The organism is Streptomyces yaizuensis, from assembly GCF_034961445.1.
GTDB lineage: Bacteria > Actinomycetota > Actinomycetes > Streptomycetales > Streptomycetaceae > Streptomyces > Streptomyces yaizuensis.
In genome coordinates, this window is the sequence record NZ_BSBI01000002.1 from 1 (window position 1) to 115343 (window position 115343).

General features: G+C 72.3%; 85 protein-coding genes, 1 tRNA gene, 1 rRNA gene, 1 other RNA gene and 1 riboswitch (1 of these 89 running past the window's edge). Of the genes, 66 read left to right on the top strand and 22 right to left on the bottom strand.

All coding sequences use genetic code 11. From position 1 onward, the window contains the following. Positions 1 to 104: ribosomal RNA gene (gene rrf / locus SYYSPA8_RS03960) — 5S ribosomal RNA — on the top strand; the annotation flags it as partial. 351 nt (positions 105 to 455) lie between these two features. On the opposite strand, the gene SYYSPA8_RS03965 is transcribed toward rrf, so the two are convergent. Continuing rightward, positions 456 to 1622 carry a hypothetical protein gene (locus SYYSPA8_RS03965; RefSeq protein ID WP_323445531.1) on the bottom strand — a complete coding sequence of 389 codons (1167 nt, stop codon included), beginning with the start codon at positions 1620 to 1622 and terminating at the stop codon, positions 456 to 458. Positions 1623 to 1819: 197 nt separating this feature from the next. On the opposite strand from SYYSPA8_RS03965, the gene mtnA reads away from it, so the two are divergent. The 7 genes from mtnA (at position 1820) to SYYSPA8_RS04000 (ending at position 10776) form a co-directional block, all read left to right on the top strand. After that, on the top strand, positions 1820 to 2980 hold the full coding sequence (gene mtnA / locus SYYSPA8_RS03970; RefSeq protein ID WP_323445532.1) for an S-methyl-5-thioribose-1-phosphate isomerase: 1161 nt from the start codon (positions 1820 to 1822) through the stop codon (positions 2978 to 2980). A 130-nt stretch (positions 2981 to 3110) separates the two neighbouring features. Beyond that, the gene (gene mtrA, locus SYYSPA8_RS03975; protein ID WP_007448372.1) at positions 3111 to 3800 is read left to right on the top strand and encodes a two-component system response regulator MtrA; all 690 of its coding nucleotides are present in this window, start codon (positions 3111 to 3113) and stop codon (positions 3798 to 3800) included. A 1-nt stretch (position 3801) separates the two neighbouring features. Continuing rightward, on the top strand, positions 3802 to 5802 hold the full coding sequence (gene mtrB, locus SYYSPA8_RS03980) for an MtrAB system histidine kinase MtrB (protein WP_323445533.1): 2001 nt from the start codon (positions 3802 to 3804) through the stop codon (positions 5800 to 5802). After that, positions 5792 to 7657, top strand: a complete 1866-nt coding sequence (locus SYYSPA8_RS03985) for an LpqB family beta-propeller domain-containing protein (protein WP_323445534.1) — start codon at positions 5792 to 5794, stop codon at positions 7655 to 7657. Before mtrB ends, SYYSPA8_RS03985 begins: the two co-directional genes overlap by 11 nt. Before the next feature lie 246 nt (positions 7658 to 7903). After that, a complete protein-coding gene (locus tag SYYSPA8_RS03990) occupies positions 7904 to 8773 on the top strand; it encodes a ComF family protein (protein ID WP_323445535.1) in 870 nt (289 codons plus the stop codon). Between the two features lie 350 nt (positions 8774 to 9123). Next, a complete protein-coding gene (hpf, locus tag SYYSPA8_RS03995) occupies positions 9124 to 9813 on the top strand; it encodes a ribosome hibernation-promoting factor, HPF/YfiA family (protein ID WP_323445536.1) in 690 nt (229 codons plus the stop codon). Between the two features lie 210 nt (positions 9814 to 10023). Then, positions 10024 to 10776 (top strand): response regulator, encoded by a 753-nt coding sequence (locus SYYSPA8_RS04000; protein WP_009996343.1) that lies wholly within the window; start codon positions 10024 to 10026, stop codon positions 10774 to 10776. Positions 10777 to 10843: 67 nt separating this feature from the next. On the opposite strand, the gene SYYSPA8_RS04005 is transcribed toward SYYSPA8_RS04000, so the two are convergent. Continuing rightward, positions 10844 to 12007 (bottom strand): winged helix-turn-helix domain-containing protein, encoded by a 1164-nt coding sequence (locus SYYSPA8_RS04005; protein WP_323445537.1) that lies wholly within the window; start codon positions 12005 to 12007, stop codon positions 10844 to 10846. Positions 12008 to 12141: 134 nt separating this feature from the next. Next, positions 12142 to 12750, bottom strand: a complete 609-nt coding sequence (locus SYYSPA8_RS04010; protein ID WP_323445538.1) for a GNAT family N-acetyltransferase — start codon at positions 12748 to 12750, stop codon at positions 12142 to 12144. Positions 12751 to 12988: 238 nt separating this feature from the next. Here SYYSPA8_RS04010 and secA point away from each other — a divergent pair, with 238 nt between their 5' ends. Next, entirely contained in the window at positions 12989 to 15805 is a 2817-nt protein-coding gene (gene secA / locus SYYSPA8_RS04015) for a preprotein translocase subunit SecA (protein ID WP_323445539.1), read from the top strand. 404 nt (positions 15806 to 16209) lie between these two features. On the opposite strand, the gene SYYSPA8_RS04020 is transcribed toward secA, so the two are convergent. Beyond that, positions 16210 to 16680 carry an Rv3235 family protein gene (locus SYYSPA8_RS04020; RefSeq protein ID WP_323445540.1) on the bottom strand — a complete coding sequence of 157 codons (471 nt, stop codon included), beginning with the start codon at positions 16678 to 16680 and terminating at the stop codon, positions 16210 to 16212. 279 nt (positions 16681 to 16959) lie between these two features. Here SYYSPA8_RS04020 and SYYSPA8_RS04025 point away from each other — a divergent pair, with 279 nt between their 5' ends. After that, positions 16960 to 17475, top strand: a complete 516-nt coding sequence (locus SYYSPA8_RS04025) for a DUF6912 family protein (protein ID WP_323445541.1) — start codon at positions 16960 to 16962, stop codon at positions 17473 to 17475. Between the two features lie 82 nt (positions 17476 to 17557). Further along, positions 17558 to 18253: an HAD family hydrolase gene (locus tag SYYSPA8_RS04030; RefSeq protein ID WP_323445542.1), complete on the top strand. Its 696-nt coding sequence runs from the start codon at positions 17558 to 17560 to the stop codon at positions 18251 to 18253. Positions 18254 to 18441: 188 nt separating this feature from the next. On the opposite strand, the gene SYYSPA8_RS04035 is transcribed toward SYYSPA8_RS04030, so the two are convergent. Next, positions 18442 to 18999 (bottom strand): DJ-1/PfpI family protein, encoded by a 558-nt coding sequence (locus SYYSPA8_RS04035; RefSeq protein ID WP_323445543.1) that lies wholly within the window; start codon positions 18997 to 18999, stop codon positions 18442 to 18444. Between the two features lie 463 nt (positions 19000 to 19462). Between SYYSPA8_RS04035 and SYYSPA8_RS04040 the strand changes: the two genes are divergently transcribed. Further along, complete coding sequence (locus SYYSPA8_RS04040) at positions 19463 to 24445, top strand: NAD-glutamate dehydrogenase (protein WP_323445544.1); 4983 nt, start codon at positions 19463 to 19465, stop codon at positions 24443 to 24445. 75 nt (positions 24446 to 24520) lie between these two features. Here the strand turns inward: SYYSPA8_RS04040 and SYYSPA8_RS04045 are convergent, their stop codons facing one another. From SYYSPA8_RS04045 to SYYSPA8_RS04065, 5 genes are all read right to left on the bottom strand, one after another. Next, positions 24521 to 25738, bottom strand: a complete 1218-nt coding sequence (locus SYYSPA8_RS04045) for a glycosyltransferase family 87 protein (RefSeq protein WP_323445545.1) — start codon at positions 25736 to 25738, stop codon at positions 24521 to 24523. Between the two features lie 238 nt (positions 25739 to 25976). Continuing rightward, positions 25977 to 26858, bottom strand: coding sequence for a carbohydrate ABC transporter permease (locus tag SYYSPA8_RS04050; protein ID WP_323445546.1), 882 nt, complete (start codon positions 26856 to 26858; stop codon positions 25977 to 25979). Then, complete coding sequence (locus SYYSPA8_RS04055) at positions 26855 to 28201, bottom strand: carbohydrate ABC transporter permease (RefSeq protein ID WP_323445547.1); 1347 nt, start codon at positions 28199 to 28201, stop codon at positions 26855 to 26857. The genes SYYSPA8_RS04050 and SYYSPA8_RS04055 overlap by 4 nt, the downstream gene beginning before the upstream one ends. Before the next feature lie 3 nt (positions 28202 to 28204). Next, the gene (locus SYYSPA8_RS04060; RefSeq protein ID WP_323445548.1) at positions 28205 to 29566 is read right to left on the bottom strand and encodes an ABC transporter substrate-binding protein; all 1362 of its coding nucleotides are present in this window, start codon (positions 29564 to 29566) and stop codon (positions 28205 to 28207) included. A gap of 506 nt (positions 29567 to 30072) precedes the next feature. After that, positions 30073 to 33324, bottom strand: coding sequence for an FHA domain-containing protein (locus SYYSPA8_RS04065; RefSeq protein WP_323445549.1), 3252 nt, complete (start codon positions 33322 to 33324; stop codon positions 30073 to 30075). Between the two features lie 627 nt (positions 33325 to 33951). Between SYYSPA8_RS04065 and SYYSPA8_RS04070 the strand changes: the two genes are divergently transcribed. From SYYSPA8_RS04070 to prfB, 3 genes are all read left to right on the top strand, one after another. Next, complete coding sequence (locus tag SYYSPA8_RS04070) at positions 33952 to 35823, top strand: serine/threonine-protein kinase (protein ID WP_323445550.1); 1872 nt, start codon at positions 33952 to 33954, stop codon at positions 35821 to 35823. Positions 35824 to 36167: 344 nt separating this feature from the next. Further along, positions 36168 to 37427, top strand: coding sequence for a serine/threonine-protein kinase (locus SYYSPA8_RS04075; RefSeq protein WP_323445551.1), 1260 nt, complete (start codon positions 36168 to 36170; stop codon positions 37425 to 37427). Positions 37428 to 37678: 251 nt separating this feature from the next. After that, positions 37679 to 38785 carry a peptide chain release factor 2 gene (gene prfB / locus SYYSPA8_RS04080; protein WP_323445552.1) on the top strand — a complete coding sequence of 369 codons (1107 nt, stop codon included), beginning with the start codon at positions 37679 to 37681 and terminating at the stop codon, positions 38783 to 38785. 111 nt (positions 38786 to 38896) lie between these two features. On the opposite strand, the gene SYYSPA8_RS04085 is transcribed toward prfB, so the two are convergent. After that, positions 38897 to 39088 (bottom strand): hypothetical protein, encoded by a 192-nt coding sequence (locus SYYSPA8_RS04085; RefSeq protein WP_323445553.1) that lies wholly within the window; start codon positions 39086 to 39088, stop codon positions 38897 to 38899. A 312-nt stretch (positions 39089 to 39400) separates the two neighbouring features. Here SYYSPA8_RS04085 and ftsE point away from each other — a divergent pair, with 312 nt between their 5' ends. The 5 genes from ftsE to ssrA all read left to right on the top strand — a co-directional run bounded on the left by ftsE (position 39401) and on the right by ssrA (position 43393). Then, positions 39401 to 40090: a cell division ATP-binding protein FtsE gene (gene ftsE, locus SYYSPA8_RS04090; protein ID WP_323445554.1), complete on the top strand. Its 690-nt coding sequence runs from the start codon at positions 39401 to 39403 to the stop codon at positions 40088 to 40090. A gap of 64 nt (positions 40091 to 40154) precedes the next feature. Continuing rightward, positions 40155 to 41072 carry a permease-like cell division protein FtsX gene (gene ftsX / locus SYYSPA8_RS04095; protein WP_323445555.1) on the top strand — a complete coding sequence of 306 codons (918 nt, stop codon included), beginning with the start codon at positions 40155 to 40157 and terminating at the stop codon, positions 41070 to 41072. 101 nt (positions 41073 to 41173) lie between these two features. Beyond that, the gene (locus SYYSPA8_RS04100) at positions 41174 to 42331 is read left to right on the top strand and encodes a S41 family peptidase (RefSeq protein WP_323445556.1); all 1158 of its coding nucleotides are present in this window, start codon (positions 41174 to 41176) and stop codon (positions 42329 to 42331) included. Positions 42332 to 42365: 34 nt separating this feature from the next. Further along, entirely contained in the window at positions 42366 to 42881 is a 516-nt protein-coding gene (gene smpB / locus SYYSPA8_RS04105) for an SsrA-binding protein SmpB (protein WP_323445557.1), read from the top strand. A 116-nt stretch (positions 42882 to 42997) separates the two neighbouring features. After that, positions 42998 to 43393, top strand: a transfer-messenger RNA (tmRNA) gene (gene ssrA, locus SYYSPA8_RS04110). A 46-nt stretch (positions 43394 to 43439) separates the two neighbouring features. On the opposite strand, the gene SYYSPA8_RS04115 is transcribed toward ssrA, so the two are convergent. After that, positions 43440 to 44738, bottom strand: a complete 1299-nt coding sequence (locus tag SYYSPA8_RS04115) for an MFS transporter (protein ID WP_323445558.1) — start codon at positions 44736 to 44738, stop codon at positions 43440 to 43442. Between the two features lie 83 nt (positions 44739 to 44821). Here SYYSPA8_RS04115 and SYYSPA8_RS04120 point away from each other — a divergent pair, with 83 nt between their 5' ends. After that, entirely contained in the window at positions 44822 to 45760 is a 939-nt protein-coding gene (locus SYYSPA8_RS04120; protein WP_323445559.1) for a LysR family transcriptional regulator, read from the top strand. 74 nt (positions 45761 to 45834) lie between these two features. Here SYYSPA8_RS04120 and SYYSPA8_RS04125 read toward each other — a convergent pair whose 3' ends face one another. Continuing rightward, on the bottom strand, positions 45835 to 49320 hold the full coding sequence (locus SYYSPA8_RS04125) for a DNRLRE domain-containing protein (RefSeq protein WP_323445560.1): 3486 nt from the start codon (positions 49318 to 49320) through the stop codon (positions 45835 to 45837). A gap of 538 nt (positions 49321 to 49858) precedes the next feature. On the opposite strand from SYYSPA8_RS04125, the gene SYYSPA8_RS04130 reads away from it, so the two are divergent. The 9 genes from SYYSPA8_RS04130 (at position 49859) to SYYSPA8_RS04170 (ending at position 66452) form a co-directional block, all read left to right on the top strand. Continuing rightward, complete coding sequence (locus SYYSPA8_RS04130) at positions 49859 to 56701, top strand: RHS repeat domain-containing protein (RefSeq protein ID WP_323445561.1); 6843 nt, start codon at positions 49859 to 49861, stop codon at positions 56699 to 56701. Between the two features lie 120 nt (positions 56702 to 56821). Next, positions 56822 to 57331: a hypothetical protein gene (locus SYYSPA8_RS04135; protein WP_323445562.1), complete on the top strand. Its 510-nt coding sequence runs from the start codon at positions 56822 to 56824 to the stop codon at positions 57329 to 57331. Positions 57332 to 57499: 168 nt separating this feature from the next. Beyond that, positions 57500 to 58729: a serine hydrolase domain-containing protein gene (locus SYYSPA8_RS04140; protein ID WP_323445563.1), complete on the top strand. Its 1230-nt coding sequence runs from the start codon at positions 57500 to 57502 to the stop codon at positions 58727 to 58729. Positions 58730 to 58846: 117 nt separating this feature from the next. Next, the gene (locus SYYSPA8_RS04145) at positions 58847 to 59464 is read left to right on the top strand and encodes a CGNR zinc finger domain-containing protein (RefSeq protein WP_323445564.1); all 618 of its coding nucleotides are present in this window, start codon (positions 58847 to 58849) and stop codon (positions 59462 to 59464) included. Positions 59465 to 59692: 228 nt separating this feature from the next. Then, the gene (locus SYYSPA8_RS04150) at positions 59693 to 60280 is read left to right on the top strand and encodes a sigma-70 family RNA polymerase sigma factor (protein ID WP_323445565.1); all 588 of its coding nucleotides are present in this window, start codon (positions 59693 to 59695) and stop codon (positions 60278 to 60280) included. Continuing rightward, the gene (locus SYYSPA8_RS04155; protein WP_323445566.1) at positions 60277 to 61110 is read left to right on the top strand and encodes a zf-HC2 domain-containing protein; all 834 of its coding nucleotides are present in this window, start codon (positions 60277 to 60279) and stop codon (positions 61108 to 61110) included. The genes SYYSPA8_RS04150 and SYYSPA8_RS04155 overlap by 4 nt, the downstream gene beginning before the upstream one ends. A 187-nt stretch (positions 61111 to 61297) precedes the next feature. Then, the gene (locus tag SYYSPA8_RS04160) at positions 61298 to 63619 is read left to right on the top strand and encodes a HelD family protein (RefSeq protein ID WP_323446296.1); all 2322 of its coding nucleotides are present in this window, start codon (positions 61298 to 61300) and stop codon (positions 63617 to 63619) included. Between the two features lie 631 nt (positions 63620 to 64250). Beyond that, positions 64251 to 65681 carry an NAD-dependent malic enzyme gene (locus tag SYYSPA8_RS04165; protein ID WP_323445567.1) on the top strand — a complete coding sequence of 477 codons (1431 nt, stop codon included), beginning with the start codon at positions 64251 to 64253 and terminating at the stop codon, positions 65679 to 65681. Between the two features lie 489 nt (positions 65682 to 66170). Continuing rightward, positions 66171 to 66452 (top strand): HU family DNA-binding protein, encoded by a 282-nt coding sequence (locus SYYSPA8_RS04170; RefSeq protein ID WP_004571953.1) that lies wholly within the window; start codon positions 66171 to 66173, stop codon positions 66450 to 66452. 298 nt (positions 66453 to 66750) lie between these two features. Here the strand turns inward: SYYSPA8_RS04170 and murA are convergent, their stop codons facing one another. Further along, entirely contained in the window at positions 66751 to 68091 is a 1341-nt protein-coding gene (gene murA, locus SYYSPA8_RS04175; RefSeq protein WP_323445568.1) for a UDP-N-acetylglucosamine 1-carboxyvinyltransferase, read from the bottom strand. A gap of 278 nt (positions 68092 to 68369) precedes the next feature. On the opposite strand from murA, the gene SYYSPA8_RS04180 reads away from it, so the two are divergent. The 10 genes from SYYSPA8_RS04180 (at position 68370) to SYYSPA8_RS04225 (ending at position 80743) form a co-directional block, all read left to right on the top strand. Further along, positions 68370 to 68930, top strand: a complete 561-nt coding sequence (locus tag SYYSPA8_RS04180; RefSeq protein WP_323445569.1) for a YqgE/AlgH family protein — start codon at positions 68370 to 68372, stop codon at positions 68928 to 68930. Positions 68931 to 68992: 62 nt separating this feature from the next. Continuing rightward, positions 68993 to 69277, top strand: coding sequence for a DUF3039 domain-containing protein (locus SYYSPA8_RS04185; RefSeq protein ID WP_323445570.1), 285 nt, complete (start codon positions 68993 to 68995; stop codon positions 69275 to 69277). Positions 69278 to 69531: 254 nt separating this feature from the next. After that, positions 69532 to 70836, top strand: coding sequence for an extracellular solute-binding protein (locus tag SYYSPA8_RS04190; RefSeq protein WP_323445571.1), 1305 nt, complete (start codon positions 69532 to 69534; stop codon positions 70834 to 70836). Positions 70837 to 70841: 5 nt separating this feature from the next. After that, complete coding sequence (locus SYYSPA8_RS04195; protein ID WP_323445572.1) at positions 70842 to 71825, top strand: carbohydrate ABC transporter permease; 984 nt, start codon at positions 70842 to 70844, stop codon at positions 71823 to 71825. Then, positions 71822 to 72670: a carbohydrate ABC transporter permease gene (locus SYYSPA8_RS04200; RefSeq protein ID WP_323445573.1), complete on the top strand. Its 849-nt coding sequence runs from the start codon at positions 71822 to 71824 to the stop codon at positions 72668 to 72670. The genes SYYSPA8_RS04195 and SYYSPA8_RS04200 overlap by 4 nt, the downstream gene beginning before the upstream one ends. A gap of 110 nt (positions 72671 to 72780) precedes the next feature. Then, positions 72781 to 74430 carry a beta-N-acetylhexosaminidase gene (locus SYYSPA8_RS04205; RefSeq protein ID WP_323445574.1) on the top strand — a complete coding sequence of 550 codons (1650 nt, stop codon included), beginning with the start codon at positions 72781 to 72783 and terminating at the stop codon, positions 74428 to 74430. A gap of 386 nt (positions 74431 to 74816) precedes the next feature. Beyond that, positions 74817 to 75713 (top strand): FAD binding domain-containing protein, encoded by an 897-nt coding sequence (locus tag SYYSPA8_RS04210; protein WP_323445575.1) that lies wholly within the window; start codon positions 74817 to 74819, stop codon positions 75711 to 75713. Further along, complete coding sequence (locus SYYSPA8_RS04215; RefSeq protein WP_323445576.1) at positions 75710 to 77797, top strand: (2Fe-2S)-binding protein; 2088 nt, start codon at positions 75710 to 75712, stop codon at positions 77795 to 77797. Before SYYSPA8_RS04210 ends, SYYSPA8_RS04215 begins: the two co-directional genes overlap by 4 nt. Then, complete coding sequence (locus tag SYYSPA8_RS04220; RefSeq protein WP_323445577.1) at positions 77794 to 80112, top strand: xanthine dehydrogenase family protein molybdopterin-binding subunit; 2319 nt, start codon at positions 77794 to 77796, stop codon at positions 80110 to 80112. Before SYYSPA8_RS04215 ends, SYYSPA8_RS04220 begins: the two co-directional genes overlap by 4 nt. A gap of 73 nt (positions 80113 to 80185) precedes the next feature. Further along, complete coding sequence (locus tag SYYSPA8_RS04225) at positions 80186 to 80743, top strand: AAA family ATPase (protein ID WP_323445578.1); 558 nt, start codon at positions 80186 to 80188, stop codon at positions 80741 to 80743. A gap of 145 nt (positions 80744 to 80888) precedes the next feature. Here the strand turns inward: SYYSPA8_RS04225 and SYYSPA8_RS04230 are convergent. Beyond that, positions 80889 to 80963: transfer RNA gene (locus SYYSPA8_RS04230), tRNA-Cys, on the bottom strand. Between the two features lie 183 nt (positions 80964 to 81146). Here SYYSPA8_RS04230 and SYYSPA8_RS04235 point away from each other — a divergent pair. From SYYSPA8_RS04235 to SYYSPA8_RS04255, 5 genes are all read left to right on the top strand, one after another. Next, positions 81147 to 82649 (top strand): MFS transporter, encoded by a 1503-nt coding sequence (locus tag SYYSPA8_RS04235; RefSeq protein WP_323445579.1) that lies wholly within the window; start codon positions 81147 to 81149, stop codon positions 82647 to 82649. A 33-nt stretch (positions 82650 to 82682) separates the two neighbouring features. Further along, the gene (locus SYYSPA8_RS04240) at positions 82683 to 82862 is read left to right on the top strand and encodes a hypothetical protein (RefSeq protein ID WP_323445580.1); all 180 of its coding nucleotides are present in this window, start codon (positions 82683 to 82685) and stop codon (positions 82860 to 82862) included. A gap of 181 nt (positions 82863 to 83043) precedes the next feature. Further along, positions 83044 to 84834, top strand: a complete 1791-nt coding sequence (locus SYYSPA8_RS04245; protein WP_323445581.1) for a DEAD/DEAH box helicase — start codon at positions 83044 to 83046, stop codon at positions 84832 to 84834. A 296-nt stretch (positions 84835 to 85130) separates the two neighbouring features. Beyond that, entirely contained in the window at positions 85131 to 85772 is a 642-nt protein-coding gene (locus SYYSPA8_RS04250) for an IclR family transcriptional regulator (protein WP_323445582.1), read from the top strand. A 116-nt stretch (positions 85773 to 85888) separates the two neighbouring features. Continuing rightward, positions 85889 to 86677: a S16 family serine protease gene (locus tag SYYSPA8_RS04255; protein WP_323445583.1), complete on the top strand. Its 789-nt coding sequence runs from the start codon at positions 85889 to 85891 to the stop codon at positions 86675 to 86677. A gap of 23 nt (positions 86678 to 86700) precedes the next feature. On the opposite strand, the gene SYYSPA8_RS04260 is transcribed toward SYYSPA8_RS04255, so the two are convergent. After that, entirely contained in the window at positions 86701 to 87171 is a 471-nt protein-coding gene (locus tag SYYSPA8_RS04260; RefSeq protein ID WP_323445584.1) for an Lrp/AsnC family transcriptional regulator, read from the bottom strand. A gap of 121 nt (positions 87172 to 87292) precedes the next feature. Between SYYSPA8_RS04260 and hppD the strand changes: the two genes are divergently transcribed. The 5 genes from hppD (at position 87293) to SYYSPA8_RS04285 (ending at position 94031) form a co-directional block, all read left to right on the top strand. Then, positions 87293 to 88438 carry a 4-hydroxyphenylpyruvate dioxygenase gene (hppD, locus tag SYYSPA8_RS04265; RefSeq protein ID WP_323445585.1) on the top strand — a complete coding sequence of 382 codons (1146 nt, stop codon included), beginning with the start codon at positions 87293 to 87295 and terminating at the stop codon, positions 88436 to 88438. Positions 88439 to 88549: 111 nt separating this feature from the next. Continuing rightward, positions 88550 to 89359 carry a response regulator transcription factor gene (locus tag SYYSPA8_RS04270; RefSeq protein ID WP_323446297.1) on the top strand — a complete coding sequence of 270 codons (810 nt, stop codon included), beginning with the start codon at positions 88550 to 88552 and terminating at the stop codon, positions 89357 to 89359. Continuing rightward, positions 89346 to 91442, top strand: a complete 2097-nt coding sequence (locus SYYSPA8_RS04275) for a sensor histidine kinase (protein WP_323445586.1) — start codon at positions 89346 to 89348, stop codon at positions 91440 to 91442. Before SYYSPA8_RS04270 ends, SYYSPA8_RS04275 begins: the two co-directional genes overlap by 14 nt. 81 nt (positions 91443 to 91523) lie before the next feature. Next, positions 91524 to 92123: a hypothetical protein gene (locus SYYSPA8_RS04280; RefSeq protein ID WP_323445587.1), complete on the top strand. Its 600-nt coding sequence runs from the start codon at positions 91524 to 91526 to the stop codon at positions 92121 to 92123. A gap of 1248 nt (positions 92124 to 93371) precedes the next feature. Next, complete coding sequence (locus SYYSPA8_RS04285; protein ID WP_323445588.1) at positions 93372 to 94031, top strand: class F sortase; 660 nt, start codon at positions 93372 to 93374, stop codon at positions 94029 to 94031. Between the two features lie 4 nt (positions 94032 to 94035). Here the strand turns inward: SYYSPA8_RS04285 and SYYSPA8_RS04290 are convergent, their stop codons facing one another. Beyond that, positions 94036 to 95469: a tetratricopeptide repeat protein gene (locus tag SYYSPA8_RS04290; protein WP_323445589.1), complete on the bottom strand. Its 1434-nt coding sequence runs from the start codon at positions 95467 to 95469 to the stop codon at positions 94036 to 94038. 107 nt (positions 95470 to 95576) lie between these two features. Between SYYSPA8_RS04290 and SYYSPA8_RS04295 the strand changes: the two genes are divergently transcribed. Together SYYSPA8_RS04295 and SYYSPA8_RS04300 are read left to right on the top strand one after the other, a co-directional pair. Continuing rightward, on the top strand, positions 95577 to 96950 hold the full coding sequence (locus SYYSPA8_RS04295) for an FAD-binding oxidoreductase (protein ID WP_323445590.1): 1374 nt from the start codon (positions 95577 to 95579) through the stop codon (positions 96948 to 96950). A gap of 161 nt (positions 96951 to 97111) precedes the next feature. Next, on the top strand, positions 97112 to 97492 hold the full coding sequence (locus SYYSPA8_RS04300; protein ID WP_323445591.1) for a VOC family protein: 381 nt from the start codon (positions 97112 to 97114) through the stop codon (positions 97490 to 97492). Between the two features lie 12 nt (positions 97493 to 97504). Here the strand turns inward: SYYSPA8_RS04300 and SYYSPA8_RS04305 are convergent, their stop codons facing one another. Both SYYSPA8_RS04305 and SYYSPA8_RS04310 read right to left on the bottom strand, forming a co-directional pair. Further along, the gene (locus tag SYYSPA8_RS04305) at positions 97505 to 98011 is read right to left on the bottom strand and encodes an SsgA family sporulation/cell division regulator (RefSeq protein ID WP_323445592.1); all 507 of its coding nucleotides are present in this window, start codon (positions 98009 to 98011) and stop codon (positions 97505 to 97507) included. Positions 98012 to 98171: 160 nt separating this feature from the next. After that, on the bottom strand, positions 98172 to 98729 hold the full coding sequence (locus SYYSPA8_RS04310; RefSeq protein WP_323445593.1) for a methyltransferase family protein: 558 nt from the start codon (positions 98727 to 98729) through the stop codon (positions 98172 to 98174). Positions 98730 to 99013: 284 nt separating this feature from the next. Between SYYSPA8_RS04310 and SYYSPA8_RS04315 the strand changes: the two genes are divergently transcribed. Both SYYSPA8_RS04315 and SYYSPA8_RS04320 read left to right on the top strand, forming a co-directional pair. Then, positions 99014 to 100705 (top strand): RDD family protein, encoded by a 1692-nt coding sequence (locus tag SYYSPA8_RS04315; RefSeq protein ID WP_323445594.1) that lies wholly within the window; start codon positions 99014 to 99016, stop codon positions 100703 to 100705. 76 nt (positions 100706 to 100781) lie between these two features. Next, entirely contained in the window at positions 100782 to 101576 is a 795-nt protein-coding gene (locus SYYSPA8_RS04320) for an RDD family protein (RefSeq protein ID WP_323445595.1), read from the top strand. Here the strand turns inward: SYYSPA8_RS04320 and SYYSPA8_RS04325 are convergent. After that, a complete protein-coding gene (locus SYYSPA8_RS04325) occupies positions 101539 to 101853 on the bottom strand; it encodes a hypothetical protein (protein WP_323445596.1) in 315 nt (104 codons plus the stop codon). The two genes, SYYSPA8_RS04320 and SYYSPA8_RS04325, sit on opposite strands and share 38 nt — an antisense overlap. A gap of 486 nt (positions 101854 to 102339) precedes the next feature. Between SYYSPA8_RS04325 and SYYSPA8_RS04330 the strand changes: the two genes are divergently transcribed. Both SYYSPA8_RS04330 and SYYSPA8_RS04335 read left to right on the top strand, forming a co-directional pair. Further along, entirely contained in the window at positions 102340 to 104763 is a 2424-nt protein-coding gene (locus SYYSPA8_RS04330; protein ID WP_323445597.1) for an immune inhibitor A domain-containing protein, read from the top strand. 150 nt (positions 104764 to 104913) lie between these two features. Continuing rightward, entirely contained in the window at positions 104914 to 105279 is a 366-nt protein-coding gene (locus tag SYYSPA8_RS04335; RefSeq protein ID WP_323445598.1) for a hypothetical protein, read from the top strand. Between the two features lie 91 nt (positions 105280 to 105370). On the opposite strand, the gene SYYSPA8_RS04340 is transcribed toward SYYSPA8_RS04335, so the two are convergent. After that, positions 105371 to 105958 (bottom strand): isochorismatase family protein, encoded by a 588-nt coding sequence (locus SYYSPA8_RS04340; RefSeq protein ID WP_323445599.1) that lies wholly within the window; start codon positions 105956 to 105958, stop codon positions 105371 to 105373. 204 nt (positions 105959 to 106162) lie between these two features. Next, positions 106163 to 107485, bottom strand: coding sequence for a nicotinate phosphoribosyltransferase (locus SYYSPA8_RS04345; RefSeq protein ID WP_323445600.1), 1323 nt, complete (start codon positions 107483 to 107485; stop codon positions 106163 to 106165). Between the two features lie 138 nt (positions 107486 to 107623). Here SYYSPA8_RS04345 and clpS point away from each other — a divergent pair, with 138 nt between their 5' ends. The 10 genes from clpS to SYYSPA8_RS04395 form a co-directional block, all read left to right on the top strand. After that, positions 107624 to 107938 carry an ATP-dependent Clp protease adapter ClpS gene (clpS, locus tag SYYSPA8_RS04350; protein ID WP_323445601.1) on the top strand — a complete coding sequence of 105 codons (315 nt, stop codon included), beginning with the start codon at positions 107624 to 107626 and terminating at the stop codon, positions 107936 to 107938. After that, positions 107938 to 108531, top strand: coding sequence for a DUF2017 domain-containing protein (locus SYYSPA8_RS04355; RefSeq protein WP_323445602.1), 594 nt, complete (start codon positions 107938 to 107940; stop codon positions 108529 to 108531). Before clpS ends, SYYSPA8_RS04355 begins: the two co-directional genes overlap by 1 nt. Positions 108532 to 108965: 434 nt before the next feature. Then, positions 108966 to 110435: an amino acid permease gene (locus tag SYYSPA8_RS04360; protein ID WP_323445603.1), complete on the top strand. Its 1470-nt coding sequence runs from the start codon at positions 108966 to 108968 to the stop codon at positions 110433 to 110435. A 172-nt stretch (positions 110436 to 110607) separates the two neighbouring features. Then, positions 110608 to 111030 (top strand): M67 family metallopeptidase, encoded by a 423-nt coding sequence (locus SYYSPA8_RS04365; RefSeq protein WP_323445604.1) that lies wholly within the window; start codon positions 110608 to 110610, stop codon positions 111028 to 111030. Positions 111031 to 111109: 79 nt separating this feature from the next. Next, a riboswitch (cobalamin riboswitch) is annotated at positions 111110 to 111181 on the top strand. A gap of 62 nt (positions 111182 to 111243) precedes the next feature. Further along, positions 111244 to 112263, top strand: coding sequence for an ABC transporter substrate-binding protein (locus SYYSPA8_RS04370; RefSeq protein ID WP_323445605.1), 1020 nt, complete (start codon positions 111244 to 111246; stop codon positions 112261 to 112263). Beyond that, on the top strand, positions 112260 to 113339 hold the full coding sequence (locus SYYSPA8_RS04375) for a FecCD family ABC transporter permease (protein WP_407705896.1): 1080 nt from the start codon (positions 112260 to 112262) through the stop codon (positions 113337 to 113339). Before SYYSPA8_RS04370 ends, SYYSPA8_RS04375 begins: the two co-directional genes overlap by 4 nt. A gap of 59 nt (positions 113340 to 113398) precedes the next feature. Continuing rightward, positions 113399 to 114217, top strand: coding sequence for an ABC transporter ATP-binding protein (locus tag SYYSPA8_RS04380; protein WP_407705931.1), 819 nt, complete (start codon positions 113399 to 113401; stop codon positions 114215 to 114217). 125 nt (positions 114218 to 114342) lie between these two features. Beyond that, complete coding sequence (locus SYYSPA8_RS04385; RefSeq protein ID WP_323445606.1) at positions 114343 to 114447, top strand: putative leader peptide; 105 nt, start codon at positions 114343 to 114345, stop codon at positions 114445 to 114447. Positions 114448 to 114576: 129 nt separating this feature from the next. Then, on the top strand, positions 114577 to 114858 hold the full coding sequence (locus SYYSPA8_RS04390; RefSeq protein ID WP_323445607.1) for a MoaD/ThiS family protein: 282 nt from the start codon (positions 114577 to 114579) through the stop codon (positions 114856 to 114858). Between the two features lie 5 nt (positions 114859 to 114863). Beyond that, positions 114864 to 115343, top strand: the 5' portion of a protein-coding gene (locus SYYSPA8_RS04395) for a PLP-dependent cysteine synthase family protein (protein ID WP_323445608.1). Its footprint extends 471 nt past the window's final position; 480 of the gene's 951 nt are visible here — the first part of the coding sequence; its start codon is at positions 114864 to 114866; its stop codon lies off the right edge, out of view.

Here is a 115343-nt window from a genome sequence, read left to right on the forward strand (position 1 = left end):
GCGTTAGGGAAACGCCCGGTTACATTCCGAACCCGGAAGCTAAGCCTTTCAGCGCCGATGGTACTGCAGGGGGGACCCTGTGGGAGAGTAGGACGCCGCCGAACAAATTTTGAGAGAGGCCCCGCACCGTTTGGTGCGGGGCCTCTCTGTTTTGTATTTATGGGCCCCGGTTTCCCGGGACTGCCTTCCTTGCATGGGGGGTGGTGTCGGGGAGCCGGGGCCTTTTTCATGCCCACCCACAGGCCCACCAGGGCTCCCGGAGCCGCTGAGAGCGGGCCCAGGGGCCCGTACACCGACGCCTGGATCCCTTGTACGTACGGCATGCGCCAGGCTCTCCTGCGGCCGTAGAAGCGCAATGAGCGGCAGAAGCAGAAGCAGGGGATGGAAAGCAGAAAGCGGATGGGCCCCACCTTTCGGTGGGGGCCATCCGCTTTTCGTCGTTCTGAGGTCAGAGGTCAGAGGTCAGAGGCGCGGGCCAGTTCGATGTCGAGCGACTCACGGCGGATGCGCTGGTCGATGTAGAGGAGCGCGGTCACGCCGGCGGAGAGCGGATAGGTGAGAGCGGAGCCGATGACGGCACCGATTCCCGTCGCGAGCAGGAACGGCCAGCTGTCGGGCACCCGGCCCGCCATCAGGTCGGAGACACCGCCCTCGGTCACGAGGTAGCCGATCACGCCGAAGGGGAGGCTGACGACCATCTGCACCAGGAGAACGATCACCATGGTGAGCAGGATGATGCCGAACGTCCGCCACCAGGCGCCCTGTACCAGCTTGGCCGAGCGGCGCAGCGCCGGTACCACGCCCTGCCGCTCCAGCATCAGAACGGTCGGCGCGAGGGCGAACCGGACCAGCAGCCAGATGATCACCGGGGTCGAGCCGAGGATTCCGAGGGAGAGCAGCAGTGCTCCGCCCGCGCCGTCGAGGAGCAGGCCGGGGGCCATCGCCACACCGGCCACGGCGGCGGCGCCGAGCGGCAGCAGGAAGGTCAGAGCGAGCAGCTGGGCCAGGCGGGGGCGGGCCTCGCGCCAGGCCTCGGCGAGTGTGATCCGCCGGCCGAGGACGGCGCGGCTCACGACCATGGTGAGGAGCGCTGTGGTGAGGAAGGTGACGATCAGGCCGATGACGGAGGCGGGGACCAGGGTGATGAGGCTGTCCCGGGCGGCCCGGACGGACTGGCGCAGGGCCTCCTCCGTACCGGGGTCGGCGTCGATCTTCACCGGCTCGGGGCGGACGAGGCGTTCGGCCGCGATGACGCAGAGCTGGGCGATGACGGAGACGGTGAGGGTGATGCCGAGGACCGGGCGCCAGTGGGTGCGCAGTGTCGAGATCGAGCCGTCGAGGATTTCGCCGACGCCGAGCGGGCGCAGCGGTATCACTCCCGGCTTGGCCGCGAGGGGCGGTGCCCAGCGCTGCTGGTGGTGGCCGCCCCAGCCGGGGCCGGGTGGTGTTGGCGGAGTGCCCTGGCCGCTGCCGTGCGGTGGGGACCACTGGGCGGCCGGCGGCTGGCTGTCGGCCCATTTGGAGGTGGGGCCCGTGCCTTCGGCGGCCTGGCCCTGGCGGGGAGGGTCGGCGTTCGGGTCGTCGGCCGATCCGGGCGATGCCCAGCCCGGAGTGTCGTTCACGGTCGTCCACCTCGTAGCTCGTCTGGGGGTCGGCTCTGGTCGAACCGGCTGAATCGGTTGAACCGGCGGTTCGCATACCTGTCCGGGTGTCAGTTCGGCAGGGTTGTCTGCCATCGTCCCACGGGGTCGCGGACGGATGGGGGTTCGTATCTCCTTTGTGCCTTCAATGACGGTGGGTCACCGGGCAGACTGGGCGGATGGCTGATCAGTACGCACATGAGGCGTCCGGTGAGGGCTCGCGGCCCATGCTTCCCGTTCTGCGTTGGGAGGAGCCGCCGGAGGGGGCCGTGGTGGTGCTTCTGGACCAGACCCGACTGCCCGCCGAGGAGGTCGAGCTGGTCTGTACGGATGTGCCGGCGCTGGTGGCGGCGATCCAGTCGCTGGCCGTGCGCGGGGCGCCGCTGCTGGGGATCGCGGGCGCGTACGGGGTGGCGCTCGCCGCGGCCCGGGGGTACGACGTGGAGGAGGCGGCCGGTCTGCTGGAGCGGGCCCGGCCCACGGCGGTGAATCTCGGGTACGGGGTGCGGCGGGCGATGGCCGCGTACCGGGCCGCCGGGCCAGCGGAGCGGGGGAGCGCGGCCCTGATGGCGGCGAAGGAGCTGCACCGGCAGGACGCGGAGGCCAGTGCGCGGATGGCGGGGCACGGGCTGGCGCTGCTGGACGAGTTGATGCCGGGCGGCGGTCACCGGATCCTCACGCACTGCAATACGGGTGCGCTGGTGTCGGGGGGTGAGGGGACGGCGTTCGCGGTGGCACTGGGGGCCCATCGCGTGGGGCGGCTGCGGCGGCTGTGGGTGGACGAGACCCGGCCGCTGTTCCAGGGGGCCCGGCTGACGGCGTACGAGGCGGCGCGGCACGGGCTCCCGTACACCCTGCTCACGGACAATGCGGCGGGGTCGCTGTTCGCGGCGGGGGAGGTGGACGCGGTGCTGATCGGGGCGGACCGGATCGCGGCGGACGGGTCCGTGGCGAACAAGGTGGGCAGTTATCCGCTCGCGGTGCTGGCGAAGTACCACGGGGTGCCGTTCGTGGTGGTCGCGCCGACGACGACGATCGATCCGGGGACCCCGGACGGGGCGTCGATCGTGGTGGAGCAGCGGTCGGCGGACGAGGTGACGGATCCGGCCGGTGCGGTGGGCGGGGGCCGGCGGACGGCGCCGCCGGGTGCGCGGGCGTACAACCCGGCGTTCGATGTGACGCCGCCGGCGCTGGTGACGGCGATCGTGACGGAGGAGGGGGTGCTGTCGCCGGTCACCCGGGAGGGGGTCGACGGGCTGCTGGCCCGGGGGCGGCGTACCGCAGGTGGCCGGGGAGCGGGGACGTCTGGTTCTGGGGGGTCCGTAACCGGTAGCGTCTGACATCCGTCCTGGACACCGACGGCCGCGGGCAGGGGGCACGGGTGGACGGCAGTGGTCGCCGGTGGTCGTCCGGCGCGCGTATGTGAGTGACCTATCTCACCTGTACCTCAGTCGCCGATGCGGAAATGGGATGATGTCGATTATGAAGGGACGAGTCCTTGTCGTCGACGACGACACCGCATTGGCCGAGATGCTCGGAATTGTGCTGCGTGGTGAGGGTTTCGAGCCGTCGTTCGTGGCCGATGGCGACAAGGCGCTCGCTGCTTTTCGCGAGGCCAAGCCGGATCTGGTGCTGCTGGATCTGATGCTGCCCGGACGGGACGGCATCGAGGTGTGCCGTCTGATCCGGGCCGAGTCGGGTGTGCCGATCGTGATGCTCACCGCCAAGAGCGACACGGTCGACGTTGTCGTCGGCCTGGAGTCCGGGGCGGACGACTACATCGTGAAGCCGTTCAAACCGAAGGAGCTGGTGGCCCGGATCCGGGCCCGGCTGCGGCGGTCCGAGGAGCCTGCGCCGGAGCAGCTGACCATCGGTGACCTGGTCATCGATGTGGCCGGGCATTCGGTGAAGCGGGAGGGTCAGTCCATCGCGCTGACGCCGCTGGAGTTCGACCTGCTGGTCGCGCTGGCCCGTAAGCCGTGGCAGGTGTTCACCCGAGAGGTGCTGTTGGAGCAGGTCTGGGGCTATCGGCACGCCGCGGACACCCGGCTGGTGAACGTGCATGTGCAGCGGTTGCGCTCCAAGGTCGAGAAGGACCCCGAGCGACCCGAGATCGTCGTGACCGTCCGTGGCGTCGGTTACAAGGCCGGGCCGAGCTGACATGCCCCGCGGCAATGCTGCTCCGGGGCCCGGGGGGATGGGGGGCCGTGCGGGGCGGGTTGCCGGGCCGGGACGTGGGCCCGCGTGGCCCGGTCGGCTGCTGAGGGCCGGTCGGCCGGATCGGGAGGGCGAGCCCGGCCGTCTGCTGCTTCGGCTGGTGCGGCGCTGGATACGGCGTCCGCTGCTGCCCGCTGTGCGGCTGTGGCGACGGAACATCCAGCTCCGGATCGTGGTCAGTACGCTGCTGATGTCACTCGCGGTGGTCGTGCTGCTCGGTTTTGTGGTCATCGGGCAGGTGCGCAACGGTCTGCTCGACGCCAAGGGGCAGGCGGCGCGGAGCCAGGCCGTCGGCGGGTTCGCCGTGGCACGGCAGATGGCGAGCGAGCCGGTGGAGCCCCGGGCCCGTGAGGGTGTGGACGACTCGGGTGCCGCGACTGGTTCCTGGCGTACGGATCTGCTGGAGCAGCTGGCCGGCGGCGGTCAGGGCTCGTTCAACGTTGTGGCGCTGAGCGCCGACTCCGAGATGGCCGGTTCCAGCCGGGGTCCGCGGACCTCGGGCAGTGTGGACATCGCGTCCATTCCGGAGGATCTGCGGGCCGTCGTGGCGCAGAACGCGGTCCCCCAGGAGACGTACACCGAGATCAAGTACCGCAACGGCGAGCACGAGCCGGAGCCGGGGCTGGTCGTCGGGACGCGGCTCAACGACATCGACGGCAACCCCTACGAGCTGTACTACCTGTTCCCGCTGGCGCAGGAGGAGCAGTCGCTCGGGCTGGTCCGGGGCACGCTCGCCACGGCGGGTCTGTTCCTGGTGGTGCTGCTGGGGGCCATCGCGTGGCTGGTGGTGCGGCAGGTCGTCACGCCGGTGCGGATGGCTGCCGGGATCGCGGAGCGGCTGTCCGCCGGGCGGCTCCAGGAGCGGATGAAGGTCACCGGCGAGGACGACATCGCCCGGCTCGGCGAGGCGTTCAACAAGATGGCGCAGAACCTCCAGCTGAAGATCCAGCAGCTGGAGGAGTTGTCGCGGATGCAGCGGCGGTTCGTCTCGGACGTCTCCCACGAGCTGCGGACCCCGCTGACGACGGTACGGATGGCGGCGGACGTCATCCATGAGGCGCGGGCCGACTTCGATCCGGTGACCGCGCGTTCGGCGGAGCTGCTCGGCGACCAGCTGGACCGCTTCGAGTCGCTGCTCGCGGACCTGCTGGAGATCAGCCGGTTCGACGCGGGCGCGGCGGCGCTGGAGGCCGAGGCCATAGACCTGCGCGAGGTGGTGCGCAGGGTGATCGGCGGCGCGGAGCCGCTGGCGGAGCGGAAGGGCACCCGGATACGGGTGCTCGGCGACGAGCAGCCCGTGGTCGCGGAGGCGGATGCCCGCCGGGTCGAGCGGGTGCTGCGGAATCTCGTGGTCAACGCGGTGGAGCACGGCGAGGGCCGTGATGTGGTGGTGCGGATGGCGTCCGCCGGGGGTGCGGTCGCGGTCGCGGTCCGTGACTACGGCGTCGGGCTGAAGCCCGGCGAGGCGACCCGGGTCTTCAACCGTTTCTGGCGGGCCGATCCGGCGCGGGCCCGGACCACGGGCGGTACGGGGCTGGGTCTGTCCATCGCGGTCGAGGACGCGCGGCTGCACGGCGGCTGGCTCCAGGCGTGGGGTGAGCCGGGTGGCGGTTCGCAGTTCCGGCTGACGCTGCCGAGGACGGCCGATGAGCCGCTGCGGGGCTCCCCGATACCGCTGGAGCCGGAGGATTCCCGGCAGAACCGCGAGCGCGTCCTCGACGGCGCCGCCGGGGCGAAGTCCGCGCATGTCCGGGCCCCGGTGCCCGCCCAGGCGGCGCCGTCGCGTTCGCCGCTGCCGGTGCCGCCGTCCACGGCACCGCCGGGAGTGGATCCGGCGGCCCTTCCGGGCAGCGGTGCCCGGGTGGTCGCGCGCCCGGTGGAACGGGGGGACGGCTCCGCCGTCCGGGTGTCACCGGAGCGGGAGGGACAGCACGATGGGAACTGAACTCCGAGGCGGGGGCCCGGGAGCCCGGGGGAGCGCGCTGCGGATCGCCGGGGTGTCGGCCGGCTGCGGTGTGCTGCTGTTGGCCGGTTGCGCGGGAATGCCCACCAGTGGCGAGATCCGTTCGGTCAAGGCGTCGCCGCGGGCGGACTCCCAGGTCCGGGTCGAGGCCGTGCCTCCGCGCAAGGGGGCGACGCCGCACCAGGTGGTCGAGGGCTTTCTGGAGGCCATGACCAGCGACGACGCCAATTTCGCGACCGCGCGTGAGTATCTGACCGAGGGGATGGCGAAGACCTGGCGGCCGGAGGCGGGGACGGCGGTCCTGGCGGAGGCTCCCGTACCGGGACAGGCGCGGGAGGGCGGCCCGACCGCCCAGGAGATCGACTATCCGCTGCACGGCAGGCAGATCGCGCGCGTCGACGAGCAGCTCGCGTACGAGGCGACCACCCCGACCGAGTACCAGCGGACGATCCATCTGACCCGGCAGAAGGGGGCGGACGGGCAGGAGTGGCGCATCGACCGCCTGCCGCCCGGCCTGGTGCTGGGCGCATCCGACTTCCAGCGCAACTACCGCCCGGTCAACAAGTACTACTTCGCCGCCGGCCGGAACACGGTGGTGGCCGATCCGGTCTTCATCCGGCAGCGCATGGATCCGGTCACCCAGACCGATCCGCTGACCCAGTCGGTGAAGGCGTTGCTCGACGGGCCGTCGGCCTGGCTGGATCCGGTGGTCGAGTCGGCCTTCCCGAAGGGGACCCGGCTGAAGAAGGACGCCCCGCTCACCTTCGACGACCGCAACACCCTGGAAGTGCCGTTCAACGAGAAGGCGAACGGGGTCAGCCGGGCGCAGTGCGACAGGATGGCCGCGCAGATCCTCTTGACGCTCAAGGACCTGTCGTCCAGCCGGGTCGACCAGGTCGAGCTCCAGCGGGCCAACGGCGCGATGCTGTGCGTGCTGAGCAGCGGTACGGAGGAGGCGTACCGGCCGGGACCCTCCCGGCCGGTGCCGGGGCACCAGTACGTCGTCGACGGCAGGAACCGGCTGGCGGTGCTGCCGAAGGACGGCCAGGGCACACCGGAGCCGGTGCGCGGTCCCCTGGGGGAGGAGCGGGTTCCGCTGGGTCGGATCGCGGTGGCGCGGGACGAGGACACGGCGGCGGCGGTCTCCAAGGACGGGCGGGAGCTGCTGGTCGCTCCGATCGGCGCGGAGACCGCAGAGGAGCCCGGGCACGCTCCGGTGCTGGTCCGGAGCCGGGGGGCCGCTCCGGCGAACCGGCTCTCGGCGCCCAGCTGGGACGGTCTGGGGGACCTGTGGGTCGCCGACCGGGACCCCGTGCACGGCGGGCTGCTGCGGTTCGCGGGCGGCGAGGGCAAGCCGCAGCCGGTGCGGATCGTGCCGGATCCGGGCGAGGCCCGGATCGAGTCGGTGCGGCTGTCCGCCGACGGCACCCGGATCGCGCTGCTGCTGACGCGCGACGGGCGGACCACGCTCCAGATCGGGCGGGTCGAACGGCTGGGGTCCGCCGACGACCCGGTGGTGCGGATCACGGCCCTGCGGCCGGCGGCTCCGCAGATGGAGACCGTGACGGCCGTGTCCTGGGCGGGGCCGAGCCGGCTGGTGGTGGTCGGCGAGGAGGCCGGCGAGGTGCAGCAGGTGCGGTACATCCAGACCGACGGCTCCAGCTCCGCCGACTCGGTGCTGCCGGGGCTCAACAGCGTCCTCGCGGTCGCCGCGTCCGACGACGAACGGATGCCGCTGGTGGCGCACTCCGAAGGCGAGGGCATTGTCCGGCTGCCGTCCGGCGCCAACTGGCAGAAGGTCGTCACCGAGGGCTCGTCCCCGGTCTACCCGGGCTGATCCCGGGCCTCCCGCTGATCCCGGCCTCCCGCTGATCCCGGCCTCCCGCTGTTTCGGGGCCTCCTGCTGTCTTCAGGGTCTCCTGCCGTCGGTCTCCTCCGGGGGTCCCGCGCGCCGTCGGCGGTCGTGGCGCCCCCGCAGCCCCGGGCTGACCACGGCCAATACCGCAAACGTTTGACGAAGTTGCAGGTCAGGAGGTTATCCACAGGGGTGGCGGGGGGCTGGCTCCGGGGGGAGAGTGGAGTCATGCGGGGTTGGTGGTGGCGGGAGATGTCCGGTCTGGTGCTCCCGGTGGCCTGCGGTGGCTGCCGGGCTCCCCGGACCGCGTTGTGCGCGCGCTGTACGCGGGAGCTGTCCGGTCGGGCCGCGCGCCGGGTCGGGCCGGATCCGGCGCCGGCGGGCCTGCCGGCGGTGTGGGCGTGCGCCGAGTACGCCGACGCGGTACGGGCCGTGCTCATCGCGCACAAGGAGCGGGGCGCGCTGGGCCTGGCCCGGCCGCTCGGGGTCGCACTCGCGGCGGCGGTGCGGGCCGCGCTCGCCCAGGGCGGGCGGGGCAGCGGTCCGGTCCTGCTGGTGCCGGTGCCGTCGTCCCGGCGGGCGGTGCGGGCACGGGGACACGACGCGGGGCGCAGACTCGCCCTGGCCGCGGCGGCCGAGCTGCGGCGCGGCGGGGAGCGGGCGCGGGTGCTGCCGGTGCTGCGGCAGTGCCGGGAGGTGGCCGACCAGGCGGCGCTCACGGCCCCGGAGCGGGTGGTGAATCTGAGCGGCGCGCTGGTGGCCCGGCGCGGCACCGCCGGGCTCATGGCGGGCGCACGGACGGTCGTGGTGGACGATCTGATGACGACGGGGGCCTCGCTGGCCGAGGCGGCGCGCGCCCTGCGCGCGGCCCTGGGGCCCGGATCCCGGGGTGCGTGGGGCGTCGGGGCGCGCGGGCCCGGAGACGGGGCGAGCGGCGGCGGTGGCGCGGGGTGGGGCGGAGCGGCCCCGGGCGGTGCGCACGGAGTGCGCTGCGGCGGCCGGGAAGGAGCGCCGAGGGGCGGACCGGAAGCCCGTATTTCCCCGCCCGGGGCGGTTCTTGCGGCGGTGGTCGCGGTTCCGCCCATGTCCTACAGATAAACCGGAACTGCGTGGGCAGGAGGAACGTTGCAGTCAGTAAGAGACCGAATAGCTCTGAACGGAGGTACGCGCTGGTAGCGGGTGCCGAGACCCGCCGGACCGAGCTATGTTCGGTGGTGAGGCTCCGCGAATGCACTGCCGTACCTCACCGAATGCGCGGCGGTGTTTCCGGCCAAGGCAATCGGGGCAACGGAAAACCTCGAAAGATTGGTGGGGTGGGGATCTTGTCGACGGGGGAGGAGGACGTGAAAGTCGCCTAGTCCGAGGCTCCGGTGCACACCGGGGTCTGGTGCAAGAGGGAGACGCTCCGCGCGGTGAGCGGGCGGAGCGATCCGGGAACGGAGTTCTGCGTGGACATCGTCGTCAAGGGCCGCAAGACCGAGGTGCCCGAGCGGTTCCGCAAGCACGTGGCCGAGAAGCTGAAGCTGGACAAGATCCAGAAGCTCGACGCCAAGGTGATCAGCCTGGACGTTGAAGTGTCCAAGGAACACAACCCGCGGCAGGCAGACCGTTCCGACCGAGTGGAGATCACCCTTCACTCCAGGGGCCCGGTGATCCGCGCGGAGGCCGCGGCCGGCGACCCGTACGCGGCGCTCGACCTCGCCACGGGCAAGCTGGAGGCACGGCTGCGCAAGCAGCACGACAAGCGCAGCACCCGCCGGGGCAATGGGCGGCTGCCGGCGGCCGAGGTGGCCGATGTGGTCCCCGGCGTCGCCGAGCTGAACGCGAATGGCCAGCCGGTGAGCGAAGAGGCGCCCCCGGCCATTCCCACCACGAGGATCGGGCCGCTCGAAGTGCAGGGCGAGGGTCCTCTGATCGTCCGCGAAAAGATTCACACCGCGGCACCGATGACACTCGACCAGGCGCTCTATGAAATGGAGCTGGTCGGACATGACTTCTATCTCTTCGTCGACTCCGAGACGAAGCAGCCCAGTGTCGTCTACCGGCGGCACGCCTATGACTACGGCGTCATCCACCTGGAGACCGACCCGCTGGCCGGGTCCGAGGGAGCGGGCGCCGGAGGTGCGCTCGGCGGCTGACCGGGCCGTCGCACACACCGGATGAACAGAGGCGGTGGTGCCCCCAAAGCGCCCTGTGCGCCCTCGGGGGCACCCCCGTGCGACCCGCTGGATCACCTGTGTGTCGGCCGGGCATGAAAGCATGGCCTCCTCAGGCCAACCGGTGCAGGTTGCACGGGTGTTGGCGAACCTGACATGCCCTTCAGGCCCATGCCTTCAGGGGGAGGAACGATGGCGGACAGCTTCGGGCCGGTGCACGACGACACGGCCGACGCCCGCGACCCGGCCGCCGAGGCCGGTACGGCCCTGGGCGGCTCCCGTGCCGAGCCCATCAGAGTGCTGGTGGTGGACGACCACGCGCTCTTCCGGAGAGGTCTGGAGATCGTTCTCGCCCAGGAGGAGGACATCCAGGTCGTCGGAGAGGCCGGGGACGGCGCGGAGGCCGTCGACAAGGCGGCCGATCTGCTGCCGGACATCGTGCTGATGGATGTGCGCATGCCCCGCCGGGGCGGCATCGAGGCGTGCACCTCCATCAAGGAGGTGGCCCCCAGCGCGAAGATCATCATGCTGACGATCAGCGACGAGGAGGCCGACCTCTACGACGCGATCAAGGCGGGGGCGACCGGGTATCTCCTCAAGGAGATCTCCACCGACGAGGTCGCCACGGCGATCAGGGCGGTGGCCGACGGGCAGTCGCAGATCAGCCCTTCCATGGCGTCCAAGCTGCTGACCGAGTTCAAGTCGATGATCCAGCGCACCGACGAGCGGCGGCTCGTGCCCGCGCCCCGGCTCACCGACCGGGAGCTGGAGGTCCTCAAGCTGGTCGCCACCGGGATGAACAACCGCGACATCGCCAAGGAGCTGTTCATCTCGGAGAACACCGTGAAGAACCACGTCCGCAACATCCTGGAGAAGCTCCAGCTGCACTCCCGGATGGAAGCGGTGGTCTACGCGATGCGCGAGAAGATCCTGGAGATCCGCTAGCCGCTGCCGGGCCCCGGACCCCGTGCCCCCGGTCGCGGGCCGGGGCGGCGGCGCGGGCGGGGTCGGGTCAGGAGACGGCCGCGGCGAGGGGGCCCGCCAGGGCCGGCGGGTCGACGCGCTCGATCCGTACCGTGTCGCAGCCCACCCACTCGGCGGCCTCCCCCAGCGCCCGCGCCATGGGCTCCACGGCCTTCGCCGACTCCAGCGACGTCTGCCGGGCGACCAGGGTCGTCCCCTCCCGGGCCGGGTCCACCCGGCCCAGGAGCCGGCCGCCCGAGAGCAGCGGCATCGCGAAGTAGCCGTGTATCCGCTTGGGCTTGGGGACGTACGCCTCCAGCCGGTGGGTGAAGCCGAAGATCCGCTCGGTCCGGGCCCGCTCCCAGATCAGCGAGTCGAAGGGGGAGAGCAGCGTGGTGCGGTGCCGGCCGCGCGGCGTCGACGCCAGCGCCTCGGGGTCCGCCCAGGCCGGCTTGGCCCAGCCCTCGACCGCCACCGGGACCAGCCCGGAGTCGGCGACGACCGCGTCGAAGTGGTCGCCCTTGAGCCGGTGGTAGTCGGCGATGTCCGCGCGCGTGCCGACGCCCAGGGCCTGCCCGGCCAGCCGTACCAGCCGGCGCAGGCACTCCCGGTCGTCCAGCTCGTCGTGGAACAGCCGGTCCGGGATGGCCCGCTCGGCCAGGTCGTACACCCGCTTCCAGCCGCGCCGCTCGACGCAGACCACCTCGCCGTGCATCAGGGCCCGCTCCACGGCGATCTTGGACGCGGACCAGTCCCACCACTCGCCGCCGTTCTTGGCGCCGCCCAGCTCGGTCGCGGTGAGCGGACCCTCGGCGCGCAGCTGGTCGATCACCTTGCCGTAGGCGCCGTCCGGCAGGTCGTGGTGCCAGTGCGGGTGGGCGCGGTAGGCGCGGCGCCGGAAGGCGAAGTGCGGCCACTCCTCGACGGGCAGCACGCAGGCCGCGTGCGACCAGTACTCGAAGGCGTGGCCGCCGCTCCAGTACGCGTCCTCGACGGTGGCACGGCCCACGGCACCCAGCCGCGCGTACGGGATCAGCTCGTGCGAGCGGGCCAGTACCGAGATCGTGTCCAGCTGTACGGCGCCCAGGCGGCGCAGGACGCCGCGCACCCCTGCCCGGCGGTCCGGTGCGCCCAGGAAGCCCTGGGCGCGCAGCACGATCCGGCGGGCCTCGTCGGCGGAGAGTTCGGCGGCGGGGGGCGGCAGCGTCGTCATGATCCGCACCCTAGACGGCGGCACTGACACTCCCGGTCCGGGTCCGGTCCGGGCCGGTGCGCCCCGGCTCACGGCCGGTGCCGCGGAAGGCTGCTTTTTACTTCCGCCGTCGTGGCTCCCGTCCGCGGCCGGGCTCAGCGGCCGGCCGCGGGGGCGGCGGCGGAGGCGGGGACGGGGGCCGGAAGGTAGGCGTGGGTGCTGGACAGGCCCAGGTCACAGGGGAGCAGCGAGCCCACCCAGGCGTCCCGCAGGGTGTCCTTGTTCAGGAGCGCCGCCCGCAGCGAGCCCTCCACGGTGAAGCCGGCGCGCTCCGCGACCGTGCGCGAGGCGGTGTTCCCGATCTCGGCACGCCACTCCAGCCGGGTGGCGCCGAGGCGGGTGAAGGTCCAGTGGGCGAGCGCGCGGACGGCCTCGGTCATGACCCCGCGCCCGCGGTGCTCCGGAGCCGTCCAGAAACCGATCTCCCAGGTGCCCGAGTAGGTGCGGAGCGTGACGGAGACCGACGCGAGCAGCGGTCCGCCCGAGCGGGGGAGGACGGCGAAGGTGCACATCGTGCCGGTGTGCCAGCCCTCGGGGACCAGGTGCGTGGTGAATTCGACGGCGTCCTCGCGCCGGTAGGGAGCGGGCACCGTCGTCCAGCGCTGGATGTCAGGGTCCTGACAGATTTCGAGGACGGCGTCGGCGTCCTCGGGGGTGAAGGTCCGCAGCAGCAGATGGTCCGTGGTCAGGGTGATGGGTTCCATGCAGGGATTCTGCGGGCGCGCGCGGGAGGCGGCGAACACTTTTCGGGGCGCGGCGGCACCTTCGGCCCGCTTGGGACGTTCTCCCGTACAGGGCAGCGGTGAGCCCGGCGGGCAGCGCACCTCCCGGCCCGGCGGGGTCCTCGCTTACGATGGCCGTTGCGGTGGGGCCCGCCTGCCGTGCCCGCGCCAGTGTCCACCACGACCCAGCCAGGCCCGATCGGCAAGGAGACCAGCCTCAGTGTCCGTCTTCAACAAGCTCATGCGTGCAGGCGAAGGCAAGATCCTGCGCAAACTGCACCGCATCGCGGACCAGGTCAACTCCATCGAAGAGGACTTCGTCGGCCTCTCCGACGCCGAGTTGCGGGCCCTCACGGAGGAGTACAAGGAGCGTTACGCCGAGGGCGCGACCCTCGACGACCTCCTGCCCGAGGCCTTCGCGACCGTCCGCGAGGCCGCCAAGCGCGTCCTCGGCCAGCGTCCGTACGACGTCCAGATCATGGGCGGCGCCGCGCTGCACCTCGGCTATGTCGCCGAGATGAAGACCGGTGAGGGCAAGACCCTCGCCGGCGCCCTCCCCGCGTACCTCAACGCGATCTCCGGCAAGGGCGTCCACCTGATCACGGTGAACGACTACCTGGCCGAGCGCGACTCGGAGGTCATGGGCCGGATCCACAAGTTCCTGGGTCTGACCGTCGGCTGCATCCTGGCGAACATGACGCCGGCGCAGCGCCGCGAGCAGTACGCCAGCGACATCACCTACGGCACGAACAACGAGTTCGGCTTCGACTACCTCCGCGACAACATGGCGTGGTCGCAGGACGAGCTGGTCCAGCGCGGCCACAACTTCGCCGTGGTCGACGAGGTCGACTCGATCCTCGTCGACGAGGCCCGTACGCCGCTGATCATCTCCGGCCCCGCCGACCAGGCCACCAAGTGGTACGGCGACTTCGCCAAGCTGGTGAAGCGGCTGACCCGGGGCGAGCCGGGCAACCACCTCAAGGGCATCGAGGAGACCGGCGACTACGAGGTCGACGAGAAGAAGCGGACCGTCGCCATCCATGAGGCCGGTGTCGCCAAGGTCGAGGACTGGCTCGGCATCGACAACCTCTACGAGTCGGTGAACACCCCGCTCGTCGGCTACCTCAACAACGCCATCAAGGCGAAGGAACTCTTCAAGAAGGACAAGGACTACGTCGTCATCGACGGCGAAGTCATGATCGTCGACGAGCACACCGGCCGTATCCTGGCCGGCCGCCGCTACAACGAGGGCATGCACCAGGCGATCGAGGCGAAGGAAGGGGTGGACATCAAGGACGAGAACCAGACCCTCGCCACGATCACCCTGCAGAACTTCTTCCTCCTCTACAGCAAGCTGTCCGGTATGACCGGTACGGCCATGACCGAGGCCGCCGAGTTCCACCAGATCTACAAGCTGGGCGTCGTGCCGATCCCGACGAACCGGCCGATGGTCCGCAAGGACCAGTCCGACCTGATCTACCGCACCGAGGTCGCCAAGTTCGCGGCCGTGGTGGACGACATCGTCGAGAAGCACGAGAAGGGCCAGCCGATCCTGGTCGGCACCACCTCGGTCGAGAAGTCCGAGTACCTCTCGCAGCAGCTCAACAAGCGCGGCGTCCAGCACGAGGTGCTCAACGCCAAGCAGCACGACCGGGAAGCCACCATCGTCGCCCAGGCGGGCCGCAAGGGCGCCGTGACGGTCGCGACGAACATGGCCGGCCGTGGCACCGACATCAAGCTCGGCGGCAACCCGGACGACCTCGCCGAGGCCGAGCTGCGCCAGCAGGGCCTGGACCCGGTGGATCACGTGGAGGAGTGGGCCGCGGCCCTGCCCACCGCGCTGGAGAAGGCCGAGCAGGCCGTGAAGGCCGAGTTCGAAGAGGTCAAGGACCTCGGCGGGCTCTATGTCCTCGGCACCGAGCGGCACGAGTCCCGCCGCATCGACAACCAGCTGCGCGGCCGCTCCGGCCGTCAGGGCGACCCGGGCGAGTCCCGGTTCTACCTCTCCCTCGGCGACGATCTGATGCGCCTGTTCAAGGCCCAGATGGTCGAGCGCGTGATGGCCATGGCGAATGTGCCGGACGACGTCCCCATCGAGAACAAGATGGTGACGCGGGCGATCGCCTCCGCCCAGTCCCAGGTCGAGCAGCAGAACTTCGAGACCCGTAAGAACGTCCTGAAGTACGACGACGTCCTCAACCGCCAGCGCAAGGTGATCTACGCCGAGCGCCGCCGGGTGCTGGAGGGCGAGGACCTGCACGAGCAGATCCGCCACTTCATGGACGACACGATCGACGCCTACATCCAGGCCGAGACCGTCGAGGGCTTCGCCGAGGAGTGGGACCTGGACCGGCTGTGGGGCGCGTTCAAGCAGCTCTACCCGGTGAAGACCTCCGTCGAGGACCTGGAGGAGGCGGCGGGCGACCGCGCGGGCATCACCGCGGAGTTCATCGCCGAGTCCATCAAGGAGGACATCCACACGCAGTACGACGAGCGCGAGAAGCAGCTCGGCTCGGACATCATGCGTGAGCTGGAGCGGCGTGTGGTCCTCTCGGTGCTGGACCGCAAGTGGCGCGAGCACCTCTACGAGATGGACTACCTCCAGGAGGGCATCGGTCTGCGCGCCATGGCGCAGAAGGACCCGCTCGTGGAGTACCAGCGCGAGGGCTTCGACATGTTCATCGCCATGATGGACGGCATCAAGGAGGAGTCCGTCGGCTATCTGTTCAACCTGGAGGTCCAGGTCGAGCAGCAGGTCGAGGAGGTCCCGGTGGACGAGTCGGCCGGCCGTACCTCGCTGGAGAAGAAGGACACCGTTCCGGCGGCGCGCCCGGAGATCCGGGCCAAGGGCCTGGAGGCCCCGCAGCGTCCGGACCGGCTGCACTTCTCCGCGCCCACGGTGGACGGCGAGGGCGGGGTCGTCGAGGGCGACTTCCAGACCGACGGGGAGCCGGCGCGTTCCTCCTCGGACGGGATGACCCGGGCCGAGCGGCGCAAGGCGCAGAAGGGCGGCGGCGGCCGCCGCCGCAAGAAGTAGCCGCCGCGAGAGTCGCGAGAAGTCGCGAGAGCGAGGGAAGGACCGGGGCCCAGGGGCCCCGGTCCGACCGACGGCCGGGGCCGGACACCTGCGGGGGTCCGGCCCCGGCCGCGTCCATGACCTCGCCGGGCCCCGGCCGCCCCGCCGGGACCGCCCATCCCGGTGTGATGGGAGCGCCGCCGCTGTCGTGCCGGCGGCGTGCCCGGGTCGGGTCGGGTCCGGTCGTGCCGCGGGCCGGGAGGGCCGCCGGCGGGGCGCTGGGCGCCGTTCCCGTGCTCCGGGAGCTTCCCGGAGGCGGTGGGCGTACGGGGCGCTGTGGGGCCGCTCCGGGCGTCCCGGTGCCTTCCGTCCCCTGTGGTGCCCCTGTGGTGCTTCTCGGGGCGGGCCGCAGCGGGCTGTGCGGGCTATAACCGTGGGGCCGCAGCGGCGTGCTCACCGCCCAGTTCCACCGCCGAGCAGCGCCAGCGCTGATCCGCGCCCCGCTCCAGCCGGAACGCCATCGCGCTGACCCGCTCGCCGGAGCCGATGCGGGCGAACGCCTCGATCACCCCGGGGCCCGGGTGGTACTCGCCGCAGTCGCGGACGACCGGGGTCACCCGCTCCGCCGGCCGCAGCGGTGCCCCCGGCGCCAGCCGGATCAGCTGCTCGTAGCCCTCGCCGATGGTGTGACCGAGCATCCAGTGCACCGGCCGCTGCCCGCTGAGCACCGCGAGCAGCCGGTCGGCGAACCAGTAGTGCGGCCGCTGCCGCCGGGCGCGTGCCACGGCCGCCGCGGCCACCGCCCCGGGCCTGCGCTGGTCGCGCCTGCCCGCCGGTCGGCTCCGGCCCGGTCGCGTCCGGCCCTGCCCGGTCCGGTCCTGCCGTGTTCCCTCCATGTGATCCCCCGATCAGCCGGGCCCGATACGGTGATACCGGGCGGTAACTTTCGTTGGGGGTTCTTCTACGGGGCCGGGGCGGCCCCCGCAACAGCCCGGCGACGGCGGGGATGCTGATCGGAAAATTCACTCTTTGGAGTGCAGTGCGCAGCCCAGAGGGGGTGCGGCGGGCGTCGTAGCGGTGTGTGACGAAGATCCCCGGGGCCCGGACGAGCAGCCCGAAAGAGGGAACCTCGGACGTATCCTAAGGACGTTTTCCGACTACGAAAGCGGCCAGCCATGCGCGTCTATGTCCCCCTGACCCTCTCCGGTCTCGCGGAGGCGCACACCAGGGGCGAGCTGGGGCCCGGCCCGGTGACCGCCTACGCCGTGACCCCGGGGCTGCGCGAGTGGTACGTCTCCGACGACCTGGAGGAGCTGGAGTACGCGGCGCTCAGCCGGGCCGCCGCCGCCTCGCTGCGGATGATCGCCGGCGCCCCGGGCGAGACCAGGCGACGTGTGGTCGTCGCGGTCGACGTCCGGGACCAGGACGCGACGGCCGACCCCGACCGGGCACTCGACGCCACCTCGCTCGGCGAGGTGCGGATCGCCTCCGCCGTGGCGCTGGCCAGGGCGGCCGCGGTGCATGTGGACGCCGACGACGCCCTGGACGATGTGACCGCCGCGGCCGACGCGCTGGGGGCGGCGGACCAGGGCGACGACGACGCCCGGTTCACGGTGGACGGCGCCGAGGACCACGAGCTGCTCTGGTTCGGTGTCCAGGAAATCCCGAACCTTCTCGGCCGACCGGCCTGACCTGCGCGAACGCCTTTCTGGTGGGGCGGTGGGCCCGGAACCGGCCCGGCCCGCTGTCAGACCCGGCGAGTACGGTTCTGACATGGGGAATCATCTGGGGACCACGGAGGGTCCCGTCACGCACGGTGTCCATCTGGTCTGGGACTGGAACGGGACGCTGCTCAACGATGTGACGGCCGTCATCGCCGCGACCAACGCCGCCTTCGCCGAGATAGGCCTCGCACCGATCACGCTGGAGCGGTACCGCGAGCTGTACTGCGTCCCCGTCCCCAAGTTCTACGAGCGGCTGCTCGGCAGGCTCCCCACGGACGAGGAGTGGGAGGTCATGGACGTGATCTTCCACCGCCACTACAGCGAGCAGCGGCTCGGCTGCGGGCTCACCGACGGGGCCGAGGAACTGCTGGGGGAGTGGCTGAGAGCCGGCCGCAGCCAGTCCCTGCTGAGCATGTACGGCCATGACGAGCTGGTCCCGGTGGTCCGGGGCTACGGCATAGAGAGCCACTTCCTGCGGGTCGAGGGGCGGACGGGCCCCTCCGGCGGCTCCAAGGCGCTCCACATGGAGCGGCATCTGACGGCGCTCGGCGCGACGGTCTCACCCGAGCGCACGGTGGTGATAGGGGACGCGGTGGACGACGCGGTGGCGGCGGCCCATGTGGGCGCGCGGGCGGTGCTGTACACGGGCGGTTCGCACAGCCGGGCGAGCCTGGGACGGGCGGGGGTGCCCGTGGTGGACACCCTGCGGGAAGCGGTCGACGAGGCGATACGCCTGGTCGCGTGAGGCGTGAGGCGTGAGGCGTGAGGCGTGAGGCGTGAGGCGTGAGGCGTGAGGCGTGAGGCGTGCTCCGGACGGGATCCGCGAGCCTGACCGGAGGGCGCGCCGCCGGCCCGGCCCGTCGGCTTGCCCCGGGCGCCCGCACGGGGTCCGGGGAGCCCCGGGCAGCGGCTCGCGGCCCGGGGCGGCCGGGGTCAGCCCTGGGCGCGCAGCACCTTCAGGAACTCCCGCATCCAGGCCGGATGGTCCGGCCAGGCGCGGGAGGAGACCAGGGTGCCGTCCACCACGGCCTCCGCGTCCTGGAAGCCCGCTCCCGCCGCCTGCATGTCCGGCTCCAGGGCCGGATAGGCGGTGACCCGGCGGCCCTCCAGGCCGCCGATCGCCGCCGTCAGCAGCGGGCCGTGGCAGATCTGCGCCACCGGCTTGTCCGCGTCGAAGAACGCCTTCACGATCTTGCGCAGCTCGGGGTCGTTGCGCAGGTACTCCGGGGCCCTCCCGCCCGGGACGACCAGCGCCGCGTACTGCCCGGGGTCGACCTCCGAGAAGGCCAGGTCGGCGTCCCAGGTGTAGCCGGGCTTCTCGGTGTACGTGTCGAAACCGGGCTCGAAGTCGTGCACCACGAAGCGCAGCTTCTTGCGGGCGGGGGCCGCGATGTGGACCTCGTACCCCTCTTCGAGGAGCCGCTGGTAGGGGTAGAGGACTTCCAGCGACTCGGCTGCGTCGCCGGTGACGATCAGGACCTTGGCTGCCATGGCTGCTCCCGGACTGAGAAAGGTCTGCCTGAGGAAGGTCTGCGGGCGGTCGAAGAGGCCGGACGGGGCCGGACGGGGACCGCCGCCGCCCCGCCAACCTGCCCCCTGGGGAACGGTTTGCCAAGAGGGCCTGTGTCGCTGTGCAGACTGTCAAACTTCCCACCCCGGTTTTGTACACATAAGGCTCATGACGGTTCCCCGGGGCGGGGCGATAGCCTTGGAGCCGTGATCAGCGCGATACGCCGTGGGGGCAGCGAAGCCCCCGGCCTGCGCCCGGAGCGCCACAGCGGCCGGGCGATCGCTGCTCCCCATGTGCCGGCCCCGCCATCGGATCCGTCCGAATACGGCCCGGACAACTCTCATCGCGGCATAGCGTCGACCTCGACCGGACACCCCGCGCCGTGGCGCCGTGTCGCATCTTCCCCCTACGTCACGCAACGGCGCGCGACAGGAGCCAGAGGACATGCAGACCAAGCTGGACGAAGCCAAGGCCGAGCTGCTCGCACGGGCGGCCCGGGTAGCTGAGAACAGTCCCGGCGGTGGGCGGCTGCCCACCGGGGCCGGGCAGGGGCGGCGTCCGGACCAGGACACCCTGCTCGGCTACCTCCAGCGGTACTACCTGCACACCGCGCCCGAGGACCTCACCGACCGCGACCCGGTCGACGTCTACGGAGCCGCGTACTCGCACTACCGGCTGGCGGAGAACCGGCCGCAGGGCACGGCCAATGTGCGGGTCCACACCCCGACGGTCGAGGAGAACGGCTGGACGTGCAGCCACTCCGTGGTCGAGGTCGTCACCGACGACATGCCCTTCCTCGTCGACTCCGTCACCAACGAGCTGTCCCGCCAGGGCCGCGGCATCCATGTCGTGATCCACCCGCAGGTCACCGTCCGCCGCGATGTGACCGGCAAGCTGATCGAGGTGCTCCACACCGACCAGCGCACCGCGCCGAAGAGCTCGGCCCTCCCGCACGACGCGCTCGTCGAGTCCTGGATCCATGTCGAGATCGACCGCGAGACCGACCGCGCCGACCTCAAGCAGATCACCGCCGACCTGCTGCGCGTCCTGTCCGACGTCCGCGAGGCCGTCGAGGACTGGGAGAAGATGCGCGAGGCCGCGCTGCGCATCGCCGACGAGCTGCCGAAGGAGCCCCTCGCGACCGACCTGGCCGACCAGGAGGTCGACGAGGCCCGTGAGCTGCTGCGCTGGCTCGCCGCCGACCACTTCACCTTCCTCGGCTACCGCGAGTACGAGCTGACCGGCACCGACGCGCTGGCCGCCGTCCCCGGCACCGGCCTCGGCATCCTCCGTTCCGACCCGCCGCACAGCGAGGCCGAGGACCACCCGGTCAGCCCCTCCTTCAGCCGGCTGCCCGCCGACGCCCGCGCCAAGGCCCGCGAGCACAAGCTCCTCGTCCTTACCAAGGCCAACAGCCGCGCCACCGTCCACCGGCCCAGCTATCTGGACTACGTCGGGGTCAAGAAGTTCGACGCCGACGGCAATGTCGTCGGCGAGCGCCGCTTCCTCGGCCTCTTCTCCTCCGCCGCGTACACCGAGTCGGTCCGCCGGGTCCCCGTGATCCGCCGCAAGGTCGCCGAGGTGCTGGAGGGCGCCGGCTTCTCGCCCAACAGCCACGACGGCCGCGACCTGCTCCAGATCCTGGAGACCTACCCGCGCGACGAGCTGTTCCAGACCCCGGTCGACCAGCTCCGTTCCATCGTCACCAGCGTGCTCTACCTCCAGGAGCGCCGCCGGCTGCGGCTCTACCTGCGCCAGGACGAGTACGGCCGCTACTACTCCGCCCTCGTCTATCTGCCGCGCGACCGCTACACCACCGGGGTCCGGCTGCGGCTGATCGACATCCTCAAGGAGGAGCTGGGCGGCACCAGCGTCGACTTCACCGCGTGGAACACGGAATCGATCCTCTCCCGGATCCACTTCGTCGTGCGGGTGCCCTCCGGCACCGAGCTGCCGCACCTCACCGACGCCGACACCGAGCGGATCGAGGCCCGGCTCGTCGACGCCGCCCGCTCCTGGGCCGACGGCTTCTCCGACGCCCTCAACGCCGAGCTGGGCGAGGAGCGCGCCGCCGAGCTGCTGCGCAGTTACGGCAATGCCTTCCCCGAGGGCTACAAGGCCGACCACACCCCGCGCGCCGCTGTCGCCGACCTGATCCATCTCGAAGCGCTCAACCACTCCGGCCGCAACTTCGCGCTCTCCCTCTACGAGCCCGTCGGCGCGGGCCCCGGCGAGCGCCGCTTCAAGATCTACCGCACCGGTGAGCAGGTCTCCCTCTCCGCCGTGCTGCCGGTGCTCCAGCGGCTGGGCTGCGAGGTCGTGGACGAGCGCCCGTACGAGCTGCGCTGCGCGGACCGCTCCCTGGCCTGGATCTACGACTTCGGGCTGCGGATGCCCGTCGGCACCGGCAACGGCGATTACCTGGGCGACGACGCCCGGGAGCGGTTCCAGGACGCCTTCGCCGCCGTCTGGACCGGCCAGGCCGAGAACGACGGCTTCAACTCCCTGGTGCTGGGCGCCGGGCTGAACTGGCGGCAGGCGATGGTGCTGCGCGCGTACGCCAAGTACCTGCGCCAGGCCGGCTCCACCTTCAGCCAGGAGTACATGGAGGAGACCCTCCGGACGAATGTCCACACCACCCGGCTGCTGGTCTCCCTCTTCGAGGCCCGGATGGCCCCCGAGCGCCAGCGCGCGGGCACCGAGCTGACCGACGGCCTGCTGGAGGAGCTGGACGGCGCGCTCGACCAGGTCGCCAGTCTGGACGAGGACCGCATCCTGCGCTCCTTCCTCACCGTCATCAAGGCCACCCTGCGGACCAACTTCTTCCAGGGCACCACCGGCGGCCAGGTCGGCAGCGGCCAGGGCACCGGTGACGCCGACGGCCGGCACGGCTATGTGTCGATGAAGTTCGACCCGCAGGCCATCCCCGATCTGCCCGCGCCCCGCCCGGCGTACGAGATCTGGGTCTACTCCCCGCGCGTCGAGGGCGTGCACCTGCGCTTCGGCAAGGTCGCCCGCGGCGGTCTGCGCTGGTCCGACCGGCGCGAGGACTTCCGTACGGAGATCCTCGGCCTGGTCAAGGCGCAGATGGTGAAGAACACCGTGATCGTGCCGGTCGGCGCCAAGGGCGGCTTCGTCGCCAAGCAGCTCCCGGACCCGTCCGTGGACCGGGACGCCTGGCTCGCCGAGGGCATCGCCTGCTACCGCACCTTCATCTCCGCCCTCCTCGACATCACCGACAACATGGTCGGCGGCGAGGTGGTGCCCCCGTCCGGCGTCGTCCGCCACGACGGCGACGACACCTATCTCGTCGTCGCCGCCGACAAGGGCACCGCGTCCTTCTCCGACATCGCCAACGACGTGGCCCTCGCCTACGGCTTCTGGCTCGGTGACGCCTTCGCCTCCGGCGGCTCCGCCGGCTACGACCACAAGGGCATGGGCATCACCGCCCGGGGCGCCTGGGAGTCGGTCAAGCGGCACTTCAGGGAGCTGGGCCACGACACCCAGACCCAGGACTTCACCGTCGTCGGTGTCGGCGACATGTCCGGTGACGTCTTCGGCAACGGCATGCTGCTGAGCGAGCACATCCGGCTGGTGGCCGCCTTCGACCACCGCCACATCTTCATCGACCCGAACCCGGACGCGGCCACCTCGTACGCCGAACGGCGCCGCCTCTTCGAGCTGCCGCGCTCCAGCTGGGCCGACTACGACAAGGAACTGCTGTCCGCGGGCGGCGGCATCCACCCCCGTACCGCGAAGTCGATCCCCGTCAACGCGCAGATCAGGGCCGCGCTCGGGATCGAGTCCAAGGTCACCAAGATGACGCCGGCCGAGCTGATGCGGGCGATCCTCCAGGCCCCCGTCGACCTGCTGTGGAACGGCGGCATCGGGACGTACGTCAAGGCGTCGGCCGAGTCCAACGCGGACGTCGGCGACAAGGCCAACGACCCCATCCGGGTCAACGGCGACGAGCTGCGGGTCAAGGTCGTCGGCGAGGGCGGCAACCTGGGCCTGACCCAGCTCGGCCGGATCGAGTTCGACCGCAACGGCGGCAGGGTCAACACCGACGCCATCGACAACAGCGCCGGCGTGGACACCTCCGACCACGAGGTGAACATCAAGATCCTGCTGAACGCCCTGGTCACCGACGGCGACATGACCCTCAAGCAGCGCAACGCCCTGCTGGCGAAGATGACCGACGAGGTCGGCGCGCTGGTGCTGCGCAACAACTACGCGCAGAACGTCGCCCTCACCAACGCCGTCGCCCAGTCCTCCTCCCTCCTCCACGCCCACCAGCGCTACATGCGCCGCCTGGGCCGGGACGGGGCGCTGGACCGGTCGCTGGAGTTCCTGCCCACCGACCGGCAGATCCGGGAGCTGCTCGGCGGCGGCAAGGGGCTGAGCCAGCCCGAGCTGGCCGTACTGCTCGCGTACACCAAGATCACGGTGGCGGACGAGCTGATCGGGACCAGCCTGCCGGACGACCCGTATCTGCTGCGGCTGCTCCACGCGTACTTCCCCAGGCCGCTGCTCGACCAGTACCGCGAGGCCGTCGACAACCACGCCCTGCGGCGCGAGATCATCACGACCGTCCTGGTCAACGACACGGTCAACACCGGTGGCTCGACCTTCCTGCACCGGCTGCGCGAGGAGACCGGGGCCTCCATCGAGGAGGTCGTGCGGGCGCAGACGGCCGCCCGGGAGATCTTCGGTCTGAGCGAGGTGTGGGACGCGGTCGAGGCGCTGGACAACCAGGTCCCCTCCGAGGTCCAGACCCGGATGCGGCTGCACTCCCGCCGGCTCGTCGAGCGCGGTACGCGCTGGCTGCTCGGCAACCGTCCGCAGCCGCTGGAGCTGGCCGAGACCATCGACTTCTTCGGCGCCCGGGTGGCGGAGGTCTGCGGCCGGCTGCCGAAGCTGCTGCGCGGCGCCGACCTGGAGTGGTACGAGTCGATCCACAGCGGGCTGACCGAGGCGGGCGTGCCGGAGGAGCTGGCGGTCCGGGTGGCCGGCTTCTCCTCCGCGTTCCCGACGCTCGATGTCGTCGCGATCGCCGACCGGACGAAGAAGGAGCCCATGGCGGTCGCCGAGGTGTACTACGACATCGGCGACCGGCTGGGGATCACCCAGCTGATGGACCGGATCATCGAGCTGCCGCGGGCGGACCGCTGGCAGTCGATGGCCCGTGCCTCGATCCGGGAGGACCTGTACGCGGCGCACGCGATGCTGACCGCCGATGTGCTCTCGGTGGGCAACGGCTCGTCGTCGCCCGAGGAGCGGTTCGCCGCCTGGGAGGACAAGAACGCGTCGATCCTGGGGCGGGCCCGGGCCACGCTGGAGGAGATCCGCAGCTCGGACGCCTTCGACCTGGCGAATCTGTCGGTCGCGATGCGGACGATGCGCCAGCTGCTGCGGACGCACAGCTGAGGCACGGCCGGCTGCTTTGGGCGCCCGTCACCCTCGTGAGGGTGGCGGGCGCCCGCCGTTTTCCCTCCCGGACGGTCAGGCGGTGGCCGTCCACAGCCGTCGGCAGGCGAGCAGGGCGGCCCCGAGGAGCAGCCCGTTCCGCAGCACCATCAGCAGACAGCCGAGGGTGGTCCCGGCCACGACCTCGTCGTACATCAGCGGGAAGACCAGCGCGCTGAGGGCCGCCGCCGGCAGCATCAGCGCGGCCACCGGCCGCAACACTGTGTACCGGGAGGTCAGACAGACCGCCGCGAGCCCCAGCAGCCAGATCAGGTACTGGGGGCTGATCACCCGGCTGGTGACGGTGAAGAGGAGGACGGCGGTGAAGGCGGCGTCGTAGGGGACGGCCGGGTTCCAGCGGCGGGCGCCGAGCCGCCACAGCACCAGCCAGCACAGGGCGCCGAGGCTCAGCGCGAGCGAGAGCCGGGCGACCCCGGCGACGTAGGGTCCGGTCAGTTCGAAGGCGCCGTACTGGAAGACGGTCTCGCCCGGCCAGCCCCACTTGCGGGCGAGCAGCAGGGCCGTCCCGCCCAGCGACTCGATCTGCACCCCGCGCGCGCTCTGCTGGCGGAGGAAGTCCAGGGGGTGGCTGAAGCCGGTGAGCAGCATGCCGAGCAGGACGCCGGCGGAGGCGGCGGCGGAGCCCCAGACGATGAGCGTGCTGCGGCCCCGGCGGGTGCCCACCAGGGTCAGCAGCGGCCACACCTTGATCATGGCGCCGATGCCGGCGAGCGCCCCGGCCAGGTGCGGGCGGTGGCGCAGGGCCAGCAGGGCGACGACGGCGACGGCGGTGACGGGGACGTCGTAGCGGGCGAGCGGCAGATTGAGGAGCAGCGGCAGGCCGCAGACCCAGAGCCAGGCGCCGTGTCTCCCGGCCCGGGCCAGGACGAAGGTGACGAGCGCGTCGGCGAGCAGGACCAGGGCGACGAACGCCTGGAAGTAGCTGAGCCAGGGCAGCGCGGCGGGGGAGAGGAAGACGACCGCCGCGCCCGGCGGGTACTGCCAGGTGGCGTCGCCGAGGGGGAAGGAGCCCTGGGCGAGCTGGCCGTACCAGCCCCGGTAGAGCCCGTGGACCTCCCCGGCGACTCCCGTGTCGCCGATCCGGTCGATGAGCAGCAGGGCGAGCATGCCCAGCCGGGTCACGGTCCAGACGGCGGCGATGGGCAGGCCCTGGCGCAGGGCGGCGGCGCCGGGGGAGAGCGGGGGCGGGAGATGGGGGGCGGGGGGCTGGGAGGCGGTCCGAGGGGTCGTCATCGGCGGGTACTTTAACCCTAGATGTGCGACTTGGTGGTGATTGGGGGTGGTGGGGTGGTCGGCGTCATCCGGGGCCGGGGCGGGAGCCGGAGCGGGAGTCGGGGCGGGAGCTGGGGTCGGGGTCGGGGCGGGGCTCGGAGTGGAAGCCGGGGTCGGGGCCTGAGGGCCCCGGCCCCGGAATGCATCCGTCCGACGCGTGGAGGTGTTTCCCGTATGAGACAGATGCCCACCCGTCCCGCTACTTCACCGCCCCCGCCATCACCCCCGACACGAACTGCTTCTGGAAGGCGAAGAACACCGCGAGCGGGATCACCATGGAGAGGAATGCCCCCGGTGCCAGCACATCGATGTTGTTCCCGAACTGCCTCACCTGCCGCTGGAGCGCCACCGTGATCGGCGCGCTCTCCGAGTCCGCGAAGATCAGGGCGACCAGCATGTCGTTCCAGACCCAGAGGAACTGGAAGATCCCGAGCGAGGCGATGGCCGGGGCGCCCAGCGGCATCACCACCCGGGCGAAGAGCCGCAGCTCGCCCGCGCCGTCCAGCCGGGCCGCCTCCAGCAGCTCCCGGGGGATCTCCGCGAAGAAGTTCCGCAGCAGGAAGATCGCGAACGGCAGCCCGAAGGCCACATGGAAGAGGATCACCCCGAGGGTGGTCTCGAAGAGCCCGATCTCGCCGAAGAGCCGCGAGACCGGCACCAGCGCCACCTGCACCGGCACCACCAGCAGACCGACGACCAGCATGAACCACCAGTCACGGCCGGGGAAGTCCAGCCAGGCGAAGGCGTACCCGGCCAGCGCCCCGATCACCACCACCAGCACCGTCGCCGGCACGGTGATCGCCACGCTCGCCCACAGCGAGCTGGTGACCGCCTCGTTCTCCAGCAGCCGCGAGTAGTTCTCGCCGGTCAGCTCGGCCGGCGCGGTGAACACCCGCCACCAGCCGCTCGCCGCGATGTCCGAGGAGTCCCGCAGTGAGGAGATCAGCAGACCGAAGGTCGGCATCAGCCAGAAGAGTCCCACCAGCACCAGGAAAACCCGGAGCGCGCCGCCGCCCGCGCCCGCCGCGATCCGCGCCGGAAGGGACCGCTTCGCTTTCACCGCACTCCCCGACGTGGTCATCGGCGGTTCTCCCTTCGCATGCGCCGGATGTTGAAGAACATCACCGGCAGCACCAGCAACAGCAGCAGCACCGCGATCGCGGACCCCACGCCCACATGCGCGTCGGTGCCGAACGACGAGCGGTAGAGCTGGAGCGCCAGCACATTGGCGTCGTCCTGCGCGGAGCCGGGCGCGATGATGTAGACGAGGTCGAAGATCTTCAACACGTTGATCATCAGGGTGACCAGGACCACCGCGAGGACCGGCGCCAGCAGCGGCACCGTCACCCGGCGGAAGACCTGCCACTCGTTCGCCCCGTCGATCCGGGCCGCCTCCAGCAGTTCCCTCGGCACCCCGGCGAGCCCCGCCGCGATCAGCACCATCGCGAAGCCCGCCCACATCCAGACATAGCTGCCGATGATCGCCGGGGTCACCAGCGCCGGGCCGAGCCAGTCGACACCGTTGTACTGCTCGCGGAAGTTCTCGGCGGGCAGCCGCAACTGGGCGCCGTCCGCCGACGCGGGCAGCGAGAAGGTGCCGTCCGCGCCCGCGCGGGCCGTGGCCACCACCTCGCCGTCCTTGACGGCCTCCACCTTCAGGCCCTTCAGCCCCTGCTCGGAGCCGTCGACGGCATTGACGGTGCCGCCCCCGCCCCGGGTGAAGTCCAGCCAGGCCGTGCCGGTGACCCGCCCCTCCTCGGGGGTGGCGGGGGCGGCCGGGCGCGCGTCCGAGGGCATCTTCCCCGGCGCCACCCCCACCAGCGGCAGCAGCGCCGGGCTCCCCACACGGACCGGATCCCGGGTGACGAAGGAGCCGCCCTCGCCCTCCTTCAGCGGATGCGCGGGCAGCGGATGCGCCCGGGGGAAGACGGACGACTCCGCGAAGGTGTCGTGGACGCCGACCCAGAGGGCGTTGGCGACCCCGCGCTCCGGGTCCTGCTCGTACACCAGCCGGAAGATGATCCCGGCGGCGAGCATCGAGATCGCCATCGGCATGAAGACGACCAGCTTGAACGCGGTGCCCCAGCGGACCCGTTCGGTCAGTACGGCGAAGATCAGACCGAGCGCGGTCGCGACGGCCGGGGCGACCAGCACCCACACCGCGTTGTTCCGGACCGCCGTGAGGATGCTGTCGTCGGTGAAGATCTCGACATAGTTGTCGAAGCCGGCGAAGCCGTCGCCCGAGCGGTCGAAGAACGAGCGCTGGACCGAGTACCCGATCGGGTAGACCACGAGCGCGCCCAGCAGCACCAGTGCGGGCAGCAGGAAGGCCGCCGCGACGAGTACGCGGGTGCCGGTCACGCTCTTGCGTTCAGGGGCGGGACCCGGGCGGGCCGGGCCCCCCGTCTGTGTCGCGGTCCCCACCGGTCAGCCCTGGTACGCCTTGGCGGCGTCCCGCTCCAGCTCGCGCTGGGCCCCGGCCACGTCCTTCGGATTCTTGAGGAAGTCCTGGAGCGTGTTCCAGAAGCCCTTCCCCGGGGTTCCGCCGAACGACTGCGGCATCTGGTCCGACATGTCGAAGCGGAAGTCGTCGCCCGCGTCGATCAGCGACTTGGCGATGGAACGCAGCACGTCATTGGGGTACGCGGAGAGATCCAGCGACTTGTTCGGGGAGAGGAAGCCGCCCGCTGCTGCCTGGATCGCGGCGGCGTCCGGGGAGGCGAGGAAGGTCAGCAGCGCCTGCGCGCCCTCGCTGTCCTTGAACGCCACCGCCGCGTCGCCCCCGGTGACCACCGGGGGTTCGGCGCCGACCGGGGGGAACGGGAAGACCCTGGCGTCCTCGCCGATCTTCGCGTCGGTCTGGGCGATGTTCACCGAGACGAAGTCGCCCTCGAACACCATGGCGCCCTTGGGCTGGTCACCACCGGTGAAGGTCTGGGTGACGGAGGCCGGGAACTCGGTCTGGAGGGCTCCGCTCGCGCCGCCCGCGATCAGCTCCGGCTTGCCGAACAGCTCGCCGAGCGTGGTGAGCGCGTCCCGCACGGACGGGTCGGTCCACTTGATCTCGTGCCGGGCGAGCCGGTCGTACTTCTCCGGTCCGGCCTGGGAGAGATAGACGTTCTCGAACCAGTCGGTGAGCGTCCAGCCGTCCGCGCCCGCGACCGAGACGGGCGGGACCCCCGAGGCCGAGATGGTCTCGGCGGTGGCCAGGAACTCCTGCCAGGTCTTCGGCTCCTTCGCGCCCGCGTTCTCGAAAACGGTGTTGTTGTACCAGATGAGCGATTTATTGGCGGCCTTGTAGTACACGCCGTACTGCTCGCCGTCGACCTGGCCGGTCCGCTGCCATCCCGGGGAGTAGTTCTTGGCCAACTGGGCCTTGGTCGCGGCGCCGACCGGTTTGGCCCACTTGCGTTCCACGGCCTGCCGGATGGCCCCCGGCTGCGGCAGCAGCGCCACATCCGGCGGGCTGCCGCCCGCGATCTTCGTACCGATGAAGTTGACGATCGGGTCCTGGGCGGGCACGAAGGTGACCTCCGCCCCGGTCCGCTTCTCGAACTCCGTGAGCACCTTGTCGAAGTTCTCCTGCTCGGGGCCGCTCCAGACCGCCGAGACCTGGATCTTCTCCCCGTCGAGCCGGGGCAGTTCCACCCCGGACGCCGTCGGGGCCCCCCTCTTCGTCTCCTCGGGATCCTTGCTGTCGCCGTCGCCGTCGCCGCACCCCGTGAGGGCGAGGGCGGTGATGGCGGCGAACGCCACCGCGGCCTTGCCTGTGCGAAGAGTTGTGCGCATCTGTGCCCCGTCTCTTTTGCGCTGTCTCCTGCGTTCCGACAGGTTGACGCCCGGTCGGCGCGGGCCGCAATACCACCCGCCGGTCCGGGGACCCTTCGTGATGGCTCTGTGAGGTGATCTTCCGGCCAGAAGTCGACGCACCGTCAAAAGCCTTCCGTATATGGCTGGTTCACGATGACGGAAGGTGTGCCGGGAGGGCTCTGGGGCGGGTGGGGCGGTGCCGGGGGGCCGGCCGCCGGCGGCCCGGCGGGCACATGCGTACGGTCCGTCCCCGGGAAGGGTGAGGCCCGGTGGGAACGGATCGCGGGGTCAGCGAGCGAGAGGGCCGGGGCCGTCACAGACGCATACGGCCATGTGCAGAGGGACGGGTAGGGGTACGGCGGGTACGGGGGCGCATGGCCGTGTCGACGGGGCACGGCCGGCGGGCGCGGTCACGGGCGCGACGGGGATGCGCGGTGCGGGTGTGCGGGGCCACGGCGGGGGGACGCCGTGGCCGCCCGCTCCCCTCAGGGGTGCGCGGGAGCCAGCGGCGGCACCGGCGCGGCGTCCACCAGATGCGCGGCCCGCTCCAGCGCACTCGCCAACAGCGCCAGATCCGTCGGCCCGTTCCCCAGCTCCCGCAGCGGACGGCGGGTCGGCGGATCGCCCATGCGCTCCCACTCCAGCGGGACCACGGTCGGCCGCAGCGTCGCCGTCCGCGGGATCCGGCCCGTCACCCGACCGCCCTGGAACGCGGTCACCCGGCCGTCCGGGTGCCCCAGCCGCCCCCGGCCCGGAACCGGGCCGTCCGGACCGGCCGCGGCGGGCGGCGCGTCCAGCACCACCCGCAGCCGCGCCCCGCGCGCCAGCTCCGTGTCGGCCGTGTGCTCCGGCCGCGCCGAGGTCGCCACCAGGTGCACCCCCAGCCGCGCGCCGTCCCGCGCCACCGCCTCCAGCGCCCGGACCACCGAACCCGCGCCCGGTCTGCCCGTACTCCCCAGCGCGGGCGAGACCAGCGCGTCCAGATCGTCCACCAGGACCACCAGCCGGGGCAGCGGCCGGTCCGACGGCGCCGCGCCGGTGCGGGGCCGCGCCCCCGGACGCAGCCGCAGGGTCCCGCTCGGCGGGGACTCTATGTCGCCCCGGGACGCCCCCGCCCCGCCGCCCTGCTCGACGGCGGACGGCGGGCGCTGCGCCACCACCCGGTCGCCAGCCCGGCGGCGCCCCGGCCCGTCGGTGAACCGGGCGCCGCCCAGCAGCTCCGCCCGCCGCTTCAGCTCCGCGCCCAGCGCCTGCGCGAACGCCCGCATCCGCACCGGGTCGTTCGCCACCAGATGCCCGGTGGCGTGCGGCAGCTCGGTGCAGACACCGAGGCCTTCGCCGCGCTCCCCGCCCGCGCCGTCGACCAGCAGCAGCCCCAGCCGGTCCGGGCGGGCCGCCGCCGCCAGCGAGGCGGCCGCCGCCCGCAGCAGCTCGGTGCGGCCTGCTCCGGGCGGCCCCTCGATCAGCAGATGCGCGCTCTCCTCCGTCAGCTCGACGGCGAGCGGCCCGTCCGGGCCCGCGCCCAGGACCAGCGTCCCCGAGGCGTCGTCCGCCTGCGCCCAGCGGGCCATCAGCGAGGCCGGCGTCGCCCGCGCGAGCCCCAGCTCGTCCAGCAGCCGTGCGGACCGGGGCAGCGCAGTCGCCCGGCCCGGGGCGGCACCCTCCGCGCGCAGCGGGGCGAGCGCCCGGCCGAACCGCTCCGCCCACGCCGCCGACACCGCGTCCACGGTCGCGGCCGCGCCCGCCCCCGCGGGCAGCCCGCCGGTCGTCCGCAGCACCCGCAGCGAGGTCGCGACATCGCCGCTGAGGAGGGCGGCGGCCCCGCACTCGCGGAAGGCGATCGAGGCCGCGCACGCGCTCTCGTAGACCGCGGCCACCGGCGAGAGCGGGGACGCGGTGGGCGCGTCCGCGAGGACGAGCAGATGGATTCCGGCCGCGCGTCCGGAAGCGGCCAGCCGGGCGGCCGTCTCCCGCAGCTCCGCGGTGCCCGGGTCGCCGTCGACCACGACGACCGTACGGGGGCCGGTGTGCCGCGCCGCCGCCTCGTCGACGGCGGCCCGGCCCGCGCTCGGCCAGCCGGGGCCCAGGGGGCCGTCGTCCAGCCGCCGGGTCAGCTCGGCCAGCCGGGCGGCCGCCTGGTCCCGGTCGTAGGCGAGGAGCAGCCGGCACCCCTGCCCGTGCGCCGGGCGCAGATGCGGCAGCCAGCCGAGCCAGGACCACTCGGCGCGCCGCTCCGCCGCCGCGCGCGCCCGGTCCGCGCTGATCAGCACCAGCTCCAGATCGGCGGGGGAGTGCAGGGCGGCGAGCTGAGCCAGGGCGGAACGAGTCAGTCCGGCCAGCCGTGCCCGGGGCCCGGCGAGCCCCAGCGAGCCGGCTTCCCGCAGGGCGACGGTCACCGGCACGGCGGCCAGCCCGTCCCGGTCGCCGGTGCCCAGCCGCAGCACCAGCTCCTCGGGGTGCCCCGGGCCGCGCTCCCACAGCCGGGGGCCGGGGCCGAGCGCGGTGAGCAGCACGGCGGCGGGGTCGGGCCAGGACTCGGCGACCGGCGCCGCTTCGGGGGCGGGCGGGCTCTCGGGCTCCTCCGGGTCGGCGCCGCCGTCCCGGGCGCCGGTGAGCCGCCGCGCCCACGCCCCTATCCCGAGCCGGCGGCCGTCCCGGGCACCGCGCGGCCGGTGACCGCCGGGGCCGCTGCCGGGGTCGGCCCGGCCCTCCTCCCCGGCGTCGCCCGCACCGGCCGCCGTCTGCCGGGTGACCGGGGCGTCCGGGGCGTCCGGGCCCCGGTCCTGTCCGTACTGCTGCCCGTACCGCTGTCCGTACGTGCTCGTTCGGCCGTCCGGGTCGTACGACGCGGACGCCTCCCGTGTCCCCTGCTGCTCCTGCTGCCCGGCGGGAGCCTGCCCGCGCGGGGTGTCCGGCCCGGTGGCGGTCCGTGCGGCCGGGACGGACGGACCGCCACCGGCGTCCTGCCCCGGGGGCGCGCCGATCCCGCTTCCTGCGCCGCTTCCCGTGCCGCTTCCGGTGCCGGTGACGGTCAGGGCGCGCGCCGGGATCCGCAGATGGCCCTCGCCGTCCGGGACCGTCACCAGCGGCGGCGGTGTCCGGTCCCCGGGGACGAGCCTGAGCGCCGACTCGCCCAGCCGCAGCAGCGCCCCCGTGGGCAGCCGCACCGGGCGCTCCCCCACCGGCCGGCCGTCCAGCGCGGTGCCGTTCGTCGAGCCGAGGTCCGCGACCGTGGCGCCGCCGTCCTCGCGGACGGTGATCTCGCAGTGCACCCGGGAGACGTCGGGGTCGTCCAGCGGCACATCGGCCTCGGCGGACCGCCCCACGCTGATCGCCCCGCCGTGCAGCAGATGGACCCCGCCCGCGTCCGGCCCGCCGACGACGTGGAGCCGGACCGGGGCGACCGTGTCGCCGGGCCCGGCCGGGCCGGGGACCTGGACCGAGAGGACCGCCCCGTCGACCAGCGGCGGCTCGCCCAGCGTGCTGCGCGCGGCGTCGAGCCGCTCGTCGCCCGCGTACAGCACCGGGGTCCCGGAGGTGTCCGCGCCCGCGACGGCGCTCACCAGGCCGGAGGCCACGGCGGCGAGGGCGGTGCCGGCGGGCGCCGTGATCAGCACGTCGCACGCGCGCGGACCGGAGCCCGCGCGGCCCCCCGGCGCCGCGGCGCCGGACCCGGGCGCGGGCCCGCTCGCCAACTGGCCACCGCGCGGCGCGAGAACGGTCAGCCGGATCTGCATCGCCGTCAGCAATTCCCTTCTGCGCGGGGGTGCCCGGCAGGGAGCCGCATCGGATCGCCCCCACCCGACAGGTCGGCACGGCCCACCGGGTCCCGTCCCCGTGCTCCGCGCTGAGGGCATCCTCGCACCTGCCGCCGACAACGCGCCCGCCCACCGGCAACAAGTGATCTTGATTGGCCCGGTCCGGACCGAAAAGTGCCTGGTTGGCGTGGAAGCGGAGGCGGTGTGCCCCGCGTCGCACCCCCGGATCGGCAACCTCCGCCCCGTTTTCTGCGTCTCTTCACCGAAGCGACTGTCGATGGCGACGGTCGAAGGTGACCACCGAGGTGACCACCGAAACGACCGGCGGAACGCGGCAACCCCAACAATCACCGTCGTAGCGGTCGCACCAGTAACACCAGCAACAAAAGACACAGGGACCCGGCGGGTACGGGGCGCTGTACCCGGGACCGGCGGGCCACCCGGACGGGGCCGCCGCCCGGTGGCTCCGCGTCGCGGCCCGGCAGGCGGCCCCGCCTGTGGACAACCGGCCCGCTCCGCCCCGACGGCACTACAGTGGGTCGGACACCTGGGCGGAGCCGCGCGGCCCGCACCCGCAAGGACCACGATCAGCAGGGAGCGCATGACGTGCGGCCTGTAGGCAGCAAGTACCTCCTGGAGCAGCCGCTCGGACGCGGCGCCACCGGCACCGTCTGGCGTGCCCGGCAGCGCGAGACGGCCGGCGCCGAGGCAGCCGTGCCCGGCCAGCCCGGCGAGACCGTCGCGATCAAGGTCCTCCGGGAGGAGCTGGCCAACGACGCGGACGTCGTGATGCGCTTCCTCCGGGAGCGCTCCGTCCTGCTCCGCCTCACCCACCCCAATATCGTCCGCACCCGCGACCTGGTCGTCGAGGGCGATCTGCTCGCCCTCGTCATGGATCTGGTCGACGGCCCGGACCTGCACCGCTATCTCCGTGAGAACGGCCCGTTCACCCCCGTCGCCGCCGCGCTGCTCACCGCCCAGGTCGCGGACGCGCTCGCCGCCAGCCATGCCGACGGGGTGGTCCACCGCGACCTCAAGCCGGCCAATGTGCTGCTGAAGACCGACGCCGACGGCCAGATGCACCCGATGCTCACCGACTTCGGCATCGCCCGTCTCGCGGACTCCCCGGGCCTCACCCGGGCCCACGAGTTCGTCGGCACCCCCGCCTATATCGCCCCCGAGTCCGCCGAGGGCCGTCCGCAGACCTCCGCCGTGGATGTCTACGGCGCCGGCATCCTGCTGTACGAGCTGGTCACCGGCCGTCCGCCGTTCGCCGGCGGCACCGCCCTCGAAGTGCTCCAGCGCCATCTGATGGAGGAGCCCCACCGCCCCTCCACGGTGCCCGAGCCGCTGTGGACGGTCATAGAGCGCTGTCTGCGCAAGGAGCCGGGGGACCGCCCCAGCGCGGAGAACCTGGCGCGCGGGCTGCGCGCGGTCGCCGCCGGTATCGGCATCCACTCCACGCCCGCCCAGATCGACGCCGCCCTCGGGGTGGGCGCGCTGCTCGCGCCCGACCCGTCCCCGGCGCCGGTGCCTCCCCAGACCCCGGGCGCGGGCGGAGCGTTCGACCCCGCCGCCGCGACGAGCGTGCTCCCGCAGACGGGCCCGGCGGGCGCGGCCGACCCCACCAGCGTGCTGCCCCGTACGGGTGGTCCGGCCGGGGCGTCCGACCCGACGAGCGTGCTTCCGCAGACGGGCCCGGCGGGCGCCGCCGACCCGACCAGCGTGCTGCCCAGGACCGGGGCGCCGGACCCGACGGCCGTGCTGCCCCCGGTGCCGCCGCGTCCCGACGGAGCGCCGCAGCCGCAGCAGGACGGGCCGCACCCCTGGCAGTCGCAGCTCCAGGCCGCGCGTGACCGCAATGAACAGACGCAGGTCCAGTACCTGGACCCGGGCCAGGACCCGCTGCGGCGGCGCCCCCAGCGCCAGCCCCAGCAGCCGCCCCACCAGCAGCACCAGCAGCATCAGCAGGCCCCGCACCAGCCGCCGCACCAGCAGTACCCGCCGCAGCAGGGGTACGGGCAGCAGCAGCCGTACGGCCAGCAGTACGCGCCCCAGCAGGCCCCGCAGCCCCAGCAGCCGCCGCAGCGCCCGCAGCCGAGGCGGCAGGCCCCCAGGGCGCCCCAGCACCAGCCGCAACAGCAGCAGTACGCGCCGCAGCCCTACGCACCCCCGCAGCCACAGCCGCCGGCCCCCCGGCCCCAGCGTCCCGAGCAGCCCGCCCCGCGCGAGCCGAGGGAGCCCCGGGAGCGCCGCCGCAGCGCCAACCCGATGCGCATCCCGGGCCTCGGCTGCCTCAAGGGCTGCCTGGTCTCCGTGCTGATGCTCGTCGGCGCGGGCTGGCTGGTCTGGGAGCTGACCCCGCTCCAGGACTGGGTCGCCCAGGGCCAGGGGTACTGGGACGCCATCGGCGACGGCATCACCAAGGTGACCGACTGGATCTCCGAGATCGGCGGCGCGACCGGCGGCGGCCAGTAGCCGCCACGGTCCGTCGCAGCCGGCCGAGGGGCCGCCCCGGACACCCCGGGCCGGCCCCAGGGCACCCGCGTCCGCCCGGGACCGGCCTCCCCCCGGGGCCCGTCCCTGGGCCACCGGCGGGAATCCCGGCACGCGAATCCTGGACCGGCCATCCCGACACCGGAATCCCGACACTGGAATCCCGGTCCCGGCCATCCCGGCACGGGAATCCTGACGACTGAATTGATTTATCGACTTCTGCGGTTGATTTCGCCCGGAGAAGTGAAGGTTGGTGCCATCCGGCGCACACGCGCACCGGAACCCCGCGTACGTTAAGGGCAACGCCAGCCGCTGAGGGAGCAGTCTTGGCACGGAATATCGGCAGCCGGTACACAGCCCACCAGATCCTCGGAAGGGGCAGCGCGGGCACCGTCTGGGCCGGTGAGGGCCCCGAGGGACCTGTCGCCATCAAACTCTTGCGCGAGGACCTCGCCTCCGACCAGGAGCTGGTCGGACGCTTCGTCCAGGAACGCACCGCCCTGCTCGGACTCGACCACCCCCGGATCGTCACCGTCCGTGACCTCGTGGTCGACGGGAACGATCTCGCCCTGGTCATGGACCTCGTCCGGGGCACCGATCTGCGCACCCGCCTCGACCGCGAGCGCCGGCTCGCCCCCGAGGCCGCGGTCGCGATCATCGCCGACGTGGCCGACGGACTCGCCGCCGCCCACGCCGCGGGCGTCGTCCACCGCGATGTGAAGCCGGAGAACATCCTCCTCGACATGGCGGGCCCGCTCGGCCCGGGCGGCGCCCACCCCGCGCTGCTCACCGACTTCGGCGTGGCCAAGCTGATCGACACGCCCGGCCGCACCCGGTCCAGCCGGATCATCGGCACCCCGGACTATCTCGCGCCCGAGATCGTCGAAGGGCTGCCGCCGCGCGCGGCCGTCGACATCTACGCCCTCGCCACCGTGCTCTACGAACTCCTCGCCGGGTTCACCCCCTTCGGCGGCGGCCACCCCGGCGCGGTGCTGCGCCGCCATGTCACCGAGACCGTGGTCCCGCTCCCCGGGATCCCCGACGAGCTGTGGCAGCTGATCGTCCAGTGCCTGGCCAAGGGCCCGGCCTCCCGGCTGCGCGCCTCCGAGCTGGGCACCCGGCTGCGGGAGCTGCTGCCGATGCTGACCGGCATCCCCCCGCTGGAGGTGGACGAGCCCGACGGGGAGCCGGCCGCCGACGCGTACGAGGAGGCCCCGACGCTGCCCGGCGCCGAGGTCCGCCGCCGGGGCGCGGTCCCCCTCGTGCCCGGCTCCGCGCCCGCCGACTCCCACCGGGACACCCACACCTCGATGCGGGTCCCCGCCCCGGACGAGCTGGCGGGCGGCGCCCACGGGACCGCCCGCGCCCCCCGCGCCCCCGGCCAGCGCCGTCCCGGCTCCGCCCGGAACAGGGCCGGGGCCCGGTCCGGCGCCATCTCGCCCATGATCCGCAGACGGCGGGTGACCCTCGCCGTGGCGGGGATCGCCCTCGCCGCAGCGGTGGGCCTCGGCGGCTGGCTGGCCACCGCCGACGGCGACGCGAAGCCCCCGCAGCGCGACTCCCGCTCGACCTCGACCGGCCCCTGACCCATCCCGGGACCACCCCGGCCGAACGGCTGTGACCTGCGTAAACGACCGTATGTCGGGATTCCGGGACCCGCGGCAGGGGCGGGGCCGGGGCCCGCCGGCGCGGCCCCACCGCACGATCCGGACCGCCGCTCGCACCGCCGCCGCACCGCCCCCGCCCCGGCCTCGCCCGGGCCCCGTCCCGGCCTCGCGCGGGGCCCGTATGACAGGGACCAGCCAGGAACCTTCCCGGGAGCCGTTACGCTGGACCCGTGGCAGTCGTCGATGTATCCGAAGAGCTGAAGTCCCTCTCCTCGACCATGGGGTCGATCGAGTCCGTCCTGGACCTCGACAGGATGAGGGCCGACATCGCCGTGCTCGAAGAGCAGGCCGCTGCCCCGTCCCTGTGGGACGACCCCGAGGCGGCGCAGAAGATCACCAGCAAGCTCTCCCACCTCCAGGCGGAGCTGCGCAAGACCCAGGCGCTGCGGTCGCGCATCGACGATGTCGCCGTGCTCTTCGAGCTGGCCGAGGCCGAGGACGACGCGGACACCCGCGCCGAGGCCGAGACCGAGCTGGTCTCCGTGCGCAAGGCGCTGGACGAGATGGAGGTCCGCACCCTCCTCTCCGGCGAGTACGACGAGCGCGAGGCGCTGGTCAACATCCGCGCGGAGGCCGGCGGCGTGGACGCGTCCGACTTCGCCGAGCGGCTCCAGCGGATGTACATGCGCTGGGCCGAGCGCCACGGCTACACCACGGAGATCTACGAGACCTCGTACGCGGAGGAGGCCGGCATCAAGTCGACCACCTTCGTGGTGAAGGCGCCGTACGCCTACGGCACCCTCTCCGTCGAGCAGGGCACCCACCGCCTCGTGCGCATCTCGCCGTTCGACAACCAGGGCCGCCGCCAGACCTCGTTCGCGGGTGTCGAGGTGCTCCCGGTCGTCGAGCAGAGCGACCATGTCGAGATCGACGAGACCGAGCTGCGCGTGGACGTCTACCGCGCCTCCGGCCCCGGCGGCCAGGGCGTCAACACCACCGACTCCGCCGTCCGGATCACCCACATCCCCACCGGCATCGTGGTCTCCTGCCAGAACGAGCGCTCCCAGATCCAGAACAAGGCGAGCGCCATGAACGTCCTCCAGGCGAAGCTGCTCGAACGCCGCCGCCAGGAGGAGCAGGCCCGGATGGACGCGCTCAAGGGCGACGGCGGCAACTCCTGGGGCAACCAGATGCGTTCGTACGTCCTGCACCCGTACCAGATGGTCAAGGACCTGCGGACGGAGTTCGAGGTCGGCAACCCGCAGGCGGTGCTCGACGGGGAGATCGACGGCTTCCTGGAGGCCGCGATCCGCTGGCGCAAGCGCCAGAGCAAGTAGCCCCCTGCCGCCGGGCGCGGTGGCGGAAGAACGACGAACGATGAACAACGAGAAAGGTGCCGGGTCCTCGCGGACCCGGCACCTTTCTGGTTCAGAGCATCGGTGGCGCCGTCACGCCGTGCGCGCCGCCAGTACGGTCAGTGCACCCAGCAGTACGATCAGCAACGTCAACAGCATTGCCGGATTCAGCCCCCCGAACGGGCCCTCCTGCTGCATCCGCTCGCGGTTGGCCCGGCAGACCGGGCAGCGGCCCTCGGTGACCGGGGCCGCGCAGTTGGCGCACACCAATCGGTCGTAGGTCATGCGCTCTCCTCCTCCCGCGCGCCGGAGCCGCGGCAGCGGACCGTCAGCACAGTTCTCTCCTGACAACGCTCAGGGAAACGCGACTGTTCCCCTACCACTGTGCCAGCTCCCGCGCTTTTCGGCGCGTCCCCTCCGGCGGGACCACTCCCGGTGGTGATCCGCATCCGGTTCCGGATCCCGTTCCGGATTCCGTTCCCGCGGTCCGCTGGACCAGTGGTGGACAAAGCGCGCAAGCCAGACCGTTGACTGCGGTCGGGACTCTGCTTCGCGTAGTGTCACGCACACCTACTCCCGGCCGACCGTGGTGCACCCGTGATCCGATTCGACAACGTCTCCAAGAGCTACCCGAAGCAGAACCGCCCCGCCCTGCGCGATGTCTCGCTAGAGATCGAAAAGGGAGAGTTCGTCTTCCTCGTGGGGTCGTCCGGTTCCGGAAAGTCGACCTTTCTGCGGCTGATCCTGCGCGAGGAGCGTGCCAGCACCGGTCTGGTGCACGTCCTCGGCAAGGACCTGGCCCGGCTGTCGAACTGGAAGGTGCCGCACATGCGCCGCCAGCTCGGCACCGTCTTCCAGGACTTCCGGCTGCTGCCGAACAAGACCGTCGCCGAGAACGTCGCCTTCGCCCAGGAGGTCATCGGCAAACCCCGGGGCGAGATCCGCAAGGCGGTGCCCCAGGTGCTCGACCTGGTCGGCCTCGGCGGCAAGGAGGACCGGATGCCGGGCGAGCTGTCCGGTGGTGAGCAGCAGCGGGTGGCCATCGCCCGCGCCTTCGTCAACCGGCCGATGCTGCTGATCGCCGACGAGCCCACCGGCAACCTCGACCCGCAGACCTCCGTCGGCATCATGAAGCTGCTGGACCGGATCAACCGGACCGGTACCACCGTGGTGATGGCGACCCACGACCAGAACATCGTCGACCAGATGCGCAAGCGCGTCATCGAGCTGGAGCAGGGCCGTCTCGTACGTGACCAGGCCCGCGGTGTCTACGGCTACCAGCACTGAGCCTCTGCCTCTGGTGGCTCCGTCGGCACAAGCAGCAAGCGCAAGGAAAGGCTGAACGCACGCGATGCGCGCCCAGTTCGTACTGTCGGAGATCGGCGTCGGTCTCCGCCGCAACCTCACCATGACCTTCGCGGTCATCGTCTCGGTGGCCCTGTCGCTCGCGCTCTTCGGCGGGGCCCTGCTGATGAGCCAGCAGGTCAACACGATGAAGGACTTCTGGTACGACAAGGTCAACGTCTCGATCTTCCTCTGCAACAAGAACGACGCGACGACCTCCCGCTCCTGCGCCAAGGGGGCCGTCACCGATCAGCAGAAGCACCAGATCAAGGCCGATCTGGAGAAGATGGACGTGGTGGAGACCGTCCACCACGAGACCTCCGAGCAGGCGTACAAGCTCTACAAGAAGCAGTACGGCGACACCGGCATCGCCGCCACCATCACCCCGGACCAGATGCAGGAGTCGTTCCGGGTCAAGCTCAAGGACCCGGAGAAGTACCAGGTCGTCGCCTCCGCCTTCGCGCAGCGGGACGGCGTGCACCAGGTCCGCGACCAGCGGGACATCCTGGAGAACCTGTTCGAGCTGATGAACGGGATGCGGATCGCCGCGCTCTGCGTCATGGGGCTGATGCTGGTGATCGCGATGATGCTGATCGTCAACACGGTGCGGGTCTCGGCGTTCAGCCGCAGGCGTGAGACCGGGATCATGCGTCTGGTCGGCGCGTCCAGCTTCTACATCCAGATGCCGTTCATCATGGAAGCCGCCTTCGCGGGGCTGCTCGGCGGCGCGGTCGCCTGCGGCTTCCTGCTGCTGGGCCGGTACTTCCTGATCGACAACGGCATCGCCCTCGCGGAGAAGATGCAGCTGGTCAACTTCATCGGCTGGGACGCCGTCCTCACCAAGCTGCCGCTGGTGCTGGCGATCGGTCTGCTGATGCCCGCGCTCGCCGCCTCGATCGCGCTGCGCAAGTATCTGAAGGTCTGAGGAACGGGCCCCGCGCAAGGGTCCGACCATGTGACAAGCGCCCCGGGCGCCGTACGGGCAACCACCGTACGGCGCCTTTCGCTTGGCCTAGACTCGCAGCCATGCCGGGCCCGGAACCCTCTCGCCACCGGCCCTGCCGCATCCGCCGCGGGGCCGCTCTGACGTTGGTCTTCGCCACCGCCCTGGCCGCCGGCGCCGCGACCGACGCGCTGCCCCGCGACGGCGAGGCGGAGAGGCCCTCCGCCGTCCGCCCGGCCGGTGCCACGGTCGACGGGAAGCTCGTCGCCCGCGCCGCCGCCGAGGCCGTCGCCGACGGCAAGTCCGGTACGGAGGCGGCCCAGGAGGTCGTCAGCCGCAGCGGCGACCGGTGGGGCGCGGTCTACGACGAGGACGAGTACGAGTCGTTCCGCCAGGACCTGGACGGCCGGTACACGGGGGTCGGGCTCTCACCCCGCCGCAGTGGGGACGGGCGGGTCGAGGTGGCCCGGGTCCAGTCCGGGGGCCCCGCCGACCGGGCGGGCATCCGGGCCGGCGACCGGCTGCGGGCGATCGACGGCACGGCGGTGGACCGGCGCCCGGTCACCGAGGTCGTCGCGCTGCTGCGGGGCGCGGAGCGCACCCGGGTCGACCTCGGTCTGGAGCGGGCGGGCCGCGGCTGGACCCGTTCGCTGACGCGGACCACGCTCTCCACGGAGTCCGTCACCGTCCGCCGGCTCGACCGGGACGCGGTGCTGATCCGGGTGGCCGCCTTCACCACCGGCTCGGGGGAGCGGGTACGGGAGGCGGTGCGGCGGGCCCCGGCGGGTGCCGGGGTCGTGCTGGACCTGCGGGGCAACAGCGGCGGCCTGGTCCACGAGGCGGTCGCGGCGGCCTCCGCCTTCCTCGACGGCGGCCTGGTGGCGACCTACGACGTCCACGGCGAGGAGCGCTCCTTGTACGCGGAGCCCGGCGGCGACACCCGGCGGCCCGTGGTCGCCCTCGTCGACGGCGGCACGATGAGCGCGGCCGAGCTGGTCACCGGGGCGCTCCAGGACCGTGGCCGGGCGGTCACGGTCGGTACGCGCACCTTCGGCAAGGGCTCGGTGCAGATGCCCAGCAGGCTGCCCGACGGCTCGGTGGCCGAGCTGACCGTGGGGCACTACCGGACCCCGGCCGGGCACAGCGTCGACGGCACCGGCATCACCCCCGACCTCCCGGCCCGCGCGGCGGCCGAGGACCGGGCCCGCGCCGTCCTGGACGGCCTCGGGACGACCTCGTAAACCTCTTGCGGCGGGGTGCGAAAATGAACGCACTATGGCTAAGGACAACGCGAAGGCCAAGAGCAAGGCCAAGGGGCAGGAACGCAAGCTGATCGCGCAGAACAAGAAGGCGCGGCACGACTACCACATCATCGACACCTACGAATGCGGCCTGGTGCTGACCGGCACCGAGGTGAAGTCGCTGCGGCAGGGGCGGGCGTCGCTGGTGGACGGCTTCGTCCAGATCGACGGCCACGAGGCGTGGCTGCACCATGTGCACATCCCGGAGTACGCCCAGGGCACGTGGACCAATCACGCCGCGCGGCGCAAGCGGAAGCTGCTGCTGCACCGGGCGGAGATCGACAAGCTGGAGGCGAAGCTCCAGGACGTGGGGCACACGATCGTGCCCCTGGTGCTGTACTTCACGGGCGGCCGGGCCAAGGTCGAGATCGCGCTCGCGAAGGGCAAGAAGGAGTACGACAAGCGGCAGACGCTGCGTGAGCGCCAGGACCGGCGCGAGTCGGACCGGGCGATGTCGGCGGCCCGCCGACGGCAGCGGGAGGCTTCCTGACCGGTCTTCCCCGCGCGCCCTGGCGTGCCGGTGGGAAATGGCTGGCACGGGGCCGCTCCGGTCACGTACGATGGCTACGTCCCGCACCGCCGGGGCACGGTTTGAAAAATCAACATGGGGATGATCGGTTTCGACAGCGGATGTCGAGGCAGGGGAAGCGAGCCGAGGAAGCGGCAATGATCTCGTAAACCATATGTCGCAAACAATAATCGCCAATTCCAAGCGCGATAACTCCGAAGCCTTCGCCCTCGCTGCCTAATAGGCAGTAGAGCGAACCTTCATTCATGGAGCGTCAGCCCGGGGATCGATCCCGACCCGGCCCCTGGCGTCAGCTAGGGATCTTTACCTCTAGTCCCGGTCACGGGGGCTGGTAGGGAAAACAAACAGTGACTGAGCCCGTCGGAGACTTGTTCGCGTGATCTCCGGGGCTGAGAAAATCGCAGCGGACTGCGCTCGGAGAAGTCCTGGTTCCGCACCGTTGGACGCGGGTTCGATTCCCGCCATCTCCACTCATCCCATGTGGGCAAGGGCCCGGCTGTCGAGACAGCCGGGCCTTTGTCATGCCCGCCGCGCATTTCGTCCATGCGGACGGGCGGCGGTACGGGCCAGGACGCAGCCCAGCGCGGCGGCGGCGACCGGGAGGGCGTAGCCGTAGGCGGGGCCCAGGTGCTCCGCCGCGTACCCGCCCGCCGCCGACCCCGCCGCGATCCCGCCGAGGATCGCGGTGACCGCCAGCGTCATGCCCTCGTTCAGGCTCCCCGCCGGGGTCAGCCGCTGCACCAGCGTCATCCCGGTGATCATCGTCGGCGCGGTGGCCGCGCCCGCCGCGAGCAGGGCCGCCGCGAGGAGTGGGACCGGGGCGCCGGAGCCCGCCGCCAGCAGCGGCCCCACCAGCAGGGCGCTCATCGCCGCGAGGCAGCCGGCCAGCCGCCGGTGCGGGTCGCGGGCGGCGCGGAGCGTCCCGTACAGCAGTCCGGCGGCGGCGGACCCGGCGGCCGTCAGACCGAGGAGCACCCCCGCCCCGGGCCCCTCCACGAGGGCGAGGGTGGAGACCTCCAGCGACCCGAAGACCACCCCGGTGGCGAGGAACACCGCGAGCAGCGGCGGCATGCCCCGGATCCGCAGCGGGGAGCGCGCGCCCGCCCGCCGGGGGGAGAGCGGCGGCTCGGTGGCGCGCCGGGTCGCGAGCACCAGGACGCCGGTGAGCAGCAGGGCGGCCGCGACCAGGGTGCCCGCCTCCGGGAAGAGCGCCGACGAGAGCAGCGCGGCCAGCGCCGGGCCGAGCATGAAGCACAGCTCGTCGGCGGCCTGTTCGAAGGAGTTGGCCGTGTGCCGGGCGGCCGGGTCGTCGCGGTGGACATGGGCCCAGCGGGCGCGGGCCATCCCACCGGTGTTGGGGGTGGTGGCGGTCGCGGCGTACGCGGCGAAGAGCGTCCAGTCGGGCGCGTCCCGGCGTACGCAGAGCACCAGCGCGAGTGAACCCAGTACGGCGAGGGCGGTGGCCGGGACGGCGACCCTGGCCTGTCCGTACCGGTCGACGAGCCGTGCCGTCCAGGGTGCGACCAGCGCGGTCGCGGCCAGTCCGGTGGCGACGACCGCGCCGGCGAGGGCGTAGGAGCCGCGCGTGCCGGCGATCATGACGACCGCGCTGACGCTGAACATGCCCATGGGCAGCCGGGCGAGCAGCGCGCCGGCGGTGAAGGCGCGGACCCCGGGCGGGGCGAAGAGCCGCGCGTACGGGCCCGGCGGCCGGGCCGTCCCTGTCCGCCTCCGCCGTCCGGCGGGGGCGGGGAAGCGGGGGGCCGGGACGGGGGTCTCGGCGGTCAGCCCCAGCAGCGGGGCGGTGGTGTGCGGCATGCCACCACCCTCACCGCCGTTCCGGTACGGGGTCCAACACCTGCTCCGGCCCGATTGACGCACCCCTGTTGTAAGTTCGGCGGATGCCCGCCGATGTCGATCCCCGGCTGCTGCGCGTCTTCCTCGCCGTCGCCGACGAACTCCACTTCACCCGCGCCGCCGCCCGGCTCCACATCGCCCAGCAGGCCCTGAGCCGCGATGTCCGCCGGCTGGAGCGGGAGCTGGGCGCCGTGCTCTTCCAGCGCACCACCCGTCAGGTCGCCCTGACCGCCGACGGGGAGCGGCTGCGCCCGTACGCCCGCCGGGTGCTCGCCGCCCACGAGGAGCTGGCCGCCGCCTTCGCCGACGTGGACCGGCCGCTGCTGGTGGATCTCAACACCGAGGGCATGGTCTCCGGCCGGATCCTGGACCTGGCCCGCGAACTCGCCCCCGACCGGGAGCTGATGGCCCGCTACGAGTCCGGTCTCACCGGCGCCGCCGCCGGGATCGCCGCCGGGCGGCTGGATGTCTCCTTCGGGCTCTTCGACGGCCTCGCCCCCGCGCTGCGGGCGCCGCTGTCGCGCCGGATCGTCCGCTGGGAGCCGCTGGCGGTGATCCTTCCGTGCGATCATCCGCTCGCCGCCCGGGAGGGGGTGCCGCTGGCGGCGCTCGCGGGGGAGACGGTCTACGCGGGCGCGGGCAACCCCGGTACCGCCGAGTGGACGGGCCGTGCCGGTGCCCTCTTCGGCCGGCACGGCATCCTGCTCGCCCCGCCCGCCCCGATGGCCGTCGGCGCGGAGGAGTTCCGCCGGATCATGGCGAGAACCCGCCGTCCGGTCCTCGCGGTCGTCGACTTCCCGCCGGTCCCGGGCACGGTCGTGCGCCCGCTCACCGACCCGGTGCCCCTGGCCCCCCTCTCCCTGGTCTGGCGCACGGGCCTGCGCCATCCGGCCCTGGATGCCCTCCACGCGGCGGCGACCCGGCTGGCGGAACGGGAGGGCTGGGCGGTACGGGTGGGCGCGGGGGAGGAGCGGATGGCGTGAGCGGGCACAACGGCCGGACACAGGGGTGTGCCCCCCGGAAGGACTCCGGGGGGCACACAGGGTGGTGACGGGGGTCAGCCGATGGTGAGCTTGTGCTTCCAGCCCCCGCTGCTGTTGCCGACGACCTCCGTGCCGGTGCCGGTGAGCACGTCCCGCGCGCCCATGTAGACCCGGACGGCGCCGTCGGTCCGCAGCGTCCAGATGTCGGGGATGTCGTCCCCGTTCAGGTCCGGGGCCCCGTACACGATGCGGATGCTGTCCGTGCCCCAGCCGAGGCCGCTGTAGTACGTGTCCTCGCCCTTGGCCGAGTAGATGGCGGCGGACAGCGACTTCAGCTCCACTCCGCTGCCGGCGGGGTCCTTCTTGCCGGTGCGCAGCAGCAGCCGGCCGGAGTCACCGGAGCGGTAGACCAGGTCGGCCACCTTGTCGCCGGTGATGTCCTGGACGGAGACGATGTCCCGGTTGGCCCAGGGGCTGGAGGAGAGGCGGACGGCCTCCTCGACGGTGGCGCCGTTGTAGCCGATCAGGGCCCAGATGGCGTCGCCGACGGTGAGGAAGAAGTCGGTCTTTCCGTCGCCCGTGGCGTCCCCGGCGGCCACCAGCTGGGTGATGGTGTCCGGGTCGGGGGCGTTGGCCGGCAGGATGATCTCCTGGCGCTTGTCGGTGTTGACGCCGCCGTAGCCGTCGCCGGGGTAGACCCACAGCTTGCCGTCGCGCCGCGCCACCAGGTCCTGGAGGCCGTCGCCGCCGTAGACATCACCCAGATGGGTGATCAGGGTGCCCTTCCAGTAGCCGGAGGGCGGTGCCGCGTGCTCCGGTTCCCCGTCGCCGCCGTGCGGATCCCGCTCCGGGTTGGCCCGGTAGGCGCCCGCCATGGAGTAGTCCAGGTCGCCGGTGCCCTTGGTGAGGTCCGGGGTGTGCTCGGAGGGGTAGAGGCGCAGATTGCCGTTGCCGTCGACCACCATCAGGTCGGGAAGCTCGTCGCCGGTGAAGTCTCCCGGTGCGTCGGCCTTGTGCCGGGGCGCGGTGTAGAAGAAGTACTTCCGGGGTTCGGAGATATGGCCGGCGTCGTCGACGGCCCGGACGTAGAGCACGTTCGGCCCGGCCAGCGGGGGCTTGAGGCTGACATCGCGCTCGGTGGTCACCGGGGTGCCGGTCGTGCGCGTCACCGAGCCGGTGTACGACGCCTGGTTGAAGCCGTACTCGTACTTGACGACGTCGGTCTGGTTGGCCCGGAAGGTGAAGACGCCGCTCGTGCCGAAGGCGCGCTCACTCCAGCGGCCGTCCTCGGAGTCGGTCCCGAAGCCGTTGTCCCTGGTGTCCGCGTCGGGGAAGTCGACGGAGCTGACCCGGGGCGGGGTCGGCCGGGACTTGTCGAAGACGAACCGGCAGGGGGTCTTCGAGTGGGAGTACGCGGAGGAGGCGCCGAACTTGTCGACCGCCTTGGCCCGCCACGAGTAGGTGACGCCGTCCCTGAGGCCGGCCGTGGAGAAGGGGTCGGTGTGCACCCGGGCCGTCGTCTTCTGCGAGCCGACGGAGACCTTCCCCTTGGCGCCCAGCAGATTGGCCGTGCTCCCCTTGGTCGGCCACAGCTCGAAGTTGACCGTGGAGAGGTTGCCGTCCTTGTCGGCGGCGCTGCCCCAGAAGGTCAGCGACGAGGCCCCGACGTTGACGTACGGCGCCGTGGTGTCGCAGCTCAGGTCCGGGTCGAGGTCCAGGCTGGTGGGCGCGGACGGCGGCCGGTTGTAGTGCAGGTCGACATGGGGACCGTTGCCCCCGTTGGCCTGGAACTTCTTCCACGAGTACTGGGACTTCTCGTCCGCTGCCCTGAAGCCCAGGGTCAGGGTGGACCAGCCGCTCCTGAGCGCCTTCGTCGCGGTCGGCTTCACGTCGAACTTCACATACTTGCGCGGGCAGGACGTGGACTTCCAGCCGTGCGCGAAGCTGTCCCCGGCGATCTTGTTGCTGTTGTTCATCGCCGGCGCGTTCTTCCAGTTGGTCTTGGAGTTGACCTCGCCGGTGAGATGGACGGACATGCTGCGCTTGCTGCACGACCAGGAGTAGTTCGACAGGGCCCGGAGCTGCGCCGACACGACCGTGGCGGTCTTCAGGTCGGATTCCCAGTCGATGGTGAAGTACGAGCGGGAGGTGCCCCAGGTGTCGGACTCGAAGCCGACCCGGGCCTCGTGGGTGCCGCCCTTGTTGAAGTTCTTGCCGTTGTAGAACGTCGCCCTCGGGTGACGGCTGTACGCGGTGGTCCAGTCGTTGGTGTGCTTGGTGACCGAGGGGTCGATGAAGACGGGGTAGACCGTCTCGGGGTCGTTCAGGAACTCCTGGTCGGGCGTCATCACCCAGGTGGAGCCGGAGAGATCGGTGCCGACGAGGGCGCCGCGGGTGTCCGGCTGCGGCCCGTTGAGGTTGGGCAGCGAGAGGGTGGCGGCGGGGCCCGTCTGCGAGGGTTCGGGGCTCGGCACCGGCGGCACCGGCGGGTCCGAGCCCGCTATGTCGTCGATGGCCGAGGGGTCGGGCGCCTCGTCGGTGGCCTGGGGCAGCGCCTCTTCGAGGACGTCCTCCTGGTCGCCGTCGTTGAGGGTGTCCGTCGGCGTGGGCGAGGGCACCTCCTCCGGCGCGTCCGGCGGCCCGGGGTCGTCGGTGGGCAGCACCTCGGGCTCCGTCGGCGGCACATCGGTACCGGCCTGGCCGTCGGTGAGCGCCGGGGTGCCGGAGTTGTCCCACATCAGCGGGGTCGGCGAGTGGGCGATGTCCGTTCCGCCCTCGTCGACGGCCGTGAGCATCCCCGTGGCGGGGTCCAGGGCGAAGTCGAGCGCGGGCGAGGAGATCCCGTAGCTGAGCTGGGCGACCCTCGGATCGGCCGCCGCCTGCCGGTTCTTGACCACCAGCAGCTGGGCGAAGCCGCCGTCGTCGGCGGTCAGCACCAGGTCGGCGCCCGGCAGGATCTCCGGGTAGAGCGCCCGCGAGCCGTCGATGATCGGCGCGGGCACGGTGCCGGGCCAGGTCAGCACGATCTCGTGGGTGCCCACCTTCAGGGTGGCGAGCGGGTTGCCCCCGGGGACGTTCGCCGTGGTGGCGCCCGGGAGCAGGGAGACGCGGCGGGCCGTGGCCCGGGAGGCCCGGTCGTCCCCGGCGGCGGAGCCGGCCGAGAAGACCATGCCGGTGTTGGTCGCCCGGGGGGACCAGCCGCCCTTGACGCGGGTGAGGCCGGTGTCGATGGCCTTCCACTCGCCGCCCGCCTTGGCGCGGATCGGGGTGGCGTGGACGCGCCGGTGCATCAGCCCGTCCGGGCGGGCCCAGGTCGTGGAGTACGCCGTCCGCTTCGCGGTGGCCTCGACCGGCTTGCCGGTCCTGGCGGCCCGTGCGGCGGCCTGCCCCTCGGAGAGCGGCCGCGGGGGCCGCTCCGTCTTCGGGGTGGCGGAATCCTTGCGTTCCGGCTGCTCCTCTGGGCCGTCGAGGCCCAGATAGGTCAGCCCGGTGGCCAGCACGGCGGCTGTTGCCGCCGCCGCGATCGTTCGGCGCCCGGGCGTGCGCCATCTGCCCGTCATCAGCGAGTTCCCTTCCCCCCTCGGAACCGGCGTTGTGGCGACCGTCGCCGCGGTTCCCTCATGGCTGGTCACGCGGCTCGACAGTCGGCACGGGCGTGACGGATGCGGAGCTGATCATGGCTCACGGCGGTGCGGCCGTCACGTGTTCACGGGGGAACCGCACGGGCGGCGAACGCGTCTCCGGAGCGCGGCCGTTGCCGGCCCGGCCGCTGCTTCGGCGCTGCCCGCCGCCGCAGTAATTCGCGCATACCGGGATGCGTGCGGACAACGCGGCACAGGTTATGCCCGGCCATATGACTACTTCACGCCATGCAGCCGTTACATCGGCATGTCGATAAATAGTTCCCGCGTGGGCGACTGCATGCATTTGCCATCCATCTGATGCGGAGTCAACCGATTACGGACTGTGATGATCATCACTTGATCACATGCCATCTGGCCTTTCTTCGCGCGGCCGCCACAGAATCTCCCCGTCTGACAACACATCACCTGCGGTCTGCCCCAGGCGCCGCTACTCGACGTCCGGGGGGACCCCGTCGTGCCATCCATCCATCCACCGCGCCGCAGGAGACTGCGCGTACTCACGGGCTCCGTCCTGAGTACCGCGCTCTTCGTCTCCCTGCTGCCGTCCGCCGCGCAGGCCCTGCCACCCGACCCGGCGCGGGACGAGACGCCGCGACAGAACCAGCTCGATCTCGAAAAGCTCCAGCAGGAGAAGCCGGTCGAGGGGGAGACGCGCAACGCGCGGCTGCTCCAGATCCAGGCACCCGAGCCGGAGGTCCACACCACGCCGCCGGACGGCACCGCGACCGCCCCCGCCGGGGGCACCGGCTCGGTCTTCTTCGAGAGCCTGGACTGGCCGACGGGGGCGTTCACCGATCAGCCCGCGACGACGCCGCCCGCCGCCCCGCCGCCCCCGCCCAAGCCGGTCGGCACGCTCCCCGTGAAGCTGGGCAAGGCGCGCAGCAGCCTCCTGCCGCCCAGCGGCACCTGGAACGTGGCCCTCGCGCCCCGTACCGCACCGGAGTCCGACGGCGTCGACGGCGCGCTGGTCACCGTGACCGGGCCCCCCACCGGGGCCGTGCCGGTCTCCGTCGAGCTGGACTACCGGAAGTTCGAGAACCTCAACGGGGCCGACTGGGCCTCCCGGCTGACCTTCGTCCAGTTCCCCGAGTGCTATCTCGACACCCCCGACGTGGAGGAGTGCCGGGAGTACGAGGAGCTGGAGACCGAGCACGACCCGATCGCCAAGACGATCACCGCGGACGTCGACCCGGAAGCCGACACCGTGACCGTCCCCGGGGCCCCCGCGGCCGCCCGGGCCGCCGCCGCGGGCGGCAGCCGTGCCGTCGTCGGCGCCGTCGACTCCGGCTCCGGTGAGGGCGGTTCCTTCAAGGCGACCCCGCTGGCCTCCAACGGCACCTGGTCCGCGGGCTCCTCCGCCGGCGCCTTCGCCTGGAGCTACCCGCTCCAGGTGCCGCCCGCCCCGGCCGGACCCGCGCCCAACCTCACCCTCGCCTACAACTCGCAGGCCGTGGACGGCAAGACGGCGACCTCCTCGCCGCAGTCCTCGTGGCTCGGCGAGGGCTGGGAGTACGACCCCGGCCACATCGAGCGCCGCTACCGCACCTGCAAGGACGACCGCAAGAAGACCGCAGCGGGCGAGGCGAACAACACCGCCAAGAAGCAGCGGACGTCCGACCTGTGCTGGGTCTCGCACAACGCCGTCATGTCCCTCAACGGCAAGACGGTCGAGCTGGTGCGCGAGGGAGCCACCAACATCTACCGTCCGCAGACGGACGACGGCACCCGCGTCGAACTGCTCACCGGCGGCGACAACGGCGACAACAACGGCGAGTACTGGCTCGTCACCACGCCGGACGGGGTCAAGTACTACTACGGCCTCAACAAGATCGGCGGCGGGCACGCGGACACCGATTCGGTGATGACCGTCCCCGTCTTCGGCAACCACCCCGGTGAGCCCTGCCACGCGAGCACCTTCGCCGCCTCCCGCTGCAACGACGACGTCAACAAGCAGCAGGCGTGGAAGTGGGGCCTGGACAAGGTCGTCGACGCGCACGACAACGTGATGATCGTCAACTGGCACCGCTCCGCCAACTACTACGCGGTCAACAAGAAGACCAAGAAGCCCGAGAAGTACTACCGCGGCGGCCTGCCCGACTCCATCGAGTACGGGCTGCGCGAGGGCCACCTCGGCGCCGTGCCCACCGCGAAGATCGACTTCCTGCTCCAGCAGCGCTGTGTGCAGTCCACCACCGCCTGCGAGTCCGCGAAGTTCGACAACACCAAGGACCCGGCCTCCTACCGTTACTGGTGGGACAGCCCCGGCAACCTCAACTGCAAGGCGGACTCCAAGCTCTGCCCGCCCTTCCCCTCCTTCTGGAACCGGCTGCGGCTGGGCGGGGTCACCACGTACGCCCACCGCCCCGGCACCACCGGGCTGCAGAAGGTGGACACCTTCACCTTCCACCACACCTTCCCGCGCGACTGGTACCAGACCGCTCCGGGCATGTGGCTGAACAAGATCACGCGAGTGGGCTACCTCCCCGGCGCCACCACCGGTGACGCCATGGGCAGCGTGGGCACCAGCTTTGAGCCGTACGTGGTCGGGGCCGACTCCGCCCACCCGCTCTCCCCGTACCTCAAGGACAAGCAGCTCCCCAACCTCGTCCTCAAGGGGAAGAAGGACGCCCGTCCGCCCTTCACCCGTCCCCGGATCGGCGCCGTCACCACCGAGCACGGCGGCGAGATCGAGGTGACCTACAAGGGCGGCTGCCGCACCGAGCCCACGATCGACCAGGCCAAGAACACCGGCACCTGCTTCCCGGTCCGCTGGTCCCCCGGCGGCGACGAGGACAAGCCCAAGATCGCCTGGTTCAACAAGTACGTCGTCCACACCGTCACCGAGACCGACCGGATCACCGGCGTCTCCGACCGGATCACCACCCGGTACGACTACAAGAACGCGGCCTGGGCCAAGAACGACGACGAGTTCACCCAGCCGGGCCTGCGCACCTACAGCCTGTGGCAGGGCTACGGCGAGGTCACCACGGTCAAGGGCAAGAAGATCACGTCCAAGCCGGGGACGCCCCAGACCCAGTCGAAGTCCACCGTCCGCTACTTCCAGGGCACGGGCGGCCCGGTCAAGGACTCCACCGGCACGATCGAGCTGGTGGCGGACGACGCACGCCAGTACACCGGCATGCCGGCCGAGACCCTCAGCTACAAGAGCAGCGAGGGCGGGCTCGTCAGCCGCAGCCTCACCTTCCCCCGGTCGCAGCAGACGGCCGCGCAGAAGCGCGAGGGAGCGGGTGATCTCCTCGCGCACCGGACCAACACCGAGCGCACCGAGGAGCGGAACACCGTCGGCAACGGCTGGCGCGGCACGCGCAGCGACGCCAAGTTCGACGCCGACACGGGGCTGCCGACCGAGGAGGAGAACTCGGTCATCGAGTCGTCGAGCGGCGGCACGATCAAGAGCAGCGACTTCTCGTGCAGCCGGACCGAGTACGTCCACAACACGGACAAGAACGTCCACCTCATCGGCCTGCCGAAGTCGATCCGGAAGACGGCGACGTCCTGCGCCGACTTCGCCACCGCGAACCCGAAGACCGAGCTGCTGGAGTCCAAGCGGCTCTCCTACGACGGCCGGGCGTACGGAGAGGTCCCGCTGAAGGGCCTCGTCACGAACGCGGCCGAGATCAACGGTGACGGCAGCGCCCACGACGCCACCACCGTGACCACGTACGACCCGCTGGGCCGGCCCCGGACGGTGACCGAGCCGCTGAAGGGCACCACCGAGACGGTCTACACCCCCGGCGACACCGGCGGTCCGCTCACCGGCGTCAAGAAGATCAACGCCAAGTTGCACTCGGCCACCAGCACCCTCGACCCCGGTCGCGGGCTCGAAATCGCGGCCACCGACACCAACGGCCGTGCCATCCGCAAGGAGTACGACGCCCTCGGCCGCCTGGTCCAGGGCTGGACCCCCGCCCGGTCGACGGGCGGCAAGAGCGCCGACGTCAAGATCAGTTACCAGAGCGCCCAGATCAAGGAGAAGTCCACCCTCCCGGCCGCGGTCACCGTCCAGAAGATCGACGACACCGGCGGCTACGACAAGCACATCACCGTCTACGACGGTCTGATGCGGGCCGTCCAGACCCAGGCCGAAGCCCACGGCCCCGGCCGGATCGTCACGGACACCACCTACGACGACACCGGCGCGGTCAAGGAGCAGACCAGCCCCTACCTCGCCAAGGGCGACCCGGCCCCCACGCAGTTCAAGCGGCGGTCCGACACCCTCGTACCGAGCATCACCCGGACCCGCTACGACGGGCTCGGGCGCGGGGTCCGCTCCCTCACCTACCACGGGCTGGCCCACGTCGCCACGGCGACCACGGAATACGGCGAGACCTCCACGCTGGTGCGCCCGGCGGGCGGCGCCGCTCCGGTGACGCAGAGCTGGACGGACGCGCGCGGCCGGGTCACCAAGGTCCAGCACGCCACCGACGCCGCCGGCACCCAGTGGCGCGACACCACCTACGCCTTCGACGCCCGAGGCAACCGGATCAAGGCGACGGACCCGGTGGGCAACAACTGGACCTGGGAGTACGACACCAGGGGCCGTCTCGTCGGGGCCACCGACCCGGACACCGGCGCCATTACTCACGGCTACGACGCGGCCGACCGGCAGATTCTCACCACCGACGCGAAGGGCGCGACCCACACCGAGTACGACGTCCTGGGCCGGGTCCTGGCCGTCCGCGAGGGCACCAAGCTGTCGAAGTCGTACGCCTACGACACCCTGCCCGGTGCGGTCGGCATGCAGGTCTCCTCGACCCGCCACGACACGACCGGCGACTACATCAGCCGGGTCACCGGCTTCGATGTCAGCTACCTGCCTACCGGCAGTGAGACAGTCATCCCCGCCCATGAGGCGACCAAGGGGGTCGCGGGCACCTACGCGTACGCGTTCAGCTACACGCCCACCGGAAAGCCGCACTCGGTCACCCTTCCCGCCACGGGCGGCCTCGCCCAGGAGAAGGTGATCACCCGGTACAACGAGGACGGGCTCGCCGAGACCACCTCCGGGATCGACTGGTACACCAGCGGTGTCAGCTACTCGCCCTTCGGCGAGGTGCTGCGCGCCACCACCGGCCCCCAGCCCTACCGGGTGTGGACGACCAACTTCTTCGACGAGCACACCGGCCGTCTCCAGCGCACCGTCACCGACCGGGAGACCCACTTCCCCCGGATCACTGACAGTTACTACGCGTACGACGCCGCCGGCAACATCACGGCCAACGCCCGGAAGATGCCGGAGGGCAACGGCACCACCTCCGTGTGGGACAACCAGTGCTTCACCTATGACGTGCTGGGTCAGCTCAACCACGCCTGGACGAGCAACATCCAGCCCGGCCTCGCCGCCACCGGCTGCAAGGCCGACAACGGCGCCACCTGGGGCCCCCGGACCGACGGCAAGAACTCCAGCGGTCCCGTCGCCCGCGCCGCCGACTCCGCCGCCGACACCCTCACCCCCGACACGGAGCTGAGGAACTCCCTGGCCGCAGCGGCTCCCGCGGCCGGCACCGTCTCCAACGGCGCCACCGCCTACCGGCAGTCGTACGAGTTCGACGTCATCGGCAACCGCTCCCGCATGGTGGAGCACAACACCGCCGACGCGACCAAGAACGTCACGCTGACCTACGGCCACGGCGTCACCGTCCCCGGCAACGGCACGACCCCGTCGAGGCTGGACCAGCCGCACACGCTGACCTCCGTCACCTCCTCGCAGACGGGTGGGAACAGTACCTTCCGGTACGACGCGCAGGGCAACACCACCGCGCGCGAGATCCCGGGCCGCAAGCAGGACCTGACCTGGACGGAGGAGAACAGGCTCGACACGATCACCGAGAGTGGCAAGAAGACCACGTACGTCTACGACGCCGGCGGCAACCGGATCCTGGAGCACTCGCCCACCGGTGCCAAGCTGTACCTCGGCGGGACGGAGCTGACCACCGCGGCGGGCAAGATCACCCGGGCGGAGCGCAGCTACAGCCAGGCCGGCGCACCCACGGTCGTCCGCACCACGGTCAACGGCGCCACCACGGGCCACAAGCTGGCCGTGCTGCTCACCGACCACCTCGGTACGGCGACGACCGCCGTCGAGCAGTCCCCGGGCCAGCCGATCACCCGCCGGGCCTTCAAGCCCTATGGCGAGCTGCGCGGCCCCAAGCCCGTCCAGTGGCCCAACAACCGCACCTACCTCGGCGTCGGCATCGACGACCCGAGCGGGCTGACCCACATCGGCGCCCGTGAGTACGACCAGACGACCGGCCGGTTCATCTCGGCCGACCCCGTGGTCGACCTCAGTGATCCGCTCCAGATGAACGGGTACACCTACTCCAACGGCAGCCCGATCACCAGGAGCGACCCCACCGGTCTGTGGTCTACGCCCGGCTGGATGAAGACCGGCGCGCGCTGGGTCGCCGACGGGGGCAAGGCCACCTGGCACGCCACCGTCGACTTCTCCAACAAGACGGCCGAGAGCTGGCACCGGTTCACCGGCGACCACGCGATGGCCAACCGGTACAAGGCCGAGCGCGAGGGCACGGCCAACGGCCCCTTCAACGCCACCAACTTCCTCAAGGGCGTCGCGGGCAAGCCCTCCTCGTCGCAGGTGTACAAGGCGGTCTACGCCCTCGTCGACTTCCTGATGCCGATCCTGCCCGGTGCGGGCATGGCGCTTTCGGCCATGGCCAAGGGCGCCGCCAAGGCGCCGGCGGCCACCACGAAGGCGGCGAAGGTCACGACCTCGCTGGCGTCCGAGGGAGTGGAGAAGGCGGCCAAACCGGCGGCGAAGCCCTCGGTGAAACAGAGCCGCGCGGGAATGGCCCCCGTCAAGCCCAGTGATCGTGGAGTGGGAGCGACGAAGAGGCAGCCGAAGGTCGAGATCAACCAGCCTGCCGCAGGCTGGAGCGTCGAGAGCCGTGTCGCGGAAATGGACGGCCTGGTGCAGGATTTCGCGCTCAGGACGAGCAACAGCTCAAAGCCGAACCGGACCTACGTCGGAGCATTGAACATCGACACGGGCCAGATCGCCCTGGCCGGATCGGGCTCGCCGGCGGGCGCCAAAATGAGCTGGTGTGCCGAAGGGAACGCGTGCAACGCGGTGGGCGGGGACGCGTCCCGGCTCATCTTCTCCCACGCGTACCAGGTCGCGACCAAGGCGAACCCCCCGCACACCACGCCGAGGGCGGTGTGCGAAAAGTGCCAGGCGGATTACCTGATCGAGTTCTTCGTCGACGGCATCGACTGGGATGAGGGTCCCTGGGACGCGATCACCGGGCGGCGCCGGTGATCCGCTGACCCCGTGCTGCCGCCCGCTCTCCGGAACCGACCGGGGGCGGGCGGTAGCCTTTTCCGGCCGAATGATCAAGTAATGGGTCCACCACAGAGAAAGCCCGGGTAAGAGTCAGCGATGGAATACCAGGAACGTCTGCTGCACGATGTGATCGAGGAGAGCGGCATCCGGGACATGCCCTGCCACTGCGGGCGCACCTGTGCCCATCTCGTCGAAGACATCCTTCACGGGCTTCAGCGGGATCCGTTCAGTCTGGACAGCCGCGTCGAACTGGACGGGCATGTCTTCAACGGACCCTTCATGGGGCCGATGGGGCCTGCCCTCATCAAGGTGCTGTTGGCCGCGCTGCCGTGGCAACAGGGCATCGAACCGCGCCGGACCGTGCTGAACGCCCTTTGGCTGTTGAGCGATTGGGAGAACGAGGAGCTCGGTGCCCAGTGCGCCGAGGTGCTGTCCGCCGGGGTCTGGACCTTCGTGGACGAGGTGGCCTCCGGCCGGGACCTCGACTCGGCCATCTCCTCCTTCGTGATCCTGCGAACTCTGGAGGAGGACATCTGGGTGTCCCTTCTGCGCGAGCGGTACGCTCACCATCTGCCCGCCCGGGTGCTGGAGGAGGAGGACGACTGAGCCGGGACCCTCCCGCCCGGCCCCGCTCTTCCGTTCGCTCCGTCAGCGCCGCGCACCCCGAATTCACCCTCCCGGGTACACCGCCCGAACCCCTTCCGCGCGTATAGGTGATGCCTGTGCCCCGCGCCGCACGGCACGGGCATCACCTCGGGAACGGGAGGACGGCGGATGGTCTCCACCATGCTGGTCAGGGGTACGGCACTCGGCGCGGTGCTGGTGTCGCTGGTCGCGGGGCCGGTGCAGGCAGGGCAGGCGGCGGAAGGGTCTTCGCAACCCCCGGAGCGCACCGCCGCCGCGCTCGCCGCGCCCGACCGGGCCGCGCTGCGGGAGGCCCTGCGGGCCACCCTGCGGAACGGGGCGCCCGGCGCCATCGCCCGGGTGCAGGACGGCAACACCGTCCACACCGTCGCCGAAGGGGTCGCCGACCGCTCCACCGGCCGGGCCATCACCGCCGCCGACCGCTTCCGGATCGGCAGCGTCACCAAGACGTTCTCGGCCGCCGTGCTGCTCCAGCTCGTGGACGAGGGCAGGCTGCGGCTGGACGCCCCGGTCGACGAGTACCTGCCCGGGGCCGTGGACCGGCGGATCACCGTCCGGCATGTGCTCAGCCACCGCAGCGGCCTGTACGACTACACCAACCAGTTGTTCGCCCGTACCGTCTCCGGCTTCGAGGCCGTACGGAACAAGATCTTCAGCTATCGGCAGCTGCTGGACCTCTCGCTGGCCGAGCCGCTCACCGGCCGGCCCGGCGGCCCGTACGCGTACTCCAACGCCAACTTCGTCGTCGCGGGCATGCTCATCGAGAAGCTCACCGGGAACTCCGTCGCCGACGAGTACCGCAGCCGGATCATCACCCCGCTGAAGCTCACCGACACCTTCTACGTCCACCCCGCGACCACCCTCCCCGGCCGGCACACCCGGGGTTACCTCCGCAACGACACGGGCAGCAGCCCCTATGTGGACTCCACCCGGCAGACCGCCTCCTGGGCACAGAGCGCGGGCGCGATCATCTCCAGCGCCCGCGACCTCAACACCTTCCTCTCCGCGCTGCTGCGGGGGAAGCTCACCTCGGCCGCCGCGCTGACCGAGATGCGCCGCTGGACACCCGTGAACAGCACCCAGAAGTACGGACTGGGGCTGCGCCGCCGCGATCTGTCCTGCGGGGTCTCCGTGTACGGGCACACCGGCGCCGTCCAGGGGTACTACACCTACGCGTACACCTCCGGCGACGGGAAGCGCTCGGTCACCGCCGTCACCAACACCTCCAACAACACCACCGTGCTCAACACCCTCCCGCGCACCCTGGAGGCCGCCTTCTGCGGCGCCGCGGCCGCACGGTCGGCCCAGTGGAGCGCGGCCCCCGCCGAACGGGAGGACATCGCGCCGGACCGGCCCTGAGGACCACGGCCGGTGGGGTGAGGGGTTCCGGCCGTCCGCCGCTGCGGGCACTCTGGGGGTGGGCCCGCGGCACCCGGCACGACCCCCGGCGGCGACCTTGGAGGCGGTGACAGGCGCATGACGACGGATGCGACCGGTACGGCGGTCCCCGAATGGCGGTTCGACGCGGGCCGGACCTGTCTGGATCTGATGGCGACGGCCGGCCCACCGGGACCACCGGGAGACATGGGGCCTGAACCACTGGCCGGGGCCGGGCGGCTCGGCGAATGGCTGCTCGGTGCCGGTCTGCTGCCGGACGGCACCCCGGTGGGCTGCGTCGACGGATGCTGGGTGGACCGGTTCACGGCCCTGCGCGGCTGGATCGACCAGGTGGTCCGCGCCCAGCTGGCCGGACGGGGCGCCGAAGCCGCGCTGGAACGGGTCAACGCGCTGGCGTCGGCCCCGCCACCGGTCGTCCGTGCCGTACGGGACGGGAACGGCGCGCTGGTACGGGCCCTGGCCGCCGCTCCCGAGTGCGGCGCGCTGCTCGCGGCGGTCGCCCGGGACACCGTGGAGCTGCTGACCGATCCGGCCGCGCGCGGGCGGCTGCGGCAGTGCCAGGGGGTGAGCTGCTCCCGGGTCTATCTCGACACCTCCCGGGGGCGCAGGCGGCGCTGGTGCTCCAGCGAGGTCTGCGGGAACCGGGAACGGGTCGCACGGCACCGCCGGCGGACCGCCGCCCTCTCCCGCGCCTGAGCCCCGTGCCTGAGCCCCGTGCCTGAGCCCCCGTCCCCGTCCCCGTCCCCGTCCCCCGCCCTCCCGTACCCCGGTCTTCTACTGAACCCCAGGTCAGCGCGGCCCGCCGGAGAACGCCGAAGGAATTCTCCCTCCGCGTTGAGTCGGAACCCCCCTCTCCCCCGTAGTGATGGGGGACAGGGCGGCGGCACAGAACGCCGACATCAGGGTCTCGACCGGGAGGTTCAGGTGCGCAAGGATGCCGCCGTGGCCGATGACCGTCCGCAGAGGGCCAGGCATCGCAGCGAGAAGCCACGCAGTCAATCCTCCGTACCCGACGAGGAGTTGATGCGGGCGCTGTATCGCGAACATGCGGGCCCCCTGCTCGCCTACGTGCTGCGCCTCGTCGCCGGCGACCGCCAGCGGGCCGAGGACGTGGTGCAGGAGACGCTCATCCGGGCCTGGAAGAACGCCGGTCGGCTCAACCGGGCCACCGGCTCTGTCCGACCCTGGCTGGCGACGGTGGCACGCCGCATCGTCATCGACGCTCACCGCAGCCGGCAGGCCCGGCCGCAGGAGGTCGACCCGTCGCCGCTGGAGGTCATTCCCGCGGAGGATGAGATCGACAAGGCGTTGTGGCTGATGACGCTCTCGGACGCGCTCGACGATTTGACCCCCGCCCATCGGGAAGTACTTGTCGAGACGTATTTCAAGGGACGTACGGTCAGCGAAGCGGCCGAGACACTCGGCATACCCAGTGGGACGGTGCGCTCCCGGGTGTTCTACGCGCTCCGTTCCATGAAACTCGCTCTGGAGGAGAGGGGGGTCACCGCATGACCATGCCCGAGCAGGAGTCCGTGCACGATGCCGTGGGCGCGTATGCGCTCGGGGTCCTCGACGACGCGGACGCCTCCGCCTTCGAGGAGCATCTCGCGGGGTGCGACATCTGCGCGGCCCACCTCGACGAGTTCGCCGGGATGGAACCGATGCTGGCGATGCTGGCCGAGGTCCCGCCCCCGGCGGCCACCCCCGGACTCCCCTCGAACGCGGCCGGCCTGCCCGGCGCCCGCTTCGGCGACCGGGCGGCCGGGCCCCCGGAGCCCCGGCCGGTCCCGGTGGTGCCCCGGCCGCCGCGCCCGGCGGTGCTGGACGGGCTGCTGGACGAGGTCGCCCTCAAGCGCGCCGCCCGGCGGCGGCGGGGCATGCTCCTGGTCGCCGCGGCCGCCGCGCTGATCATCGGCGGGCCGCTGACCGTCCTCGCGACCACGGACGGTGACCCGGCCCACAAGCACACCGGGTCACCCGCCCGGGACTCCTTCTTCCACGACATGGACGAGAAGATCACCGCCACGGACGCCACGACCCGCGTCAAGGCCACCGTCGGCACCGAGAAGAAGGGCTGGGGCACCCACGCCGTACTCCAGCTGGAGAATGTGAAGGGCCCGCTGAAGTGCAGGCTCGTCGCCGTCTCCAAGACCGGCGAGGAAGAGGTCGTCACCTCCTGGTCCGTCCCCCGGTGGGGGTACGGCATCGAGGACAGCGGGCACCGGCCCGCCCGGGACCCGCTCTACGTCCACGGCGGCGCGGCCATGCAGCGCGCCGACATCGACCGGTTCGAGGTCCGTACCTTCGACGGACGCACCCTCGTGGAGGTCGACGCCGCCTGACAGATTCGCCCCCTTCGCGTACGGTTGGCGGCTGCCCAGTGCACGTCAGAAGGGGGCCTCGGTGGCCGCGCAGGAAGCCGCTGTCGACGCTGTCGACTCCGTCGGTCCGATCCGGGAGGAGCGCCCGCGCCCGGGTGCCGGGGGCGGCGCCCCCGCCCCCGAGCCCGCCCCGGACCCGGGTGACACGATCCGCGATCAGGAGATCGCCGTCGAGCAGACCCATCTCGACCGGGTCTATCACCGGCTGGAAGAGAAAATCGGCGACGCGGAGTTCCTGATGCGGGACGCCGCCCGGCTCAGCCAGGTCGGCACCCCCGGCGCGCTCGCCGAGCGCGACGCCCAGGTCTTCCGCGCCGGAGCCCACCTGAGCAGGCTGAACAACGAATTCGAGGACTTCCTCTTCGGCCGGATCGACCTGCTCCTCGGCAAGGACGGCAAGAAGGGCCCCGACGGCGCCTACACCTCCGTGGAACCCGCCGAGGACGCCGTACGCGCCGACGGCGGCGCCGACATCGCCGAAACCCTCCACATCGGCCGGATCGGGGTCCTCGACGCCGACTACACGCCCCTGGTCATCGACTGGCGGGCGCCCGCCGCCGCGCCCTTCTACCGCTCGACGCCGGTGGAGCCCGGCCGGGTGGTGCGCCGCCGGGTGATCCGCTCCAAGGGCCGCCGGGTCCTCGGCGTCGAGGACGACCTCATGCGCCCCGAGCTGACCGCCCGCCTCGACGGCCGCGAGCTGCCGGTGATCGGCGACGGCGCCCTGATGGCCGCCCTCGGCCGGGCCCGCAGCCACACCATGCGCGACATCGTCGCCTCCATCCAGGCCGAACAGGACATGGTCATCCGCGCCCCCGCCGCCTCGGTGACCTACGTCGAGGGCGGCCCCGGCACCGGCAAGACCGCCGTCGCCCTGCACCGCGCCGCCTACCTCCTCTACCAGGACCGGCGGCGGTACGCGGGCGGCATCCTGATCGTCTCGCCGACCCCGCTGCTCGTCGCCTACACCGAGGGCGTGCTGCCCTCCCTGGGCGAGGAGGGCCAGGTCGCGATCCGGGCCGTGGGCCATCTGGTCGACGGCGCCGAGGCCACCGTCTACGACGAGCAGGCCGTCGCCCGCGTCAAGGGCTCGGCCCGGATGCTCAAGGTGCTGCGCAAGGCCGCCCGGGGCGCGCTGGAACGGCCCCGGCCCACGGTGACCGTCCAGGACGGGCAGCTCGCCCTCGGCGACGACACCCCCGGCACGCCCGAGCGGCTGCGCGTGGTCGCCTTCGGCCGGCGGCTGGAGCTGGAGGCCGACGAGCTGCGGCGGATCCGCGACATCGCCCTCGGCGGCACCGCCCCCGTCAACCTGCTCCGCCCGCGCGCCCGCCGGCTGCTGCTGGACGCCCTGTGGGCGCGCTCCGGCGGGGCCGGCCGGCACACCGACCCCGAACTCGCCGCCGAGCTGCGCTCCTCCTTCGACGAGGACGTGACCGGCGAGGACAGCTTCCGGATCTTCCTGGACGAGTGGTGGCCCGAGCTGACCCCGCGCACGGTGCTCGCGGCCATGGCCGACGAGCGGCGGCTCGGCCGGTGGGCCCGCCGGGTGCTCAACCCGGGCGAGGTGCGGCGGGTCGCCCGCTCGCTGAAGCGGGTCGGCGCGGACGGCCGCGGTCCGCTCTCCGTCCACGATGTGGCCCTGCTGGACGAGCTGCACGCGCTCATCGGCGCGCCCGCCCGGCCCCGGCGGAAGCGGGAACTGGATCCGCTGGACCAGCTCACCGGCCTGGAGGAGCTGATGCCCCGGCGCGAGGAGTCCCAGCGGGAGCGCGCGGAGCGGCTGGCGGCGGAGCGGACCGAGTACGCCCACGTCATCGTGGACGAGGCGCAGGACCTGACCCCGATGCAGTGGCGCATGGTGGGCCGCAGGGGCCGGCACGCCACCTGGACGGTCGTCGGCGATCCGGCGCAGTCGTCGTGGCCGGAGCCCGAGGAGGCCGCCGAGCTGCGCGACGAGGCCCTGGGCAGCCGTCCCCGGCGCCGTTTCCGGCTCACCGTGAACTACCGCAACCCCGCCGAGATCGCCGAGCTGGCGGCCCGGGTGCTGGCGCGGGCGATGCCGGGGATGGAGTCCCCGACGGCGGTCCGCTCCACGGGCGTGGTGCCGCGTTTCACCGCCGTCGGCGACCGGGACCGGTGGACGGTGGTACGGGACGAGGCGGCGCGGCTGCTGGAGCGGGTGGACGGCACGGTGGGCGTGGTGGTCGCCATGAGCCGCCGGGCCGAGGCCGCGCGCCGGCTGGAGGGTCTGGGCGACCGTGTGGTCGTCCTCGGCTCGCTGGAGGCGAAGGGCCTGGAGTACGACGCGACCGTGGTGGTGTCCCCGGCGGAGATCGCCGACGGGACGGCGGTCGGGCTGCGGGTGCTGTACGTCGCCCTGACCCGGGCCACGCAGGAGCTGACGGTGGTCTCGGACCGGCGGGACGAGGCGGACGGGGACGGGGTGCCGGAGCTGCTGCGGGGCTGACCCCCGTCGCGCCGTCGTCCCGTCGGGTCGGCACCGGTACCGGCAGCCGCGTCCTCGCACCGGAAGCCGCACCGGCCGTGCTGCGCGTGCCGTGCTGCCCGTGTGCGGGACCCGGACGGCCCCGTGCCCCGGCACCGGGGCCGTCCGGGTCAACACAGGGCTGACGCGGAGTCAACCCGGCGTGGGGGAATCACTTGCCGGAGTGGTTTGTTAGCCTGAGGGTGGCACCGGCCCGATCCAAGCCCCCGGGCCCAACCTTCGTCGCTTCGAGCGACCATCCGCCGCGAGGCGAGCATGGCGGGTCGGTGTCACTACAAGGCCGCTACCAGGCCCCTGCGGGCGTTCCGCCGCGAGCGTCACCGCAAGCGCTTCTTGAGGTCCATGCCACAGCCTTTGTGGCATGGACCTGTTCTGGTTCCGGGCCGCTCCCGGCCCCTCCGTCGCCCCGGGGTCGCCACGCCCTTCCCAACCCGTCCCACTGTCTCGTATTGTGGAAAAGCTATTCCGAAAACAATACGACCACTATTACCTGCTACCGGCAGGTAGGTGCGACCATCGGGAGAGCGTCCGCCCGGGGTGCCCCCGCGCGGGCGCGTAGCAATGAAGCTAGGGAAAGCAGAGGAACCCGGTCATGGCAACGGCGCCCAGCGTCTCGTACTCGATGACGGTCCGGCTGGAGGTGCCCGCGAGCGGAACCGCGGTCTCCCAGCTGACCACGGCCGTGGAGTCCTCCGGCGGCTCGGTGACCGGTCTGGACGTCACCGCGTCCGGCCACGAGAAGCTGCGGATCGATGTGACGATCGCAGCGACCTCGACCGCGCACGCCGAGGAGATCGTCGAGGGGCTGCGCTCCATCGAGGGCGTCGTCCTGGGGAAGGTCTCCGACCGCACCTTCCTGATGCACCTCGGCGGCAAGATCGAGATGGCGTCCAAGCACCCCATCCGCAACCGTGACGACCTCTCGATGATCTACACCCCGGGTGTGGCGCGGGTCTGCATGGCCATCGCCGAGAACCCCGAGGACGCCCGCCGCCTCACCATCAAGCGCAACTCCGTCGCGGTGGTCACCGACGGCTCCGCCGTGCTCGGCCTCGGCAACATCGGGCCGATGGCGTCGCTGCCGGTCATGGAGGGCAAGGCGGCCCTCTTCAAGCGCTTCGCGGGCATCGACGCCTGGCCGATCTGCCTGGACACCCAGGACACCGACGAGATCGTCGCCATCGTCAAGGCCATCGCGCCGGGCTTCGCCGGGATCAACCTGGAGGACATCTCCGCGCCCCGCTGCTTCGAGATCGAGGCGCGGCTGCGGGAGGCCCTGGACATCCCCGTCTTCCACGACGACCAGCACGGCACCGCCATCGTGGTGCTCGCCGCGCTGACCAACGCGCTGCGGGTGGTCGGCAAGGCCATCGGCGACGTCCGCGTGGTGATGTCCGGAGCCGGCGCCGCCGGTACGGCCATCCTGAAGCTGCTGCTGGCGGCCGGGGTCAAGCACGCCGTCGTCGCCGACATCCACGGTGTGGTCCACGCCGGCCGCGCCGACCTGGTCGACGCCGACGCCGAGTCCCCGCTGCGCTGGATCGCGGACAACACCAACCCGGAGGGCGTCACCGGCACCCTCAAGGAGGCCGTCGCCGGCGCCGACGTCTTCATCGGCGTCTCCGCGCCGAACCTGCTGGGCGCCGAGGACGTCGCCGCGATGGCCGAGGACTCCATCGTCTTCGCGCTCGCGAACCCCGACCCCGAGGTGGACCCGGCCATCGCCCGGCGGACCGCCGCCGTGGTCGCCACCGGCCGCTCCGACTTCCCCAACCAGATCAACAACGTCCTGGTCTTCCCGGGTGTCTTCCGGGGCCTGCTGGACGCCCAGTCCCGCACGGTCAACACCGAGATGATGCTCGCCGCCGCGACCGCGCTGGCCGGCGTCGTCACCGAGGACGAGCTGAACCCGAACTACATCATCCCGTCCGTCTTCAACGACAAGGTCGCCGGAGCGGTCGCCGGAGCCGTGCGCACCGCCGCGAAGGCGCTCACGGCGGGCCCCGGGGACACCGAGGTCTGAGGGCCCCTCCGGGCCCGCCCGGACCGGTCCCCGGGGCCCGTCCGACGGGCCCCTCGGGTCGCAGCCGCCCCGGCCGTCACGTACCGTAGCCCTTGGCCCCGGGATGATCACGGGGGCGCGGAGCCCGTCCCCGCGAGGGGCAGGGGCGTCGTGCCCTGCTCCGGGCTCCGGCGCGTCGCGGGTCGCCGGGCCGCCGCCGCCGATCTAGGGTGGCGGACCATGGCCCTGCGGTGCCAAGAGGCCCGCCCGGTGAACGGAGCGTCACCACGATGTGGTAGTGGCGCTTTTCGTGTGACCCAGGAGGGTGCCGGATTGGCTTTCCCGCCGTTGGTGGGGGCAGGATGCTCACCCGAGGACCTGTCCTGGGGGAGTTCCCACCGGGCCAGGAGGATCTGATGCAGACCCTGGTCCGGGGACTGTCAGAGGGCCCTGGCAGCATCGGCTTCGATCTCACGCCTCACAGGCAAGTAGAAATACGGGAGTAAGAACATGAACCGCAGTGAGCTGGTGGCCGCGCTGGCCGACCGCGCCGAGGTGACCCGCAAGGACGCCGACGCCGTGCTGGCAGCCCTCGCCGAGACCGTCGGAGAGGTCGTCGCCAAGGGCGACGAGAAGGTCACCATCCCCGGCTTCCTGACCTTCGAGCGCACCCACCGTGCCGCTCGCACCGCGCGCAACCCGCAGACCGGCGACCCGATCCAGATCCCGGCCGGCTACAGCGTGAAGGTCTCCGCCGGTTCGAAGCTGAAGGAAGCGGCGAAGGGCAAGTAAGCCCCGCCGGGCCCGTCGGGTACACCCCGCGGGCCCAACCGCTCCGTACCCGGGCCGGCGTGTATCCGCGGCACCGTGCACGGAAGCACATGAGCAGATGAGCACACGAAAAGGGCGGCTGCCTCGGTGACGAGGCGGCCGCCCTTTCCGTGCGTGCCGTGCGTGCGGTGGTGCTGTGCGCGCCGTGGTGCTGTTGTGCCGCTGTGCCTCCGTACGAGCCGTACGCGCCGTGCGCGCGCCGTACGGGCCCGGCGCCCTCCCTCGCCCGTGCGGGCGGCGGAGAGCGCCGGGAGGGGGATCAGGCCAGGCCGCGGGCCGGCAGCTCGACCTTCGCGCCCAGCTCGACCAGCTTCTGCATGAAGTTCTCGTAGCCGCGGTTGATCAGGTCGATGCCGTGCACCCGCGAGGTGCCCTGCGCCGCCAGCGCCGCGATCAGATACGAGAAGCCGCCGCGCAGGTCCGGGATGACCAGATCCGCGCCCTGGAGCTTCGTGGGGCCGGAGACGACCGCCGAGTGCAGGAAGTTGCGCTGGCCGAAGCGGCAGTCCGAGCCGCCCAGGCACTCGCGGTAGAGCTGGATGTGCGCGCCCATCTGGTTGAGCGCCGAGGTGAAGCCCAGCCGGGACTCGTAGACCGTCTCGTGGACGATGGAGAGCCCCGACGCCTGCGTCAGCGCCACCACCAGGGGCTGCTGCCAGTCGGTCTGGAAACCGGGGTGGACGTCCGTCTCCAGGGCTATCGCGTTCAGCGAGCCGCCCGGGTGCCAGAAGCGGATGCCCTCGTCGTCGATCTCGAAGGCGCCGCCGACCTTGCGGTAGGTGTTGAGGAAGGTCATCATCGAGCGCTGCTGGGCGCCCCGGACGTAGATGTTGCCCTCGGTCGCCAGCGCGGCGGACGCCCAGGAGGCGGCCTCCAGCCGGTCCGGGAGCGCCCGGTGGGTGTAGCCGCCGAGCCGGTCGACACCGGTGATCCGGATCGTCCGGTCGGTGTTGATGGAGATGATCGCGCCCATCTTCTGGAGTACGCAGATCAGGTCCTCGATCTCCGGCTCCACGGCGGCGTTGGACAGCTCCGTGACGCCCTCGGCGAGCACCGCCGTCAGCAGCACCTGCTCGGTCGAGCCGACCGACGGGTACGGCAGCCGGATCTTGCAGCCGCGCAGCCGCTCCGGGGCCTCCAGGTACTGGCCGTCGTCCCGCTTCTCGATCCGGGCGCCGAACTGCCGCAGCACGTCGAAGTGGAAGTCGATCGGCCGGCCGCCGATGTCGCAGCCGCCGAGGCCCGGGATGAAGGCGTGGCCGAGCCGGTGCAGCAGCGGGCCGCAGAGCAGGATCGGGATGCGCGAGGAGCCCGCGTGGGCGTCGATGTCGGCGACGTTGGCGCTCTCCACATGCGTCGGGTCGAGGACCAGCTCGCCGGGTTCCTCGCCCGGGCGGACGGTCACACCGTGCAGCTGGAGCAGGCCGCGGACCACCCGCACATCGCGGATGTCGGGCACGTTGCGCAGTCTGCTGGGCTCGCTGCCGAGCAGGGCGGCGACCATGGCCTTCGGCACCAGGTTCTTGGCGCCTCGGACGCGGATCTCGCCTTCCAGCGGGGTGCCGCCGTGGACAAGCAGTACATCGTCTGTGCCGGTCATGAATCTCGCGTTCCGGAGGGTGTCCCCCTCAGTGGAGCGAGGGGGAGTCGGGCAGGGGATCAGTGAAAAGGGTAAGGGGCGCATGGCCCTGTCCTCACAGGGCGAGGAGCCTGTGTGACGTCATGAATCCGCTACAGCACGCTCGGTCCGCGCCAGTTTGCGGAGTGTTACCTTCCGGATGTCTTCGGGGCGGCTCCCGCCCCCGTGCTGAGCTGCGCGGCCACCGGCTGCCCCGACTCGGGCCCCGCGGCGGGCAAAGATGCGGGATCATGTCTCGCATGACCGAGGTGTCCTCGCTCACAGGGCGGCTGCTCGTCGCCACACCCGCCCTCGCGGACCCGAATTTCGACCGCGCGGTCGTCCTGCTGCTCGACCACGACGCCGAGGGCTCCCTCGGCGTGGTGCTCAACAGACCCACCCCGGTGGGGGTCGCCGACATCCTGGAGTCCTGGGCGGCCCTCGCCGGGGAGCCCGGGGTGGTCTTCCAGGGCGGCCCGGTCTCCCTCGACTCCGCCCTCGGCGTCGCCGTCATCCCCGGCGACGAGGGGCCGATCGGCTGGCGCCGGGTGTACGGGGCGATCGGCCTGGTCGATCTGGAGACCCCGCCCGAGCTGCTGGGCGCGGCCCTGGGGTCCCTGCGCATCTTCGCCGGGTACGCGGGCTGGGGCCCCGGGCAGCTGGAGGCCGAACTGGACGACGGCGCCTGGTACGTCGTCGAGTCCGAGCCCGGTGATGTCTCCTCGCCCAGACCGGAGCACCTGTGGCGGGCCGTGCTCCGGCGGCAGCGCAGTGAGCTGGCCATGTTCGCCACCTACCCCGACGACCCCTCCCTCAACTGAGCCCGGTGAAACCGGCGGCCGGTGCGGTGCGGCCGGTCGGCGCCCGGGTACCCTTGGAGTTCATGAGCACTCTTGAGCCCGAGCGCGGGACAGGGACGGGAACCCTCGTAGAACCGACACCCCAGGTGTCGAACGGCGACGGCGACCACGAGCGCTTCGCCCACTATGTCCAGAAGGACAAGATCATGGCGAGTGCCCTCGACGGCACTCCCGTGGTGGCCTTGTGCGGAAAGGTCTGGGTGCCGGGGCGCGATCCCAAGAAGTATCCGGTCTGCCCCCTCTGCAAGGAGATCTACGACTCCATGGGTCCGGGCGGCGGCGGCAAGGACAAGGGCAAGGACAAGTAGCCGGCAGCCGGTACCGGCTCAAGGCAAAGGCCCCGGGGGCGCGCGGAACAGCGCGCCCCCGGGGCCTTTGCGTGCCCGCGCGCTCACATGGGGTTCCCGTTCGTCCACAGGCGTTGCACAGGATGCGTCGGCCGGTCACAGAGTGGTTGAGATCCCTTGTGGCGGCCCTGCCACGGCCCTAGCCTCCTGCGTGTTGTGCAGTGCGAAACGTTCGTTGCAGATGCTGCAACGGCTACGCGTAGGGGACCCTTCCTATGAAGCTCAGCTCCCGTATGGCCGTACCCCTCACGGCACTCGCGCTGGCGGGCCTCACCGCCACCGCGTGCGCCCCTCAGACCTCGGACAACAGCGCGGGCAAGGACGAGAAGTCCGGCACCCTGCGGGTCTGGCTGTTCCAGGAGGTCAACAACGACCCCAAGAAAAAGGTCGTGGACGCCGCCGTCGCGGACTTCACGGCGCAGCACAAGGACGCGAAGGTCGAGGTCGAGTACATCCCGGTCGACACCCGCGCCCAGCGGATCAAGGCCGCGTTCAACGACCCCAAGAGCGCCCCCGACCTCATCGAGTACGGCAACACCGACACCGCGGGCTATGTGAAGGACGGCGGCCTCGCCGACATCAGCTCCGACTTCAAGGCCTGGGACGAGGCGAAGGACAGCGACCCCACCGCCACCCAGGCCGTCACGGTGGACGGCAAGATCTACGGAGCCCCCCTCTTCGTCGGCGTCCGCGCGCTCTACTACCGCACCGACGTCTTCAAGGAGCTGGGCCTCAAGCCGCCCGCCACCCAGGCCGAGCTGATCTCCACCGCGAAGAAGATCCGCAAGGAGAAGCCGGACCTCTACGGGATGGCCGTCGGCGGCGCGAACACCTACGGCGCGATGCCCTTCATCTGGGCCAACGGCGGCGAGATGGCCGAGGTCTCCGGCGGCTCGTACCGGGCGGCGATCGACAGCCCGGCCGCGCAGAAGGGCATCGGGGCGTTCACGTCCCTCTTCGGCGACGACAACTGCCCGGCCGCCAAGTGCGCCGCCATGACCGGCAACGCCGTCGTCACCGCCTTCGCCTCCGGCAAGGCCGCCATGTTCGTCGGCGGCGACTTCAGCCGCCAGGCCGTCGAGGCCGGCGTGGCCAAGGGCAAGTACGCGGTCGTCCCGCTGCCCGGCGTCAAGGCGGGCGAGATCGCCCCGGCCTTCGCGGGCGGGAACAACCTGGGCGTGCTGAAGAGCAGCTCCCACCGCACCCTCGCGGTCGACCTGGTGAAGCGGCTCGCGGGCAAGGAGTCCCAGCGCGCGTTCTTCGACGCCATGGGCTTCCTGCCCACGTACACCGATGTACGGGAGGACGTGGCCGCGAAGGAGCCGTTCGTGGCGCCCTTCGTGAAGACGCTCGGCGCGGGCGCCAAGTTCGTGCCCACCTCGCCCGCCTGGGGCCAGATCGACGCCTCGCTGGTGCTGCCGACGATGTTCCAGGAGATCGTCAGCGGCAAGAAGGACGTCGCCGGGGCGTCCGGTGACGCGGCGGAGAAGATGGACGCCGCGTTCCGCGACGCGGGCTGACCGCCATGACCCAGCACACGAAAGCCGCCGGACCGGACGCGGACACCTCGGTGACCGCGCCGGCCCCGGCCGCCCCGCCCGCCCCGCGCGCCGGGAAGCGCCGCCCCGCCTCTCGCGGCGGCGGCCGCACCCCCTGGCTCTATCTGCTGCCCGCCCTGGTCGTCCTCGGCGCGCTGCTGATCTACCCGATCTACCAGCTCGGCCTGATCTCGTTCCTCGAATACACCCAGGCCCAGGTCAGCGGCGGCGAGCCCACGACCTTCAAGGGCTTCGGGAACTACCGGGAGCTGTTCGCCGACGAGCAGTTCTGGCAGGTCCTGACGGCGACGGTGGTCTTCGCGGCCGCCTGTGTGATCGCGACCCTCGCCGTCGGATGCGCGCTCGCCGTCCTGCTCACCCGGGTCCGGGCGCTGCCCCGGCTCGCCCTGATGGTGGCCGCGCTCGGCGCGTGGGCCACCCCCGCCGTCACCGGCTCCACCGTCTGGGTCTTCCTCTTCGACCCCGACTACGGACCGGTCAACCGGCTGCTCGGCCTCGGCGACCACTCCTGGACCTACGAGCGGTACAGCGCGTTCGCCCTGGTCCTCTTCGAGGTCGTCTGGTGCTCGTTCCCGTTCGTGATGGTGACGGTGTACGCGGGGATCAGGGCCATCCCCTCCGAGGTGCTGGAGGCGGCCTCGCTGGACGGCGCGTCGCAGTGGCGCATCTGGCGCTCGATCACCGCGCCGATGCTCCGGCCCATTCTGGTCGTGGTCACCATCCAGTCCATCATCTGGGACTTCAAGGTCTTCACCCAGATCTATGTCATGACCAATGGCGGAGGCATCGCGGGACAGAATCTCGTCCTCAATGTGTACGCCTATCAGAAGGCATTCGCTTCCTCCCAGTACAGCCTGGGTGCCGCGATCGGCGTGGTCATGCTGCTGATTCTGCTGGCAGTGACCCTTGTCTATCTCCGACTGCTGCGACGCCAGGGAGAAGAACTGTGAGCCGACCCGGCCTGCTCAAAGTGCGCCGCCCCTGGCGGCTCGCCGCCGAGGCGTCCGCGCTCCTCGTCGCGGTGGTCGTGGCCTTCCCGCTGTACTGGATGGTGCTCTCCGCCTTCAAACCGGCGGGGGAGATCCAGTCCACCGACGCCAAGCCCTGGACGCTGAATCCGTCCCTGGATTCCTTCCGGCGCGTCTTCGAACAGCAGGACTTCGGCCGCTATTTCCTCAACAGCCTGTTCGTCGCCACGGTGGTCGTCGTGGCGTCGGCCCTCATCGCCTTTCTCGCGGCCACCGCCGTCACCCGCTTCCGCTTCAAGTTCCGCACCACGCTGCTGATCATGTTCCTGGTGGCGCAGATGGTGCCGATCGAAGCGCTCACCATCCCGCTCTTCTTCCTCATGCGGGACGCGGGCCAGCTCAATACCCTCTGGTCGCTGATCCTGCCGCATATCGCCTTCTCGCTGCCGTTCGCCATCTGGATGCTGCGGGGCTTTGTGAAAGCGGTCCCGGAAGCGCTGGAGGAAGCCGCCTACATCGACGGCGCCAGCCGTACCCGTTTCCTCTGGCAGATCCTCTTCCCGCTGGTCTTCCCGGGACTGGTGGCGACCAGTGTCTTCTCCTTCATCTCGACCTGGAACGACTTCCTCTTCGCGAAGTCGTTCATCATCAGCGACACATCGCAGCAGACACTCCCGATGGCGCTGCTCGTCTTCTTCAAACCCGACGAGAACGACTGGGGTGGCATCATGGCGGGCTCGACCGTCATGACCGTCCCGGTGCTGATCTTCTTTGTGCTCGTACAGCGACGGCTCGTCTCCGGACTGGGCGGCGCGGTGAAGGACTGAGGACACCCGCGGGTGCCCGGCAGAGCCGAAGAGCATGAAGAACACCCGGGGGCCCGCGCCCCCGGTATCCCGGAATCACCGACCCGGAAAAACGAACAAGGATGGATGTCATGACTGCTGACGGGAACCCTCCGGATCTCATTCCGGCACCGGTCTCCACCGCCACCCCCGAGGGCGGCGGTTTCACCCCCGGTACCCGGACCACCCTGTACGCGGGGGAGGGCACGGAATCCTCCGCGCGCTGGCTCCGTGCCACCGCCGGGGCGGCACTCGGCCTCCCGCTCGCCCCCGCCACGGCCCCGGGCGGCGCGGGCTCCATCACCCTGCTCGTCGACGACTCCCTCGCCCCCGAGGGGTACCGCCTCCAGGTCACGGGGGAGGGCGTCCAGATCCGCGGCGGCACCCCCGCCGGCGTCTTCTGGGGTGCGCAGACCCTCCGCCAGCTGCTGGGCCCCGAGGCGTTCCGCGCCGCCCCCGGCGCCGGCACCCGGCCGCGCACCCTCGCCGCCACCACCGTCGAGGACGCCCCCCGCTTCGGCTGGCGCGGGGTGATGCTCGACGTCTCCCGCCACTTCACCCAGAAGACCGACGTCCTGCGCTTCCTCGATCTGCTGGCCGCGCACAAACTCAATGTCTTCCACTTCCATCTCACCGACGACCAGGGCTGGCGCATCGAGATCAAGCGCCACCCGAAGCTCACCGAGGTCGGTTCCTGGCGGACGCGCAGCAAATGGGGCCACCGCTTCTCCGACCTCTGGGACGAGAAGCCGTACGGTGGCTACTACACGCAGGACGACATCCGGGAAATCGTCGCCTACGCGGCCGAACGGCACATCAGGATCGTTCCCGAGATCGACATTCCGGGCCATTCGCAGGCCGCGATCGCCGCCTACCCGGAACTCGGCAACACCGATGTCGTCGACACCAGCGCGCTGACCCCGTGGGAGAACTGGGGTGTCAGCCCGCATGTGCTGGCCCCCACCGAGAACACCCTGCGTTTCTACGAAGGGGTCCTGGAAGAAGTCCTGGAGCTGTTCCCCGCCGATATAGCGCCGTTCATCCACATCGGTGGCGACGAGTGTCCCAAGGACCAGTGGAAGGCGTCCGCGACCGCGCAGGCCCGGATCGCCGAACTCGGCCTGAAGGACGAGGACGAACTCCAGTCCTGGATCATCCGCCACTTCGACACCTGGCTCGCCGGGCGCGGCCGCCGGCTCATCGGCTGGGACGAGATCCTGGAGGGCGGGCTCGCCCCCGGCGCGGCCGTCTCCTCCTGGCGCGGCTACGGCGGCGGGATCGCGGCCGCCGAGGCCGGACACGATGTGGTGATGTGCCCGGAGCAGCATGTCTACCTGGACTTCCGGCAGGACGGCGGCCCCGACGAGCCGATGCCCATCGGCTACATCCGCACCCTGGAGGACGTGTACCGCTTCGAGCCGGTTCCGCGGGGTCTGTCGCCCGAGGCGGCCGCCCATGTCATCGGCACCCAGGCCAATATCTGGACCGAGGTGATGCAGGAGCGGGCCCGCGTCGACTACCAGGCCTTCCCGCGCCTCGCCGCCTTCGCCGAAGTCGCCTGGTCCGCCCTGCCCGAATCCGCCGAGCGCGACTACGCCGGCTTCGAACGGCGGATGGCCACCCACTACCGCCGCCTCGACGCCCTCGGCGTCGCCTACCGCCCGCCGGGCGGCCCGCTGCCGTGGCAGAAGCGCCCCGGCGTCGCCGGATTCCCGCGGGAGGGCGCGCCCCCGAACATCTGATCCGCTCCCGCCCGTCCGCCGGCCCGGAACTCCGGGGCGGCGGCCGGGCGGCGGCGACCGGTGAACCGCGGGCGGCGGACCCGGCCGTGCGGAACAAGTCGTACAAGTCCGTCAACGCCGTCAACGCGGCCGGTACCGTCAACACGGTGGAAATCAGGCATCGTCCCTGCCCGGGCGGTGCCGTGGAGAGAGTCGCGGACGGCACCGTAGAGGCGGCAAAGCGGGGCGCCGCCGACACATGGGGCGCATCCCGCGCGGATGCGCCCTTGCCGGACCCTCGCGCCGGTGCGTCCGGAAGATGTGCCAGAGTTGCCACGTCCGGCCGGTGAGCACGTACGGTACGGCAACACAGGCGGGATGGACGGACACCGGGAAGGGGCAGCTGGGTGACCACGCACGCACCGCAGACGACGCGGTCGGTGACGCTGCCGACCTCGCTGGACGAGGCCGTGGCGGCCCTGACCGCCATGCCCGCCGCCGTGCCGGTCGCCGGCGGAACGGACCTCATGGCGGCCGTCAACAAGGGCCGGATGCGCCCGGCCGGCCTCGTCGGCCTCGGCCGTATCAGTGAGATCCGCGGCTGGCGCTACCAGGACGGCCACGCCGTCCTCGGCGCCGGTCTCACCCACGCCCGCATGGGACGGCCCGACTTCGCCGCCCTCATCCCCGGACTCGCCGCCGCCGCGCGCGCGGCGGGACCCCCGCAGATCCGCAACGCGGGCACCCTGGGCGGCAACATCGCCTCCGCCGCGCCCACCGGCGACACCCTGCCGGTGCTGGCCGCGCTGGAGGCCGACCTCATCATCGCCGGGGCCGGCGGCGCCCGCCGCGAGATCCCGGTGGCGCATCTGCTGGCTGGCCGCGAACTGCTGGCACCCGGCGAACTCATCGGCTACGTCCGCGTACCGCTGCTGCACGCCCCCCAGGTCTTCGTGAAGGCGACCGGCCGCACCGGGCCCGGCCGCGCGACCGCCTCCGTCGCGGTGGTGCTCGACCCGGCGCGGCGCGGGGTGCGCTGCGCGGTGGGAGCCATCGCACCGATGCCGCTGCGGCCGCTGGAGGCCGAGCAGTGGATCGCCTCGTACATCGACTGGGACGGCGAGCGCGGGCTCGCGGTGGAGGCGCTGGCGGCCTTCGGCGAGTACGTCGCCGCCGCGTGCATCCCGGACCCGCCGCCGGCTCCGGAGGGGGTCGAACAGCCCGTTCACCCCCCGGCCGTACTGCATCTGCGGCGCACGGTCGCCGCGCTGGCCCGGCGTGCACTGGGGAGGGCGCTGTCATGAGCGACGAGAAGAACCCGCGGGGGCGGCAGGCCCCCGACTACCCGGCGCCGCCGGCACCGGCGTCCGGCCAGGAGGGATACCCGGCCGCGCACGGTGTCTGGCAGCCGACGCCCCAGGGCGAGTACGACTACGACGCCACCGCCTTCGTCCAGCTCCCGCCGGAGGAGTCGCTGGACGCCGCGCCGCTGGAGGCGCCGGGGCACGACTACGTACCGCCGATGATCCTGCCGCTGACCCCGGCGGCCGATCCGCAGGTGCCCGCCGCCTGGCGGGTCCCGCACGACACCGGCGGCACACCGGCGCACCCGGGCCAGGGGTGGCCCGAGCCCGCCGACCACCACCGCGCGGACGAGCCGCACCCGATGGCCCAGCACGCCGCCGATGTGCACGGGGTCGGGCCGCACGCCACCGACGGGCACGGGCTGCCGGGCGCCGGGCAGGCGGGCGAGCAGCACGCAACCCACGGGACGCACGGGGCGGATCCGCACGCCACGGAGCAGTGGGCCTTCCCGGACGTGTCCCGGCAGCAGCCGGACGTGACCGGCCAGTGGACGATCCCCGTGGCCCGGGGCGACCTGCCCGACGAGACGGGCGAGTTCACCACGGCCATGCTCAAGGAGCAGTGGAGTTCGGCGCCCGCGACGCTGCCCGGGGGCGCGACGGCGCCCTGGGCGGTGGGGACCGTACCGGAGCCGGTGGCCGAGCCGGTGACGGAGCCGGTGACCGAGCCGGTGGCGGAACCGGAACCGCCGGTGGAGCCCGCGTCGGCGCCGGAGCCCGCCGGGGCGCCCGTGCCCGACGAGGCCGTGGCGCCCGCGCCCGCTGCCGCCCCCGCTCCCGCTCCCGAGGAGGGCGCCGTGGCGGCCCCCGGAGCCCTCCTGGAGGAGGCCCGGCCGCGCGCCGGGGACCCCGCCCCGCCCCAGGCCGCCCCGGCGCCCGGCGCGCCCGCTGCGGCCGTCCACCCGGAACCCGCGGTCGAGCACGCCGTCGCGCCCTCGCGGACCGCGACGGCCGAGTCCGCCACGCCCGCGGAGCACCCGCGGACGGGCCCGGACGCCCTGCCCGGGGAGGTCCTGCCCGGGGACGGACCGGCCGGCCGTCCGGCGGACGAAGCACCGGAAGCCGTGGCTTTGGTGGGTGAGGCCCCGAGCCCCGAGGCCCCCGTGCTCCCGGACACGGGCGCCGACGCGGACGCGGACGTGGACGTGGACAGGGACGTCGACCTCGCCCCTGAACCCGTCGCCGAAGCGCCGGAGTTCCTGGAGACCGCGCCCGGACCCGTCTCCGGGACCCCGGTCGAGCCGGTGCCGGTGCCCGCCGCCGACGCCCCCCTGGAACCCGCCCCGGAACCCGCTCGCGAACAGGCCGCGGACACCCCCCATGACACAGCGGCCCTGGCTGAAGCATCGGCCCCGGCGGACGAGGCGGCGGCCGCCGCCCCCACGCACGCCCCCGTCGACGAACACCCCCTGATCTCCTACCGGCTCCGCGTCAACGGCGCCGACTGCTCCGTCACCGGCGCCTGGATCGGCGAGTCCCTGCTGTACGTCCTGCGTGAGCGCCTGGGCCTCGCCGGCGCCAAGGACGGCTGCTCCCAGGGCGAGTGCGGCGCCTGCAACGTCCAGGTCGACGGCCGGCTCGTCGCCTCCTGCCTGGTCCCCGCCGCCACCACCGCCGGCTCCGAGGTCCGTACCGTCGAGGGCCTGGCCACCGACGGCGAACCCTCCGACGTCCAGCGGGCCCTGGCCGTCTGCGGAGCCGTCCAGTGCGGCTTCTGCATCCCCGGCATGGCCATGACCGTCCATGACCTCCTGGAGGGCAACCACAGCCCCACCGAGCTGGAGACCCGCCAGGCCCTCTGCGGCAACCTCTGCCGCTGCTCCGGCTACCGGGGCGTCCTCGACGCCGTACGCCACGTCGTCGCCGAACGCGAGGCGAGCGCCGCGGCGGCGGAGGCGGAGAACACCGGCGCGGAGGACCCCGGAGCCCCGCCCGCCCCGCTCCCGGATGCCCGCATCCCGCACCAGGCGCCCCCCGGCGCCGGTAGTGTGCAGCCCCACCCGCACGACGGAGGCATGGCGTGATCAACGACGCGGCCACCACCGCGACGACCCGGACGGCCCCCCCGTTCCCCCGGCCGGAGGAACCCGCCCACGGCATCGGGGCCTCCCTCCCCGCCGCCGACGCCCGGGCCAAGACCGAGGGCACCTTCCCCTACGCCTCCGACCTGTGGGCGGAGGGCCTGCTGTGGGCGGCGATACTGCGGTCCCCGTACCCGCATGCCCGGATCACCGCCGTCGACACCTCCGGCGCGCTGGAGATGCCGGGCGTCCGCGCGGTCATCACCCACCAGGACATCCCCGGGGACGGCCGGTACGGGCGGCGCATCGCCGACCGGCCCGTCTTCGCCTCCGACCTCGTCCGCCACCACGGCGAGGCCATCGCCGCCGTCGCCGCCGACCACCCCGACACCGCCCGGCTCGCCGCCGCCGCCATCCTCGTCGAGTACGAGGTGCTGGAGCCGGTCACCGACCCCGAGCAGTCCTTCGCCGCCGAACCGCTGCACCCGGACGGCAATCTGATCCGCCACATCCCGCTGCGCTACGGCGACCCCGACATCACCGGCGAGGTCGTCGTCGAGGGGCTGTACCGCATCGGCCGCCAGGACCCCGCGCCCATCGGCGCCGAGGCCGGGCTCGCGGTGCCCCGCCCCGACGGCGGGGTCGAGCTGTACGTCGCCTCCACCGACCCGCACACCGACCGCGACCTGGCCGCCGCCTGCTTCGGCCTGGAGGCCGAGCGGGTGAAGATCGTGGTGACCGGGGTGCCCGGCGCCACCGGCGACCGCGAGGAGCCCGGCTTCCAGCTGCCGCTGGGGCTGCTGGCGCTGCGCACCGGCTGCCCGGTGAAGCTGACCGCCACCCGCGAGGAGTCCTTCCTCGGCCACTCCCACCGCCATCCCGCGCTGCTGCGCTACCGCCACCACGCGGACGCCGACGGCCGGCTGATCAAGGTCGAGGCCCAGCTGCTGCTGGACGCGGGCGCGTACGGCGACTCCTCCTCGGAGTCGCTGGCCGCCGCCGTCGCCTTCGCCTGCGGCCCCTACGTCGTCCCGCACGCCTTCATCGAGGGGTGGGCGGTCCGTACCAACAACCCCCCGTCGGGCCATATGCGGGGCGAGGGCGCGATGCAGGTCTGCGCCGCGTACGAGGCCCAGATGGACAAGCTCGCCGGCAAACTGGGGCTGGACCCCACCGAGCTGAGGCTCCGCAATGTGATCGCCACCGGGGACATCCTCCCCACCGGCCAGACCGTCACCTGCCCCGCGCCCGTCGCCGAACTGCTCCAGGCCGTACGGGACTACCCCCTGCCCGCGCTGCCCAAGGACTCCCCCGAGGACGACTGGCTGCTGCCCGGTGGCCCCGAGGGCGCGGGCGAGCCCGGCGCGGTCCGCCGGGGCGTCGGCTACGCGCTGGGCATGGTGCACATGCTGGGCGCGGAGGGCGCCGACGAGGTCTCCACCGCCACCGTCAAGGTCCACGACGGCATGGCCACGGTCATCTGCGCGGCCGTCGACACCGGCCAGGGCTTCGCCACCCTCGCCCGGCAGATCGTCCAGGAGACCCTGGGCATCGAAGAGGTCCACGTCGCCGCCGTCGACACCGACCAGCCCCCGGCGGGCCCGGCCGCGCACGGCCGGCACACCTGGGTCTCCGGCGGCGCGGTGGAACGGGCCGCGAAGATGGTCCGTACGCAACTGCTCCAGCCGCTGGCGCACCAGTTCGGCATGTCGACCGAGCTGCTCCAGATCACCGACGGCAAGATCACCTCGTACGACGGGGTGCTGTCCACCACCGTCATGGAGGCGATGGACGGCAAGGAGCTGTGGGCCACGGCCCAGTGCCGCCCCCACCCCACCGAGCCGCTGGACGAGAACGGGCAGGGCGACGCCTTCGTGGGCATGGCGTTCTGCGCCGTACGCGCGGTCGTGGACGTCGACATCGAACTGGGCTCGGTCCGGGTGGTCGAGATGGCCGTCGCCCAGGACGTGGGCCGTGTCCTCAACCCGGCGCAGCTGGCCGCGCGGATCGAGGCCGGGGTGACCCTCGGGGTCGGCACCGCCCTCACCGAGAACCTGCGCACCGCGCGCGGGGTCGTCCGGCATCCGGACCTCACCGGCTACGCGCTGCCGACGGCGCTCGACACACCGGACATCCGGATCGTCAAACTGGTGGAGGAACGGGACGTGGTGGCCCCCTTCGGCGCGAAGGCGGCGAGCGCGGTGCCCGTGGTCACCTCCCCGGCGGCGGTCGCCGCGGCGGTACGGGCCGCCACGGGCCGCCCGGTCAACCGGCTGCCGATCCGGCCGCAGGCGGCGGTGTCCCCGCCGGCGCTCTGACGGGACGCCCCGGATCCGTCCGCACGGTGAAAATCGCGCGCCGGCGCCCGGGGCGCCCACTACCGTCCCGCGCATGACCACTTCCGCCCCGCTCGCCTCGTCCGTCGTCCTGATCACCGGCGTGATGGCCGCCGGGAAGTCCACCGTCGCCCAGGCCCTCGCGGAACGCCTCCCGAAGGCGGCGCACGTCCGCGGCGACACCTTCCGCCGGATGTGCGTCTCCGGACGGGTGGAGATGGGCGCCCCCGGGGCACCGGAGGCGGCGGAGGCGCTGGCCCAGCTGCGCCTGCGCCACCGGCTCTCGGCGGCGGCGGCGGACCTGTACGCGGCCGACGGATGGACGGCGGTCGTCCAGGACATCGTCATCGGCCCGGAACTGGCGGCCTACACCGACCTCGTGCGCACCCGCCCCCTGCACGTGGTGGTCCTGGCCCCCTCCCCGTCGGCGGTCACCGCCCGCGAGTCGGCCCGCCCGAAGACCGGTTACGGCCCCGGGCCGACCGTCGCCGACCTGGACCGCGTCCTGCGCGAGGAGACCCCGCGCACGGGGCTGTGGCTGGACACGTCGTCCCAGAGTCCGGCGGAGACGGTGGAGGAGATCCTGGGGCGGCTGGCGGAGTCCCGGGTCTGAGGAGCGCGGAAAGGGCGGCACCCCGAGGGGTACCGCCCTGCTGCGTGGGGAGGCCGTGACGGGAATCGACCTCGTCCTGTGCCTGCTCGGGGGCCACCCCCGGACCCCCGGTCGGGGGCCCTCGGGGTGGTCGCTCCCGCTGTCCTGGAGGCCGTGACGAGAATCGAACTCGTGTAACTCGCTTTGCAGGCGAGTCCCTGAACCACTCGGGCACACGGCCGTGTGCTCTTGCTGATCAAAACCGTATGCCGGGGCCCGCCGGCGGCTCAAGAGCGACGGCGGGGGCGCAACGCGACTGCCATACGCCCGCCATACCGCGTTCACAGTCGTACGACCAAGGGACGAGGGAAGGTCCCACCCGGCGACAGGGACCACTGTGGCCCATGCCCCTTACCCTTGGCCCATGACCGCCCTGGACCCCCGTGACACCGAGGTCACGCCGCCGCCGCCCGAGACCACCCAGCCCCCGCCCCGAATACCCGCCGCCGATGCCGGCGCCGGCGACGAGGAGCAGGGCGGAATCCTCGGGCGCACCCACCGGGCGCTCAGCATCGGCATCGTCACCGTCGTCCTCCTGATCGCCTTCGAGGCCACCGCCGTCGGGACCGCGATGCCCGTGGCGGCGCGGGAGCTGGACGGCATCGGGCTGTACGCCTTCGCCTTCTCCGCGTACTTCACCACCAGCCTCTTCGCGATGGTGCTCGCCGGGCAGTGGTCCGACCGGGACGGGCCGCTGCGGCCGCTGGCGACCGGGGTCACCGCGTTCGCGGTGGGGCTGCTGCTGTCGGGGACCGCGGCCTCCATGTGGATGTTCGTCCTCGGGCGGGCCGTACAGGGCCTCGGCGGCGGTCTGGTGATCGTGGCGCTGTACGTGGTCATCGGCCGGGCCTACCCGGAGCGGCTGCGCCCGGTGATCATGGCGGCCTTCGCGGCGAGCTGGATCGTCCCCTCGATCGTCGGGCCGCTGATCTCCGGCACCGTCACCCAGGAGCTGGGCTGGCGCTGGGTCTTCAACGGCATGCCCCTCCTGGTGATCCTCCCGCTGGTGCTCGCGCTGCCCGCGATCCGGCGGACGGCCTCCGGGCCCGCCGACCCCACCGCGCCCCGGACCTCCTTCGACTCCCGGCGGATCCGGCTGGCCCTCGGCATCTCGCTGGGTGTGGGGCTGCTCCAGTTCGCCGCGCAGGACCTGGTGTGGCTCTCCCTGATCCCGCTCGCCGCCGGCGTCGCCCTGCTGGTGCCCGCCGTCCTCGGGCTGCTGCCCCGGGGGACCTATCGGGCGGCCCGGGGGCTGCCCTCCGTGGTGCTGCTGCGCGGCCTGGCCGCCGGCTCCTTCGTCGCGGCCGAGTCCTTCATCCCGCTGATGCTGGTCACCCAGCGCGGCCTGTCGCCGACCCTGGCCGGCCTCTCCATCGGCGTCGGCGGCCTGACCTGGGCCGTGGGCTCCTTCATCCAGTCCCGGACGGGCATGGAGCGGCACCGGCAGCGGCTGATGGTGACCGGGATGCTGCTGAACACGGTGGCGATCGCGACCCTGCCGACGGTGCTGATCGACGGGGTCCCGGTGTGGATCGTGGGCGCCGCCTGGGCCGTGGGCTGTCTCGGCCTCGGCCTGGTGATCGCCTCCACCAGTGTGATGCTGCTGAAGCTGTCGGCGCCCGAGGAGGCCGGGACGAACTCCGCCGCGCTCCAGATCTCCGACGGCCTCTCCAACGTGCTCCTGCTGACGGCGGGCGGCGCCGCGTTCGCCGCGCTGGGCGGCGGCGCGATCGCGGGCCACGGCGTGACGGAGGCGGGCGGCTCCTCGAACCCGGTGGCGTTCGCCGTGGTCTTCGTGCCGATGGCGGTGGTGTCGCTGGTGGGGGCGTGGGTGGCGACCCGGGTGGCGACTCCCGAAAAGCGGTGACACCGGGCGCCACCGCTTCGATACGGTGCGCGCATGTCCGATTTCCACGCCCGCTCCACGGGCGAACAGGGCCCGGCCGAACCGGAGGCATGCGGCGCGAGCCTCCCACCGCAGCCGGCAGCCGGCCACGAACCGGTGCGCGAGAGCGTCCGCCGCCTGGGAGCCGCGTACGCGAAGCACCACGCCGCCCTGCTGCACCGCCTGGGGAAATGAGCGCCGAAGGCGCCTGCCAGGACGGTGCGGGGGCGGCTTCGGCCCTTCGCCGGCGGCCCTGTGAGGCCGGTCTCAACCGCCCGCCGGGGAGTCCCGGACGGCCCTTCCCACGGCGGTCGCACCGGTAGGGTGGCCCGGTTGTCATACCCGTCGTGACTGGACCAGCGCCGAACCGGAGACCGTGACTACTACCGCCTCCCACTCCCACCACCTCTCGCCCGCCTTCCCCGGCCGCGCCCCCTGGGGCACCGCCGGCAAGCTGCGCGCCTGGCAGCAGGCGGCCATGGAGAAGTACCTCCAGGAGCAGCCCCGCGACTTCCTCGCCGTCGCGACCCCGGGCGCCGGAAAGACCACCTTCGCGCTCACCCTCGCCTCCTGGCTGCTGCACCACCACGTGGTCCAGCAGGTGACCGTCGTCGCCCCCACCGAGCATCTGAAGAAGCAGTGGGCCGCCGCCGCCGCGCGGATCGGGATCAGGCTCGATCCCGAGTACAGCGCGGGGCCCCTCAGCCGCGAGTACCACGGCGTCGCCGTGACGTACGCCGGGGTCGGGGTGCGGCCCATGCTCCACCGCAACCGCTGTGAGCAGCGCAAGACCCTGGTGATCCTGGACGAGATCCACCACGCGGGCGACTCGAAGTCCTGGGGCGAGGCCTGCCTGGAGGCGTTCGACCCGGCCACCCGCCGGCTCACGCTCACCGGCACGCCCTTCCGCTCCGACACCAACCCGATCCCCTTCGTCACGTATGAGGAGGGCAACGACGGGATCCGCCGCTCGGCCGCCGACTACACGTACGGATACGGCAACGCCCTCGGCGACGGCGTCGTCCGCCCGGTGATCTTCCTCAGCTACAGCGGCAACATGCGGTGGCGCACCAAGGCCGGTGACGAGGTCGCGGCCCGGCTGGGCGAGCCGATGACCAAGGACGCCGTCTCGCAGGCGTGGCGCACCGCCCTGGACCCGCGCGGCGAGTGGATGCCCAATGTGCTGCGCGCCGCCGACCAGCGCCTCGGCGAGGTCCGCAAGTCCATCCCCGACGCGGGCGGCCTGGTGATCGCCTCCGACCAGGACTCGGCCCGCGCGTACGCCAAGCTGATCCGCGAGATCACCGGCACCAAGGCCACCCTCGTCCTCTCCGACGACACCGGCGCATCGAAACGGATCGACGAGTTCAGCGAGTCCGGCGAACGCTGGATGGTCGCCGTCCGGATGGTGTCCGAAGGTGTCGACGTGCCCCGGCTCGCCGTCGGCGTGTACGCCACCACCATCTCGACGCCGCTGTTCTTCGCGCAGGCCGTAGGCCGTTTCGTACGGTCGCGGCGGCGCGGCGAGACCGCGTCCGTCTTCCTGCCCACCATCCCCATGCTGCTCGGCTTCGCCAACGAGATGGAGGTCGAGCGCGACCACGTCCTCGACCGGCCGAAGAAGGAGGGCGAGGAGGACCCGTACGCCGAGTCCGAGAAGGAGATGGACGAGGCCAACCGGCAGGAGGACGAGGACACCGGGGACGCCGACCAACTCCCCTTCGAGGCACTGGAGTCGGACGCGGTCTTCGACCGGGTCATGTACAACGGCGCCGAGTTCGGGATGCAGGCCCACCCCGGCAGCGAGGAGGAGCAGGACTACCTCGGCATCCCCGGGCTCCTGGAGCCCGACCAGGTGCAGATGCTGCTCCAGAAGCGGCAGGCGCGGCAGATCGCGCACAGCCGCCGCAGGCCCGACACCGAGGCCGATCTGCTGGAGCTGCCCGCCGAACGGCGGCCCGTCGTCTCCCACAAGGAACTCCTCGACCTGCGCAAGCAGTTGAACACGATGGTCGGCGCGTACGTCCATCAGAGCGGCAAGCCCCACGGGGTGATCCACACCGAGCTGCGGCGCGTCTGCGGCGGGCCGCCGAGTGCCGAGGCCACCGCCGGGCAGCTCCGCGAGCGGATCAAGAAGGTCCAGGAGTGGGCCACCCGTATGCGCTGACCCCATCACCGCCGGTCACCCCGGACACAGCGGAGCGGGGTCGTCCGGAACGCCGGGCGGCCCCGCCCGCCCGTTCCGGCGCCCCCGCACCAGCCCGCGGCCCGCGCCATCACGCCCGGATTCTGGACGAGGTCTTCCGCTGAGCGGACCGGATCGCTACTGTCCCCGACAATGCAAACGCCCCGCGGCAGTTGGGCCGCGGAGCCCGGTCGGCGGGCCTCCGGGGGCGGCGCCACGGGACGGGCGTCGCGGCGCGGACGGCTTCAGCCGTCACTCACTCCGGAGGAGGGGGCGTCGTGACCGCGGAGACCTCCCAGACGCTCGACCGGGGACTGCGTGTCCTCAAGCTGCTCGCCGACACCGACCACGGACTGACCGTCACCGAGCTGTCCCAGCGGCTCGGCGTCAACCGCACGGTCGTCTACCGACTGCTCGCCACCCTGGAGCAGCACGCCCTCGTCCGCCGGGACCTCGGCGGCCGGGCCCGGGTGGGCCTCGGGGTGCTGCGCCTCAGCCGCCAGGTGCACCCGCTGGTGCGCGAGGCCGCGATGCCCGCGCTGCGGGCGCTCGCCGAGGACATAGGGGCCACCGCCCACCTCACCCTCGTCGACGGGGCCGAGGCGCTCGCGGTGGCCGTGGTCGAACCGACCTGGACCGACTACCACGTCGCCTACCGCGCGGGCTTCCGCCACCCCCTCGACCGGGGCGCGGCGGGCCGGGCCATCCTCGCCGCCCGCCAGGGCGACGCCGACCACCCCGGCTACACCCTCACCCACGGGGAGCTGGAAGCGGGCGCCAGCGGGGCGGCGGCGCCCCTCGTCGGTGTCACCGGCATCGAGGGCAGCGTGGGGGTGGTGATGCTCACCGACTCCGTGCCCGAGCGCGTCGGCCCCCGGGTCATGGACGCCGCCCGCGAGGTCGTGGACGCCCTTCGGTAGCCGGGGAGCGGCACCGGAGGCCGTGGACGCCCTGCGGTGGGCGGGGAGCGGCACCACGGGCGCGGAGCGCGCGGGCACGGCGGTGGTACCGCTCGCGGGCCGGATAGATTGACCGGGTGCTCTCCCGTATGCCCCGCGCCCGCGCCGTCGCCCTCAGTGCCGTCCCCGTGGCCGCGCTCCTCGCCGTCGCCGCCCTCGCCCCGCTCCCGTATGTGATCGCCCAGCCCGGGGCCACCGCCGATGTCCTCGGGGAGCACCAGGGCACCCCGGTGATCACCATCAGCGGCGCACCCGTCCGGGAGACCACCGGCGCCCTGCGGATGACCACCATCGTCGCCACCGGGCCCGGCGCCGACGTGGATCTCGGGGACGTGGCCGACAGCTGGTTCCGCACCGACCGCTCGGTCCTGCCGAGGGAGTCCGTCTACCCGCCGGGCCAGTCCGTCGAGCAGGTCACCGAGCGCAACCTCAAGGACATGGCGGACTCGCAGAGCGATGCCACCCGGGCCGCGCTCTCCTACCTCGGCGAGGACCCGGCGAAGGTCAAGGTCACCCTGAAACTCGCCGACGTCGGCGGGCCCAGCGCCGGGCTGCTCTTCTCGCTGGGCATCGTGGACAAGCTGGACGGCGACGGCTCCGGCGGCGACCTCACCGGCGGCCGCAGTGTCGCCGGGACCGGGACGATCACCGCCGACGGCAGGGTCGGCGCGGTCGGCGGGGTCTCCCTGAAGACCCAGGCCGCCCGGCGCGACGGCGCCACCGTCTTCCTGGTGCCGAAGGGCGAGTGCGCCGACGCCCGCGCCGGGGGCGCCGACGGGCTGCGGCTGATCCCCGTCGCCACTCTCAAGGGGGCGGTCGAGTCGCTGCGGGCCCTGGAGCGCGGCGACAAGGTCCCGTCCTGCTGATGCGCTGAGGGCGCCGCCGGGGCTCAGGAGTCCCCGGCCGCCTGCTCCACCAGCGGGAGGATCCGCAGCGGCACCGCGTTCTCCATCACGATCGCCGTGGACGCCCGCACGATCCCCTCGAACCCCACCACCCGGTCGATCACCCGCTGGAGATCGGAGTTGGAGCGGGCCACCAGCCGGCAGAGCATGTCCCCGTGGCCCGTCGTGGTGTGCAGCTCCAGCACCTCCGGCACCCCCGCCAGATGGGTGCGTACGTCCGCGCCCTGCCCCTGCTTGATCTCCAGCGTGGCGAAGGCGGTCACCGGGTACCCCAGCGCCGCCGGATCGACATCGGGCCCGAAACCCCTGATCACCCCCTGCGCCTGGAGCCGGTCCAGCCTCGCCTGGACCGTGCCCCGGGCCACCCCCAGCCGGCGGGACGCCTCCAGCACCCCGATCCTCGGCTCCCGCGCCAGCAGCACGATCAGCCGGCTGTCCAGATGATCGATCGCCACAACGACTCCTCAATGGTCATCATGTACAGAACGACGCCCTCTACCGGGTCTGTACCCAGCAGATTGCCCAGTGAAAGCGCAAACTATTGCGCACCTTGTGGAACGGGCGCAGGCTGCGAACATGACAGAGACCATCGATCACCACCTGAACACCGCGCGTGAGGCCGACCCCTTCCCGGTGAAAGGGATGGACGCGGTCGTCTTCGCCGTCGGCAACGCCAAGCAGGCGGCGCACTACTACTCGACCGCCTTCGGGATGAAGCTCGTCGCCTACGCCGGACCGGAGAACGGCACCCGGGAGACGGCCAGTTACGTCCTGGAGAACGGCTCCGCGCGCTTCGTCCTCACCTCCGTCATCCGGCAGACCACTCCGTGGGGCGCCTTCCTCGCCGGGCACGTCGCCGAGCACGGCGACGGCGTGGTCGACCTCGCCATCGAGGTCCCGGACGCCCGCGCCGCCTACGCGTACGCCACCGAACACGGCGCGCGCGGCATCACCGAGCCGTACGAGCTGACCGACGAGAACGGGACGGTCGTCCTCGCCGCGATCGCCACCTACGGCCAGACCCGCCACACCCTGGTCGAACGCTCCGGCTACAAGGGCCCCTACCTGCCCGGATTCGTCGCCGCCGACCCGCTCGTGGAGCCGCCGGCCAAGCGCACCTTCCAGGCCATCGACCACTGCGTCGGCAATGTCGAACTCGGCCGGATGAACGACTGGGTCGCCTTCTACAACAAGGTCATGGGCTTCACCAACATGAAGGAGTTCGTCGGCGACGACATCGCCACCGAGTACTCCGCCCTCATGTCCAAGGTCGTCGCGGACGGCACCCTCAAGGTCAAGTTCCCGATCAACGAGCCCGCGATCGCGAAGAAGAAGTCGCAGATCGACGAGTACCTGGAGTTCTACGGCGGCGCCGGCGTCCAGCACATCGCGCTGGCCACCAACGACATCGTCGCCACCGTCCGCGCCATGCGCGCGGCCGGGGTCTCCTTCCTGGACACCCCCGACTCGTACTACGACACCCTCGGCGAATGGGCCGGCGAGACCCGGGTGCCCGTTGAGACCCTGCGCGAGCTGAAGATCCTTGTCGACCGCGACGAGGACGGCTATCTGCTCCAGATCTTCACCAAGCCGGTCCAGGACCGGCCGACGGTCTTCTTCGAGATGATCGAACGCCATGGCTCCATGGGCTTCGGCAAGGGCAACTTCAAGGCCCTGTTCGAGGCCATCGAGCGGGAACAGGAACGCCGCGGCAACCTCTGAGCCGCCATCCGGCCCGGCGGGACCCTGCCCCTCCCCGGCGTCCCGCCGACCGCCGGCCGTCCGCCCGCCCCCGCGCGTCCGCCTACGATCGGACACGTGTGCGCACAAGTGATGATCGCCGAGGACGACGACAAACAGGCCGAGCTGGTCCGCCGCTATCTCGAACGGGAGGGGCACGCCGTCACCCTCGTACGGGACGGGCGGGCCGCCATCGAGGGCATCCGCCACCGCGTGCCCGACCTCCTCGTCCTCGACGGGATGATGCCGAACGTCGACGGCCTCGACGTCCTGCGGATCCTGCGCGCCGAGGCGTACGAACTCCCGGTCCTGATGCTCACCGCCCGCGCCACCGAGGACGACCTGCTGCTCGGCCTCGACCTCGGCGCCGACGACTACATGACCAAGCCCTACAGCCCCCGCGAGCTGATGGCCCGGGTCCGCACCCTGCTGCGCCGCACCTCCCGGCCCGCCGCCGCACCCCCCGCCCCGCCGGCCCCGGAGCCCGACCCCGTGCTCAGCGTCGGCGGGCTCACGGTCGACCCCACCCGGCACGAGGTCACCGCCGACGGGGTCCGCGTGGAGTGCACCCCCGGCGAGTTCCGCATCCTCGCCGCCCTGGCCGCCCAGCCGGGCCGGGTCTTCACCCGGCAGCGGCTCCTGGAGGAACTGCACGGCTTCACCCGCTTCATCGGCGACCGCACCGTGGACGTCCACGTCATGAACCTCCGCAAGAAGATCGAACCCGTGCCCCGGCGGCCGGTCCGGCTCCTCACCGTCTTCGGCGTCGGATACAAGCTGGCCGCCCAGCGCAAACAGACACCCCCCGCAGGCCCCATGACACCGGGGGAGCCGACCGCGGCCACCGCGCCCGCGCCCGGCCCCGACTCCCCGGGGCGGGCGGGCGGCCGTGCGCACACGTAACCGCGACCGGGCCCGCGACCGGGAGGACCGGGCCCGGACCGGGGTCCCCCTGCGCAAGAGCCTGCTGATCCGGCTGCTCGCCGTCTCCGCGCTCGTCGCCGCCTGCTCCGTCGCCGCCACCGCCTGGCTCGCCGTCCAGACCACCTCCGGCGCCATCCGCGAACAACAGGGCCAGAACCTCACCGACGACACCACCATCTACAACACCCTGCGCGGCCACGCCGCCACCCGCCCCCAGTGGGAGGGCGTCCAGCGGACCGTGCGCGAACTCGCGCACACCTACGACCGCCGCATCGCCCTCACCACCCGCGACGGGCGGCGCATCGCCGACTCGGCCGCCGACCCCGCCGCCGGGGCCCCCGACAGCGGGGACACCCTCCCCGAACTGCCCTCCCGGGCCGCCGCCGAGGTCGACCCCCTCAGCTCCGACTTCCCCGGCGGCACCGAAACCGGCGGACAGAGCGCCGACGGGATCGACCCCCGCGCCGTCGGCCCCTTCCGGCTCCCCGCCGCCGAACGGACCGAACTGCGCGCCACCGCCCAGCGGATCGTCACCTGCCTGGGCCGCTGGGGGGTCGCCTCCGACCTCGTCGACAGCCCCGGCGGACGGCCCCGCGTCGAGATCGTCGGCGACAACGCCGAGGAGGCCGAGAACTCCCGCTGCGCACTCGACGTCCTCGCCGAACCCACCCCCACCGAGGCCAAGGCCCTGCGCGCGCTCAACACCCTCGCCGACGACTGCCTCAAGCGGAAGGGCCACGACCGGGTACGGCTCACCCTCGGGCTGAGCTGGCGGACCGCCGCCCCGGCCTGGGTCGACCTCTCGGCCGTCCCCCCGGCCCCCGAGCCGCAGCCCGCCCCGCCGTCCGACGCGGCGAACGGGCCCGTACGGCAGGGGCCCGCCGTCGAGGTCCCCTCCCCGGCCCCCGACCTGCCCGCCGAACGCGCCGGTACGTCGTCCACGCTCTTCGCCGACCCCCGGGACAGCGCCCGCGACCGGGCCATCGCCGAATGCGTGGACTCCTCCCGCCGGGAACAGCTCTCCGCCCATGTCTCGCCCCCCGCGCTGCTGTTCATCGGCGACACCGAGGGAGCGACCGTGCCCGGCTTCGACCTCTCCCCGGCCAACACCGCGAAGATCGCCGGCGCGGCCGCCGGAGTCCTCGCCCTCACCGTCGGCGCCACCCTCCTCGCCGCCGGCCGGCTGGTCCGCCCGCTGCGCGCGCTCACCGGAGCCGCCCAGCGGATGAAGGACGGCGAACGCACCGAACCCGTGCCCGTCGGCGCCGACAACGAAGTCGGCCGGCTCGCCGCCGCGTTCAACGACATGGCCGCGCACCGGGCCCGCCTGGAGACCCAGCGCCGGGACATGGTCAGCGACGTCGCCCACGAACTGCGCACCCCGCTCAGCAACATCCGCGGCTGGCTCGAAGGAGCACAGGACGGCATCGCCGAACCCGACGCGGCCTTCGTCGACTCGCTGCTGGAGGAAGCCGTACAGCTCCAGCACATCATCGACGACCTGCGCGACCTCGCCGAAGCGGACGCGGGCGCCCTGCGGCTGAACCCCGTACCCGTACGCGTCACCGAACTCCTCGGCCAGGTCGCCGCCGCACACCAGGCCCGCGCCGACGCCGCCCACGTCACCCTGCGCGCCGACATACCGCCCACGCTCCCGGCGCTCCACGCGGACCCCGTCCGGCTGCGGCAGGCCGTCGGCAACCTCGTCTCCAACGCCGTACGGCACACCCCCCGCGGCGGCACCGTCACCATCCGCGCCACCGAACGCGGCGACCGGCTCGCGGTCGAGGTCGCCGACACCGGGCAGGGCATCGCCGCGGACGATCTGCCCTATGTCTTCGACCGGTTCTGGCGGGCCGAGAAATCCCGCAGCCGGCGCACCGGCGGCAGCGGGCTGGGGCTCGCGATCGTACGCAAGCTCACGGAGGCCCACAGCGGCGAGGTGACGGTGGTCAGCGAGCCGGGGCACGGGTCGGTCTTCACCCTGCTGCTGCCAGTGGGGACGATCACGGATGGGGTCGGCCCGGTCGGCGGCGCTGACACGGAGACCATGGCGGTCTGACAGCTTCTTCACACGGACGCGCCAGATTGGCTGACGTGACCGGGCAGCCCGTCCGGAACCGTCCGAAGGAGAGCCTTCCCCATGACTCATCGACTGTCTCTGCGCACCCTCGCCGTCGTCACGATGGGGGGAGCCGCAGTCGCCGCGTCCGCGAGCGGAGCCTTCGCCACCCCGGTGCCCGCGCCCGACACCCGCCTCTTCGCCCAGGTCTCCGAATCCCCCCGCTCCGAATCCCCCAGCCCGGCGCCGGCGGTCAAGTCCGCGCCGACGCGGGAGGATCTGGGGGCGCAGCCCGCCGTGGGCGGCGGGGTGCAGCCGGTCCGCGTCCCGGTCGGCGGGGTCGCCGCCGGCGACAAGCCCGCGCCCGCGCCGATGGACTTGCGGGTGCAGCCCGCCGTGGGCGGCGGGGTGCAGCCGGTCCGCGTCCCGGTCGGTGGAGTCGCCGCCGGGGACAAGCCCGCGCCCGCGCCGATGGACCTGCGGGTGGACCTGAGCGAGCGCACGGACGGTGCGCAGCGGCCGGTCGTCGCCCCGCGGGGTGGGGTCGCGGCCGGTGAGAAGCCCCTGGCGGCGGCGGGCGGTGCGACCGGGATGGCGATGGTCGGCGGGACCGTCGCGGTCTTCGGCCTCCTCGCCGGCGCGGGTGGCTTCGCCCTGCGCCGCCGGACCTCTTCGAACTGACCTGGGCCCGGTCCCGGCCACCTGCGCGGTGAGCGGGGTTCGGCCTTGCGCTGTCCGACCCGCGTCGATGCGGGTACGTGGCGCTCGTCCGGGGCCCCGGTGGCCCGTACCTGTACGAGGTCGGCCTCGCGCTGCCTGCCCGTGTCGGTACGTGTGCGTGGCGCTCGTCCGGGGTCCCGGTGGCCCAACCCGCGTCGGAACGGGGTCCCGCACCCTTCTTCCCCCCGCCGGGGGTACCGATCACGCTCTGGCTGGTCCGTGGGTGGGGGTGCAGGGTCGCCCCCGCAGGGGATCGGCGGAGCCCGCCCCGCACTCAACTTGGTGAGTACGCTCGCCGACCCCGAGGAGGTGAGCCCGGAGGCCCCGCCAACCCGCACCACACCCGCGCGGCGGCCGACCCGCACAAAAACCCGCCTCGCCGTCGACCCGAGCAAACCCGCCTCGCCGACGATCACCCGGCAAAATCCAGCCTCTTGGGGGTCCCCCCGGACGAAGTCTGGGGGAGATTGAGGCGCGGGGGCTCGGGGGCTGGCCCTCGACACGGGCCCGCACATGCCATGTGCCCGGCAACCTGTCCGCCCCTGCGGCAACCCGGAAAACTCAGCCTGGCCCGCGATGAGCCCGCACAAATCCAGCCGCGCCGACGATCACCCGGCAAAAATCAGCCCCGCCGGCGATTGAGGCGCAGGGGTTCGGGGACTGGTCCCCGACGACGGACCCGCAGGTTCGCCTGTGCGGCGGGGCAGGGTGCTGGTCCGTCCTCAATCGCCGGACGGGCTGAATTGCTCGGGTGATCGTCGGGGGCCAGCCCCCGAAACCCCCGCGCCTCAAACTCCCCCAGACTCCGTCCGGGGGGACCCCCAAGAGGCTGGATTTTGCTCGGGTCGACGGCGAGGCGGGATTTGTGCGGGTCGACCCGGAACCGGGTAGTGGTGCGGGTTGGCGGGGCCTCCGGGCTCACCTCCTCGGGGTCGGCGGACACAAGGCCCACGGTCAACGCACGCCGGACTTACCGCCGATCCCCTGCGGGGGCGACCCTGCACCCCCACCCACGGACCAGCCGGAGGGCGGCCGGTACCCCAGCCGGGGGGAAGGAGGGTGCGGGCCCCCGTACCGACACGGCCGGGCAGGGCGGGCCCCGGACGAGCGCGACGACCCCGTTCCGTCTCGGCCCGGGCAGCGCGAGGCCGTATTCGCGCGGGTGCGGGGGCCGGAAGCCGCGACTCAACCCACACGCTGGAGGACCTGATGACCCCGTACCGCCAGACCGTCACCCTCGCTCTCACCGCCCTCGTCCTCGTCGCCGCCGCCGGCTGCGCCACCCAGGAGGCCACCGGCCAGGCGGTCGACCACGGACCCGCCACATCCTCCGTACCGGAACGGACCTCCGGAGACGGCACCGGCACCGGCACGGACACCGGCACCGCGAAGAAGGCCGACCCCGCCAAGGGGAAGGAGAACCGCGACCTGCCGGTGCGGGTCGCCATACCGTCCCTCGGTGTCGACAGCGATCTGATGCGCCTCGGCCTCAACAAGGACGGCACCGTCCAGGTCCCGCCGCCCGAGCGGGGCATGTCGGCCGGCTGGTACACCGGTGCCGCCGTCCCGGGGGAGCCCGGGCCCGCCGTGATCATCGGGCACAACAGCACCGCGCTCGGGAAGGCCGTCTTCCACGATCTGAAGAAGATCGAGAAGGGGGCGGAGGTCCGGGTCCGCAACTCCGCAGGTGCCATCGCGCGGTTCACCGTCACCCGTACGGAGACCGTCAGCAAGAAGGCGTTCCCCACGGAGCGGGTGTACGGGGCGGTCAACGGCCGCCAGCTGCGGCTGATCACCTGTGACGGGGCCTTCGACGCCGAGGGCCACCCCGTGGACAACCTGATCGTCTACGCGACCCTCGCCCGCTGACCGGTCAGCGCCGGCCGGCCGCGTAGACGGAACCGGAACGGGCGGTGGAGCCCATCCGGCCCTCCCGCCCCGTCATCCGGCGCGGCCCGCCCGCCGGCGGTTCGCCCAGGGACGCGAGGGCGCTTCTCGCCGCCGGTGCCAGCAGCGGCGAGAAGTACGGATTCACCCGCAGTGCCGTGCCGATGTTCCGGCGGGCGGGCCCGTACAGCCCGAGGGAGCGTTCGATCTGGCCCCGGTGGTACATGAACAGCGGGCTGCGCCCCTCCTTGGTCGCCCGCTTCGCGTACACGAGCGCCTCCCGGCCCTCCCCCGACCGGTACAGCGCCCACGCCAGCGCGTCCGCGATCTGCGAGCTGCGCCGGCCGGCCTCCCAGGCGGCCGTGAGCCGCCGGACCGCCTCCTCCGGGTCGCCGTGGTCCGCTTCGTAGCGCCCCCGGACCAGCTCCTGGTCGACGCCGTAGCGTTCCGCGCGGGCCACCGCGTCCAGCAGGGCCGTGTAGCTCTTCTCGGCCTCCGCGTGCCGGCCCAGCGACTCGTACACCTCGCCCGCCTCCAGGGCGTACTCCGGCAGCGGGAACCGCGCGAGCGCCGTGCCGTACTCGCGCAGGGCCGCGTCCGCGCGCCCCAGGGCCGCCAGCGAGCGCGCCCGGCCGGCCCGCGCGCCGTGGAGTTCGGGTGCGAGCCGCAGGGCGCTGTCGTACGCGGGCAGTGCCTCCGCCGGTTCGCCGCGCTCCCAGGCCAGGTCGCCGAGGCGGCTCAGGGCCGTGGCCCGTTCGGTGGTCCCGCCGTCGGCGACCGCGTCGTACGCGTTGGCGGCGGCGTCCTCGCGCCATCCCCGCTCCCGGTAGACCTGCGCGGACAGGGCGCGTGCCTGCGGTCCGTCGTACAGGCCGGTCAGCCGGTCCAGGGCCGTGTGGACCGCTTTGTACGCGCCGATCCCGCCCTGCGCGTCGATCAGCGCCCGGTACACGGTCCACCGCCGGGGCCGCTGGCGCTGTGCGGTGACGGCCGCGTCCCGGGCGGCGGTGTACTGCTGCCGTGCGCCGGCGAGGGCCGCGAGCCCCAGCAGGGCCTCGGTGTTCCCGTCGGCGGCGGGCAGCAGCCGCAGGGAGCGGTCCAGCGCGCTCTGGGCACGCGGGAGCGCGGCCCAGTCCGCCCAGGCGGCGGCCCGCTCGGCGTACGCGGTCCCCAGGACGGCCCAGGACTCCTCGTCGCCGGGGTGCTCCCGCAGCCACGCGGTCCGTTCGGTGATCAGCGCGGTCAGTTCGGCGCGGGAGGCCGGGGCCCCGGCGACGGCGGCGGCGCGGGCGCGCGCGGCGGGTCCCGGGGCGGGCGGCGGTGGGCCGCTCCCGTCCCGCAGGACCATGAGCACCCCGCCGACCAGGGTGGTGACGACCATCGCCGCCACGGCGGCGTTCTTCGTGCGTTCGCTGCCCATGCCGCCACTGTGCGCCCATCATCAGCCCATACGAGGAATGCCGACCGGCGCATGACACGGACGGCGGCCGGGTTCACACCGATGGCCCCGGGTGCGACGCTGATCCCATGGACGTTGACGATCTCCTCGTACGGCTGCGGGCCGGGCTCCCCGACGACGCGTTGATCACCGATCCGGACGTGACGGTCTCGTACGGCCGGGACATGGCGAGCTTCTGCCCGGCGGGCACACCGGCGGTCGTGGTCCTGCCGCGTACGGTCGAGGAGGTCCAGCATGTGATGCGCACGGCGACGGAGCTGCGGGTCCCGGTCGTCCCGCAGGGCGCCCGCACGGGGCTGTCCGGCGCCGCCAACGCCACCGACGGCTGTGTGGTGCTGTCGCTGACCCGGATGGACCGGATCCTGGAGATCAGCGCGGTGGACCGGATCGCGGTCGTGGAGCCCGGCGTCGTCAACGCGGATCTCTCGCGGGCCGTCGGCGAGCTGGGTCTCGCCTATCCGCCGGACCCCTCCAGCTGGGAGACCTGCACGATCGGCGGGAACATCGGCACCGCGTCGGGCGGGCTGTGCTGTGTGAAGTACGGCGTGACCGCCGAGTACGTCCTCGGGCTCGATGTCGTCCTCGCCGACGGCCGGCTGCTGACGACGGGCCGCCGCACCGCCAAGGGCGTCGCGGGCTACGACCTCACCCGGCTCTTCGTCGGTTCGGAGGGCAGCCTCGGCATCGTGGTCCGCGCGGTCCTGGCGCTGCGGCCCAAGCCCGCCCCGCAGCTCGTCGTCGGCGCGGAGTTCCCCTCGGCGGCGGCCGCCTGCGCCGCGATCTGCGCGATCATGGAGCGCGGCCACACCCCGTCGCTGCTGGAGCTGATGGACCGTACGACGGTCCGCGCGGTGAACTCCCTGACCCGGATGGGCCTGCCGGAGACCACGGAGGCGCTGCTGCTGTGCGCCTTCGACACCCCCGACCCGGCCGCCGACCTCGCCGCCGTCGGGGAGCTGTGCCGGGCGGCCGGTGCCACGGAGGTCGTCCCCGCCGACACCCCCGAGGAGTCCGGGGCGCTGCTCGAAGCCCGGCGGTCGGCGCTGCCCGCGCTGGAGCGGATCAGCACGGCGACGATGATCGACGATGTCTGCGTCCCCCGCTCCCGGCTGGCTCAGATGATCGAGGGCACCGCCCGGATCGCCGAGGAGTACGGGCTGACCATCGGCGTCTGCGCCCACGCCGGCGACGGGAACACCCATCCGGTGGTCTGTTTCGACCAGCACGACCCCGACGAGTCCCGGCGGGCGCGCGAGTCCTTCGACGCGATCATGGCGCTGGGTCTGGAGCTGGGCGGCACGATCACCGGGGAGCACGGGGTCGGGACACTGAAGAAGGAGTGGCTGGCGCGCGAGCTGGGGCCGGTGGGGCTGGAGTTGCAGCGGAGCATCAAGGCGGCCTTCGACCCGCTGAACCTCCTCAATCCCGGCAAGCTGTTCTGAGCCACGCTGACCCGTTATCGCTGGTCCACGGCCTGATTTCGCTCGTGCCCCGGGACTAAGGCGAAGGGACGATGCCCGGACCCGGCCCTCCTTTCTACGGTGGATACACCGGACGCACCCAACGCACCGGTCGTACCGACGCCACCGCCGAAGGAGGAGCCGTGCCGGCCCAACTGGACCACACCATCGTCCGCAGCCATGACCGCTTCGCGAGTGCCCGCTTTCTCGCCGAGCTGATCGACGAGCCGGAGCCCAAGGAGTTCGGCCCGTTCGCGTGCCTGCCGCTGACGAACGGGGTCACCCTCGACTACCTCGACGTCGAGGGCGACATCACCTCGCAGCACCTGGCGTTCCTCGTCTCGGACGAGGAGTTCGACGCCGTCTTCCGGCGGATCACCGACCGTGGCGTGCCGTACTGGGCCGACCCGCGGTTCCTCCAGGCCCAGCAGATCAACCGGTACCACGGCGGCCGGGGCCTCTATGTCCAGGACCCCGACGGCCACTCGCTGGAGTTCATGACCCGTACCTACGTCATCGAGTAGTCCCGGCGCGGTTCACGCGTCCTCCGGGTCCGGTGACTCGTCGGAGGGCCGGGGGGTCTCCTTGCGCCACGCGGGGGAGTGCCCCCGGGCCCACAGCCGGTACGCCCGGTCCGGCGACAGCAACTCGGCCAACTCGCCCTCCACGTCGAGCCGGTCCCGCTCGGAGCCCGGCGGCACCACCCGCAGGGTCCGCTCCAGCCACGCCGACACCGCCACCGAGGGGGCTTCGAGCAGCGCCTCCCCGTCGGGCGAGGTGAGCGCCATCAGCACCACGCTTCTGCTGTCCACCTTGCTCGGCCAGATCCGGACATCCCCCTGCCCGCACGGCCGGAACACCCCCTCCACCAGCAGCTCCCGCGCGAAGGTCCAGGTGACGGGGGAGGCGGAGCCGATGTGGAAGGTGATGTGCACGGCGAACGGATCGTCGGTGCGGTACACCAGCCGGGCGGGGACGGGGATGCTGCGCTCGGGCGACAGCACCAGCTTCAGTTCCAGTTCGCGCTCGACCACGGAGTGCATGAGGGCTCGCTTTCGTTGTGCGTACCGGGCCTGGGACAGGCCCTCACCCAGCGAGAGCGGGATCGTCCGCGACTATGACGCGACTTTCGCGAAAAACTTTCCGTGACGACAAAGGGGCGTTGCGTGACCATGGGTGAGGGCCGGTGGACGGGAGCGGGGCTCAGTAGAGGTACGGGACCAGCCGCCATGTCCGCCGCCGGTACGCCGCGTACTCCTCCCCGAAGGCCGCGAGCAGCATCCGCTCCTCGGCCGTGATCCGCCGTGCGTAGAGGGCCGTCAGCAGGGCGGTGACCACCACGGCCGCGAGCCCGTTCCCCAGCCCCAGCGAGTACCCGGCCCACACCAGCAGGCTCCCCGCGTACCCCGGGTGCCGGATCAGCCGGTACGGGCCCCGGGTGACCAGTTCCTGGTCCCGGGCCGTCCGCAGGGTCCTGGTGTAGTACCGGCCCAGCGTCCGCATCCCCCAGCCGCGCAGCAGCAGCCCCGCCGCGAGCAGCCCGATCCCCGCCCACCGGGCCCACGCGGGCAGCGCGCCGGTGAGCAGCAGATTGACGGCGACCGCCGCCGCGAAGGCGGCCAGCAGCAGCAGGGTGGAGCCAGCGTCGGCCCGTCCGCCCCGCCAGGAGGCCGCGGCCGGGTCCGCGCGGTGCCGCAGGAGCAGCTCGTACCCCGCCCAGATCAGCACCCCGGCGATGGCCAGAACGGATGTCGGCGCCATGGCCGGATCCTGCGGGACCGCCGGGGATCCGGCCCCCCGGACGCCCGGCGCGGTGCCGGTGCGGGGGCCATTCGGGTGGATCGGCGCACCCGGGTGGCGGCACCCGGGGGGTCGGCGGGGTGCCGTGGCCGGGGCTTTGCTCGTTGGGGTGACGGAGGCTTCGCGGTCGGGAACGGAACCTCGGCGGGCCGCGGTCGTTACAGCCTGACGGGGCCCAGTTCGGCCGCAGTGTCGGAAAGATGTGGAGCCTGAACGGCTCTCCGAGGAGATACGGGACCACGGTGATGAGCGCCCCAACCCCGGCAGGTGACGGCGAGAGCCCCAGCCCCGGCTACTACCCGGATCCTTCCATTCCGCATTACATCCGCTACTGGAACGGCGCGGCCTGGGTGCCCGGCAGCAGCCGTCCCGCCCCCAGGGCGGGGGAGGCGATGCCACCGCTGCCCGGCCGGACGGCCCGGCAGCCCGCCGCGCGGGACCGGGGCGCGCGGGCCGGGGCCCTGACGGAGTCCGCGCCGGGCACGGGCGGCGGCCCGGGGCGGCTGGAGGAGACCGGGCCCGTCTTCCTCGACGAGGAGCCGTCGGGGCGGTCGGCACGGCCGGAACCCGCCACGGCCTGGCGGGCGGATGCCTCCCGGCAGTCCGGCTTCGGGGGCGAGCGCGACCGCCGGGTCTCCTGGCACGGCGGGACGGGCCCCGGCGCCGAACCGGTCCGCCTCACCGACCCTCGTACCGCCGAACCCAGGGCCATGGATCCCCGTACCGCCGACGCCCGTACCGCCGACGCCCGTACCGCCGACGCCCGTGGCACCGACTCCCGTACCGGCGCACCCCGTACCGCCGACGTCCAGGGCGCCCACCGGGCCGCCGCTCCCCCCACCGACCCCCGGCTGCCCCTCCAGGCCGGTGAACAGCCCCTGCCGGCCCGGCCGGCCCCCGCCACCGCGCCCGTCGACGGGCCGCGCGCAGAGGGGACGCTGCCGATCCGCCCCGTACGGGCCCGGAGCGGCGCGGAGCCGCCCACCGACAGCACCCTCACCATCCGGGCCCTGCGCCGCGCCCGCGCCCAGCGCGCCGAGCGGGAACACGCCGAACGGGAACACGCCGAACTCCAGCGCACCGGCGCGGGCGGGCCGCCCGGCACAGCGAACGCGGCCCCCGCGGTGGCACGGTCCGAACCCCCGCGCGACGCCGACCCCCGGGCCGCCGCCCATGCCGCCGAACCGCCGCCCGGGGCCCCGCCCTTCACGGCCGTACCGCCGCTCGTGCCCGCCCCGGCCCGGACCGTCGTACCGCCCGGGGCCCCGGTCCCGCCCCGGCCCCGTACCCCCTCCCCGCCCGCCGCCGAGGCCGTCGGGGACGCCGTCGTCTCCTGGTCGCAGCAGGTGCACCGGCTGGCCCGGGGCGCGGAGCCCGAGCAGCCGCCGACCGTGCCCGAACAGACCCCGCGGCGGGCCGCCCGGGAGCGCGCCGAGGCCCGCCCCGCCGGGCTCGGCCGCCGGCTGACCGCCCGGCTTCTCGACACCGTCGTCCTCGGCGGCCTCGTCGGCACCGTCGCCGTCCCGGTGGCCCTGCGCACCCTCGCCCACGTCGACGGCAAGATCGAGGCCGCCCGCCGCTCCGGGCACACCGTCACCGTCTGGCTGCTGGACGCCACCACCGTCGCCCATCTCGCCGTCGTCGTCTGCGCGCTGCTGCTCATCGGGGTGGTGTACGAGGCGCTGCCGACCGCGCGCTGGGGCCGCACCCTCGGCAAGCAGCTCTGCGGGATCACGGTCCTCGACATCGGCACCCACGAGCCGCCGTCGTTCGGCGCCGCGCTCCGGCGCTGGCTGGTCTGCGCCCTGCTGGGGCTGCTCACGGGCGGCGCGGTCCTGGACGCGCTCCGGGCGCTGGTCGACCGGCCGTGGCGGCAGAGCTGGCACGACCGGGCGGCCCACACCTTCGTCGGCGCCCGCCGGGCCGCTTCCCGGTGAGCGCCGCCGCCGGGGCGCGACTCCGAACGGCGTACCCGCGATTGCGGGGGCCCCGGACCCACGGTGCACTGCCCTCATGAGCAACGATCAGCCGCCGCCCCCCGGACCGGGCGGCCCCGGGGGCGGCCCCGAGGACGATCCGTTCCGCAAGCAGCCGCCGGGCCCGCCGCCCGGTGGTGACGGAGGGTGGCCCGGCGGGCAGGGATCCGGCGCCGGGGGCCCGTACGACGGCAATCCCCCTGACGCGGGAGGCACGGGAGGCGCGGCGGGCCAGGGAGGGCCCTATGGCGCCGGCAGCCCCGGCGGCATGCCCCCGTACGGAGCCGGCGGCCCCGGCGGCCCCTACGGCGGCGGTCCCGACCCGCTCGCGGGCATGCCCCCGCTCGCCGACTTCGGCCGGCGCTTCGCCGCCCGGGTGATCGACGCGGCGATCGTCTTCGTCCCGCTCTTCCTGCTGTCGCTGATCTTCGGCGGCTGGAACGTCGACGCGGACAGCGGCGACAGCTTCAGCGACATCGCCAACGACGTGAACACCGGCCGGCAGTGGCTCTGGTCCCTGATCTCCATGGTGGCCTACGTCGGCTACGACACCTGGATGACGGTCAAGCGGAACGGCCAGACGATCGGCAAGCGGCTGCTGCGGCTGCGGATCGCGATGCTCAACGACGGCAGCGTCCCCGAGACCCGCTCCGCGCTGCTGCGGGCCGTGGTGCTCTGGGTCCCCGCGCTGCTGTGCTGTCTCTGCTTCTGGTGGCTGATCATCATCATCACGATCGTCGCCGACCGGCCCTACCGGCAGGGCCTGCACGACAAGGCGGGCCGGACCGTCGTGGTCACCGTCCCGGAGGGCCCGCCGCCCCCGGCCGGCTGACGCTCCGTGCGCCGGGCGCCCCGTACCCCGCCGGTACGGGGCGCCCGGCGCTGTCCGGCAGGTCCGCGTCCCCGGGCCGGGCGGGCGGCAGCACCAGCGCCACCAGCAGGCCGAGCGCCATCGCGACGCAGCCGGTCAGGGCGATTCCCGGCATCCCGGTGGCCCCGGTGAGCAACAGGAGGGCGGGGGTGGAGAAGACGACGGTGGCGGAGCCGAGGACGAGTTGCGCCGCGGTCGGACGAGTACGAGTACGAGGGCAAGGACGAGGACGAGGCATGGCGAACCGTCCCTGGGCAGGTCGGGAACCGGCCGGGGCGGCCTCCCGGCCCGAAGCACGCTCCCGCTGTGTCCCGCCGCGTACGCACGAGGGCCGTCCGCGGGGGCAGCCGCGGGGCGCGCTGTCATATGACTCTACGGCGCCCCTTCCGCAGGGGGAATCGCGTCAAAGTGATCTGTCGTATGAACCCGGCGCATAAGGGGGCGCACAGAGTCATACGATCCGTCATCTGGCCAATTCTCAGCTCTCTTTGTCTGATTCCCTCATTGTTCTGCGGAGTTCTGCGGACATTTCGGAGGGTGATCCGAATGTCTAAATATCGAAATATCGGAACTATTTTTCTGCGTAGTGCAGTAAGAATGTCCGAGTCAAGGGTTGTCTTTTCTTCGCCGCCTGGGGTCGAATGCCGTCACTTGTGACGCGCTGATCCCGCCCGGACCATCCCACCCCGGAGCCGCGGGACGGCGCGGGGGAGGACACCGTCAAGTGACCACCAGGAGACGGACGACCAGAGCGTCCGCCGTCATCGTCGCGCTCGCCGCAACCACCGCGGCGGCCTCGGCGTTCAGCACCGCCCAGGCGGGGGACCGGAGGGACCGGGCCACCGGCACGGCTCCCATCCAGCGCGTGGACCCGGCACCGGGGAAGGACCACGTCGATCACGATCTCGACGGTCCTTTCAGCAAGCAGCAGAAGCAGCAGCGCCAGACCGCGCTGGAGCAGGTCATATCCGGCGAGTCGACCGTGCAGCGGCGCGGCGCGTCGAAGGTCGTCAAGCTGGACAAGGGCAAGTACGTCGAGCTGGGCCGGGAGAAGACCGACAAGATCTTCACGATCCTGGTGGAATTCGGCGACAAGGTCGACGACACCACGACGCACGACCCCGACGGGCCCGAGGGCCCCCAGCCGCCGGTCAAGAAGTACGGCGGCACGCCGGGACCGCTCCACAACAAGATCGCCGAGCCGAACCGGGCGGTCAACAACACCACGATCTGGCAGGCGGACTACAACCGCGCGCACTTCGAGAACCTGTACTTCGGCACCGGGAAGGACGCCCAGGGCAAGCCCCGGGAGTCGGTGAAGACGTACTTCGAGAAGGCGTCCTCGGGCCGCTACTCGGTCGACGGCGCGGTCTCCGACTGGGTCAAGGTCGAGTACAACGAGGCCCGTTACGGCTCCAACTGGTGCGGCGAGAACACCTGCAACAACGCCTGGGACGCGGTCCGCGACGGCGTCAACGCCTGGGTGGCGGACCAGAAGGCCCAGGGCAGGACCCTGGAGCAGATCAAGGCTGCGCTCGCCGAGTACGACACCTGGGACCGCTACGACTTCGACAACGACGGCGACTTCAACGAGCGCGACGGCTACATCGACCACTTCCAGTTCGTCCACGCGGGCGAGGACGAGTCGGCGGGCGGCGGCGCGCAGGGCACGGACGCCCTGTGGGCGCACCGCTGGTACGCGTACGGCACCGACAACGGGAAGGCCGGCCCCGAGAACAACAAGGCGGGCGGCACCCAGATCGGCGACACCGGCGTCTGGGTCGCCGACTACACCGTGCAGCCCGAGAACGGCGGACTGGGCGTGTTCGCCCACGAGTACGCGCACGACCTCGGCCTGCCGGACCTCTACGACTACTCCGGCCGGGGCGAGAACTCCACCGGCTACTGGAGCCTGATGTCGGCCGGCTCCTGGCTGAACAACGGCAGGAGCACCATCGGCGAGCGCCCCGGGGACATGACCTCCTGGGACAAGCTCCAGCTGGGCTGGCTCAACTACACCAAGGGCCGCGCGGCGACCGACTCCACGCACACCCTCGGGGTCTCGGCGTACAACACCAAGCGCCCGCAGGCGCTCATCGTCGAACTGCCGAAGAAGCCCGGCACCCGGCCCGTGGTGCAGCCCGCCGAGGGCGCCCGCCAGTGGTGGAGCGACATGGGCGACGACCTCAGGAACACCCTGAGCCGCCCCGTCGACCTGACCGGCAAGTCCACGGCCTCCCTGGAGCTGACCGGCTGGTGGCAGATCGAGCGCGACTACGACTTCCTCTACACGGAGGTCTCCACCGACGGGGGCACCACCTGGACCCCGATCGACGGCACCTCGAACGGCCAGCCGATCACCCGTGACGCGGGCGACAAGCCGGCCCTGACCGGCCGCTCGGGCGGGCACCGCGCCCTGGTCTTCCCGCTGGACGCCTACGCCGGCAAGAAGATCGACGTCCGCTTCCAGTACCGGACCGACGGCGCGACCGCCGAGCGCGGCTTCACCGCCGACGCGATCACCCTCAAGGCCGATGGCGCCACCCTGGTCAGCGACGGCGCCGAGGGCGACGCCGCGGGCTGGACGGTGAACGGCTTCACCCGCATCGGCGACTCGTTCACCAAGGACTACGAGCAGTACTACATCGCCGAGAACCGCCAGTACGTGTCGTACGACAAGACCCTCCAGGTCGGCCCGTACAACTTCGGCTTCCCGGCGCCGCGGCACCAGTGGGTGGAGCGCTACCCGTACCAGAACGGTCTGCTGATCTGGCGCTGGGACACCTTCCAGCTGGACAACAACGTCGGGCTGCACCCCGGCGAGGGCCAGATACTGCCGGTCGACGCCAACCCGAAGCCGCTGAAGTGGTCGGACGGCACCCTGATCCGCAACCGGATCCAGTCCTTCGACTCGACCTTCTCGACCCGGCCGTACGACGGGTTCACCCTGCACAAGGCGGGCGTCCCGACCCGGATCCCGGCGAAGAAGGGGCAGAGCGTCTTCGACGACCGCAAGGGCGTCTACTGGCACGCCGAGAACCCCACGCAGGGCGTGAAGGTTGTTGACACCAACACCAAGATCTCCATTGTCAAGGAGCCCAAGAGCGGTGAGACGATCACCGTAAAGGTTACTCCTTCGACCAGGTGATTTAGTGAATTAGCAGGTCAGAGCATGATCGGCCGTTGCCCTCTGGCGGGCGGCGGCCGATCGTGTTTAGGTGCGGTGGTGCCACACTCTTATTGACAGACCATATCGACACACGAAAACGACACACGCAATCGACGGGGAGTCGTCCGAATGTCCGGCGGAGGTTTCAGCAAGCTGCCGAACGGCAGCGTGGTGGTCGCGCTCAGCCTGTCCAGCCCACTGGGCGACGGGCGGCCCGCGCGTTTTCTGGTGCACGCCGCCAACCGGGCGCGCGCCCTGACCCGGCTGCGGAATCTGGGGCTGCGGGCGGTCTATCTGCGGGGGAACGCGGAGCCGCCCACCCCGGACGAGATCACGGCGGTGCTGCACCACCCGGACGGGCTGGTGTGGCGGCGCACGCCGCAGCCCCAGCCGGGGCCGGGCTCGGAGCTGTGGCGGCCGGTCCGCGCGCTGCTGCGGGAGCGGGCCCGGGCGCAGGAGCAGGGCGCGGGGGCCCCGGAGACGTCCCCCTGGTGACACCCGGGCGCAGATGATCGCCCCGCCCGGTGCCGGTGACGGTGGCGGTGCGGTGACGGCGGGCCCGGCCGGGCGGTCGCGGCCCGTGGGCTCAGACGATCGGCTCGCCGGTCAGGGCGACCCCCGCCGCCCGCAGCTCGTCCAGCACCCACGCCGTGCGCTCCTTGGAGACCCCGGCGGTCAGGTCCAGCAGCACCTGGGTGCGGAAGCCCTCCCGCGCGGCGTCCAGCGCGGTCGCCCGGACGCAGTGGTCGGTGGCGATGCCGACCACGTCGACCTCCTCCACACCGTGCTCGCGCAGCCAGCCGGCCAGCGTCCGCCCGTTCTCGTTGCTGCCCTCGAAACCGCTGTACGCGGCGGCGTAGGCGCCCTTGTCGAAGACGGCGTGGACCGCTCCGGAGGCGACGGCGGGCGCGAAGTTCGGGTGGAAGCCGACGCCCTCGGTGCCCGCCACGCAATGCACCGGCCAGCTGTTCTCGTAGTCCGGGGTGTCGGAGAAGTGGTCCCCCGGGTCGATGTGGCAGTCGCGGGTGGCGACGACATGCCGGTACCCGGCCGGCACGGACTGGCCGATCAGCTCGGTGATGGCGGCGGCGACCTCGGCACCCCCCGCCACCGCGAGGCTGCCGCCCTCACAGAAGTCGTTCTGAACGTCGACGACGATCAAGGCGCGGTGCATGGCGGCTGTCCTTAGGTGAGGGGTGGGCGGTACGGCCCTGTCCAGGTGCCCCGTGCCAGGGGGTTCATCCCCAGGTTAGGACGCCCGCACGGCCGTGGGGGGTCTCTTCATGTGCATGGCAGAGTACGCGGTCGGGCCGGGCCGCCCGCGGGAGGAGGCCTGTCCGGGCGTGCCGCCGCCCGCCCGGACGCCTTGCCCGTACACCTATACGTACTCCGTCGGCAGTACCGGCTCCCCCCGGGAGAGCTGCACGGCCGACATCGGCAGCGCCGCCCGGGCCGCGATGTGCCGCTCCCGGGCCGCGTCCAGCGGCTCCCTGGCCACGATCCGCCCGCGCTCGACCAGCGGCACCAGCAGCTGCCGCAGGGCCGGATCCGCCGGCACCGGTCCCGTGCCCACGACCTCCGCCTCGGCCACCCCCTCGGCGTCCGTCCGCCGGGCCGCCCACTTGCGCCCGCCGTGGGAGTACTTCGCGCCCAGCGACTTCTTCGCGACCGGCTGGAGCGCCCCGGTCGGCGTCGTGGCCCGGGCGACCAGCTTGTAGACCATGGAGCAGGTCGGGTGCCCGCTGCCGGTGACCAGCTGGGTGCCCACGCCGTACGCGTCGACCGGCGCCGCCGCCAGCGAGGCGATCGCGTACTCGTCCAGGTCGGAGGTGACCGTGATCCGCGTGTCGCGGGCGCCGAGGTCGTCCAGCTGCTGCCGCACCCGGTGGGCCACCAGCAGCAGATCGCCGGAGTCGATCCGTACGGCACCCAGCCCCGGGCCCGCGATCTCGACGGCGCTGCGGACGGCCTCCGCCACGTCGTAGGTGTCGACCAGCAGGGTGGTGCCCCGGCCCAGCGAGTCGACCTGGGCCCGGAAGGCGTCCCGCTCGCTGTCGTGCAGCAGGGTGAAGGCGTGCGCGCTGGTGCCGACGGTCGGGATGCCGTACCGGAACCCGGCCGCCAGGTCGGAGGTGGAGTCGAAGCCGCCGACGTACGCCGCGCGGGCCGAGGCCACCGCCGCCAGCTCGTGGGTGCGCCGGGCCCCCATCTCGATCAGCCGCCGGCCGCCCGCCGCCGACGACATCCGGGACGCGGCCGCCGCGATGGCCGAGTCGTGGTTGAGGATGGACAGGATCACGGTCTCCAGCAGCACGCACTCGGCGAAGGAGCCCTCGACCCGCAGGATGGGGGAGCCGGGGAAGTAGACCTCGCCCTCGGGGTAGCCCCAGATGTCGCCGGAGAAGCGGTAGCCGGCCAGCCAGTCGAGGGTGGCCCCGTCCACGATGGCGTGCTCGCGCAGGAAGCCGATGACCCCCGGGTCGAAGCGGAAGTTCTCCACCGCGTCCAGGACCCGGCCGGTGCCCGCGACCACCCCGTACCGCCGGCCCTCGGGGAGCCGGCGGGTGAAGACCTCGAAGACGGAACGCCGGTCCGCGGTGCCCGACCGCAGGGCCGCCTGGACCATGGTGAACTCGTACTGGTCCGTGAAGAGGGCCGTCGAGGGGACGTCCACCGGCAGCCCCAGGTCAGCGGTGTTCACGACACTCCACCTCGCGCTTTCGTCTCGGTCGCCCGGAAATCCCGGGCGATCCAGCCATGGCCAGGATGCTACCCCACATTTCGTCAGAGTGACGAGATGTAGTCCCCGTTTATGCGTGGCGCCCCCGTGAGTGGCAGCATGGATCAGGTGAGTGTTGCTCCCACCGAGATCGAACGCCCCGCGTCGGCGGAGGAAACCTTCGTCGTCCCCGAGCCCGACGTCCCGTGGGTGACGCTCGTGCACAACGACCCCGTGAATCTGATGAGCTATGTGACCTACGTCTTCCAGGCGTACTTCGGTTACTCCAAGGACAAGGCGCGCAAGCTGATGCTCGACGTGCACAACAAGGGGCGCGCGGTGGTCTCCAGCGGCAGCCGCGAGGAGATGGAGCGCGACGTGCAGGCGATGCACGGCTACGGACTGTGGGCCACCCTGTCGCAGGACCGCGGCTGATGCCGGGACACTTTGAACCGGTCCCCGGCGGGGGCGCCGCCGTGGCGCTGGACGAGGTCGAGATCTCCATTCTCCGCTCCCTCGCCGTACAGCTGCTGGAGCTGATCGGGCCGGGCGAGACGCCGGTCGAGGGCGCGGACCCGCTCGCGGCGCTCTTCGCGGAGGGGCCGAGCGAGCCCCCGTCCGACCCCGCGCTCGCGCGGCTCTTCCCCGACGCGTACGGAGGGCCGGACGCCGAGGAGGCCGACCGGTCGCTGCGGGAGGCGTCCGCCGAGTTCCGCCGCTTCACCGAGAACGATCTGCGCACCCACAAGCGCGACGACGCCCTCGCGGTGGTGCGCGCCCTGGACGCCCTGAGCCCCGGCGAGGAGGGCGGGGCGGTGCTGACGCTCCCCCCGGGGGAGTGCGTGCACTGGCTGCGGGCGCTCAACGATCTCCGGCTGACCATCGGCACCCGGCTGGAGGTCACCGACGAGGACGAGTCCAGCGCGCTCTACCGGCTGCCGGACAGCGATCCGCGCAAGCCGATGGTGATGGCGTACCTCTGGCTGGGCGTGCTCCAGGAGACGCTGGTCGAGACCCTGATGCCCTGACACACCCCCTGATCGCTCGATGAGAGGCCCCCGGGAAGGCTCCCGGGGGCCTCTCTGCGGCCCTCTCTGCGGCCTCTCCGCGGCCCTTCGCGGGGGTAGCTGTCCGCTATACGGACAGTGATCGTCAGGTGAACGCTCAGCGGACGCTCAAATCCGAATAACGATCCTGTCACCACATCCGGGCTATTTGTCGGATTTCGTGTCTTTCGCACCGCATCTCCAGTGTCATGAGTCACACTCGCCCCAGTGACCTCACTGTCGACCGTGATAGACCTTCACTTCCTTCAGGGGCGCCACCCATGCCACTGGAGGCGCTTGAGCCGGCGGATCGCCGGTGGCACTCCATCCGTATCCGGGGGGATCAGGACCTGATCCGCTTCCGTGCGCGAGGTATCGCGGCGGGGCGGATCCGCATGGAGAAAGGGCGCATCACCATGACCTCAGTGCAGGTCGGCCAGGAAGACGGGCACGACGGCAGGGGTGCCGCGGGACTCGACGGGTCACCGCCGCCCCAGGGAGCCGGGACCGAGGGCGGGAACCAGGGCTACCACCGGGCACTGAACGCCCGGCAGATACAGATGATCGCCATCGGCGGCGCCATCGGCACCGGGCTCTTCCTCGGCGCCGGCAAGGGCATCTCCAAGGCGGGCCCCAGCCTCATCCTCGCCTACGCCATCGCCGGCGTGGTCATCTTCTTCATCATGCGCGCCCTCGGCGAGCTGCTGATGTACCGCCCGGTCGCCGGTTCGTTCTCCGACTACGCGCGCGAGTTCGTCGGCCCCTTCGCCGGCTTCGCCACCGGCTGGACCTACTGGCTCTTCTGGGTCGTCACCGGCATGACCGAGGTCACCGCGGCCGCCGCCTATATGACGTACTGGTGGGACATCCCCCAGTGGATCTCGGCCCTCGGCTTCACGATCCTGCTCTACGGCGCCAACCTGATCTCCGTGAAGCTCTTCGGCGAGCTGGAGTTCTGGTTCTCGATGATCAAGGTCACCGCGATCGTCGGCATGATCCTCATCTGTGCCGGCATCCTGACCCTCGGCTTCTCCGACGCCGGGGACACCGCCTCCGTCACTCTCCTGTGGGACGACGGCGGCTTCTTCCCCAAGGGCATCGGCGGCACCCTGATGACCCTCCAGATCGTGATGTTCGCCTTCCTCGCGGTCGAACTCGTCGGCGTCACCGCCGGTGAGTCCAAGGACCCCGAGAAGAACCTGCCGAAGGCGATCAACACCGTCCCGGTCCGGATCGCGGTCTTCTACATCGGCGCCCTGATCATGATCCTGTCGGTGGTCTCCTGGACCAAGTTCCAGCCCGGGGTCTCGCCCTTCGTCGCCGCGTTCGACGAGATGGGCCTCCAGGTCGGCGCCGCGATCGTCAACTTCGTCGTGCTGACCGCCGCCCTGTCCTCCTGCAACTCCGGCATGTACTCCACCGGCCGGATGCTGCGCGACCTGGCGCTGAACTCCCAGGGCCCGAAGATCTTCACCCGGCTGACGAAGAACGGCACGCCGCTGCTCGGCACCACCTTCTCGGCCGCCCTGATGCTCATCGGCGTCTGGATCAACTACCAGTGGCCCGGCGAGGCCTTCAACAAGATCGTCTCCTTCGCCACCATCTCCGGCATGTGGGCCTGGATCATGATCCTGGTCTGCCAGATCCGCTACCGGGCCAAGGCCGACCGGGGCGAGCTGCCCCCGTCCACGTTCCGCGCCCCCGGCGCCCCCTACACCAGCTGGTTCGCCCTCGCCTTCATCGGCATGGTGATCGTGCTGATGGGCATCGACAAGGACGCCCGGATCTCGCTCTACGTCGCACCGGTGTGGGGACTGCTGCTCGGCGTCTCCTATCTGCTGCTCAAGCGCCGGGACCCGCAGGGCGAGGCGTTCAGCAAGCGCTGACACCGAGCGCCCGGGGAACAGCCGCCGTGCACGAGGGCGGGGCCGTACGACCGGACAGCGGTACGGCCCCGCCCTTTCCCCTGCCCGCGGAACGTCCCAGGGCGTCCTGGGGCGGTCCGGTCCGGTGGGACGTTTCCCCAGCTCGTACGACCTCCTGGTTATCCTGGCGCCCATGCTGACGCTGACGAAGGCCCTCTTCGACCAGATCGTGGCGCACGCCCGCGCCGACCACCCCGACGAGGCATGCGGAGTCGTCGCGGGCCCGGAGGGCACCGGACGCCCCGAGCGTTTCATCCCCATGCTGAACGCGGCCCGCTCGCCCACGTTCTACGAGTTCGACTCGGCCGACCTCCTCGCGCTCTACCGGGAGATGGACGACCGGGACGAGGAACCCGTGATCATCTACCACTCCCACACGGCGACCGAGGCGTACCCCTCCCGTACGGACCTCACCTACGCCAACGAGCCCGGCGCCCACTACGTGCTGGTCTCCACCGCCGACACCGACGACGCGGGACCCTTCCAGTTCCGCTCCTACCGGATCGTCGACGGGGAGATCACCGAGGAGGACGTGGAGATCGTGCAGGCATACTGAGCACCGCCGCCCCAGGCAGGGCAGCGCCACGCACCACTGACACGCGTACACACAACTGCACAGCCAGGGCGGCGGGAGCCAGGAAGCCGGTGCGAATCCGGCGCGGTCCCGCCACTGTGAGCCGAGCCCCCCGCTCGACAGCCAGGAACTGATCCGCCGCCCTCCACCCATCACCGGGGACGTGGAAATCCCCGAAGGAGGCCCTACCCCGTCATGTCCGGACGCCGTTCCACCACCGCAGCCGCCCTCATAGCCCTGGCGCTGCTCGCCCCGCTCACCGCATGCGGCTTTGACTCCGAGTCGGGCTCCCAGTCCGGTTCCGGTTCCGGCTCCGGCGACGGGAAGAAGGGGGACACGGCGAAGGCCGGCGCCTCCTTCCCGTACACCGTCGACAACTGCGGCGTGAAGACCACCTACCGCAAGGCCCCCGAACGGGCCGTCACCATGAACCAGCACGTCACCGAGATCATGCTGGAACTGGGCCTGGAGAAGTCCGTCGCCGGCACCGCCTACCTCGACGACGCCGTCCTGCCCGCCTACAAGAAGGCGTACGACTCCCTCCCCGTCCTCGCCAAGGAGTACCCCTCCCGCGAGAAGCTGCTCGCCGCCAACCCCGACTTCGTCTACGGCGGCTACGCCAGCGCCTTCGACGCCAAGGACGGCCGCACCCGCGACGCCCTGAAGGACTCCGGCATCGACAGCCGGCTCAACATCGAGTACTGCACCGAGAAGCGCACCACCCTGGACGACCTCTACCGCGAGATCGAGGAGATCGGCCGCACCTTCGGCGTCCACGAGCGCGCCGAACAGTGGATCGCGCAGGCACGCACCACCGTCGCCGCCACCGGACGGAAGCAGGGCACGAAGGCCCCCGTACCCGTCTTCGTCTACGACAGCGGCGACAAGACCGCCTCCACCGTCGGCGGCAAGGGCATCGGCCAGGAACTGATCCAGCGGGCCGGCGGCCGCAATGTCTTCGCCGACATCGACAAGTCCTTCGGCGACGCCAGCTGGGAAGAGGTCGTCGCCCGCAAGCCCGAGATCGTCCTCATCCTCGACTACGGCTCCGTCAGCGTCGCCCAGAAGAAGGAACGACTCCTCAAGGACCCCGCCCTCAAGGACGTCCCCGCCATCCGGAACAAGCGCTTCGCGGTGCTGCCGCTCTCCGACGCGGTCCTCGGGGTCCGGGCGCCCGCCGCCATCGCCACGCTGGCCGGCCAGTTCGACCGGTGAGCACCCCGCTGAAGGCCGGGGCGGCCACCGCCGCCCCGGCGGCCCGCCCGCCCGGCAGGGCCGCCGCCCGGCTCCGCTACGGAGCCGTCGTCACCGCCCTGCTGCTGGCCCTCGCCGCCGCCACCGTCGCCGGACTCGCCCTCGGCTCCGTCCGCATCCCGCCCGGCGAAGTGATCGCCGCGCTGCTGCCCGGCGCCGAACCCAGCCCCTTCCGCACCATCGTGCGGGAGGTCCGGCTGCCCCGGGTGCTCCTCGGCGCCGTCGTCGGCGCGGGCCTCGCCGTCGTCGGCACCGTCCTCCAGGCACTCGTCCGCAACCGGCTCGCCGACCCCTTCCTCCTCGGCATCTCCTCCGGCGCCTCCACCGGCGCGGTCGTCGTCCTCACCCTCGGCATCGGCGCCAGCACCGCCGTCGCCATGCCCGCCGGGGCCTTCCTCGGCGCGCTGGGCGCACTCGTCCTCGTCTACGCCCTCGCCAGCCGGGGCGGCGCCATGACCGGCACCCGCCTCGTCCTCGCCGGGGTGACCGTCTCCTACATCCTCAGCGCCCTCACCACTCTCGTCCTGGTGGCCTCCGCCCGGCCCGAACACTTCCGGGAGGCCCTGTACTGGTCGCTCGGCGGCCTCGGCAGCGCCCGCTGGGACACCGTCTGGCTGCCCACCGCCGTCCTCGCCGCCACGCTGCCGCTGCTGCTCGCGCTCGCCCGGCCGCTGGACCTGCTGCTGGTGGGGGAGGAGAGCGCCACCGTGCTCGGCCTGGACGTGGCCCGCTTCCGCGCCGCCGTCTTCGTCCTGGTCTCCCTGGTCACCGCCGTGCTCGTGGCCGCCAGCGGCGCCGTCGGCTTCGTCGGGCTGATGGTCCCGCACGCCGCCCGGCTGCTCGTCGGCGCCACCCACAAGGCGCTGCTGCCGGTCGCGGCGCTCGCCGGGGCGGCCGCCCTGATCGTGGCCGACCTCGCCGCCCGGACCGTCGCGTCCCCGCAGGACATCCCCGTCGGCGTGCTCACCGCGCTGATCGGCGGACCGCTCTTCCTGTGGCTGATGCGCTCCCGCACCGAACGGGGAGCCGCCCTGTGACCGGCCCGGCTACCGATCCGGTGAACGTATCGACGGCGAAGGACCCCGTGAAGGACCGCGTGAAGAGCCCCGCGAAGGACCCCGCGAACGAGCCCGCCCCCGAGCCCGCCCGCCTCACTGTCACCGGACTCCGCTACGAGACCGACGGCCGCGCCCTCGTCGACGGAGTGGACCTCACCGCCCGCCCCGGCGAGACCGTCGGCCTCGTCGGCCCCAACGGCAGCGGCAAGACCACCCTGCTGCGCTGCGTGTACGGAGCGCTGCGCCCCACCGCCGGAACGGTTCTCCTGGACGGGGACGACCTGCTCGCCCTCACCCCCCGGGCCCGCGCCCGGCGGCTCGCCTGCGTCCCCCAGGACAGCCCCGCCGAATTCGAGCTGACCGTGCGCCAGATCGTGGCCATGGGCCGCGCCCCGCACAAACGGTTCTGGGAGCCCGACACGGCCGCCGACGCCGCCCGCGTCGAGGAGGCCCTGACCCGGCTCGCCGTCGACTCCCTCGCCGACCGGCCCTTCCCCTCCCTCTCCGGCGGCGAACGCCAGCGGGCCCTGGTCGCCCGCGCCCTCGTGCAGCGGCCCTCGCTGCTGATCCTGGACGAGCCCACCAACCACCTCGACATCCGCTACCAGCTGGAGATCCTGGGCCTGATCCGCACCCTCGGCACGACCTCCGTCCTCGCGCTGCACGACCTCAACCTCGCCGCCCACTACTGCGACCGGCTCCTCGTCCTGCGGGACGGCCGGGTCGCCGCCGCCGGCACCCCCGCCGAGGTACTGACCCCCGCCCTCCTCGCCGACGTCTACGGGGTCGACGCCGAGACGGAGATCCACCCGGCGACCGGATCGATCCGGATCACCTACCTCCCGCCCGCGTGGTGAACCAGGCCCCGTACCGCCTTTCGGCCAGGGGACGAACCGGACCCCCGCCCGCATGGTGAGCGCCAGGCATCCGGCATACGAGACAGCCTTCCGGGATCCGGACCGGGAATCGATACGATGACCGCATGGTTGTCCACGACATGAGCGACAAGACGCCCGGCGGCACCGTGCTGCTCGTGGCGCGGCTCCATGTCGACCTGTGCCGTCTCGCCAGCGCGATGTGTCCCTGAACCCGGTCCCGGGCCCCTGCCGGGCCCGCCCCCGGGGCGCGGAGAACCGGCCCCACCGCACCCCCTCCGCGCGCCGGCCGCAGTCGCGCGCTCGCCGCCTTTGAACCGTTCCCGACGGGAGTCCACGCCATGGCCATCGAGGTTCGTATCCCGACCATCCTCCGCACCTACACCGACGGCGAGAAGGCCGTCGAGGGCAGCGGAGCCACCCTCGCCGACCTCCTCGCCGACCTGGAGACCCGCCATGCGGGCATCCAGGCCCGCATCGTGGACGACAGCGGAGACCTCCGCCGTTTCGTCAACGTCTACCTCAACGACGAGGACGTCCGCTTCCTCAAGGGCATCGGCACCGAGCTGAGCGACGGCGACAACGTCACCATCCTCCCGGCGGTCGCCGGCGGAATGCGCTGATCCCGGTGCGTTACGACTCCCCGCTCGCGGCGGTCGGCAACACCCCCCTGGTGCGGCTCCCCCGGCTCTCCCCCTCGGACTCCGTCCGGATCTGGGCCAAGCTGGAGGACCGCAACCCGACCGGCTCCATCAAGGACCGCCCCGCGCTCCACATGATCGAACAGGCGGAGAAGGCCGGACGGCTCACCCCCGGCTGCACGATCCTGGAACCCACCTCCGGCAACACCGGCATCTCCCTGGCGATGGCGGCCAGGCTCAAGGGCTACCGCATCGTCTGCGTCATGCCGGAGAACACCAGCGAGGAGCGCAGGCAACTGCTCGCCATGTGGGGCGCGGAGATCATCTCCTCGCCCGCGGCGGGAGGGTCGAACACCGCGGTCCGCGTCGCCAAGGAACTCGCCGCGGCCAACCCGTCCTGGGTGATGCTCTACCAGTACGGCAACCCCGACAACGCGGGCGCCCACTACGCCGGCACCGGACCGGAG

Coding starts and splice junctions, on each gene's coding strand:
- SYYSPA8_RS04285 (WP_323445588.1), top strand. CDS start 93,372: ATGACCCCGTACCGCCAGACCGTCACCCTCGCTCTCACCGCCCTCGTC.
- clpS (WP_323445601.1), top strand. CDS start 107,624: ATGGATCAGGTGAGTGTTGCTCCCACCGAGATCGAACGCCCCGCGTCG.
- SYYSPA8_RS04115 (WP_323445558.1), bottom strand. CDS start 44,738: ATGCCGCACACCACCGCCCCGCTGCTGGGGCTGACCGCCGAGACCCCC.
- SYYSPA8_RS04270 (WP_323446297.1), top strand. CDS start 88,550: ATGATCGCCGAGGACGACGACAAACAGGCCGAGCTGGTCCGCCGCTAT.
- hppD (WP_323445585.1), top strand. CDS start 87,293: ATGACAGAGACCATCGATCACCACCTGAACACCGCGCGTGAGGCCGAC.
- SYYSPA8_RS04205 (WP_323445574.1), top strand. CDS start 72,781: ATGACTGCTGACGGGAACCCTCCGGATCTCATTCCGGCACCGGTCTCC.
- SYYSPA8_RS04005 (WP_323445537.1), bottom strand. CDS start 12,007: ATGACGACGCTGCCGCCCCCCGCCGCCGAACTCTCCGCCGACGAGGCC.
- mtnA (WP_323445532.1), top strand. CDS start 1,820: ATGGCTGATCAGTACGCACATGAGGCGTCCGGTGAGGGCTCGCGGCCC.
- SYYSPA8_RS03985 (WP_323445534.1), top strand. CDS start 5,792: ATGGGAACTGAACTCCGAGGCGGGGGCCCGGGAGCCCGGGGGAGCGCG.
- SYYSPA8_RS04165 (WP_323445567.1), top strand. CDS start 64,251: ATGGCAACGGCGCCCAGCGTCTCGTACTCGATGACGGTCCGGCTGGAG.
- mtrB (WP_323445533.1), top strand. CDS start 3,802: ATGCCCCGCGGCAATGCTGCTCCGGGGCCCGGGGGGATGGGGGGCCGT.
- SYYSPA8_RS04320 (WP_323445595.1), top strand. CDS start 100,782: ATGAGCAACGATCAGCCGCCGCCCCCCGGACCGGGCGGCCCCGGGGGC.
- SYYSPA8_RS04025 (WP_323445541.1), top strand. CDS start 16,960: ATGCGCGTCTATGTCCCCCTGACCCTCTCCGGTCTCGCGGAGGCGCAC.
- SYYSPA8_RS04140 (WP_323445563.1), top strand. CDS start 57,500: ATGGTCTCCACCATGCTGGTCAGGGGTACGGCACTCGGCGCGGTGCTG.
- SYYSPA8_RS04280 (WP_323445587.1), top strand. CDS start 91,524: ATGACTCATCGACTGTCTCTGCGCACCCTCGCCGTCGTCACGATGGGG.
- SYYSPA8_RS04305 (WP_323445592.1), bottom strand. CDS start 98,011: ATGCACTCCGTGGTCGAGCGCGAACTGGAACTGAAGCTGGTGCTGTCG.
- SYYSPA8_RS04310 (WP_323445593.1), bottom strand. CDS start 98,729: ATGGCGCCGACATCCGTTCTGGCCATCGCCGGGGTGCTGATCTGGGCG.
- SYYSPA8_RS04360 (WP_323445603.1), top strand. CDS start 108,966: ATGACCTCAGTGCAGGTCGGCCAGGAAGACGGGCACGACGGCAGGGGT.
- SYYSPA8_RS04045 (WP_323445545.1), bottom strand. CDS start 25,738: ATGACGACCCCTCGGACCGCCTCCCAGCCCCCCGCCCCCCATCTCCCG.
- SYYSPA8_RS04100 (WP_323445556.1), top strand. CDS start 41,174: ATGCCGGGCCCGGAACCCTCTCGCCACCGGCCCTGCCGCATCCGCCGC.
- SYYSPA8_RS04145 (WP_323445564.1), top strand. CDS start 58,847: ATGACGACGGATGCGACCGGTACGGCGGTCCCCGAATGGCGGTTCGAC.
- SYYSPA8_RS04000 (WP_009996343.1), top strand. CDS start 10,024: ATGGCGGACAGCTTCGGGCCGGTGCACGACGACACGGCCGACGCCCGC.
- SYYSPA8_RS04050 (WP_323445546.1), bottom strand. CDS start 26,858: ATGACCACGTCGGGGAGTGCGGTGAAAGCGAAGCGGTCCCTTCCGGCG.
- SYYSPA8_RS04190 (WP_323445571.1), top strand. CDS start 69,532: ATGAAGCTCAGCTCCCGTATGGCCGTACCCCTCACGGCACTCGCGCTG.
- SYYSPA8_RS04240 (WP_323445580.1), top strand. CDS start 82,683: ATGTCCGATTTCCACGCCCGCTCCACGGGCGAACAGGGCCCGGCCGAA.
- SYYSPA8_RS04170 (WP_004571953.1), top strand. CDS start 66,171: ATGAACCGCAGTGAGCTGGTGGCCGCGCTGGCCGACCGCGCCGAGGTG.
- SYYSPA8_RS04020 (WP_323445540.1), bottom strand. CDS start 16,680: ATGGAGGGAACACGGCAGGACCGGACCGGGCAGGGCCGGACGCGACCG.
- SYYSPA8_RS04185 (WP_323445570.1), top strand. CDS start 68,993: ATGAGCACTCTTGAGCCCGAGCGCGGGACAGGGACGGGAACCCTCGTA.
- SYYSPA8_RS04290 (WP_323445589.1), bottom strand. CDS start 95,469: ATGGGCAGCGAACGCACGAAGAACGCCGCCGTGGCGGCGATGGTCGTC.
- SYYSPA8_RS04155 (WP_323445566.1), top strand. CDS start 60,277: ATGACCATGCCCGAGCAGGAGTCCGTGCACGATGCCGTGGGCGCGTAT.
- SYYSPA8_RS04195 (WP_323445572.1), top strand. CDS start 70,842: ATGACCCAGCACACGAAAGCCGCCGGACCGGACGCGGACACCTCGGTG.
- SYYSPA8_RS04385 (WP_323445606.1), top strand. CDS start 114,343: ATGGTTGTCCACGACATGAGCGACAAGACGCCCGGCGGCACCGTGCTG.
- SYYSPA8_RS04315 (WP_323445594.1), top strand. CDS start 99,014: ATGAGCGCCCCAACCCCGGCAGGTGACGGCGAGAGCCCCAGCCCCGGC.
- SYYSPA8_RS03990 (WP_323445535.1), top strand. CDS start 7,904: ATGCGGGGTTGGTGGTGGCGGGAGATGTCCGGTCTGGTGCTCCCGGTG.
- SYYSPA8_RS04235 (WP_323445579.1), top strand. CDS start 81,147: ATGACCGCCCTGGACCCCCGTGACACCGAGGTCACGCCGCCGCCGCCC.
- SYYSPA8_RS04215 (WP_323445576.1), top strand. CDS start 75,710: ATGAGCGACGAGAAGAACCCGCGGGGGCGGCAGGCCCCCGACTACCCG.
- SYYSPA8_RS04225 (WP_323445578.1), top strand. CDS start 80,186: ATGACCACTTCCGCCCCGCTCGCCTCGTCCGTCGTCCTGATCACCGGC.
- SYYSPA8_RS04295 (WP_323445590.1), top strand. CDS start 95,577: ATGGACGTTGACGATCTCCTCGTACGGCTGCGGGCCGGGCTCCCCGAC.
- SYYSPA8_RS04065 (WP_323445549.1), bottom strand. CDS start 33,324: ATGCAGATCCGGCTGACCGTTCTCGCGCCGCGCGGTGGCCAGTTGGCG.
- murA (WP_323445568.1), bottom strand. CDS start 68,091: ATGACCGGCACAGACGATGTACTGCTTGTCCACGGCGGCACCCCGCTG.
- SYYSPA8_RS04370 (WP_323445605.1), top strand. CDS start 111,244: ATGTCCGGACGCCGTTCCACCACCGCAGCCGCCCTCATAGCCCTGGCG.
- ftsX (WP_323445555.1), top strand. CDS start 40,155: ATGCGCGCCCAGTTCGTACTGTCGGAGATCGGCGTCGGTCTCCGCCGC.
- SYYSPA8_RS04325 (WP_323445596.1), bottom strand. CDS start 101,853: ATGCCTCGTCCTCGTCCTTGCCCTCGTACTCGTACTCGTCCGACCGCG.
- SYYSPA8_RS04035 (WP_323445543.1), bottom strand. CDS start 18,999: ATGGCAGCCAAGGTCCTGATCGTCACCGGCGACGCAGCCGAGTCGCTG.
- SYYSPA8_RS04335 (WP_323445598.1), top strand. CDS start 104,914: ATGTCCGGCGGAGGTTTCAGCAAGCTGCCGAACGGCAGCGTGGTGGTC.
- SYYSPA8_RS04135 (WP_323445562.1), top strand. CDS start 56,822: ATGGAATACCAGGAACGTCTGCTGCACGATGTGATCGAGGAGAGCGGC.
- mtrA (WP_007448372.1), top strand. CDS start 3,111: ATGATGTCGATTATGAAGGGACGAGTCCTTGTCGTCGACGACGACACC.
- smpB (WP_323445557.1), top strand. CDS start 42,366: ATGGCTAAGGACAACGCGAAGGCCAAGAGCAAGGCCAAGGGGCAGGAA.
- SYYSPA8_RS04125 (WP_323445560.1), bottom strand. CDS start 49,320: ATGACGGGCAGATGGCGCACGCCCGGGCGCCGAACGATCGCGGCGGCG.
- SYYSPA8_RS04010 (WP_323445538.1), bottom strand. CDS start 12,750: ATGGAACCCATCACCCTGACCACGGACCATCTGCTGCTGCGGACCTTC.
- SYYSPA8_RS04060 (WP_323445548.1), bottom strand. CDS start 29,566: ATGCGCACAACTCTTCGCACAGGCAAGGCCGCGGTGGCGTTCGCCGCC.
- SYYSPA8_RS04390 (WP_323445607.1), top strand. CDS start 114,577: ATGGCCATCGAGGTTCGTATCCCGACCATCCTCCGCACCTACACCGAC.
- SYYSPA8_RS04355 (WP_323445602.1), top strand. CDS start 107,938: ATGCCGGGACACTTTGAACCGGTCCCCGGCGGGGGCGCCGCCGTGGCG.
- SYYSPA8_RS04040 (WP_323445544.1), top strand. CDS start 19,463: ATGCAGACCAAGCTGGACGAAGCCAAGGCCGAGCTGCTCGCACGGGCG.
- SYYSPA8_RS04180 (WP_323445569.1), top strand. CDS start 68,370: ATGACCGAGGTGTCCTCGCTCACAGGGCGGCTGCTCGTCGCCACACCC.
- SYYSPA8_RS04340 (WP_323445599.1), bottom strand. CDS start 105,958: ATGCACCGCGCCTTGATCGTCGTCGACGTTCAGAACGACTTCTGTGAG.
- SYYSPA8_RS04120 (WP_323445559.1), top strand. CDS start 44,822: ATGCCCGCCGATGTCGATCCCCGGCTGCTGCGCGTCTTCCTCGCCGTC.
- SYYSPA8_RS04365 (WP_323445604.1), top strand. CDS start 110,608: ATGCTGACGCTGACGAAGGCCCTCTTCGACCAGATCGTGGCGCACGCC.
- SYYSPA8_RS04085 (WP_323445553.1), bottom strand. CDS start 39,088: ATGACCTACGACCGATTGGTGTGCGCCAACTGCGCGGCCCCGGTCACC.
- SYYSPA8_RS04030 (WP_323445542.1), top strand. CDS start 17,558: ATGGGGAATCATCTGGGGACCACGGAGGGTCCCGTCACGCACGGTGTC.